Genomic DNA, 112,009 nt, shown 5'->3' on the forward strand with positions numbered 1-112,009 from the left:
CTACGGGTTTGGGATAGAGGTACACCTTTTCGACTTTGCTGTCGGGTCGCATCATGGTGGACGGGCTCCAGAAGGAAATCGGGAGCGCAGCATCGGGCATCAGTTATCTGCTTGGAATGTGGGGTTCATGGAGCGGATACGGTTAAACTGCCGTGCATGAACCTCGATACCCGCATCAAATATCGCCACCTGCTGTGCTTCCTCGAAATCGCCCGCCAGGGCAGCCTGGCCCGTGCTGCCGATGTGCTGGCGATCAGTCAGCCGGCAACGTCCAAGACCCTCAAGGAGCTCGAGGACCTGCTCGAGGCCCGACTGTTCCAGCGCAATCGCCAGGGCGTGGAGCTGACAGCGGCCGGGGTACGCTTCATGCGTCACGCCGGGCCGAGTGTGCAAGCGCTGCGCGAAGGCATCGGCAGCGTCCGTGGCCAGGCACGCATGCCCTCTCGGTTGCGCATCGGTGTGCTGTCGACGGTCGAGGGGTTGTTGATGCCGGAGGTGTTGTGCCGTCTGCACCGGCGACACGAGGCGCTGGTGATTGATGTGGTCACCGGTGCCAGTGCTCAGTTGCTGGGGCAATTGCACTTGGGCGAACTGGAACTGGTGGTGGGGCGCATGACGGACAGCCCGCAGATCCAGGGGCTGTCGTTCGAGCACCTGTACAGCGAGTCCATGAGCCTGGTGGTGCGTCCCGGCCACCCCTTGCTGGCGCGCCAGATGCTGGACAGGGCAGGGGTGGGTAATTGTCCGCTGGTGCTGCCGCCCACCGGCACGACGATCCGCCAGCATGCCGACAGCCTGTTCGTGCAGTGCGCTATCGACCTGCCGCCGCAGCGTCTGGAAACCCTGTCGCTGGCCTTGAGCCGGCGCTACGTGCTGGGCAGCGATGCGGTCTGGGTGGCGCCGCGCGATGCGGTACTGATCGATCTGCGCCGTGGCGAACTGGTGGAGCTCGACCTGGGCCTGCGCGAACCGGGCGGCTCGGTGGGTATCTGCCGCAACGCCGCCATGACGCAGAGCTCGCTGGCGCAATCATTATGCGAAGCGTTGCGCGAAGTAGCGGGTGAGTATCGCGAGGGTCGCTATCCCTGAAGCGTGGGTTTCCCAACCTGCTCGAGGCTGCATCTGGCCGATGCAGATGAAGATCCTGACATCCAGGAACTTCCCACCGCAAACCCGCTCCTATGCCGGTAGCCATTGGTCATGGCCGCCTGCTAAGCTCGCGGCCTTTACCCCGATTGCCCTTATGGCGCATGAACAAGGAAATAGCATGAAACAGCATCGTTTGGCGGCTGCGGTTGCCCTGGTAGGCCTGGTCCTGGCTGGCTGCGACGCTCAGACCAGCAACGTCGAGCTGAAGACCCCAGCGCAGAAAGCCTCTTACGGCATCGGCCTGAACATGGGCAAGAGCCTGGCGCAGGAAGGCATGGATGACCTGGACTCCAAAGCCGTGGCCCTGGGTATCGAAGATGCGGTTGCCAAGAAAGACCCTCGCCTGAAGGATGAAGAACTGGTCGAAGCCTTCACTGCCCTGCAGAAGCGCGCTGAAGATCGCCTGGCCAAGGCCAGCGAGGAAGCGGTTGCCAATGGCAAGAAGTTCCTTGAGGAAAACGCCAAGAAGCCAGGCGTGGTCACCACCGCCTCGGGCTTGCAGTACGAAGTGATCAAGAAGGCCGATGGCCCTCAACCCAAGCCGACCGATGTGGTCACCGTCCACTACGAAGGCAAGCTGATCGACGGCAAGGTCTTCGACAGCTCCGTCGAGCGTGGCAGCCCTATCGATCTGCCGGTCAGCGGCGTCATTCCTGGCTGGGTCGAAGGCCTGCAACTGATGCACGTCGGTGAGAAGTACAAACTTTACATTCCGGCTGACCTGGCCTACGGCGCGCAGAGCCCAAGCCCGCTGATCCCGGCGAACTCGGTACTGGTCTTCGACCTCGAACTGCTGGGTATCAAGGACCCGAGCAAACTCGACGCCGAGCCGGCTGCACCGGCCGAGGCACCTGCCAAGTAAACTGGCACCGGTTGTCTCTGGACGCCCCGTTTCGACGGGGCGTCTTCGTTTTCGGCGCCTGCCCGAAGCGAACACCCTGGCGGACACACTGTCTGACCTAGCATGTGCCTTGCCATGGCAGGCTGACGTGAAAACGCCACTTACCTGAAACAGTTGTGTAAAAAACGCCCGATCCAAGCGCGACCCTTGCCCCGTGGGCGTGCGACGCGCTTGAGAGGCGCCCTGTTCACAAGGTTATCCACAATAAATGTGGATAACCTTTCTGCTCCAGCATTGGAGGCTTCATGCGCGCACCTTGGAATTTCGCCCGGTTCATGCCACTGGCCGAGCGCCTGCTCAGCCGCGGCCGTCTGCCCGCATTGTTGTTTGCCGTGGCGCGCAAAGGACCAAAGCTGGGCCATTTGCGCGAGGATCTGCGGCTGATGCAAGGGCTGTGTCTGGCGTGGTGGCGGGGCGAGTACCGTGCGGTGAGCCCCAAGGCACTGGTGACCATCGTCGCTGGCCTGCTCTATTTCGTCAGCCCGCTGGATGCGATTCCCGATTGGATCGTGGGGGTGGGGTTTCTCGATGATATCGCCGTGCTGGGCTGGGTGATGAAGACGGTGGCCGATGAACTCGCCCGCTTCAAGGCCTGGCGCGACAGCCAGTCGCCTGAGCGTCTGCGTGTGGTCGAGCGCCTGCCTGATACCCCTGAAGCCCTGCGCCTGGAGCGTACGCGCAACTGAATCGGTGCGAAATGCACAGATCTCAGCGCTTAGGTCATATAATTGACAGATTGGCATAAGGGTTATGCCGAGCAATTACATGCCTAAGGGGGTTGTATGGGTATTCAGGTCATCAGTCGAGACGGTCAGCCCGAGTATGCGGTCATTCCCTGGGCTGACTATCAAGCGCTGCGCGAGGCGGCTGGCCAGGCCCCCATTGCAGCCGATGAGCCCGCCCGTGCAGCCTGCCCACCTCCTGATACCGCGCAAAGCGCCAGCCTGCCCAGCCTGGTTGAGCTGGCGCAGTTGCGTCAGGCCAAGGACCTTGCGCCTGAACAACTGGCGCGCAGTGTCGGTATCAGTCCGTCTTATCTGGCCATGATCGAGTCGGGTGAGCGCGTGCCGGACGCGGCGATTCAGCGCAGCCTGGCTTGGCACCTGGGCATCGCTGGCTGGAGCGAGCCGTCATGAGTCAGGTCAGGATCAGCCGCCAGCAGTGGCAGAACCTGCTGGCCGAGCTCGACCTGGCCCGACGACAACGTCACCTGCTCACCTACCGGGCGCTGCTCGAACGCTTGCAGTTGCCCAGCCCAGCCATGCAGACCCTGACCGCCGCGCTTGAGTACCTGGCGCTGCTCGATGCTCGTGCCGAGCAACCGCTGCGCAGCTCGTTGGTCATCAGTCAGGGGGCCAGCCGCCTACCGCGCACCGGTTTCTTCGAATGTGTAGAGCGTCTGGGACGGTTTTCCGGACCGGTCGACGGCATGGAAGCCGCGTCCTGGCATGCGTCTGAAGTGGTGCGAGTGTTCGAGTTCAGCTATCCCGAAACAACCGCCACGCAGCGGGATTGATCGTCCTGCGGACTGCTGCTATCCGCCGGTGTCGATCAAGCTGAGACTGGGGCCAGCCGTGTCCTTGGCTTGCCGCTTGGCCTGAGAAGCCAGGTCGGCCAGCTGCGCCGCATCCAGCCCCTCGCAACGCTCCGGGCGCAGCCACACCACGCCGATCGACAGCGACAGCAAGGCGAAGGTCTCACGTTGCCCCTGGCGGTTATGGGCGATGAAGCAGCCCGCCTGCAGATGCTCATTGCGGTAGAAGCGCTTGCATTCGCCTAGAAAACGCTCGATCAGGTGCTCCAGGCGGGGGCGCCAATCGGGGGTGCCGAGCACCAGCATGAAATCGTCGCCGCCAATGTGGCCGACGAAATCCTGATTCGGGTCGACGCAGTCGCTCAGGCACTGTGCCAGGCACAACAGCACCTCATCTCCGCGTGCGTAGCCATAGATGTCGTTGAAGGGCTTGAAGCTGTCGATGTCCACGTAGCACACCGCCGCCGCTCGTTGTTGCTCCAGCAAGCGTGCAAGGCACTGCTGGATCGGCACGTTGCCCGGTAGCAGGGTGAGTGGATTGGCATAACGCGCCTGCTGGATTTTCTGTTCAGTGATCAACTTGAGCACATCGATGACCCGGCCCAGGCCCTGATACCGACCGCCCTGGGTAATGATGAAGTCTTCTTCGATGCGCTGGCGGGCGCGGCTGGTCAGCAGGCGACTGACCTGTTGCAACGATTGGCTGCGCTCGACGGCGAGGAAGTCCTCGCTCATCAGCCGGCTGATCGGCTTGCGCGCGAACAAGTCGGTCGCGAAAGGCTTGAGCAGTACATCGGCCAGCGAGTGGCGGTGCACGATCCCGCGTGGCTGACCGTGAGCATCCAGCACTGCCAGGGAGTTGAGGTTGGCCTGGCGGCGGAAGGCTTCAAGCACCTGTTGGGTCGGTGTATCGAGGGCCACAGCGGGCTGAGCGATCAGTAATGCCACCAGGTCGGTGCTTTCCTCGCCTACCACCAGCGCGTCTTGCTGACGTTGCGGCAACAGGCCCTGCGCATCGCGAGGAGGAAATTCCTGTGGACGGCCCAGCAGGTAACCTTGCAGCAGATCGACGCCCATTTCGGCGAGTACCGTCAGCTCTTCTGCCAACTCGATGCCCTCGGCGATCACCTGGGCGCGCGACGCCCGGGCAATCTGCAGAATGGAGCCGACGAACTCGCGCTTGAGCGGGTCCTGGTGGATGCCATCGATGAAGTGACGATCGATCTTCACGTAGTCCGGTCGTAATTCCGACCACAGGCGCAGGCTGGAGTAGCCAGCGCCCAGATCGTCCAAGGCGATGGAAAAGCCCATGTCGCGATAGTGGTGCAGGGCGTTGAACAGCAATTGAAAGTCTTCAGTGGGCGTTTGCTCGGTCAGCTCGATCACCACTTGGCTCGGATGCAGGCCAACCTGTTCGAGCATTTCCAAGGTGCGCCCGGAGGGGTGATGCGGTTCGAGCAGCGATTCGGGAGAGACGTTCAGAAACAGCTTGCCTTCCAGGCCCAGCTCGCTGAATCGGCGGCAGGCGTTCTTCCGGCACAACACCTCCAGCTCGCTCAGGCGCCCGGCCTGGCGGGCGATGGCGAATAGATTCAGGGGCGAGTGCAGCGGGCTGTTGGACGGGCCGCGACTGAGCGCCTCATAGCCGAGCACGCGTCGCTCCGAGAGGCAGATGATCGGCTGGAACAGGCTGTGGATACTGCGTTGAGCCAGGATGGCGCTCAAGGCACTGAGCTGTTCGGTGACGGTCATGGAGGGCTTCCTGAAAATGAAAGGGCCGGACGTCTGTGACGTCCGGCCCTACCATTTCACGACAGCGCGATGACTGTTTGATGACAGATCAGGTCAATCTGCCATCAGTGCCATCATTCATTTTTTCGCCACTTGAGCGCTCAGCCGCAGATAGTCGAGCAGGATGCGTCCGGTTTCTGCTAGGTAGGCGTCGTCTTCTGGCTTGGAGTCGTCCTTCTCCTCTGGAAGGGCGTCTTCATCGACCTTCTTCAGTTCCTTGAGCGGCTCTTCGCCCTTTGCCTTGCGCCGGGCGTTTTCCAACGCCAGTTGCTTGGCTTCGATGGCATCATGCTGAGCACGGCGGTCCTGCTCATTGAGGCTGACGGTCTTCTCGTTCATCAACTGCTGTGTCAGCGCCAGGCGATCGCGGATGTAGGTGAACTCGGCGTCCTTGACGCTACGCGCGTCGTGCTGGGCCTTGAGCTGGGCCAGGAACGGTTTGAACGGATCGGCCGCCGGCTTGACCACAGGGCGGATGGTGTCCCACGGCATGGCCTCGGGCAGGGCGCTCTCGCCGATTTCCTTGGTGTCGATGACCGACGGGTAATCGATGTCCGGCAAGACGCCCTGGTGTTGGGTGCTCTGGCCGGAAACCCGATAGAACTTGGCCAGGGTCAGCTTGAGCTCGCCATGATTGAGCGGCTGGATAGTCTGCACGGTGCCCTTGCCGAAGGTCTGACCACCGATGATCAGCGCCCGGTGGTAGTCCTGCATGGCACCGGCGAAAATCTCCGAAGCCGAGGCCGAGAGACGGTTGACCAGCAGCGCCAGCGGGCCTTTGTAGAAGGCACCGGGATTTTCGTCCTCGAGAACGTCGACTCGGCCATCGCTATTGCGCACCAGCACGGTCGGACCTTTGTCGATGAACAGACTGGTCAGTTCGGTGGCCTCCTGCAACGAGCCGCCGCCGTTGTTGCGCAGGTCGATGACCACACCGTCGACCTTTTCCTTCTGCAATTCGGTCAACAGCTTCTTCACGTCGCGCGTGGTGCTCTTGTAGTTCGGATCACCGGCGCGATAGGCCTTGAAGTCGAGGTAGAACGCCGGGATCTCGATGATGCCAAGCTTGTAGTCGCGGCCATCCTGCTTGAGCTTGAGCACCGACTTCTTCGCGGCCTGCTCTTCGAGCTTGACCGCTTCGCGGGTGATCGAGACGATCTTGGTGGTCTGGTCGTTCGGCGCGTTGCTCGCCGGAATGATCTCCAGGCGCACCACCGAGCCTTTCGGTCCACGGATCAGCTTGACCACTTCGTCCAGGCGCCAGCCGACCACATCGACCATTTCCTTGTTGCCCTGGGCCACGCCGATGATCTTGTCGGCAGGGGCAACCTGCTTGGTCTTGGCAGCGGGGCCGGCCGGCACCAGGCGCACGATCTTGACCTGGTCGTTGTCGCTCTGCAGCACCGCGCCGATGCCTTCGAGCGACAGGCTCATGTTGATGTCGAAGTTCTCGGCGCTGTCGGGCGACAGGTAATTGGTGTGCGGGTCGTAGGACTGGGCGAAGGTGTTGATGTAGGCTTGGAAGATATCCTCGGCGCGGGTCTGGTCCAGACGCGCGAGCTGATTCTTGTAGCGCTTGATCAGGGTTTCCTGGATCTGCTTCAGGTCCTTGCCCGCCAGTTTCTGACGCAGCACTTCGTCTTTGACGCGTTTGCGCCACAGGTCGTCCAGCTCGGCCTCGGACTTGGGCCACGGGGCGTCCTTGCGGTCGACCAGCAGGTCTTCCTTGACGGTGAAGTCGATCTTGTCGACGCCCTTGTCCAGCATGGCCAGGGCGTAGTCCAGTCGCGCCTTCACCCGGTCAAGGTAGCGCTTGTAGATGGTGAAGCCAGGGTCCAGGTTGCCGTTCTTGAGGAAGTCGTCGAACTGCGTCTTCCACTTGTCGAACTCGGCGATGTCACTGGCCATGAAGTAGCTGCGCGAGGGATCGAGCAGCTTGATGTAACTGTCGTAGATGATGACCGAACGGGCATCGTCCAGCGGTGGCTTGCTGTAGTGGTGGCGCTTGAGCAGCTCGACCACGTTGAGACTGGCGACGACTTCGTCACGGTCCGGCTGCAGGCTGTCCCATTTGTTGGCGGCGGCCGCATTGCCACCGAGCGTGAGGCTGCCCAGGCCGATGACCAGGGCGAGTGCGGAGCTGGGGAGGAAATGCTTCATGCTGATTCGACGTGGGGGCAATTGATCACGCATAGTAGGCCGTCTTTTCCTTTCACCGGTTCCATGAAACCGGCTCGATACTGCAAAAAACCCGGGATGCGATGAGCCCGGGTCCAGTCATGACTCAACTATGGAGGCACTGTGAAGGCATTGCAAGGCGTTGACGGGCATGTAGCCTGGGTCCAGGCGCAGCGTCCCGTGTGTGATGCGGGGCAGGTACGCATTCGTGTTGCGGCGGCAGGGTTGAACCGCGCCGATGTGCTGCAAAAGGCCGGGCACTACCCGCCGCCCCCAGGTGCGAGTCCGTATATGGGGCTTGAGTGCGCTGGGGTGATCGAGGAGATCGGTGCCGGTGCTGGCGCTGACTGGCGCGTGGGCGACCGCGTGTGTGCGCTGCTTGCCAGTGGTGCCATGGCCGAGGAAGTGGTGGTCGACGCACGCCATGTCCTGCCGGTGCCCGAGGGCCTGAGCCTGCACGAAGCGGCGGCAATCCCCGAAGTGTATGCCACGGCCTGGCTGAACATCTTCCAGCTCGGCGCGTTGAAGGCGGGCGAGAAAGTGCTGGTGCATGCTGGCGCCAGCGGCGTCGGCTCGGCGGCGATCCAATTGTGCAAGGCGTTCGGCAGCCCCGTGTGGGTTAGCGTAGGGTCGCAGGACCGTCTGGATTACTGCCAGGCGCTGGGTGCTGCGGGCGGTGTGGTGCGTAACCAGAACCTTGATGCGCTCGAAGCCCTGGGGCCTTTCGATGTGGTGCTCGATCCGGTCGGTGCCAGCTACGGCACGCTCAATCTCAAGGTGTTGGCGCGCGACGGGCGCTGGGTGATCATCGGCCTGATGGGCGGACGTCAAGTCGAGATGGACCTGGCGCAGGTGCTGGGCAAACGCCTGCAGATCACCGGTTCGACCCTGCGCAATCGCGACGATGCGTTCAAGGGCGAGTTGCTGCGCGAGTTGCGTCAGCAGGTCTGGCCACTGTTCAGCGAAGGGCGACTGTCGCCGCAATTGGTCGATACCTATCCGGTCGAGTTCGCCGAGGCGGCCTACCAGGCGCTTGAAGGCAATCAGGTGTCGGGCAAATTGGTGATGGTGATCGATCCGACGCTGGTCTGAGACTCACGCTGGCCCAGGCTTGGGTCTGCACCGCAGCCCCAAGTCCAGGCACCCGCTCATGCCCAGTTCAGCACCGGCCAGCCCTTGGCCTCGGCCTGCTTGCGCAGTTCCGTATCGGGGTTCACCGCATACGGGTGATCGACTTTCAGCAGCAGCGGTAGATCGTTCCTGGAGTCGGAATAGAAGCTGGCGCCTTCCAGATTCTCCTGTTCCTGGTCCAGCCACTCCAGCAAGCGTGTGATCTTGCCTTCACGGTAGGTCAGCACCCCATGGGTGCGCCCGGTATACACGCCGTTGACGGCCTCCAGCTCGATGGCCAGAAACTCATCGACGCCCAATCGCGCGGCGATCGGCCCAACCAGATGGGTGCCAGACGCAGAAATGATCAGGATGCGATCGCCATTGTGGCGGTGTTCGGCGATGCAGCGGCAGGCGTCGCCATAAATGATCGGTTCGATCACGTCCTCGACCCACGGCTCCACCAAGTGTTCGACTTCCTCCAGCGTGCGCCCGGCGATCGGCTCCAGGCTGAACGCCATGTAGTCCTCCATCTGCAACTGACCCTTGCCATAGGCGTCCATCAACTCACGGTCGCGGCGCAGGAAGGCCTCGCCATCGACCCAGCCCAGCCTGGCCATCTGCGCGCTCCATAACGACGCGCAATCGCCATGGATCAGGGTCTCGTCCAGATCGAAAATTGCCAATGCCATGCCTGAATCTCCTTAAGCCACTTCACGTAGTGCGGCGGGATCGAACGACAGCGTCACTCGCTGGCCGTCGGCATAGAGGTCGGCGGATGAGCGATTGAGTACGTCCACCACGACCTCCACGCCGCGTGCCTCGACACGATAACGGATCACGTTGCCCAATAGGCTGTGACTGCGGATCTGGCCGTCCAGTTCGCCCTCCAGCCCCAGGCTGATCGATTCCGGGCGAATGGCCAGGCGCGAGCCGATCGGACGTTGCAGCAGACGGCTGGCGCTGTCGGCATCGAGCAGGTTGTAGTTGCCGATGAAGCCGGCCGCGAACAGGTCCACCGGGGCCGTGTACAGGGTTTCGGCGTCGCCGCTCTGGACGATGCGCCCCTGGTTCATCAGGACGATGCGATCCGACAAGGTCAGCGCTTCTTCCTGGTCGTGGGTGACGAACAGCGTGGTCAGGCCCAGCTCGCGCTGGATGGCCCGGATCTGCTCACGCAGGTGCTTGCGGATGCGTGCGTCCAGCGCCGACAACGGCTCATCGAGCAGCAACAGACGTGGACGGGTGACCAGTGAGCGGGCCAGCGCCACACGTTGGCACTGGCCGCCGGAGAGCTGGTGCGGATAACGACCGGCGAAGGTGGTCAGTTCCACCAGCTCGAGGGCCTCGCGCACACGCACCTGGCGCTCCTCGGCCTTGACCTTCTGCATGCGTAGCCCGAAGGCCACGTTCTGTTCGACGGTCATGTTGGGGAATAGCGCGTAGCTCTGAAACACCATGCCGATACCACGCTTCTGCGGACTCAGCGGCACGATGTCCTGGCCGTCGAGCAGGATACGTCCGCCATCGACCGGGGTCAGCCCGGCGATGCAGCGCAGCAGGGTGGATTTACCACAGCCCGAAGGACCGAGCAGGGTGACGAACTCGCCATGCTCGACCGTGCAATCGATGTTCTCGAACACTGTGCTGCCGGCATAGCGCTTGTGCAGTTGCTGGACGCTGACGAAGCTCATCGGGCTTTATCCTTGTTCAAACGGTTGGCGACCCAGGTCAGGACCAGGACGAAGGCAAAGTAGGAGATCACCAGGGCGCTGTTGTAGTGACCGCTGCTGTTGCGCATGTTGTTCAGGTACACCTGCAGGGTTTCGTAGCGAGTGCCGACCAGCAGGTTGGCGAACACGAACTCACCGAACAGGAAGGAGAACGACAGCAGCAGGGCTACCAACAGGCCTTTGCGCAGGTTTGGCAGCACCACCGTCAGGGCCGCGCGCAGTGGGCTGGCACCGAGCAGTTGTGCGGCGTCCATCAAGTCGCGCAGGTTGATCGCCTGCAGGTTGTTGGTGATGGCCCGGTACATGAAGGGCAGCGCGATGGTGAAATAGCAACCGATGAGAATCCACGGGGTGCCGACCATGGCCATCGGCCCGCTGCCGTACAGTTGCAGCAGCCCGACCGAAGACACCACCGGCGGAACTGCGAAGGGCAGCAGGATCAGGATGTTCATCAGCGCGTCGAGCCTGGGAAAGTGGTAATGCACCACGAACAGCAGGGGCAGGATCAGCACGACCGACAGCACCAGCGCACCGATACAGACCAGCAGCGATTGGCCGAACGCGGCGAGAAAGCGCGGCTCACTCCACAGCTGCACATACCACTTCAAGGTCAGCCCGCTGGGCAGTAGCGTGGCCGACCAACTGGTGGCCAGCGAGTAGAGCAGGGTGCCGGCCAGCGGCAGCAGCAGGATCAGGAACAGCAGGTAGACCACCGTGCGGTGGTACCAGCCGCCATGGGGGGTATCAACGCGCATGGTAGCTCCTTTTCAGCAGCCATTGATGGACCATCGTGACCAGGGTCATGAGCCCCACCAGCACCATGGCCAGGGCGCTGCCCAAGTTGGGATCGAGAGTGATGTCGCCAGCGACCAGCGCAGCGATACGAATCGGCAGCACATTGAAGTTGCCGGTGGTCAAGGCGTAGACCGTGGCGTAGGCGCCCAGCGCATTGGCCAGCAGGATCACGAACGTGCCCAGCAGCGCCGGGGTGAGAACCGGCAGGCCGATGTGCCGCCAGAACTGCCAGTGGCTGGCACCCAGCAGGGCGGCCGACTCGCGCCAGTCTTCACGCAAGGCGTCGAAGGCTGGGTAGAGCAGCAGCACCCCCAGCGGGATCTGGAAGTAGGTGTAGACGATGATCAGGCCGGTGCTGGAGTAGATGCTGAAATCGTCCAGCAGGCCGACCTCCTTGAGCGCCAGGGTCAAGGCGCCGTTGAAGCCGAGCAGGATGATGAAGGCGAAGGCCAGGGGCACGCCGGCGAAGTTGCTGGTCATGTTGGCGAAGGCGCTGACGAAATCGCGCAGGCGCGAATCGACCTGGCGCAGGGAGTAGGCGCCGAGGGTGGCGATGACGATACCGAACAGGCTCGACCAGAAGCTGATCTGCAGGCTGCGTTCGATGGCCTGGAGGTAGAACTTGGAAGTGAAGATCTTGCTGAAATTCTCCAGGCCCCATCCGCCTTCGCCTTGCAGGCTGGCAATCGCCACCCAGACCAGCGGGGCGATCTGGAAGACGATGAAGAACACGGCGAAGGGTAACAGGCAGAGCAGGGCCAGGTAGCGGCCGCGGTGGTTGGCATTCACTTGAGCAACTCCCGACACAACGGTTTGTCATGGGCCGCGCCGAGCAGCTCGCAGAGCGTGCCACACAGTTCGGTCTGCAGGGGCTGGGCGGCGGGATCGAGGCTGAAGGCGTCACCGAAGACGAACAGCGGCACCTCGCGCTCCTCGGGCAGCAGGCCATTGTGCGAGCGGTCGTTGTTCATGCCGTGATCGGCGGTGACCAGCACCTGGTAGCCCTCGGCGAGCCATTGCGGCAGGTAGTCGGCCAGCAGCACATCGGCGCTTCTCGCCGCATTGCGGTAGTGGCTGCTGTCCAGGCCATGTCGGTGACCGGCGTCGTCGATGTTCATCGGATGCACCAGCAGGAAATTCGGTGCGTGCCGGCGGCGCAGGTATTCGGCATCGGTCAGCAGATGAGAGTCGGGGTAATGGTCGGCGTAATAGAACAGCCCATGCTGGATCGGCAGTTCCGGCGCCTCGGTGTGACGGTCTCGCACGGGCTCGAAGGGAGAACGGTTATACAGTTCGCTGACCCAGTGGTAGGCCGCCGCCGCGGTCCTGAGGCCCGCTTGGCGCGCGTAATGAAACACGCTGAGCTGGTTGGACAGACGGCTGACCTGGTTGTGCACGATACCGCTGTCGATCGGCGCGACACCGGTGAGAATGCACTCGTACAGTGGTCGGGACAGTGAAGGCAGCTCGCATTTCAAGCGATACAGCGCGGCGCGGTCGGCTTCGACGTAGGCATGCAGGTGGCCCATGGCATGGTGCGCGACGTGGTAATTGAGGCCGTCGAGCAGGACCAGGATGACGTTGTGGCTCACTTCAGTACTCCGCACAGGAACGGGGAGGGCGATGCCCTCCCTGTCGGGCTCAGCCTCACTTCATCTCGATGATGACCTGCTCCTGCCACTTCTGCGGCAGGGCCTTGGAGGTCTTCTCCCAGGCTTCGGCGTTCTCGATGGGTTTGGCAGCCTTGTACTGCTCGTTGGGCAGCAGCTTGGCCTGCACGTCCTCCGGAAGCTTCAAATGCTCGGCACGGATCGGGCGGGCATTGCCCTTGGCGAGGTTGATCTGGCCGGCGTCGCTGAAGATGTACTCACGCGCCAGTTTGGCGGCGTTGGGGTGCTTGGCGTACTTGTTGATGATCGTGGTGTAGCCGGAGATCACCGAGCCGTCCTGCGGAATCAGCACCTCGAAGCGCTTGGGGTCGATCTGCTCGCGGTAGCTCAGGCCGTTGAAGTCCCACACCACACCGACTTCGACTTCGCCCTTCTCCAGGGTCTGGATGGTCGGGTTGGCCAGCGACAGGCGCCCTTGCTGGGCGAGCTTGGTGAACAGTTGCAAGCCTGGCTCGATGTTGGATTCGTTACCTTTGAAGGCGATGGCCGCCGCCAGCACGCCATTGGCGGCCTGTGCAGCCGTGCCGACGTCACCGATGGCGACCTTGTACTTGCCCTTCTCAAGATCTTTCCAGGTCTTGGGCCGTTCCTCTTCCTTGACCAGATCCTTGTTGATGATGAAGGCGATGGTGCCGGTATAGGCCAGGGCCCAGTGACCGTCCTTGTCCTTGGCCCATTCCGGCACCTGATCCCACGTGCTCGGTTTGTAGGGTTGGGTCACGCCCTTGGCCGCCGCGATGGGGCCGAAGGCGGCGCCGACGTCGCCGATATCGGCGCTGGCGTTGTCTTTCTCGGCGTCGAACTTGGCGATTTCCTGCGCTGAGCTCATGTCGGTGTCGCTGTGCTTGAGGCCGTACTTGCTGGCTAGATCATCCCAGGTGCCTTTCCAGTTGGCCCAGGCATCGGGCATGCCCACGCTGTTGACCTTGCCTTCCTTGCGGGCGGCCTCTTCCAGGCTGTTGAGGTCGGTATCGGCGGCCATGGCCGTGGTGCACAGGGCGATGGCCGAGCCCAGCAGTGACGCCATGAAGAACTTTTTCATCCGAAGCTCCTAGGGTGGGGTGCCTTGCAATCGTGGTGATGGACCTTGTTGTGTCTGCGGTTGATGCAGGCCTTGCTGCACAGGGTTGGTCTAGGTCAGCAAACCTTGCGCCAAGGTAGGCGGCGTGCATGACAGTTTGATGTAGGCGGGATCGGCTTTCCCTGGGTAACAAGGCCTGAATGCCAAGCGTAGACCACAACCCGGCCCTGGATTGACGGGCCCCTGACAGGTTCAGGGGGCGCTGGGCGACGGGCTTGTCACAGGATGTTCACGCGCGCTGCCTACGCTGACAGCCAACGCCCACCTGCCCTTTGTTGGGGCTGGTCTAGTCCAGATAGGTAACTTTCGATGCAGTCGACCCCCGCGCGGGCGGTAACAGCTATCTGCCATGCCTTGCAGGAGCAAATCGAGCATGGCCTGCTTGTGCCGGGTGGCAAGCTGCCGGCCGAGCGCAAGCTCAGCGATGTATTCGCCACCACCCGCATCACCTTGCGCGAGGCGCTGGTGCAACTCGAAGCCCAGGGATTGATTTATCGCGAGGAGCGCCGCGGCTGGTTCGTCGCGCCCGAGCGCCTGACCTACGACCTGATCGAGCGCAGCCATTTCCATGCCATGGTGTTGCAGCAGGGACGGGCTCCGGGCACCGAGCTGCTCTCGGCGCGTCTGCAGCCGGCGTCGGCCAGCATCTGCGCGCGCTTGCGTCTGCCAGCGCTGTCAAGCGTGGTGCGCATCTGTCGCTTGCGGCGCATCGACGGTCGGGGCGTGCTCTACGCCGAGCACTACCTGAATCCGCATCACTTCCCCGGAATACTCGAACGTGACCTGGGGCAGTCGCTCACCGAGATCTACGCCCGCGACTACGGCATTCGTTACGGCCAGGTGTGCTTCGAAATACTGCCGACCGCACTGCCGCCGGAGGCCGCCACGGCGCTGCGGGTATCCACGGGAAGTCCTGGTCTGCACATCACCCGGGTCAACAGCGATCAGCATGGGCACCTGATCGACTGTGACCTGGAGTACTGGCGGCATGACGCGATCCGTATTCGCGCCGAGGCCGGCTGATCCGGCCTAGCTGGAGGCCCCGGCACCCGCCTCAGCCATCGCCCCGCCGCCCGCCGTCACCACCTGCACCGACAGCCGCGGCGTTGCCAGGTCCAGTCCGGCCTCGTCGAGTTGGCGCTTGAGCGCCAGGTTGAACGCCCGCGACACCTCCCACTGTTTGATCGGCGCGGTCTTGAAGCGTGCACGCAGGATCGCCGAGCCGGACTCGAAGCTCTCCACGCCTTGCAGCTCCAGCGGCGACCAGATGTTGCGGCGCATCAGCGGATCGCTGCGCAGCTTCTGGCCAACTTCGCGGATCAGGGTGATGGCCTGGTCGATGTTCATGCTGTGTGGAATGGCCACGCGGAAGATCGCGTAGCCGAACTCGCGCGAGTAGTTCTTGATGCTCTTGATTTCACTGAACGGGATGGTGTGCACGATGCCGTCGATGTCGCGCAGGCGCACGGTGCGGATGGTCAGGCCTTCGACGGTGCCCAGGTGACCCCCGACATCCACGTAGTCGTCGATGGCCAGGCTGTCTTCGATGATGATGAACAAGCCGGTGATCAAGTCCGCCACCAGCGACTGGGCACCGAAACCGATGGCCAGGCCGATGACACCGGCACCGGCCAGCAGTGGCGTGACGTTCATGCCCATGTTGGCCAGCGCGACGATCAGCGCGATGATGAAAATGGCCACGAACAGCACGTTGCGAATCAGCGGCATCATGGTTTGCGCGCGGGCGTTGGCCAAGCCGCGGCGCGAGCGGATGAGGGCGTGGTGCACCGCGGTATCGGCCAGGATCCATACCAGCCAGGCGGCGATCAAGGTACCGGCCAGGCCCATCAGGCGCACGCTGACGTCATGGCCGTCACCCTCGGCGAAGCTGATCATCGACAAGCCCCACACGCGCAAGCCCAGCTCGATGAACAGCAGCCAGATGAACAGGTGCGCCAACGCGTAGCCGAAGTTCTTCAGGCGCTCGGCATACACCGCCTGGCGCTTATGGACGTTCTGCGGTTTGGCGGCGTGGCGGCGCACCAGGCCGTTGAGCACCATGCACACCACCACCAGCACCGTGCACATCAGTGACTGGCGCAGGGCGGTGCTGGTGTCGCCGGCGGAGACGAAGGTGGCGAACAACGAAATGGCCACCAGAATCAGCGCCGGAATGAACCAGAAACTGCCCAGCAGCTCGATGGTGTCGCTCAGGGTACGGCGGGTCAGGCGCCGCGATAGCGGCTGGTTGCGGATCAGGTGGGCGATCGGGCGGCGGAAGCGCAGGATGAACAACCCGGTGCACAGCGCGGCCAGGACGTTGGTGACCGTGGCAATGGCGTGAGCCAGGTGAGTGCCCAGGGCGGTGGTCAGGCGCGGATCGCTCATGGCCTCGCCGAAGGCGGCGAAGCTGCCGATCAGCCACAGTGGGCGGAACGCCTGGTGACGCAGGATATGCAGGGCGCGGTGGCGATGCGGGCCGTCGAGCAGCGAGAAGGCGATCACACAGATGGCCGAGAAACAGGTGCCGATCACCAGCGCGTAGGCCAGTACCATGGCCAGGGATTTGCCCAGCGAAGGCGGCAGGGCGAAGCTCAGGTACACCGTAAAGATCAGCGCCACCAGCCAGGGGCCGAGTTTGCGCAGGGCAAAGCGCACCAGGTCCCAGGTGCGCGGATGCTGGGGCAGTTCTTCAGTCAGGCCGAAACGGATGCGCACGCGGTGGCCGATCCAGTTGAATGCATAGGCCAGCAGGCTCCACACGGCGATGACCGCCGCGAAGCCGAAGAGAATGGCGGGCCACTGGTGCACCGGCACCACCAGATCGGCCAGTTCGACCTTGGCTTGCTCCAGTTCCTGCGACCAGCGCACGAAGGGACTGGCGTCGCCGCTGAACTGCTGCTCGAAGTCGTGCAGCGCCCCGCCGATCAGGCCCAGCACGCCCTGCTCGACGCTCGGTTGCGTCTGTTTGCTGGCGTCGCGCAGCTTTTTCAGATCGGCCAGCAGCTTGGTGCGCTGCTGGTCGTTTTCGAGGTTCTTGATCACCTCGTCGAGCGACTTGCTCAACGGCTCGGTGGCTTGGGGCTGCGCGGGCGTGCTGGAGCTCAGCAGGCCGGGCAGGCCTGCGGCCTGTACCGGGACGACGACGATCAACAACAGCAGGGCAAGGCAACGCAGAAAGGCTGGCACCGGGAAATCTACCTCAGGTCAAACGATGGGCCGAGTGTAGAGGTTTATGCCGGGAGTTTCTCCAGGATCGTCCAGCAGGTGACGGCAAAGATGCCCAGCGTGCCGATCCACATCATCACCACGCCGATGTTGCGCTGGCGCAGGCTGAAACCCACGGTCAGCAGCAACAGGAACAGGAAGACGGGCAGGAACAACGAAAGGAAAGGCGACATGAACAGAATCCTTCTGTCTGGAAGTGTCGGTAATCGAGCCGGGAGCGGCGTTTGCCTTCACCGGCATGCCCGCTCCCAGAGCCCGATACTACACCCTGCCTGGCCGCGTGTCGGCGATCAGGGCAGTTCCCGGCTGCGGTAGAACGCCGTCAGCACTTTGACCAGATGCGCCAGGTCCTGGCTACCGCACAGTTCGCGGATCGAATGCATGGCGAAGGTCGGCAGGCCGATGTCGACGGTGCGCACGCCCAAATGGCTGGCGGTGATGGGACCGATGGTCGAGCCGCAGCCCATGTCGCTGCGCACCACGAAGCTCTGTACGGGCACTTCCTCGGCCATGCACAGGTGGCGGAAGAAACCGGCGGTCTCGCTGTTGGTGGCGTAGCGCTGGTTGCTGTTGACCTTGATCACCGGGCCGGCGTTGAGCTTGGGGCCATGGTTGCCGTCGTGCTTGTCGGCGTAGTTCGGGTGCACGCCATGGGCGTTGTCGGCCGACACCAGCAGCGAGCGCTGGATGCTGCGCACATACTCGTCGCCGTCCGGCAGCAGGCGCTGCAGGGTCTGCTCGAGCATCGGTCCGTCGGCACCGCAGGCCGAGCAGGAACCGATTTCCTCGTGGTCGGTGCACACCAGCACGCAGGTTTCGTCGCTGTCGGCTTCGAGCAGTGCCTGCAGGCCGGCGTAGCACGACAGCAGGTTATCCAGGCGGGCGCCGGCGATGAAGTCGCCGTGCAGCCCGATGACCGCCGCGTCCTGGGTGTCGTAGAAGCTCAGCTCGTAATCGAGCACCACATCGGCGATCAGGCCATGCTCACGGGCCAGTTGTTCGGTGAGCAGTGCGCGGAAATCGACACGCTCGTCGCCGGCCACCTGGGCCAGGATCGGCGGGAGTTCGTTCTGCGCATTGATCGCCCAGCCGTCATTGGCCCCCCGGTTGAGGTGGATGGCCAGGTTGGGAATGATGGCGATCGGCAGCTTGAAGTCCACCAGTTGGCTCTCCACCCTGCCGTCGCGGCGGAAGGTGACCCGGCCGGCCAGCGACAGGTCGCGGTCGAACCAGGGCGCGAGCAGGGCGCCGCCATAGACTTCCACGCCCAATTGCAGGAATCCGTGGCGCTGCAGCTCCGGCTGCGGCTTGACCCGCAGGCACGGGCTGTCGGTGTGCGCGCCGACCAGGCGCATGCCGCCGATCAGCGGTGAGTGCTTGCCCCGGCGCACGGCGATGATCGAGGAGTCGTTGCGGGTCACGTAATAGCGCCCGCCCGGCACCGTGTCCCAACTGTCACGCTCGTCCAGGCGCTGATAGCCCGCGGCGTCAAGGCGCTTGGCCAGGCTGGCGGTGGCGTGGAAGGGCGTAGGGGAGGCCTTGAGAAAGTCGATCAGGCCGGTGTTCAGTGCTTCACGCATAACTCACTCCAAATTCGAGCTTCAAGCGGCAAGCTGCAAGCTTCAAGCAAAGATGGTCGGCGGGGCAAGCGGTCTGCCGAGGTGCCGGCATTTTTTCTTGACGCTTGCCGCCCGCCACTGGCCGCTCAGAACGGCGCAGGGCACTCGAACTTCAACCGCTGGCCGGACACCGGATGGGTGAAGCTGAGCATCGAGGCGTGCAGGCACAGGCGGTCGTGAGCGGCCAGGGCCTCGGGATTGGCGTACAGCCGATCGCCCAGCAACGGATGGCCGATGGAAAGCATGTGCACCCGCAACTGGTGCGAGCGGCCCGTGATCGGCGTCAGTTCCACGCGGCAGTGGTCGGCGTGGCGTTCCAGCACGCGCCAGAACGTCAGGGCATGCTTGCCCTGTTCATGATCGACCACGTGACGTGGCTTGGTCGGCGGATCGTAACGCAGCGGCAGGTCGATGCTGCCGCTGTCCAAGGCCGGCTGACCCCAGCACAGTGCGGTGTAGGCTTTTTCGGTTTCGCGGTCATGGAACTGGCGCGACAGCTCGCGGTGGCTGTCCGCATCACGGGCCAGCAGGATGATGCCGGAGGTTTCCCAGTCCAGGCGATGAACGATCAGCGCCTCGGGATAGCCGTTTTCCTGGAGGCGGGTGATCAGGCAGTCCTTGTTGTCTTCGGCGCGGCCTGGCACCGACAGCAGCAGGGTCGGTTTGTTGATCACCAGAATGGAAGCATCCTGATGCAGGATGTGGATGTTCGACAGCGGCATTGCGGGGTCTCTGTACAAAGCAGCGGGGCTGCCTGCGGCCCATCGCGCAAAGCCTTCGCCCCTGCCGATGCTCTGGCCAAAGGCGCGGACCCCTCCCGCGATGGGCTGCAACGCAGCCCCGATGTGCTAGACCGGATCAGCGATCCGGCAGGGTGATGTTCAGCTCGAGGATCGAGCAACTGCCCTGGTTCTCCAGCTCGATGTGCACGTCGTCGTTACCGATGTTCACATACTTGCGGATTACTTCCAGCAGTTCCTTCTGCAGCGCCGGCAGGTAGTCCGGTTCGCTGCGTTGGCCGCGCTCATGCGCCACGATGATCTGTAGACGCTCTTTCGCTACCGACGCGCTGCTCTGTTTCTGTCTGCCACGAAAGAAGTCAAAAAGGTTCATGGTTTATTTGCTCCCGAAAATGCGCTCGAAGAATCCCTTCTTCTGTACGTCGATGAAGCGCATCGGCTTCTCTTTGCCCAGCAGGCGGTCGACGGCGTCGCTGTAGGCCTGACCGGCATCGCTCTGGTCGTCGAGGATGACCGGGATGCCCTGGTTGGAGGCCTTGAGCACCGCCTGGGATTCGGGAATCACGCCCTTGAGCTTGATCGACAGGATCTCTTCGACGTCGGCCACGCTCAGCATCTCGCCCTTGACCACGCGCTCGGGGTGGTAGCGGGTGATCAGCAGGTGTTCCTTGATCGGCTCTTCACCGTTCTCGGAACGGCGCGACTTGCTCGACAGGATGCCTAGCATGCGGTCCGAGTCACGGACCGAGGAAACCTCGGGGTTGGTCACGACGATGGCCTCATCGGCGAAGTACATCGCCAGGTGTGCGCCTTTCTCGATACCGGCCGGGGAGTCGCAGATCACGTACTCGAACTGCTCCTTGAGCTCCATCAGGACTTTTTCCACGCCTTCCTGGGTGAGCGCGTCCTTGTCACGGGTCTGGCTGGCGGCCAGCACGTACAGGTTCTCCAGGCGTTTGTCCTTGATCAGGGCCTGCTGCAGGTTGGCTTCGCCGTTGACCACGTTGACGAAGTCATACACCACGCGGCGCTCACAGCCCATGATCAGGTCGAGGTTACGCAGACCGACGTCGAAGTCGACGATCACCGTCTTGTGGCCACGCAGTGCGAGGCCGGTACCGATGGCGGCGCTGGTGGTGGTCTTGCCCACACCCCCTTTGCCGGAAGTAACCACGAGAATCTTGGCCAAGGTGTTTCACCCCTAAATAAATGGGACCCTAAGTCCCAGCAAATGCAAAAAAGGCAACGGGAAAAGTTGCGCTTAAAATGGCGGCAGTATCCGTTAAAGACGGGTGATGTTCAACACGTCGCCGACCAGGCTCACCTGCACGCCCGAACCCCACAGCGGATCGCGGCGCAGGTCCTCGCAGACCTTGTACTGACCGGCGATGGAGACCATTTCGGCGGTCATCTGCTGGCAGAAGATCCTGGCGCGGGTATTACCTTTGATACCGGCCAATGCGCGGCCACGCATGGCGCCGTAGACATGGATGTTGCCATCGGCGAGAAGTTCCGCACCCGGGCTGACCGAAGCGGTCACCACCAGATCGCCGCCTTGTGCGTAGATCTGCTGTCCACCGCGCACGGGGCTGGTGATGATGCGCGTGGGGCGCACCTCCGGTTCGGCAGGCGGCGCGGGAGCGGGCTCTGGCTTCTTCACTTCCGGTTCCGGCTCCAATGGCCGTTCACGGGCCCCGGAGGGCGGCAGCACCGGCAGGTCGATGGCAATCGCGGCGGCGATATCCTCGATGCGGCTGGCACGAATGGCCAAGGTGCGCAGGCCGTGGTGACGGCAGATGCGCATCAGTCCGGGCAGGTCGATGGCGCCTTCGTCGGCTGGCAGCTTGTCCAGCGCCAGGACCAGCGGTGTGTTGCTGAAGAAATTGGGGGCCTGCGCGACCTTCGCCGCCAATTGGCGGTCGAGGGCCTGGAGGTCGTTGCGCGCCAGTTCCAGCACTGTGATGGCGAGCATGCTGCCCTTGAGCTGGAACACGTTGGCGGAGTCGGGTGTCTGGTTGAGGCTCATGGTCTGCATAGACGACTTGTAACGGAAAAAGTGCCCTGACTTATAGCGATAAGACCGATTGGCCGCAACCTGCGGCCAAAGGTTGTAGAATGCCGGGCCTTTGTCTTACCGGAAGCTTCAATGGATCGTCCGCGGTTTCGTCCCTATTTCCTTCACCCACGTTTCTGGGCCCTGTGGTTGGGCCTTGGCCTGCTGTGGCTGGTGGTGCAGTTGCCGTATCGAGCCCTGCTGGGGCTGGGCAGCCTGTTGGGCGCGGTGATGTACCGCGTGGCCGGCGAGCGCCGGCGCATCGCGGCGCGCAATTTGGAGCTGTGCTTTCCAGCGCTGTCCAGCGACGAACGGCGACAGCTGTTGAAAGACAATTTCGCTTCCACGGGCATCGCCTTCTTCGAGATGGCCATGAGTTGGTGGTGGCCCAAAGAAAGACTGGCGCGGCTGGCCCATATCGAAGGGCTCGAGCATCTGCAGGCGGCCCAGCAGGACGGGCAGGGCGCCATCCTCATGGCGGTGCACTTCACCACGCTGGAGATCGGCGCGGCGCTGCTGGGCCAAGCCCACACCATCGATGGCATGTACCGCGAGCACGGCAACCCGGTGTTCGACTTCATTCAGCGCAGCGGTCGCGAGCGGCACAACCTTGATTCCCTGGCGGTCGAGCGCGAAGACGTACGCGGCATGCTCAAGCTGCTGCGCAGTGGGCGGGCGATCTGGTATGCGCCGGACCAGGACTACGGCACCAAGCAAAGCCTGTTCGTGCCGCTGTTCGGCATCCCCGCTGCCACCGTTACCGCCACCACCAAGTTCGCCCGGCTGGGTAAGGCACGGGTGATCCCCTTCACTCAGAAGCGCCTGGAAGATGGCAGCGGCTATCGGTTGGTGGTGCATCCGCCGCTGGAGGACTTCCCAGGCGAGACCGAAGAGGCCGACTGCCTGCGCATCAACCAGTGGGTCGAGTCCGTGTTACGTGACTGCCCGCAGCAGTACTTGTGGGCCCATCGGCGCTTCAAGTCGCGTCCCGAAGGCGCCCCGCGCTTGTACGAGAAAAAGAAACGCTGACTCCCGATAACCAGGAAGGTATCCATGGCCGCACCTCCCGTCACCGGGCTGATCCTTTCAGGCGGCGGCGCCCGCGCCGCTTATCAGGTCGGCGTGCTGGCCGGTATCGCCGAACTGCTGCCGGTGGGTGCGGCCAATCCCTTCCCGGTCATCGTCGGCACCTCGGCCGGGGCTATCAACGCCGTGACCTTGGCCAGCGGGGCCACGCATTTCGGCGATTCGGTGCAGCGCCTGACCCGCTTCTGGCAACACTTTCGCAGTCATCTGGTGCTGCGCAGCGACTGGCCCGGGGTCATCCGCCAGGCCAGTCGCTTCATTGGCCACGGCCTGCTCGGCCTGGGCCGGCAAAGCCCCGTGGCGCTGCTCGACAGCAGTCCCCTGCGTACGCTGCTGCGCGCGCATCTGGATCTGGACGGTATCGGTCGCGCCCTCGACAGCGAGCAATTGCGTGCAGTAGCGATTACCGCCTTCGGTTACCAGTCGGGCCAGGCGGTGACCTTCTACCAGGGTCGTGGCGCCATCGAGCCGTGGCTGCGGCATCGGCGTATTGGCGTGCCCACGGCCCTGAGCGTCGAGCACCTGCTGGCCAGTTCGGCGATCCCGTTACTGTTCGCGCCGGTGCGCCTGGGCGATGAGTACTACGGAGATGGCGCTGTGCGTCAGTCGGCGCCGATCAGCCCGGCGCTGCATCTGGGGGCCAGCCGCGTCCTGGTGGTGGGCGTCAGCGGTAACCCTCAGCGCCCGGTGTCGCCGGTGCAGCGCGCGCGGGTGTTCAGTGGTCGACAGCCGAGCCTGGCGCAAATTGGCGCGCACCTGCTCAACAGCACCTTCATCGATAGTCTGGAAGACGACATCGAGCTGCTGCAGCGACTCAATCACCTGAGTCATCTGATACCGAGCCATGTGGAGGGCCGGCATCTGGGGCTGGCGCCCATCGAGGTATTGGTGGTGGCGCCCAGCCAGCCGCTGGACGAGATAGCCGCGCGTCACCGACGGGAACTGCCTGCCGCATTGCGCCTGTTCCTACGCGGGTCTGGGGCGACCAAAACCAGTGGTGCCGGGGTGCTCAGCTACCTGTTGTTCGAGGCCAGCTACTGCAGTGAATTGATCGAGCTTGGACGCAGCGATGCCTTGGCCAAGCGGCGCGAGCTGTCGCAATTTCTGGGTTTGCCGGGCTGAGGGGGTAGCGGGTCGAATCTTGGAGAGCGACGCCACCCCTGTGGTGAGCGGGGGTGGGTCGCTGGGAGGCGGCAGCCGATCTACTCGGCAATTTGCAGCTTGCGTGCCTGGGTATAGACGTAGCGGACCTTCTCGTACTCGAACGGCGAGTTGGTCTGTCCATAACGGAAGTTGGTGGAGTAGCGTCGGTCGATCGCTTTGAGCAAAGTGATTTCCGGGTGATCGCTGCTGGTTTCGGCCACGTCGAGGAAGTTCGCCTCACGCTCTCCCACGTAATCCACCACCAGGCCCGTTGTATCGCGCAAGTTCGAAGGCCCGAAGATCGGCAGCATGAGGTACGGCCCTTCAGGGACGCCGTAGAAGCCCAGGGTCTGGCCGAAGTCCTCGCTCTGGCGCGGCAGCCCCATCTTGGTCGCCGGATCCCACAGCCCGCCCACACCGATCAAGGTGTTGAACATCAGCCGCGCAGTGATTTCCGCCGAGCGCTTGCCCTTGAGTTGCAGCAGGCTGTTGAACAGGTTCGGTACATCGCCCAGGTTGTTGAAGAAGTTGCTTACGCCGGTACGTACGAACTGCGGCGTCACGTAGCGGTAGCCGTCGACGGCTGGAATGAACACCCATTGGTCGAAGCGGTAGTTGAAGTGATAGATGCGCCGGTTCATCGACTCCAGTGGGTCGTAGACGTTGAGCGCGGCCAAGGTGGAGCGCTCGAATTCGCGCTGGTCGAGGCCAGGGTTGAATTTCAGCTCGCGCATCGGGTCGAGGAAGCCGTCCGACTCCACGGTCGGCGCGGCCGTCACGTCAGCCTCGATGACGCTGGTGCGCGGGGCGGTTTCAGCCGCCAGGGCGCTGGTGCTGATGAGCAGGGCGAGGGCAAGTACGAGTCTGTCAGCCACGGAAGAACTCCAGCATGTCTTTGGCGTTGACACGGTAGTTGAGGTTGCCGCAATGGCCGCCGTGTGGGTAGAGGGTCAGGCGATCGCCGAACACCTTGCGCAGGAAGCCGATGTCGCCGGGGCCGAGAATGACGTCGTCGGCGTTGTGCATCACGGCGATCTTGGGGCTATCGCGCAGATAGTCGGTCAGGGCGTAGAGGCTGACTTGGTCGATCAATTGCAGCAGGTTGTTGCCGTCAGTGCGCGCTCGCCACATGGGAATGACCTGTTCGGTCAGGTAGCAATCGAAGTCGCACTGCAAGGCGCGCTTGAAGAACGGCGTCAGGCTGGTGCTTTCGGTGATTGGAAACTTCGGAGGAATGATCAGGCCGCGGCGGTTGATCAGGTCTGAGGTGAAGGCGATGTCGGCGGCGGAAAAGCGGAACGAGGTGCCGATCAGCATGGCCATCTGTTCGTTGGACAGGTGCTCGCGCGACTGCTGGAAGTCGTACAGCAGGGCGTCATTGAGGTCGACGAAGCCCTTGTCCTGGAAGTAGCGGGTGAGCTTTTCCAGCATCAGTTCATAGAAGGTGGTGCTGCGGTCGATGCCTTTGACCTGGGTCTGCACCATCTTGTCGAGGTTGTTGATCGAGGTATACAGGTTCACCGGCGGGTTGAGCAGCAGCACGCGCTTGAAATTGAAGCTGCGACGGGTTTCGTCCAGGTGGCTGACGAACGCAGCGTCCAGCGCACCGAGGCTGTAGCCGGTGAGATAGAAGTCGCTGATCGGCAGGCGCGGATGTTGGGCGCGCACGGCCTGCATGACCCGGTACAGGTCTTCGGCATCCTCGCGGCTGACGCCGGGGGTGGCGAAGCGCGAGGCGGCGCTCATGAAGTCCCAACTGGTCGGCGAGGACAGCTGCACCACGTGGTAGCCGTCCTGGTAGAACAGTTTCTTGAGGTATTCGTTGATGGTGCTGCTGTAGGGCGCGCCGGTGCCGGCGATGATGAACACCAGCGGCGCCTTGTGATCCTGACGCGCCAGGCGGTAGCGCAGCTTCTTCACCGGCCAGAAGTTGTCCGGCAGCGTGAATTCGCGCTCAGGGCGCAGCGTCAGGCTGTAGTCGGATTGGTCGATGTCGTCATCGCTTGGCAGCGTCGGACGTTGGTCCGGCGGTGTCGTGGCGATGGTCGCTTCGAACGGGTTGGTCAGCGGATAGCCGTAGGTGGCCGGATCTATGTCCCGCGCGGAAGCAGCCGCAGCCAGGAGCAGGCCGCACAGCAGGGCGACGAGGCGCAACGGTCGAAGCATGGAGAGTCCCCCAGGAGACGGCAAAGGCAGTGTGGAGCTAGGACCATCAGGATGATGGCAAAGTTGCTTGGCGCGCGATCGTTTATGGTGGCTGATGTTGCCGTGAAAGTGGCTGGCGCGGCAATGGTCGTCGTTGTGATCCTGAGCCGGTGAGGGTATTGCATCTTGCGCCGTGGTTCTGGGGGATTATCCTGAGCGCCGATGACATTTTTCCCGGAGCCTTGCATGAGTCGTTCGCTGCCTGTGATTGCCCTGTTGCTGCTGCTGCCGTTATGGCTGGCGGCCAGCTACGGCGTGCGCTACGGCTTGATGGAGGACAGCCAGTGGGTGGGCCTGTGCAGCGTGCCGGCCGCGCACTGGCAATGCCAGGTGCGCTCGATGCTGGGGTTGTGGATTCACTTCCAGTGGATCGGCTGGCTGGGGCTGGGGCTGGCGCTGCTCAGCCAGGTATTGCGCGGGCGCGCAGGCTGGTGGTTGGCCGTGCTGGCGCTGCTGGCCGGGCTGTCGGCCTTGGTGCTGTACACGGCCAGCCTGGCCGTGTTCGCCGTGGTGCTGGCAGGGCTGCGCCTGGTGCGCGATGCCGGCACGCGAAATCGCGCCGGCTGAGGGAACAGCTTGCGCCGCCTCAGGCGGCGGCAGGCGCGAGCATGCTGCGCCGACGTGTCAGTGCCCCTACACAGAGGAACGACGTCAGCGCCAGCGCCGAGTAGAACACCGCCAGGGGCCACCATTGGCCTGCCGCCTGCCCGGCAATCAGGGTGCCGACCATCGGCGTGGTCCCGCCGATCAGCGCGCCGCAGGCTTGGTAGGCCAACGAAATGCCCGAATAGCGCTGGGCGACTGGGAACACATCGGTGATGTAGCCGGCGATCACGGCATAGAACGCCGAGGAGAACACCTTGGCCAGCGCGATGCCGAGGATGATCATCGTTCCTTGTCCGGTGGAAACGAGGCTGAACATGACGTACGGCACCAGTATGCTGATGCCCGAGGTCACCAGCAGGAAGCGACCTGCACCCACTTTGTCCGCGAGCCAGGCGGCGATTGGCTGGTTGATCAGCTGCACGAGTGCGACCACCGACAGGCATTCGAGGATCACCGAGCTCTTGATGCCCATGTACTGGGTGGCGTAGGCGATCATGAAGGTATTGGTGAAGTAGGCCGACGAGATACCGATGGTGCAGGCACCCATTACCAGCAGGATCAATGGCCAGGCATCACGGACCACGGTCTTGACCGGCGATTGCGCCGGTTGACCCTGCTGGGCCAGCGCCTCGAACTCAGGTGACTCATGCACGCCGCGGCGGATCACGAACGCCAGCAACAGCAGCACGATGCTGCCGATGAACGGCAGTCGCCAGCCCCAGGCGTACATGTCGGCCTCAGGCATCTCGGTGATGAAACGGAACACCATCAGCGACAGCACCAGCCCCGCCGGGCTGCCCAACTGGGCGAACGAGGCGTAGAAGCTCTTCTTGCCCTCCGGTGCATGCTCGCTGGCCAGCAGCACCGCGCCTCCCCATTCGCCCCCCACGGCAATGCCCTGCAGGATACGCAGGCCCACCAGCAGCACCGGTGCCCAGAAGCCTGCCTGCGCATAGGAGGGCAACAGGCCGATGCCCACCGTCGAGACGCCCATCAGCACCAGCGTCAGGATCAGCGAGTACTTGCGTCCGAAGCGATCACCCAGGTGACCGAAAATGATGCCGCCTAACGGTCGAGCGACGAAACCTACCGCCAGCGTGGCGAAGGACGACAAGGTACCGACCAGTTGGCTGCTGCCTGGAAAGAACACGTGGCTGAAGATCAGCGCCGAGGCCGTTGCATAGATATAGAAGTCGAACCACTCGATGAGGGTGCCGAGGAATGAGCCGGCGGCAGCCCTTATGGGTTGCCGGGCACGGGGCTGCGCTTGGGCGCGCGGGGTACTGGAACTGGACATCGTGGCTACCTTTGATTTGTTGTTGGCATTGTCAAAAGGAATCAAGCCGGTGTTGGTTTCTGCGTCTGTCGCGCTGTACCGGCGTTGCGGGTTAACGCGCCAGCGGGCGAGTGGTGTAGGGACGGTTGATCGACTCCAGCGCGTGCGCGAACGCCAGCAATCGCTGCTCGTCGCGGTAGCGGCCGACGATCTGCAACCCCACCGGCAGGCCCTGCTCACTGAAGCCGCAGGGCAGCGACAGGGCCGGGTGGCCGGTCAGGGTGATCAGCGAACAGCTATTCATCCAGTCGATGTAGGTCTGCATCGGCTGCTCGCCGATCTGTGCCACGTAAGGCTGTTCGACCGGGAAGGGCAGCACCTGACTGACCGGAGCGACCAGGAAGTCGAAGCGCTCCAGCAGCGCTTGCAGCTCTCGGAACAGCCGTGCACGGACCGCTTCGGCGTCCATCACATCCTGGGCCGTGAAGGTGCTGGCCTGCTCGATGTTCCAGATCACGGTGTCCTTGAGCAGGTGGCGATTGCCCTGCAGAAGGTCGGCATAGCCGCCGGCATAGGTGAGCGCGCGCAAGACCTGGAAGGCCCGTGCGCCGCCTGTGAAGTCGGGCTCTGCCAGTTCGACCGTGCAGCCCAGCTCGTCCAGGCGTCGCACGCCAGCCTCGGTGACGGCGCGTACCCGTGGATCGACTGGCAGCCCGCCCAGGTCGGGGCTGTAGGCGATGCGCGCGCCTTTGAAATCGTGCTCTGCCAGCGTCGTCAGTGGATGGGTGTGCGACTGCAGCGACAGGGGGTCGCGCGGGTGTTGGCCTGCGATCACGCTGAGCAGCAGCGCGACATCGGCCACGCAGCGCCCCATGGGTCCGGCCACGGTCAGTTGGCCGAAGCTGTTGGCGTTGGGCACATTCGGCACCCGACCGATGGACGGGCGCAGACCGACGATGTTGCAGAAGCTCGCCGGATTTCTCAGAGAACCGCCCATGTCGGTGCCGTCTGCCAGTGCCACCATGCCCGTGGCCAAGGCCACGGCCGATCCACCGCTGCTGCCGCCACAGGTCAGCTCCGGTGCGTAAGGGTTTCGCGTGGCGCCGAACACTGCGTTGAAGGTCTGCGAACCTGCGCCGAATTCCGGCAGGTTGCTCTTGCCCAGCAGGATCGAGCCGGCGGCGGCCTGGCGCTGCACGATCAGCGAGTCCTGATCGGGGACATGCTCGGCGTAGACCTTCGAGCCCCAGGTGGTGCGCATGCCTGCGGTGAGGAACGAGTCTTTGTGCGCCACCGGCAAGCCATGCAGCGCGCCGAGCGCTTCGCCCTTGGCCTGTCGCTGATCGGCGGCCTCGGCGCGCTCGAGTGCGCCTTGCGCATCCACTGTGACCAGTGCATTGAGCGTTGGGTTGTAGCGCGCCAGTTGTGCCAGGCACGCCTGCGTCAGTTCACGTGCGGACAGATGCCCGGCGCGGATTTCGGCCGCCAGCTCCCAGGCCGGTCGGGTGGCTAGGCCGGTATCGGTGAGGTCATCCATACTAAGCTCCATGTATCGCTAGGCAATACTTATTATCGTTTATTGATATACTAGGTATACCCCTTGCTCGAGAGCGGGTCAATATGGGGTAAGCTGCTCCTCCTTTTACGGAACCCGCCAGATATGAATGACCGCGCTACCCGCCAGCAGCATCCGCAGTTCATCGAGACCTTGGACAAAGGTATCCGTGTGTTGGAAGTGTTCCGGGCAGGGCAGTCATCGCTGGGGCTGACAGAGCTGGCTCAGGCCTGCGACATGACCAAGAGCGCCGCGCAGCGCTTCACCCATACCTGGTGCGAGCTGGGCTATCTGGCCAAGGATGAGTCTTCGCGCCGCTACAGCCTCACTCACAAGGCGCTGGAGCTGGGCTTTCTTTACCTGAACGCCTCGCCGTTGGTCAGCCGCGCGCTGCCCGCGTTGAAGTTGATTCGCGAGCGCTGCAACCTTACGGTCAATCTCAGCGTGCTGTCGGGGCACGACATCGTCTATGTGCTGCGAGTGCCGGGGCCGAACCAGACCTTCGCCGAAATGCTGCCGGGCCGGCGCATGCCGGCCTGGTGCACCTCGGCCGGCCGGGTGCTGCTCGCCGATCTACCGCCTGAGCGCGTGCAGGCCAGCCTGGAACAGGTGGTGCCGACGGCGTTCACCGGGCAGACGGAAACGGACAAGGCGACGTTGCTGCAGTGCATCCGCCAGGCCGCCGAGCAGGGTTACTCGCTGACCCAGGAACAGGTGCTGGTCGGTCAGGTGGGCATTGCGGCGCCGATTCGCAACGTGCACTTCCAGGTGGTGGCGGCCATCAATATCACCGCGCAGTTGAGTGTCTGGCCGGTGGAGCGGGTGCGGCAGGAGTTGCTGCCCTTGCTCATGGACGTCAGCCAATCAGTGATCGTTGGCTGAGTCCTTCCAGGTCGCGCGTCGTTCATCGCGTGCGCAGGCTGCGCCACAGCGCTGCGGTCATCAGCAGGCTGACGGCTGCCCAGCCCCACGCCTGAGGGTTGTACAGGCCCTCCTGATAGAGCTGCGGCGCAATACCGGCGCCGACGATCAAGGCCAGCAGCGCCGCTTCGGCCCTTCTCGTCGGCACCGGGCGTAGCAGGTACACCAGAGCTGGCACCAGCAGGGCCGCACTGGGAAAACTGCGATAGCGTGCGTCGAAGACCATCGCCAGCATGCTCACCGCGGCGGCAAATCCGGCCGCCAGCAGCCAGCCACCGGCACGCGCCTCGAGCCAGACGAACAGACGCTGACGCCAGCCGTCGCGCTGCGCCAGGGCCAGCGCGCCGTGGCAGAGCACCAGCCCATTCAGCCCCGCCAGCAGCAGCACCCAGAGCCACTCGCCGGCAAAGCGCGCGTTGGTCCGCGCCAGCTCGCCCCACAGGCCCAGGCAACCGGCACCGGTGGCGGCCAGCAGCGGTAGCAGCCATGCCGCACGGGCCTGTGCCGGGCGACCGGCCAGGGTCAGGATCAGCAGCGTGAGTGCGGTACTGGCCAACCACCACTGCGGCCACAGCGGCAGGTTGCTGACCGGCCCTTCGAGCACGCCCTTGTCTTGCCGGTCGGCGTCGTACAGCCCCCAATAGCCGCCCACGGCGCCCTCGCTGGCGCGCTTCCAGGGTTGATCGAAGGCTTCGATCAGGTTGTAGTGCCAGCCGTTGGCCTCGGCCAGCGCGACGAAGCCGCGAACGAAGCGTGCCTCGTTGACCCGACTGGGCTCGGCCGTTTCCCGCTGACGTCCCTCGCTGGGCCAGCCGGTCTCGCCGATGAAGATGTCCTTGGGCGCGAAACGCGCGCCGAACGTGCGTCGGACCTCGGCGACGTGGGCCAGGGCGTCGTCGATGCCGCGTGGGTCGTCCTCCCAGTACGGCAGCAGGTGGATGGTCAGAAAGTCCACGACTGGCGCCACCTGCGGATGCTGTAACCAGAACTCCCACACGTCGGCGTAGGTGACCGGCACCTTGACCTGACTTTTCACCCGCGTGATCAACTCGGCCAGACGCTGGCCGGTGACCTCCTTGCGCAGCAGTGTCTCGTTGCCGACGATCACCGCGCTGACCACGTCCGGGTTGGCGTTGGCCGCTTCGACCAGCAGCGCCAGCTCCTTGTCGGTGTCCACCGGGTTGGCGTTGACCCAGGCGCCGAGCATCACCTTCAAGCCATGCTTGCGCGCCAGGGCCGGTATGGCTTCCAAACCGCTCATGGAATAGGTGCGGATGCACTGAAATCGCTCGGCCAGCAGCGCCAGGTCGGCGTCCATGCGCGCCGGGCGCAATCGGAAGGGTTGGTCGAAGGGTGACTGATCCTTGTCGAACGGGGTGTAGGAGGCGCATTGCAGTTTGTGCGTGGGACTGGCCGCATCAGGCAGGTGGATCGGCCTGCCAAGCCCGTACCAGAGGGCGCCGAGGCCGAGCACGGCGATCAGGCAGGCGAGGCAGTAGGAGAGGGGGATGCGGGGTGGGCTGGGCATCGAGCGGTCCATCGTCTGGCGCGAGTGATCGGGGTAAGCGGTGGATAGTAGCCCGGCGCCAAGCATTTGGCATGCAAGGATCGCGCAGAAGACTTCGGCCCGATGACGTTAATGGCCAAGTGCTGTCGCTGATCGCTCGGTGAAGGTCGTTGATGGAGCAGGTCGCGCGGTCCGGCAGGTCGATGATGGAATCTCCAAGACCTGACGAGGGGATGCTTTCGATGGCGACAATTAAAAGAACGCGACGTTTCCTGGGTGTGGCCGGTGCTTTGGTGCTCGCCATGGGCGCAGGGCAAGCCATGGCCAAGGAAATCAGCATCGGTTACGTGGATGGCTGGTCCGACAGTGTGGCAACCAGCAACGTCGCCGCCCAAGTAATCGAGCAGAAACTCGGTTACGACGTGAAGCTGCAGGCGGTTGCCACCGGCATCATGTGGCAGGGCGTGGCCACCGGTAAACTCGACGCCATGCTCTCGGCCTGGCTGCCGGTCACCCATGGCGAGTACTGGGCCAAGAACAAGGATAACGTCGTCGACTACGGCCCCAACTTCAAAGACGCCAAGATTGGCCTGATCGTGCCGGAGTACGTCAAAGCCAGCAGTATCGCCGACCTCAAGACCGACGCCGGCTTCAAGCAGAAAATCGTCGGGATCGACGCCGGTTCCGGTGTGATGATCAAGACCGAGCAAGCTATCAAGGATTATGACCTGACCGGTTACAAGCTGACGGCCAGTTCTGGCGCGGCGATGACCTCCGAATTGGGGCGTGCCGAGGCCAAGCAGCAGCCGATCGTGGTGACCGGTTGGGTGCCGCACTGGATGTTCGCCAAGTGGAAACTCAAGTTCCTGGAAGATCCGAAGGGCGTGTTTGGCGCTGCGGAAACCGTGAACAGCATCGGTAGCAAGGAGTTGGCGACCAAAGCGCCGGAAGTGGCCGAGTTCCTCAAGAAGTTCCAATGGCAGTCCAAGGATGAGATCGGCGAGGTCATGCTCGCGATCCAGGAGGGCGCCAAGCCTGAAGCGGCAGCCAAAGACTGGGTGGCCAAGCACCCAGAGCGCGTCAAGGAGTGGACGGGCAAGTAACCGTCAGGGCCGGCGCGCCTGGGCCGTGGGCAACCCGCGATCCAGGCGCGCCGGCCTTTATTTATTGCAGTCCATGTAAAACACTGTTGCATCTAAGACTAAGGTCGTCTGGTTGACGTCCACCGGCAGCATAAAGTTAAGGCGGGTTCTCCCCTTACTGTGTTGCTGCTAGGACAAAAACAATGAACGACAGCATCTACCGATCGATACAAGAAAGTCCGCGTTTCAAGGAGCTGGTCAGCAAGCGCGAGCGCTTCGCCTGGATCCTCTCGGCGATCATGCTCGGCCTCTACTGCGCTTTCATCCTGCTCATCGCCTATGGCCCGCAGATTCTCGGCGCCAAGATCAGCGCCGGTTCGTCCATCACCTGGGGCATTCCCCTGGGCGTGGGCTTGATCCTCTCGGCCTTCATCCTCACCGCCATCTACGTACGGCGCGCCAACGGCGAATTCGATGAGCTGAACAAGGCGATCCTGAAGGAGGCGCAGCAATGATCCGTCACGCCAAAACCCTGGCTGTACTTGCCTGCGGTGCCTTCGCACCCGCCGTGTGGGCTGCCGATGCGATCACCGGCGAGGTGCACAAGCAACCGCTGAACGTCTCGGCGATCGTCATGTTCCTGGCCTTCGTCTGCTTTACCCTCGGCATCACCTATTGGGCCTCCAAGCGCAACAAGTCGGCCTCGGACTACTACGCTGCTGGCGGGCGCATCACCGGCTTTCAGAATGGCCTGGCGATTGCTGGCGACTACATGTCCGCCGCCTCGTTCCTGGGTATTTCCGCGCTGGTCTTCACCTCCGGCTACGACGGCCTGATCTACTCCATCGGCTTCCTCGTGGGCTGGCCGATCATCCTGTTCCTGATCGCCGAACGCCTGCGTAACCTGGGCAAGTACACCTTCGCCGATGTCGCCTCCTACCGCCTCGGACAGAAAGAGATCCGCACCTTGTCGGCCTCCGGCTCGCTGGTGGTGGTGGCGTTCTACCTGATCGCGCAGATGGTCGGCGCGGGCAAGCTGATCGAGTTGCTGTTCGGCTTGGACTACCACGTCGCAGTGGTGCTGGTCGGCATCCTCATGTGCCTGTACGTGCTGTTCGGTGGCATGCTCGCCACCACCTGGGTGCAGATCATCAAGGCGGTGCTGCTGCTCTCCGGTGCCAGCTTCATGGCACTGATGGTGATGAAGCATGTGGGCTTCGACTTCAACACGCTGTTCTCCGAAGCGATCAAGGTGCACGCCAAGGGCGAGGCGATCATGAGTCCGGGTGGTCTGGTCAAGGATCCGATCTCGGCCTTCTCGCTGGGCCTTGCGCTGATGTTCGGCACCGCCGGCCTGCCGCATATCCTGATGCGCTTCTTCACCGTCAGCGACGCCAAGGAAGCGCGCAAGAGCGTGCTGTATGCCACCGGCTTCATCGGCTATTTCTACATCCTCACCTTCATTATCGGCTTCGGCGCCATCCTGCTGGTCAGCACCAACCCGGACTTCAAGGACGCCACCGGCGCGCTGTTGGGCGGTAACAACATGGCGGCGGTGCACCTGGCCAACGCGGTGGGCGGCAGCGTGTTCCTGGGCTTCATCTCGGCGGTGGCCTTCGCCACCATCCTGGCGGTGGTCGCCGGCCTGACCCTGGCCGGCGCCTCGGCGGTGTCCCACGACCTGTACGCCAGCGTCTGGCGCAAGGGCAAGGCCAACGACAAGGACGAAATCCGCGTGTCGAAGATCACCACCGTCGCCTTGGGCGTGCTGGCGATCGGCCTGGGCATCCTGTTCGAGAAGCAGAACATCGCCTTCATGGTAGGCCTGGCGTTCTCCATCGCCGCCAGCTGCAACTTCCCGGTACTGCTGCTCTCGATGTACTGGAAGAAGCTGACCACCCGCGGCGCGATGATCGGCGGCTGGCTGGGCCTGATCAGCGCGGTGGGCCTGATGGTGCTCGGCCCGACCATCTGGGTACAGATTCTCGGTCACGAGAAGGCCATCTACCCGTATGAGTATCCCGCGCTGTTCTCGATGCTCATCGCCTTCGTCGGTATCTGGTTCTTCTCGATCACCGACAAGTCCAAGGCGGCCGATGAGGAGCGTGCGCTGTTCTACCCGCAGTTCGTTCGCTCGCAGACCGGCCTGGGTGCTTCAGGCGCTGTCTCGCACTGATCCCTCTTTACTGGTGCACCCATGAAAACGCCCCGCATTGCGGGGCGTCTTCATTTGCGGGCCTGCGGGTGGGTCATATTCTGCCGAGCAACAACAGTACCAGCAGCACGACCAGCACCACGCCGACGATACCGGACGGGCCATAGCCCCAGCTGCGCGAGTGGGGGAAGACCGGTAGGCCACCGATCAGCAGCAGAATGAGGATGATGATGAGGATCGTGGTCATGACAGAGTCCTTGCATGGTTGGGGGTCAAGGGCCACGAACTGCTGGCCTCTTGTAAGCTCCGACTGGCGCCGCTTGCGAAAGATTCCATCGGGTGTCGTGGACACTGTCACAGGGCACTGACTGCCGGGTCATGCCGCTGCATTCACTGGCCTGATGAACCCTGCCCGACGGCTGCGCGTTGATTAGACTCGGCGCTACTTCAGTCAGCACAAGGCCAGCCACCATGCAAGACCGCATCATGATCACCGGCGCAGGATCAGGCCTGGGCCGCGAGATTGCCCTGCGCTGGGCGCGCGAGGGCTGGCGCATGGCGCTGGCCGATGTCAACGAGGTGGGTTTGCGCGAAACCCTCGAACAGGTGCGTGCCGCCGGTGGCGAGGGCTTCGTGCAGCGCTGCGATGTGCGCGACTACAGCCAGCTCACTGCGCTGGCCCAGGCCTGCGAGGCGCAGTTCGGCGGAATCGACGTGATCGTCAACAACGCCGGGGTCGCCTCCGGGGGCTTTTTCGCCGAATTGTCGCTGGAGGACTGGGACTGGCAGATCGCGGTCAACCTCATGGGTGTGGTCAAGGGCTGCAAGGCGTTTCTGCCGCTGCTCGAGCGCAGCAAGGGGCGCATCGTCAACATCGCGTCCATGGCCGCGCTCATGCAAGGACCGGGCATGAGCAACTACAACGTGGCCAAGGCTGGCGTGCTGGCGCTGTCGGAAAGCCTGTTGGTGGAGTTGCGGCAGGTGGACGTGGGCGTGCATGTGGTATGCCCGTCATTCTTTCAGACCAACCTGCTCGATTCCTTCCGGGGGCCGAACCCGGCCATGAAGGCGCAGGTCGGCAAGCTGCTGGAAGGCTCGCCCATCAGCGCCGCGCAGATCGCCGAGCATATCCATGCGCAGGTGGCGGCGGGCGAGTTCCTGATCCTGCCCCACGAAGCGGGGCGTGAGGCCTGGCGCCTCAAATGCGCAGCGCCCGAGAAGCTCTACGATGAAATGGCGAGCATGGCGGTGAAGATGCGCGCCAAGGGGCGCTCGTCTCAATAGGGCTGGATTGAGGAGCCGTCTGTAAGGCTTTTTACCTTGCGGTGTAGGTTAGGTCTATTTAAGACGGGTCTGATTGATAAGCGCCAAGGCCCGGAGCAGGCTCGGATTTTCCCTCGGTCTGGAGGATCGGAGCATGCTTGTAATGGGACGCGAAGTCGGCGAGGTGATCACCATCGGCGACAACATCCGCATCAAGGTGATGGCCGTCGAAGGCGGGGTGGTGCGCTTCGGCATCAGCGCACCGCGCCAGGTGGCGGTGCACCGGGCGGAAATCCACAAGCGCATCAAGGACCAGGCGCTCGAACAGGAGCCGGCGTCCGGTCACTCGGCCTGATCGAGCAGCTCGGCGGGCACGTCGTGGCGTGCGAGCAACTGGCACTGCTGGCTTTCCATATCGAAGAGGATGAACGCCTGGCCTCTGGCCAAGGCCTGACGCACCCGAAGTACACGGGTTTCCAGTGGCGTGTCGTCGCCATTGTCGGTGCCGTCACGGGTGACGAAATCTTCGATCAAGCGGGTGAGGGTGTCGGCTTCGAGTTGATCGTAGGGAATGAGCATGGTCGCTGTCGGCTGGAAAGGAGATGGCTGCATGCTACTGGAAAGTTGCATGTCGCAGTAATCGGGGGGTGATGCGAACAGGGTCGAGGCCGCCCCTGCAGGGGCGGCCCGGTTCGCCTGGGATCAGAGTTTGTTGCCGAGCAAGCTGTCCACAGCGGGTACTGGAGTGTCGCTGCCCATCTGCGTGTCGTGCTCCAGTTGATGACTGAAACGCTCGAGCGAGGCATTGGCCGGCTGCGAGTCGCTGGCGAACACCGGTGGACTCAGCAGGTAGGCTGACAGCAGCCGGGTCAGCGCCGCCAGGCTGTCGATGTGGGTGCGTTCGTAGCCATGGGTGGCGTCGCAGCCGAAGGCGACCAGCGCGGTGCGGATGTCGTGCCCGGCGGTCACGGCCGAATGGGCATCGCTGAAATAGTAGCGGAACAGGTCGCGGCGCACGGGCAACTCGTTGTCCCCGGCCAGCTTCAACAGGTGGCGCGACAGGTGATAGTCGTAGGGCCCGGACGAATCCTGCATGGCCACGCTCACCGCATGCTCGCTGGACGCTTGCCCCGGCGCTACCGGCGCGATATCGATACCGACGAACTCGCTGACATCCCAAGGCAATGCGCCCGCGGCGCCCGAGCCGGTTTCTTCGGTGATTGTGAACAGCGGGTGGCAGTCGATCAGTGGCTGCTGGCCGCTTTCCACCACCGCCTTGAGTGCCGCCAGCAATGCTGCGACGCCGGCCTTGTCGTCCAGATGACGGGCGCTGATATGGCCACTGTCGGTGAACTCCGGCAGCGGATCGAACGCGACGAAGTCGCCGATACCGATACCCAACGCCTCGCAATCGGCGCGAGTGGTGCAGTAGGCGTCCAAGCGCACTTCGACGTGCTCCCAACTGACAGGCATCTGGTCGATCGCGGTATTGAAGGCGTGCCCGCTGGCCATCAAGGGCAGCACGCTGCCGCGAAACACGCCGGTGTCGGTGAATACGCTGACCCGGCTGCCTTCGGCGAAGCGGCTGGACCAGTGGCCGACTGCCGAGAGTGCCAGGCGGCCGTTGTCCTGCACTTGGCGCACGCTGGCGCCGATGGTGTCCAGGTGCGCGGACACGGCGCGGTCGGGCGAGCTCTGGCGACCTTTGAGGGTGGCGCGGATGGTGCCGCGGCGGGTCAGCTCGAACGGAATGCCCAGTTCGTCCAGGCGTTCGGCGACGTAGCGCACGATGGTGTCGGTGAACCCGGTGGGGCTGGGAATGGCGAGCATCTCCAGCAGGACTTTCTTCAGGTAGTCCAGGTCAGGTTCGGGGAGGCGTTCGGACATGGGTACTCCTTGGTGTGTGCGATCGGTTCAGCGCGGCTGAGGCGCAGCGGCCCGATGCCGCTGCTACACGTTGTGGTGTATCCGCGATGAACCGCCATTGATTCAGGTCAGGGCCTGACTGTGCGGGAACAGCAGATCCACGAATCGCTCCGCAGTGGGCTGTGGTTCGTGGTTGGCGAGCCCGGCGCGTTCGTTGGCCTCGATGATGACGTAGTCCGGCTGCTGTGCATCGCGGACCATGAAGTCCAGGCCCACGACCGGAATTTCCAGGGCTCTGGCAGCACGCACGGCCGCGTCCGCCAGCACCGGGTGCAGACGCTCGGTGACGTCCTCCAGCGTGCCACCGGTGTGCAGGTTGGCGGTGCGGCGCACTGCCAGGCGCTGCCCGGTCGGCAGCACATCGGCCAGGCCCAGGCCTGCCGCACGCACCGTGCGTTCGGTTTCTTCGTCCATGGGAATGCGGCTCTCGCCGCCGGTGGCGGCCTGACGCCTGCGGCTCTGCGCCTCGATCAGCGCCTGGATGCTTTGCGTCCCATCGCCGATGATCTCGGCGGGATGGCGAATGGCTGCGGCCACCACCTCGAACCCGATCACCAGGATGCGCAGATCGAGTCCGGCGTGGAAGCTCTCCAACAGCACTCGGCTGTCGAACTGACGCGCCTGTTCAACAGCCTGGGAAACCTCGTCGAACGCGCGCAAGTCGACGGCCACGCCCTGGCCCTGCTCACCGTCCACCGGCTTGACCACGAGTGAGCCGTGCTCTTCGAGAAACGCCAGGTTGTCGTCGGCACTGCCTGCCAGTTGCTGGGCGGGCACTTGCAGGCCCGCCGCGTGCAACACCTGGCGGGTCAGGCGTTTGTCCTGGCACAAGGTCATGGTCACCGCGCTGGTGAGGTCGCTCAGCGACTCGCGACAGCGCACCCGACGTCCACCCAGGCTCAGGGTGAACAGACCGGCGTTGGCGTCGTCTACCTGCACCTCGATGCCCCGGCGCAGTGCTTCGTTGACGATGATCTTGGCATAGGGATTGAGCCCCACTTCAGGGCCTGGGCCGAGGAACAGCGCCTGGTTGATGCCGTTCTTGCGCTTGACGGCGAAGGTCGGCAGGTTGCGAAAGCCAAGCTTGTCGTAAAGCCGTTTGGCCTGGCGGTTGTCGTGCATCACCGACAAGTCCAGGTAGGCCAGGCCACGGCTCATGAAGTGCTCCACCAAGTGTCGCACCAGCACTTCGCCGACACCCGGGCGGCTGCACTGCGGTGAGACCGCCAGGCACCAGAGGCTGCTGCCGTGTTCAGGGTCGTCGAACGCCTTGCTGTGGTTCAGGCCCATGACGCTGCCGATCACCGCACCGGAGTCTTCGTCCTCGGCGATCCAGTACACCGGGCCGCCGAGATGGCGCGGGGTGAGCAGTTCGGGCACCACCGGCATCATGACGCGCGCTTGATACAGCGCATTGATCGCTTGCCAGTCCGCGTCGTTCTGCGCCCGACGGATACGAAAGCCGCGAAACACACGCTGGGCCGGGCGGTAGTCGCTGAACCACAGGCGCAAGGTGTCGGACGGGTCGAGAAACAACTGCTGCGGCGCTTGGGCCAACAACTGGTGAGGCGCCGCGACGTACAGGGCGATGTCGCGCTCGCCGGCTTGTTCTTCCAGCAGCGCCTGGGCCAGTTGCGCCGGGTCCGGGTAGGTGTGGCCGATCAGCAGCCTGCCCCAACCGCAGTGCACGGCGCGTGGCTGATCGTGCGGTTCGCTGCCATCTCCAGCCAGACGCGCCTGCAGGCGCTCGTAGGAGGGCGCCTGACCGCGCAGCAAGCGCTGTTCATAGGCACTTTGGGGTTTCATCGGATCAGATTCCTTGTTCGCTGAGCCACAGGTTCAGGGCTGCCAACTGCCACAGCTTCGAGCCGCGCAGCGGCGTGAGCTGACCCTGGGGATTGCTCAGCAGGCGATCGAGCATCGCGGGGTTGAACAGGCCGCGATCCTGGCTCGAGTCGGTGAGCAGTTCGCGTACCCAATTCAATGTGGCGCCTTCCAGGTGCTTGAGGCCGGGGACCGGGAAATAGCCCTTTTTGCGGTCGATCACTTCGTGCGGAATGACCCGCCGCGCGGCCTGTTTGAGCACCTGTTTACCGCCGTCCGGCAGCTTGAAGCGCGCTGGCACGCGTGCAGAGAGTTCCACCAGGCGGTAGTCGAGGAAGGGCGTGCGCGCCTCCAGGCCCCAGGCCATGGTCATGTTGTCGACGCGCTTGACCGGGTCGTCGACCAGCATCACCGTGCTGTCCAGGCGCAAGGCCTTGTCCACGGCATCCGGCGCGCCCGGGCGGGCGAAGTGTTCACGGACGAAATCGCCAGCCGCGTCGTTGTCCAGCAGCCAGGGCGCCTGCACCGTTTCGCGGTACTCGTCATGACTGCGGTCGAAGAAGGCATTGCGGTAGGCGCCGAAGGCGTCGCTGGCGCCATCGACCTGGGGATACCAGTGATAGCCGGCGAACAGTTCGTCGGCGCCCTGGCCGCTCTGTACCACCTTGCAGTGCTTGGCCACTTCCCGCGAGAGCAGGTAGAAGGCGATGCAATCGTGGCTGACCATCGGCTCGCTCATGGCGCGGAAGGCGGCAGGCAGTTGATCGATGATCTCGTGCTCGGCAATGCGCAACTGGTGGTGGCGGGTGCCGTAGTGGCGGGCGATCAGGTCCGAATACTGGAATTCGTCGCCGCGCTCGCCGCCGGCGTCTTCGAAACCGATGGAGAAGGTCGACAGGTCCTCCACGCCCACTTCGCGCAGCAGGCCGACCAGCAAGCTCGAATCGACACCGCCGGAGAGCAGCACGCCGACATCGACTGCGGCGCGCTGGCGAATGGCGACCGCTTCGCGGGTGGCGTCCAGTACGCGGGTGGTCCAGCCTTCCAGGTCGAGTTCGCGTTCATCGGGCTTGGGGCCGTACTGCAGTTGCCACCAGGTCTGGCGCTCTACCTCGCCGTGCCGGTCGACGCGCATCCAGGTGCCCGGTTCGAGCTTCTGCACGTTGGCCAGGAGGGTGCGCGGTGCTGGGACCACGGCGTGGAAATTCAGGTAATGGTTGAGGGCCACTGGATCGAGCATCGGATCGATGTCGCCACCTTTGAGCAGCGCGGGCAGCGTCGAGGCGAAGCGCAGGCGCTCGCCGTTGCGCGACAGGTACAGCGGTTTGACGCCCAGGCGATCGCGGGCCAGGAACAGGCGCTGGTTGTCGCGCTCCCAGATCGCCAGGGCGAACATGCCGTTGAGCTTGGGCAGCAGCGCCGCGCCCCAGGCGTGGTAACCCTTGAGCAGCACCTCGGTGTCGCCGTCGGACCAGAAGCTGTAACCCAGGTCCTGCAGTTCCTGGCGCAGTTCAGGGAAATTGTAGATGGCGCCGTTGAACGCCAGCGACAGCCCCAGGGTGTTGTCGACCATCGGCTGCGCCGAGCCGTCGGACAGATCCATGATCTTCAGTCGCCGGTGACCGAGGGCGATAGGCCCCTGACTGTGGAAGCCCCAGGCATCGGGGCCACGGGGCGCCAGATGGTGGGTGATGCGCTCCACCGCGGCGAGGTCCGCCGGGCGAGGGGCTTGGTCGAGGGGGGTGAAACGCAACTCTCCTGCTAATCCGCACATAAGTCCTTACCGGTTTTGCCGTTGGGGAAAAGTGCCCTCCCATGGGGCACCTTAAGGAACTGACCCAGGTGAATTAGCAGAGTTTTAGATCGATCCGTTATAAGCGACGAATGGCGTTCGGCACTGAGGGCGGTTACTTCCCGCGAATGAGCTTGCGCAAGGCGAAGCGGTTCGGGTGGCACGCTTCGGCCACGGCGCGCGGTAGCGGCAGGGGTTCACCGCTGGCCCAGGCGGCGATCAGCTCGCCGCTCAGGGGCGCGGTGATCAAGCCGCGAGAGCCATGGCCGGTGTTGACGTACAGGCCATCCAGCCAGGGGCAGTCGATGGCGGGGACCTGGCGAGCGTCCTTGGCCAGCACGGCGTAGGTATCGGCGAACGCGCCGGGATCGGCCAGGGGGCCGACGATCGGCAAGTAGTCGGGGCTGGTACAACGGAAGGCGGCACGCCCTTGCAAGCGGGTCGGATCCAGCTCGGCGGCGCCCAGGCGTTGCGCCAGGTCTGGGGAAATCGCCTGCAGCAGTGCCAGGTTGCTGGCGTGTTCGGCGGCCGTGGGGGCGAGGTCCTGGCTGTGGAAGTCGAAACTGGCGCCGAGGGTATGTTCGCCGTGACGCGCCGGGGCCACGTAGCCATCGGCACAGACCACGGTACTCAAGGATTGGCTGCGCGGGGTGAGCGGCACCCGGGTGATCTGTCCGCGAATGCGCTTGAGTGGCAGTTCGGCGCAGGCTGGGAACTGACGCACCTCGGCGGCACCGGCCAAGACCACCAGCGGTGCGCTGGCCAGCAACTGCTCGCCGTCCCAGGCCTGCCACAGGTCCGCGTCCCGGCGCAGTTCCAGCACGCTGCGGTGGGTCAGCAGGCGGATGCGTGGGTGCTGCAATTGCGCCTGGCACAACGCCGGCGGGTGCACCCAGCCGCCCTCGGGATAGAACAGGCCGCCACTGGCCAGGTCGATGCCCGCGATGGCCTGGGCCTGTTCGCGCTCGACCCCATGCAGCAAGCGGCTGTCGAAGGCGGCTGCAAGCTTGCCCTGACGCGCGCGCTCCTTGGCATCGAAGGCCAGTTGCAGCACGCCACAGTCGTCCCAGTCGCGACCGCGTTGCAGCCGCTCGAGCCAGCGTCGGGTGTAGCCGAAACCGGAAAGGATCATCTGCGACAGGGCCGTGCCATGGGCCGAGAGCTTGAGGTACAGCACGCCCTGCGGATTGCCGGACGCCTCGCGGGCCGGAGCGTCATGGCGCTCCAGCACCTCGACCCGCCAACCCCGCGCCGCCAGGCTGGCGGCACTGGCGCAGCCCGCCAGCCCGGCGCCGATCACCAGGGCTTGCCGAGGTCCTCGGACCGCAGCAGGACGGGCATACCAGGGCGCAGAGGGGGGCGCGGCGTGCGGATGGTCGGGCGTCCCGACGAACTCGCCGCCCATCACCTCCCATTTCTTGCCTAGCCCCGGCACCTTGCGCATGGCGAACCCGGCCGCCAGCAGACTGCGGCGTACCCACCCCGTGGTGGTGAAGGTGCCCAGGGTGGTACCTGGGTGTGAGAGGCGGGCCAGTTGAGCGAACAGCTCGGGCGTCCACATGTCCGGGTTCTTCGCTGGGGCGAAGCCATCGAGGAACCAGGCATCGATGCGCGCATCGAGCAGCGGTAGCTGCTGCAGGGCATCGCCGACCAACAAGGTCAGGGTGACGCGACCCTGATCGAAGCTGAACTGCTGAAAGCCCGGATGAATGGCCACGTACTGTGCCAGCAATGCGTCGCTGTAGGCCGACAGCTCCGGCCATAGCGCGGCGGCGCGGGCCAGGTCGGCGCGGGTCAGCGGATATTTCTCGACGCTGACGAAATGCAGGCGTGCTTCGGCCTGGGCGGTCTGATCGAACAACTGCCAGGCACAGAAGAAATTCATGCCGGTGCCGAAACCGGTCTCGCCGATCACCAGGCAGTCGTGCGCGCCCAATGCGCCAAAGCGCTGAGCCAGGTGGTTGCGTTCCAGGAACACGTACACCGTTTCATGCACGCCTTCGTTCTTGGAAAAGTAGACGTCGTCGTACTGCCGCGAATGGGGGCGGCCTTGCGCATCCCAGTCGATCTGGGCGTGCTGGAGAGGGGCGTTATCGGACATGGCCTCTGAGCGCTGCAAGCAGCGCGCTTCAAACTGCGGGAAAGCGCCAATAGTGGCACGCCGCGCTTTTTCTTGCAGCTTGCCGCTCGCAGCTTGTAGCTTAGGCCGGTCCAGTGAAGGAGCCCTCCATGTTCGAATCCGCGGAAATCGGTCACAGCATCGACAAGCACACCTATGACGCCGAGGTGCCCGCACTGCGCGAGGCCCTGCTCGAGGCGCAGTTCGAGCTCAAGCAGCAGGCGCGGCTGTCGGTCATCGTGTTGATCAATGGCATCGAGGGCGCTGGCAAGGGCGAGACGGTCAAGCTGCTCAACGAGTGGATGGACCCGCGGATGATCGAGGTGCGCACCTTCGACCAGCAAACCGACGAGGAGCTGGCCCGGCCCCCGGCCTGGCGCTACTGGCGCGCGCTGCCGCCCAAGGGGCGGATGGGCGTGTTCTTCGGCAACTGGTACAGCCAGATGATCCAGGGCCGGGTCCACGGTCAGTTCAAGGATGCGGTGCTCGACCAGGCCATCAATGGTGCCGAGCGTCTGGAGCAGATGCTCTGCGACGAAGGCACGGTGATCATCAAGTTCTGGTTCCACCTGTCCAAGAAACAGATGAAGGCCCGACTCAAGACCCTGCGCGACGATCCGCTGCACAGTTGGCGCATCAGCCCGCTGGATTGGCAGCAGTCGCAGACCTACGACCGCTTCGTGCGCTTCGGCGAGCGTGTGTTGCGCCGCACCAGCCGCGACTATGCGCCCTGGCATGTGATCGAAGGTGTCGAGCCCAATTACCGTGCACTGGCCGTCGGGCGCATCCTGCTGGAGAGCCTGCAGGCGGCGCTGGCCAACGCCAAGAACACGCGTCAGGCCAACGTCGCGCCGCTGGGCCGCAGCATCGACCACATGAGCCTGCTGGATGCGCTGGACCTGACCCGACGCCTGGACAAGCAGGACTACCAGGAGCAGCTGGTGGCCGAGCAGGCGCGTCTGGCCGGCCTGCTACGCCACAAGCGCATGCGCGAACACGCCTTGGTGGCCGTGTTCGAGGGCAATGACGCGGCAGGCAAGGGCGGTGCCATCCGCCGCGTCGCCGCCGCCCTGGATCCGCGCCAGTACCGCATCGTGCCGATCGCCGCGCCCACCGAAGAAGAGCGCGCCCAGCCCTATCTGTGGCGCTTCTGGCGACACGTGCCGGCGCGCGGCAAGTTCACCGTTTTCGACCGTTCCTGGTATGGACGGGTGCTGGTGGAGCGCGTCGAAGGCTTCTGCAGCCCGGCCGACTGGATGCGTGCGTACGGCGAGATCAACGATTTCGAAGAGCAGTTGAGCAACGCCGGCGTGGTGGTGGTGAAGTTCTGGCTGGCAATCGATCAGCAGACCCAACTGGAGCGTTTCGAGCAGCGCGAGCAGATCCCGTTCAAGCGCTACAAGATCACCGAAGAGGACTGGCGCAACCGCGACAAGTGGGATGTGTATGCCGAGGCGGTGGGTGACATGGTCGACCGTACCAGCACCGAGATCGCGCCCTGGACGTTGGTGGAAGCCAACGACAAGCGCTGGGCCAGGGTCAAGGTGCTGCGCACACTCAACGAAGCCCTGGAGGCTGCCTTCGCCAAGCACAAGAAATAGCGGCGAGCTTCAAGTTTCAAGCTTCAAGCGGCAAGTTCCAAGCTTCAAGCTATTGCCTGGCGTTGAGTGGCGGTGCACGCTGTGCCGCTTGCCGCTTGCCGCTTGCCGCTTGCCGCTTGCCGCTTGCCGCTTGCCGCTGCTCCCTAATCGAGGACGCTATGCACACTTCTTCCGGACGCTGGGTCCGCGGTTTTTCGCTGGCGCTGCTGACCGCGCTGCTCTGGGGCATTCTGCCGATCAAACTCAAGCAGGTCCTGCTGGTCATGGACCCGGTCACGGTCACCTGGTATCGCTTGCTCGTGTCTGGCGGGCTGTTGTTCGCCTGGCTGGCGGCCAGCCGGCGTTTGCCGGTGTTTCGGGGGCTGGGGCGCAAGCGGCTTGGGCTGGTGGTGGTGGCCGTTTGTGGGCTGATGGGCAATTACGTGTTGTACCTGGTCGGGCTCAAGCTGCTCAGTCCCGGCACGGCGCAACTGGTGGTGCAGTTGGGGCCGGTGCTGCTGCTGGTGGCCAGCGTTTTCGTCTTCAAAGAGCGTTTCAGTGTCGGCCAAGGGCTCGGTCTGCTAGTGCTGCTGGTCGGGTTCGGGCTGTTCTTCAACCAACGCCTGGAAGAGTTGCTGACATCGCTGGGTGCCTACACCACGGGGGTACTGACCATCCTCCTGGCCACCAGCATCTGGGTGTTCTATGCCCTGAGCCAGAAGCAACTGCTGACGGTCTGGCATTCGCAACAGGTGATGATGGTCATCTACCTGAGCTGCGCGGCGTTGCTGACGCCTTGGGTACAGCCTCTGGAAGCCTTGCAGTTGACGCCGGTGCAGGGCTGGCTGCTGCTGGCCTGCTGCTTGAACACCCTGGTGGCCTACGGTGCCTTCGCCGAGGCCCTGGCGCACTGGGAGGCTTCGCGGGTCAGTGCGACCTTGGCGCTGACGCCGCTGGTGACCTTCGTGGCGGTGGCCGGAGCGGCCTGGGTATGGCCTGACTACGTGCATGCCGAGGACATCAATGCGCTGGGGTACTTCGGCGCGGTGACCGTGGTCGTGGGGTCCGCGCTGGTGGCGTTGGGGCCGTCGTTGGTGGCAGGGTGGCGGGCCCGAGGGCAACGCCGACTGTCGTCCTGATCGCAGGCAACCGCGCGATCGGGACGACGTCGACAGCGGGTCAGCCCTTGCCGCCCGGTGCCAGCATGTTCTCCGGCCGTACCCACTGGTCGAACTCTTCATTGCTCAGGTACTGCAACTCCAGCGCCGCTTGGCGCAAGGTCTTGCCTTCGCTGTAGGCCTTCTTGGCGATTTCCGCCGACTTGTCATAGCCGATGTGTGGATTGAGCGCGGTCACCAGCATCAATCCACGTTCCAGGTGCGCCGCCATCTGCTCGGCGTCGGGCTCGATACCGGCCACGCAGTGCTGCTGGAAGTTGCGGCAGCCGTCGGCCAGCAGTTCGATCGACTGCAGCAGGTTGTGAATGATCACCGGCTTGAACACGTTCAACTGCAGGTGCCCCTGGCTGGCGGCGAAACCGATGGTGGCGTCGTTGCCCAGTACTTGGCAGGCGAGCATCGACAGCGCTTCGCACTGAGTCGGATTGACCTTGCCTGGCATGATCGAGCTGCCTGGCTCGTTGGCCGGCAGACGGACCTCGGCGAGCCCCGCGCGCGGCCCGGAGCCGAGCAGGCGCAGGTCATTGGCGATCTTCATCAATGCCACGGCCAGCGTCTTCAGGGCGCCCGCCAGGCTGGTCAGCGGCTCGTGGCCGGCGAGGGCGGCGAATTTGTTCGGCGCGGTGACGAAGGGCAGGCCGGACAGCGCCGCCAGCTCGGCGGCGATGGCTTCTGCAAAGCCTTGGGGGGCATTCAGGCCGGTGCCCACGGCGGTGCCGCCCTGGGCCAGCTCGCAGACCGCCGGCAGGGTGGCGCGGATTGCGCGCTGGGCGTAGTCGAGCTGGGCGACGAAGGCCGACACTTCCTGGCCGAAGGTGATCGGCGTGGCGTCCATCATGTGCGTACGGCCGGTCTTGACCAACTGCGAATGGCGCGCCGAGAGCTCCGCCAGTCCCGACGACAGTTCGGCGATGGCCGGCAGCAGTTGCGTCTGCACGGCCTGGGCGGCAGCGATGCTCATGGCGGTGGGGAAACAGTCGTTGGAGCTCTGCGAGCGGTTGACGTGGTCGTTCGGGTGCACCGGCAGCTTGCCGCCGCGGCCCTTGCCCGCCAGCTCGTTGGCCCGCCCGGCGATCACTTCGTTGACGTTCATGTTGCTCTGGGTGCCGCTGCCGGTCTGCCACACGACCAAGGGAAACTGGTCGTCGTGCTTGCCCGCCAGCACTTCGTCGGCCGCCTGCTCGATCAGCCGCGCGAGGTCGGCTGGCAGGTCGCCGTTGCGGTCATTGACCCGCGCCGCCGCTTTCTTGATCAGTGCCAAGGCATGCAGCACGGGCAAGGGCATGCGCTGCTGGCCGATGGCGAAGTTCACCCGCGAGCGCTGGGTCTGCGCGCCCCAGTAGGCCTGTTCAGGAACTTCGACCGGGCCCAGGCTGTCTGTCTCGATACGGCTCATGCTGCGTTCACTCCTTTGTAGAACGAAATCGCAGTTTAGGTCCTGTTTCGTCCGAGCGGTTCAATCGCTCGTCCTGCCACTTGAGCACAACGCCCGCTGCGGCGCAGAATGCTCGACTCCGAGGTATCCGCCTCACCCTTTCATGAAGGAATTGCAATGACCCGTCTTCGTGTCCTCTTTGCCGCCGTCGCCCTGGCCTGTGCCAGTGGCCAGGTCCTCGCCGCCACTCCAAGCCACAACGCCGCCGCCGAGAAGTTCCTGAGCCTGGCCAGTGCCGACAAGCTGGGCACACCGGTCTACATGCAGGTTCAGCAGATGTTCGCCCAGCGCTTCGCCCAGACCAAAGCGCCGGACTCCAAGAAGCCGGTGCTGGCCAGCTACCAGGCCAAGGCCAATGCTGCGCTGGACAGCGCCATCGGCTGGAAGAAGCTCAAGCCGCAGATGGTCAATCTGTACACCGCGACCTTCACCGAGCAGGAGCTCAAGGACCTGGTCAAGTTCTACGAGTCGCCGCTGGGCAAGAAAGTCCTGCAGGAAATGCCGAAAGTCACCCAGCAATCGGCCCAGCTGACCCAGCAGAGCCTCGAGCCTGCCGTGCCGGTGGTCAACAAGCTGCTGGACGACATGACCAAGGAGCTGGACCCGAACGCCGGCAAGGCCGCCGCGCCAGCGAAGAAGTGAGCCTGACGCGATGAGCATGCAGCAACGCATCGAACGCCAGTTGGCCGAGCTCGGCGACCTGCACTTGCAGGTGCTGAACGAGAGTCACATGCACAGTCGTGGGCAGGAGACGCATTACAAGGCGGTGCTGGTCAGCGAGCAGTTCGCTGGCTTGAACAGCGTCAAACGTCACCAGAAGGTCTACGCCACCATGGGTGAGCTGATGGGTGAAATCCATGCCCTGGCCATTCACACCTACACGCCGCAAGAGTGGGCGCAAGTGGGCGTGGCGCCGGCCTCTCCGGTGTGTGCAGGCGGCGGGCACTGAAACCTGCTTGTCGTTCTGGTAGAATCCGCGTCATCCGAGGGCCGCTTTGCGGCCCTCTGCTTTTTGTCAAACCCGGTCCGCCCCTTACGAGGGTGACCACCAGGAGAACATGAGTCATGTCCCAACCGATCGTCGTGGCGGCGCTGTACAAGTTCGTCACCCTGAATGACTTTGTCGAACTGCGTGAGCCCCTGCTCAAGGCCATGCTCGACAACGGCGTCAAAGGCACCTTGCTGCTGGCCCACGAAGGCATCAACGGCACCGTTTCGGCCACCCGCGAAGGCATCGATGGCCTGCTGGCCTGGCTGCGCAGCGATGCGCGCCTGGTGGATGTCGACCACAAGGAGTCCTACTGCGACGAGCAGCCGTTCTACCGCACCAAGGTCAAGCTCAAGAAAGAGATCGTCACCCTGGGCGTGCCGGGTGTTGACCCGAACCGCCAGGTCGGCACCTACGTCGAGCCCAAGGACTGGAACGCGCTGATCAGCGACCCTGAAGTGCTGCTGATCGACACCCGCAACGACTATGAAGTGGCCATCGGCACGTTCAAGGGCGCCATCGACCCGAAGACCGAGACCTTCCGCGAGTTTCCCGAGTACATCAAGGCCAACTTCGACCCGAGCAAGCACAAGAAAGTGGCGATGTTCTGCACCGGTGGCATCCGTTGCGAGAAAGCCTCCAGCTATATGCTCGGCGAGGGTTTTGAAGAGGTCTATCATTTGAAAGGCGGCGTCCTGAAGTACTTCGAAGAAGTGCCTCAGGAGCAGAGCCTGTGGGATGGCGACTGCTTCGTCTTCGACAATCGGGTCACCGTGCGCCACGACCTGTCCGAGGGCGAGTACGACCAGTGCCACGCCTGCCGCCACCCGATCGACGCCAAGGATCGTGAGTCCGAACATTATTCGCCAGGGGTGAGCTGCCCGCACTGCTGGGACAGCCTCAGCGAGAAGACTCGGCGCAGTGCCATCGACCGGCAGAAGCAGATCGAGCTGGCCAAGGCGCGCAACCTGCCGCATCCGATTGGGCACAACTACAAAGCCGAGGTTTGAGGCATGACGGCACGCCTGCTCTACGTGATGGACCCGATGTGTTCCTGGTGCTGGGGCTTCGCGCCCGTGGCCCAGGCGCTGATCGCCCAGGCGCAGGACGCTGGGGTGCAGACGCAGGTGGTGGTCGGGGGGCTGCGCAGTGGCAGTAGCGCCTTGGATAGCGCGACCCGCCAGTACATCCTCGAGCATTGGCAAGCGGTGGCCGAGGCGACCGGTCAGCCGTTCCGCTTCGATGGCGCCATGCCCGACGGGTTCGTCTACGACACCGAGCCGGCCTGCCGTGCGCTGGTCGCCGCGCGTGGAGTGCAGTGTGCGAATGTCTGGACGCTGCTCGAACTGATTCAGCGCGCATTCTACGAACAGGCGCTGGATGTGACCCGTGCCCCGCAATTGGTGGATTTGGCCGAGCAGGCCGGCTATGCGCGCGAGGCCTTCGCGGCAGCGTTCTCCAGTGCCGATACCCGTGCCCAGACGGCGGCCGACTTTTCCTGGGTGCAGGACCTGGGCATCGCCGGCTTTCCGACGCTGCTGGCCGAACGCAAGGGACAACTGGCGCTGCTGACCAACGGCTACCAGCCGCTGGACAAGCTCGAACCGTTGCTGGGCCGCTGGCTGCAGCAGGCCGCCTGTGCTTGATCTTCCAGGGTCGCCAGACCCTGTGCCGGGGAAGCCCGGCGGTGCGCCGGATCGACTGAGCTGGGCGGAAATCCGTCGCCTGGCGCTGCATCACCGCAAGGCGCTGTGGACTGCCAACCTGGTGGCCGTCCTCGCCGCCGCCTGCAGCGTGCCGATTCCGCTGCTGTTGCCGCTGCTGGTCGACGAAGTGCTCCTGGGCCATGGCGATACCGCGCTGAAGTGGATGAACCAATGGCTACCGACTTCCTGGCAGGTCGCAGGCGGCTACATCGGTCTGATGCTGCTGGCCACGTTCAGCTTGCGCCTGGCCTCGCTGGCGTTTGGCGTGATCCAGGCGCGGCAGTTCGCGCGGTTGGCCAAGGACATCGTCTACCGGCTGCGCGTGCGCCTGATCGAGCGCCTCAAGCGCATCTCGCTCAAGGAATACGAGAGCCTGGGCAGCGGCACGGTCACCACGCACCTGGTCACGGACTTGGACACGCTGGACAAGTTCGTCGGCGAAACCCTGAGCCGCTTCCTCGTGGCCATGCTGACTTTGACGGGAACCGCCGCCATCCTGCTGTGGATGCACTGGAAGCTGGCGCTGCTGATTCTGCTGTTCAACCCACTGGTGATCTATTTCACCGTGCAATTGGGCAAGCGGGTCAAGCACCTGAAGAAGCTGGAGAATGACAGCACGGGGCGTTTCACCCAAGCCTTGAGCGAAACCCTCGACGCCATCCAGGAAATCCGCGCCAGCAACCGCCAGGGCTATTTTCTAGGCCGCCTCGGCCTGCGCGCGCGGGAAGTGCGTGACTATGCGGTGGCCTCGCAGTGGAAGAGCGATGCCAGCGGCCGCGCCAGCGGCTTGCTGTTTCAGTTCGGTATCGACATCTTCCGCGCGGCCGCCATGCTCACGGTGCTGTTCTCGGATCTGTCCATCGGGCAGATGCTGGCGGTGTTCAGCTACCTGTGGTTCATGATCGGTCCGGTGGAGCAGTTGCTCAACCTGCAATATGCCTACTACGCCGCCGGTGGCGCGCTGAGCCGGCTGAACGAGCTATTGGCGCGCGAGGACGAGCCGGATTATCCCAGTGCCTGCGATCCGTTCAGCGGTCAGCAGACCGTGGGGATCGAGGTGCGCGACCTGCAGTTTTCCTATGCCGACGAGCCCGTGCTCGAGCACTTGAACCTGTCGATCGCGCCAGGCGAGAAGGTTGCCATCGTCGGTGCCAGCGGTGGCGGCAAGAGCACCCTGGTGCAGTTGTTGCTCGGGCTCTACAGCGCCCAGGCCGGGACCATCCGCTTCGGTGGCGCCAGTCTGCAGGAGATCGGCCTGGAAACCCTGCGCGAGCAGGTGGCTGTGGTGCTGCAGCATCCCTCTCTGTTCAACGACAGCGTGCGCGCCAACCTGACCATGGGGCGCGAATGCAGCGACGAGGCCTGTTGGCAGGCGCTGCGCATTGCGCAGCTCGACGCCACCATCGCCGCTTTGCCGCAAGGGCTGGACGCCGTGGTCGGTCGTTCCGGGGTGCGCCTTTCCGGCGGTCAGCGCCAGCGTCTGGCGATTGCGCGCATGGTGCTGGCAGAGCCGAAGGTGGTGATTCTCGACGAAGCCACCTCGGCCCTCGATGCGGCGACCGAGTACAACCTGCATCAGGCCCTGGCACGCTTCCTCAGTGGTCGCACCACCCTGATCATTGCCCACCGCCTGTCGGCGGTGAAGCAGGCCGATCGCGTGCTGGTGTTCGACGGCGGTCGCGTGGCCGAGGACGGCGACCACCAGCAACTGATCGCCGAAGGCGGCCTGTACGCCAAGTTGTACGGCCACCTGCAGCAGACCTGAACGGCACCGAACCTACCCCTGTGATCGTGCGCGGTGCGTGTCTTGTGGCTTGTGGCTGGCCAATGGCCTACGCTGTGCTGGTCTGGGGCAATTAGTGCCATCTGTGCGGTGGGCAGGGACTACATGAAGGGAAATCGGACGCTCGAAGCGCCAAGGCTGCTGGGGATCATCTGGCCCTTCGTCGCTGTAGTGGTTTTCCAAGTGCTCTTGGGCAGCCTCAGTTTGTATTCACTCTCGGCCATGCGTGCTTACGTGGCGGGCGAGAGCCTGTGGTCCAAGGCGCAGAAGGACGCCATCTACTTTCTCAGCCTGTACGCGCAAAACCGTGACGAGCAGGTGTTCCAGCGTTATCACCAGGCCATCGCCATCCCTCAGGGTGACCGTCAGTTGCGAGTCGCCCTCGATCAGCCCGTGCCGGATATAGAGGCTGCCCGTACCGGCATTCTGCAGGGCGGCAATCATCCCGATGACGTCAACCGGATCATCTGGTTCTACAAGAACTTCCGCCACATCAGCTACATGGAACGGGCCATCGACTACTGGAACACCGGTGACGACTACCTGCGACAGTTGGATGGGGTCGCGCGCGAGATGCACGCCGGTTTCACCCAAGGCAGCGCCAGTGAGGCCGAAGTGGCGCAATGGAAAGCACGCATCGTGACCATCAACGAGGGCGTCACGCCTGCTGCCAAGGCGTTCAGCAACGCGTTGGGGGAGGGGTCGCGGATGCTGCTGCGGGTGTTGATGGTCACGAACCTGCTCACCGCACTGTTTCTCATTACCCTGGCCTGGCGTCGTTCGGCACGCTTACTGTCGCAACGCCAGGCCTTCGCCAGTGCCCTGCAGATCGAGCGCGAGCGGGCGCAGACCACGCTCGAATCGATCGGCGATGCCGTGATTACCACCGATGTGGACGGCTGCATCCTCTACATGAACCCGGCCGCCGAGCAACTGACCCACTGGCAAGCCAGTCAAGGCCAGGGCTTGCCGCTGGCGGCACTGTTCAGCTTGCTCGACGAAAGCGCGGAGCAGGACAGTCGCACCTTGGTCGAGCAGGTGCTCAGCGGCAGTTTGAAGGGCGGCGCCGAACATGCACGGCTGATCCAGCGCCTGGATGGCAGTACGGTTTCGGTCAACCTGGTCGGCTCGCCCATCCACACCGATGGGCAAATAAGCGGCATCGTACTCGCCTTGCACGACATGACGCAGGAGCGGCAGTACATCGCCAATCTCTCGTGGCAGGCGACCCACGACGCCCTGACCGGGCTGGCCAACCGCCGCGAGTTCGAGTATCGCCTGGAACAGGCGCTCAACGCCCTGGCCCGCCAGTCCGGGCGCCACTCGTTGATGTTCCTCGACCTGGATCAATTCAAGTTGGTCAACGATACCTGCGGCCATGCGGCGGGCGACGAATTGCTGCGGCACATCTGCGCGGTCCTGCAGTCGGGGCTGCGTGAAGGCGACACCTTGGCCCGGTTGGGCGGCGATGAGTTCGGGGTGCTGCTGGAGAATTGCCGTCCCGAGCAGGCCGAGCGCATCGCCGAGCACCTGCGTCAGACCGTGCAGAGCCTGCATTTCGTCTGGAAGGAGCGGCCCTTCGTCACCACCGTGAGCATCGGCCTGGTGCACTTGGGCCAGTTGGCTGGCACGCTCGAGGCCTCGTTGCGCGCTGCCGACATGGCCTGCTACATGGCCAAGGAAAAGGGGCGAAACCGGGTTCAGGTGTACCACGCCGACGACAGCGAACTGTCCCTGCGCTTTGGTGAGATGGCCTGGATCCAGCGCCTGCATGTGGCCTTGGAGGAAAACCGCTTCTGCCTGTATGCCCAGGAGATCGTTCCCCTCAAATCTGGCGAGGACGCCGGACATCTAGAGATTCTGCTCCGTCTGCACGACGAAAGCGGTCGGACTATTCTGCCCGACAGCTTCATTCCCGCCGCGGAGCGCTACGGTCTGATGCCGGCACTCGATCGCTGGGTGGTGCGCAATGTATTCCAGGTGATTCGTCAGGCGCTGGACGCCGGCAGCGACCAACCGTTGGCCATGTGCGCGATCAACCTCTCGGGTATCAGTATCGGCGACGACAAGTTTCTGGAGTGTTTGCAACGGCTGTTCGACGAGTTCCGCATTCCACCCCAGATGATTTGTTTCGAAATAACGGAAACCAGCGCTATCGCCAATTTGGGAAGCGCCATTCGCTTCATCAATGAATTGAAAGGTTTGGGCTGCAAGTTCTCTCTGGACGACTTCTGCGCCGGAATGTCGTCATTCGCCTATTTGAAACATTTGCCGGTAGACTTCCTCAAGATCGACGGAAGTTTCGTCAAGGACATGCTGGACGACCCCATCAATCGGGCCATGGTCGAGGTGATCAATCACATCGGTCATGTGATGGGCAAGAAAACCATCGCCGAGTTCGTCGAAACGCCACAGATCGAGCAGGCGCTGCAGGAGATTGGCGTCGACTACGCCCAGGGTTATCTGATCGAACGGCCACAGGTGTTCACCTGTGGCTGTCTGCAGCGGCAACGGATTGCAGCAAGGCCCCCAGTTCAGCGGGCGCCGGGGGCCTTCCGCTGACCACGCCAGTGCCCCGCATCATCACAAGGAATCAAGGAGCTGAGAGTGATAGACGCATTCGTAAGGATCGGACCACTGATGGACCCCAGGAGCTATCCTGCCTGGGCCCAGCGGATGATCGAGCAATGTTTCGAGAGCAAGCGTCGTGTGGTGGAGCACGAAATCTACCAACGCTTGAGCGAAGGCACCTTGAGCAAGCAGACGATTCGTCAGTACCTGATCGGTGGCTGGCCAGTGGTCGAGCAGTTTTCCCTCTACATGGCGCACAACCTCACCAAGACCCGCTATGGCCGCCATCAAGGCGAAGACATGGCGCGTCGCTGGCTGATGCGCAACATTCGCGTCGAGCTCAATCATGCCGACCATTGGGTGAAATGGTGCAAGGCTCACGATGTCAGTCTCCACGACCTGCAGGGGCAGGACGTTCCGCCCGAGCTGAGCTTCCTGAACGACTGGTGCTGGCGCGTGTGCAGCACCGAGTCGCTGGCGATCGCCATGGCGGCGACCAACTACGCCATCGAGGGCGCCACCGGCGAATGGTCAGCGCTGGTCTATCCCGACACGCCCTATGCCCGCGGATTCATCGAGCGCGGTGACAAGGCGGCGATGCGCTGGCTCAAGCTGCATGCCCAGTACGACGACGAGCATCCTTGGGAAGCGTTGGAAATCATCTGCACGTTGGTGGGCGAACGTCCTTCGCAGGCGTTGCAGGACGAGCTGCGCAAGGCGATCTGCAAGAGTTACGACTGCATGTACCTGTTCCTGGAGCGTTGTCTGGCGATGGAGCCAGCCCAGCGCCAGGCCGTGCACAAACCGGCGTTGGCGTCGGGGGTGTAGATCGAGGGGCGCGCTGTGCACGGCGCCCCATCCTGGGCTCACTGGGCGTTGAAGGCCTGCCCGTTGACGCCCGTGCTGTCCGGCCCCATGAGGTACAGATATACCGGCATGATCTGCTCGGGCAACGGGTTGTCCTGCGGATTCTCGCTCGGATAAGCCAGCGCACGCATCGCCGTGCGCGTGGCGCCGGGGTTGATGCTATTGGCGCGCACCGGCGCCACGCCTTCCAGTTCATCGGCCAGCGTCTGCATCAATCCTTCGGTGGCGAACTTCGACACGCCATAGGCGCCCCAATAGGCCCGGCCCTTGCGACCCACGCTCGAGGACGTGAACACCACCGATGCGTCCTCGGAGAGCTTGAGCAGCGGCAGCAAGGTGCTGGTGAGCATGAACGTGGCATTGACGTTGATGTGCATGACGCGCATGAAGTTGTCGCCGGACAACTGCTCCAGCGGGGTGCGCGGCCCGATGATCGAGGCGTTGTTGAGCAGCCCGTCGAGGCGCCCGAACTGCTCTTCCACCATCACGGCCAGCTCGTCGTATTGGTGGGGCAGGGCGGTTTCCAGGTTGAACGGAATGACCACCGGTTGCGGATGGCCGGCAGCCTCGATCTGGTCGTAGACCTCGTTGAGGTTGGCCTCGGTCTTGCCCAGCAACAGTACCGTGGCACCCAGCGCGGCATAGGCCTTGGCCGCTGCGGCGCCGATGCCGCGACCGGCACCGGTGACCAGAATGACACGGCCCTTGAGCAGGTCGGCACGTGGGGTGTAGTCGAACATGATGTGATCCCTGTCTGTGCCCCGGTAGTAGGGGCGTTGTCCGTCTTCTCAGCAACCGCACAGGGCGCTGTCGATCACCTTGCGCAGGTCCAGCGGATGGTCCACGACCACGTCCGCGCCCCAGTTGTTGGGGTTGTCCTCGGGGTGGATATAGCCATAGCGCACGGCGGCGGTACGTGTGCCTGCGTCGCGGCCAGATTCGATGTCGCGCAAATCGTCACCGACGAACAGCACGCTGGCCGGGTCCAGGCCAAGGGTCTTGCACGCCAGGATCAGCGGCTCTGGGTCAGGCTTGCTGCGGGTGACATGGTCGGGGCAGATCAACAGGGCCGAACGTTCGGCCAAGCCGAGTTGCTGCATGATCGGCTCGGCGAAGCGCACCGGTTTGTTGGTGACCACGCCCCACAGCAAGTTGCCTTTCTCGATGTCGCCCAGCAGCGTGTCCATGCCGTCGAACAGCTTGCTGTGTACCGCGCAATCACGCTGATAGCGCTCGAGAAACTCCAGGCGCAGGGCCTCGAAACCTTCTGCTTCGGGGTCCATGGCAAAGGTGGCGGCGACCATGGCCCGGGCGCCGCCGGAGATCACGCCTCGGATCAGTTCGTCGTCCACCGCCGGCAGGCCGCGCTCGGCGAGCATGGCCTGGCAGATGGCGATGAAGTCCGGTGCAGTGTCCAGCAAGGTGCCGTCCATGTCGAAGAGAACTGCTCGCAGGCGCATGTTCATTCCCCGCGCAGGGTCTGGATCATGTAGTTGACGTCGACGTCGCTGGCCAGTTTGTAGTGTTTGGTCAGCGGGTTATAGGTCAGGCCGATGATGTCCTTGACCTCCAGCCCGACCACACGGCACCAGGCGCCGAGCTCGGAAGGGCGGATGAACTTCTTGAAGTCATGGGTGCCGCGCGGCAGCATCTTGAGGATGTACTCGGCGCCGACGATCGCCAGCAGATAGGCCTTCGGGTTGCGGTTGATGGTCGAGAAGAACACCTGGCCGCCGGGTTTGACCAAACGCTGGCAGGCGCGGATCACCGACGAAGGGTCTGGCACGTGCTCGAGCATTTCAAGGCAGGTGACCACATCGAACTGACCGGGCATCTCTTCGGCCAGCGCTTCGGCGGTGATCTGCCGGTAGTCCACTTCGACGCCGGACTCGAGCTGGTGCAGGCGCGCCACCGCCAGCGGTGCTTCGCCCATGTCGATCCCGGTGACCGTTGCGCCGCGCTGGGCCATGGCTTCGCTGAGAATGCCGCCGCCGCAGCCGACATCCAGTACGGTTTTTCCGGCGAGGCTGGCGCGCTCGTCGATCCAGTTGACCCGCAGCGGGTTGATTTCGTGCAGGGGCTTGAACTCGCTCTCGCGGTCCCACCAGCGGTGGGCCAGGGCCTCGAACTTGGCGATTTCGGCGCGGTCGACGTTGCTCATTGAACAGATCCTCTGAAAGCTTCGATAAAAGGTGTCTCAGGCGAGCAGCCTTGGCTGCCCGCCAGTCATGCTTGGCCGTCGCGAATACGCGCGCCCCACTCGCGGGCGCTGGCGATCAGCGCGGCCTCGTCCATCTGAGTCAGTCGGTGGTTCTCGACCAGGCGCTGGCCTGCCACCCAGACATCGCGTACGCAGTCGCGGCCCGTGGCGTAGATCAACTGTGAAACAGGATCATGCACCGGTTGCTGAGCCAGGCCCGAGAGGTCGAACACAGTGATGTCCGCTGCCTTGCCGACTTCCAGCGAGCCGATGCAGGCCTCCAGCCCCAGCGCCCGGGCGCCGTTGAGCGTGGCCATGCGCAAGGCGCGGTGGGCATCCAGGGCAGTGGCCGAACCGGCAACGGCTTTGGCCAGCAGGGCGGCGGTGCGGGCTTCGCCAAGCAGGTCGAGGGCATTGTTGCTGGCGGCGCCATCGGTACCCAGCGCGACGTTGACGCCGGCCTGCCACAGGCGCTCGACCGGACAGAAACCGCTGGCCAGTTTGAGATTGGAGTGTGGGCAATGCACCACGCTGGTGTTGCTTTCTACCAGCAGGGCCAGGTCGTCTTCGCTGACCTGGGTCATGTGCACGGCCTGCAGGCGCGGGCCAAGCAGGCCCAGACGGGCCAGGCGCGTCAGCGGGCGCTCGCCGTGTTCGGCTTCGCCACGTTGCACTTCATCGGCTGTTTCGTGGATGTGCATGTGCAGCGGCGCATCCAGTTGGTCAGCGATGACGCGAATGTTTTCCAGGTTTTCGTCGTTGAGCGTATAAGGCGCGTGAGGGCCGAGGGCGAGGGTGATGCGCGGGTGATGGCGCACGTCGCCGAACAGCGCGATGGCCTGATGCAGGGCTTCGTCGGGGCTGCGCGCGCCGGGAACGGCGAAGTCCATCAAGGGCACGGCCACTTGCGCGCGCATACCACTGCGATGCACGCGGTCACAGGCTTCGCGCGGGAAAAAATACATGTCGGCGAAGCAGGTGATGCCGCCCTTGAGCTGTTCGGCAATGGCCAGGTCGGTGCCGTCTCGCACGAAAGCCTCATCGACCCAGCGCGCTTCAGCGGGCCAGATATGCGCGTGCAGCCAGATCATCAGCGGCAGGTCGTCGGCCAGGCCGCGAAACAGGCTCATGGCGGCGTGGCCGTGGGCATTGATCCACCCAGGGGTCAGCACGCAGTCGGGCAGTTCGAGCACCTCCCGTGCCTGCGGTGCCCGCTCGCGCGGCCCCAACCAGGCGATCAGACCATCGCGAATGCCAAGCGCGTGCCCCTCCAGCACCACCCCGGCCGGTTCCACAGGCACCAGCCAGGTGGGAACGAGCAGCAGGTCAACGGGCAAAGAGGCTGGCGGCATGCGCAGGGTCCGGGGTTTCTGACGATTTAACGCGCAGTATACCCGAGCGCTCGCGGCCTGGGCTCGCTATAATCGTCCGCTTTTGATCAGTCAACGGCGGGGAGAGGCGATGCGCGAGCGACTTATGGCGGCAGAGAAGGTGACCGGCATCCAGTGGCGTGATGGCACCTTGCACCTGCTCGACCAGCGTCTGCTGCCTGCCCGCGAGCAATGGCTGGAGTGTGCCGACGTCGCCTCCGTCGTGCAGGCGATCCGCGCCATGGCCGTGCGTGGGGCGGCGGCCATTGGTATCGCTGCAGCCTATGGGCTGGTTCTTGCCCTGCGCGAGCGCTTGGGCGAGGACGATTGGGAGCAGGCGCTGGAGGAGGATTTTCTCGAGCTGGCTGAAGCGCGTCCTACGGCTGCCAATCTCTTCTGGGCGCTGAACCGCATGCGTGAGCGCCTGCAGCGCCTGAGTCCCGAAGATGATCTGTTGGGGCTGATGGAAGCCGAGGCGGTGGCCATCCACGAAAGCGATCGTGAAGCCAACCTGACCATGGCCCAGCACGGCATCGAGCAGATCCGCCGCCATCAGGGTAGCGAGCAGACCTTGCTCACCTACGGCAACGCCGGCGCCCTGGCCAGTGGTGGCTTCGGTACGGCCCTGGGGGTGATCCACGCCGCCTACCTGGAAGGCATGGTCGAGCGGGTGTATGCCGGCGAAACCCGGCCGTGGCTGCAAGGCTCGCGGCTCACGGCCTGGGAGTTGGCGCATGAGGGCATCCCGGTCACCGTATGTGCCGACTCGGCGCTGGCACATCTGATGAAGACCAAAGGCATCACCTGGGTCGTGGTTGGCGCCGATTGCATCGCCGCCAATGGCGATGTGGCGAGCAAGATCGGTACCTATCAGATGGCGGTCGCGGCCATGCATCACGGTGTGCGCTTCATGGTCGTGGCATCGAGCACCAGCATCGACCTGAATTTGCCCAGTGGCGAAGACATTCCTCTGGAAGAGCGCGAGGCGGACGAACTGCTTGAAGTGGCCGGCAAGCGGGTGGCGGCCGAGGTCGAAGTGTTCAACACCGTCTTCGATGTGACGCCTGCAGACCTGATCGACGTGATCGTGACCGAAAAAGGCATTGTCGAGCGTCCTGATACGGCCAAGATCGCCCAACTGATGTGTCGCAAACGCCTGCATTGAGGGCTGGAGCGCCTGGCAGATCGGCACAGGATTACGCCCCAGTGGCATCCTGCCCTCTCTCCCACCGCGCAGCCGTTTGTGATACCATCCGGCAGTTTCCAAGGGTGCTGTTTGCGGTGCCCTTCATTGCGCAGATCCTGGGCTCAACTCATTGATTTGTCGTATGTCGCCCCTGCGTCGAACGCGGTGGCGGCGAGCTTCGTTCGTCCACCGATGGACATCACGAAGTTTCACCAGAAAAAGGAATCAGGCTTCTCATGGGCGAACTGGCCAAAGAAATCCTCCCGGTCAATATCGAAGACGAACTGAGACAGTCCTACCTCGACTACGCGATGAGCGTGATTGTCGGGCGAGCGCTGCCCGATGCGCGTGATGGCTTGAAGCCCGTGCATCGCCGCGTCCTGTTCGCAATGAGCGAACTGGGCAACGACTGGAACAAGCCGTACAAGAAGTCCGCCCGTGTGGTCGGTGACGTCATCGGTAAGTACCACCCGCACGGCGACACCGCCGTGTACGACACCATCGTGCGCATGGCGCAGCCGTTCTCGCTGCGCTACCTGCTGGTCGACGGTCAAGGCAACTTCGGCTCGGTGGACGGCGACAACGCTGCCGCCATGCGTTACACCGAAGTGCGCATGACCAAGTTGGCCCACGAGCTGCTGGCCGACCTGCACAAGGAAACCGTCGACTGGGTCCCCAACTACGACGGTACCGAGCAGATCCCGGCGGTCATGCCGACCAAGATCCCCAACCTGCTGGTCAACGGTTCCAGCGGCATCGCCGTGGGCATGGCGACCAACATCCCGCCTCACAACCTGGGTGAGGTGATCGATGGCTGCCTGGCGCTGATCGACAATCCCGAGGTCACGGTCGACGAACTCATGCAGTTCATCCCGGGCCCGGACTTCCCGACCGCTGGCCTGATCAACGGCCGCCAGGGCATCATCGAGGCCTATCGCACCGGTCGTGGCCGCATCTACATGCGCGCCCGCTCGCAGATCGAAGACATCGACAAGGTCGGTGGCCGCCAGCAGATCGTCATCACCGAGCTGCCGTACCAGCTGAACAAGGCGCGTCTGATCGAGAAGATTGCCGAGCTGGTCAAGGAGAAGAAGCTCGAAGGCATCACCGAGCTGCGTGACGAGTCCGACAAGGACGGCATGCGTGTCGTCATCGAGCTGCGTCGCGGCGAGGTGCCGGAGGTGGTGCTCAACAACCTCTACCAGCAGACCCAACTGCAGAGCGTGTTCGGCATCAACATCGTCGCCCTGATCGACGGTCGTCCGCGCCTGCTCAATCTCAAGGACCTGCTCGAAGCCTTCGTGCGTCACCGCCGTGAAGTGGTGACCCGGCGCACCGTGTTCGAATTGCGCAAGGCACGCGAGCGTGGGCACATCCTCGAAGGCCAGGCGGTCGCGCTGTCCAACATCGACCCGGTCATCGCGCTGATCAAGGCCTCGCCAACGCCGTCCGAGGCCAAGGAAGCGCTGATCAGTACGCCCTGGGAGTCCAGCGCCGTGCAGGTCATGGTCGAGCGTGCTGGCGCCGACTCCTGCCGTCCAGAGGACCTTCCGGAGCAGTATGGTCTGCGTGATGGCAAATACTGGCTGTCGCCCGAGCAGGCCCAGGCCATCCTCGAGCTGCGCCTGCACCGCCTGACCGGCCTGGAGCACGAGAAGCTGCTGGCCGAGTACCAGGAGATCCTCGAGCAGATCGGCGAGTTGATCCGCATCCTCAATAGCGCCCAGCGCCTGATGGAAGTGATCCGCGAAGAGCTGGAGGCGATTCGCGCCGAGTATGGCGATGTGCGTCGCACCGAGATCCTCGATGCCCGCCACGACCTCAACTACGGCGACATGATCCCCGAAGAAGAACGTGTGGTGACCATTTCCCACGGCGGCTATGCCAAGACCCAGCCGCTGTCTGCCTACCAGGCGCAGCGCCGTGGTGGCAAGGGCAAGTCGGCGACCGGCGTGAAGGACGAGGACTACATCGAGCATCTGCTGGTTGCCAACAGTCACGCCACCCTCCTGCTGTTCTCCAGCAAGGGCAAGGTGTATTGGCTCAAGACCTACGATATTCCTGAAGCGTCCCGCGCGGCGCGTGGCCGTCCGATGGTCAACCTGCTGCCCCTGGAAGAGGGCGAGCGTATCACCGCCATGCTGCAGATCGACCTCGAAGCGTTGCAGCAAAGCGATGAGCTCGACGAAGAGCTCGATGAGGCCGATGACGCCGTGCTCGAGGGCGACGTGGTCGAGCCCGAAGAAGTCGACGAGGAAGAGGGTGACACGCCAGAGCTGGTCGCCGAGCCGACCGGCGCCTACATCTTCATGGCGACCGCCCTGGGGACCGTGAAGAAGACCCCGCTGGTGCAGTTCGCTCGTCCTCGCTCCAACGGTCTGATCGCCGTCAAGCTCAAGGAAGGCGACACCCTGATCGCCGCCGCGATCACCGACGGTGCCAAGGAAGTGATGATGTTCTCCAGTGCCGGCAAGGTGATCCGCTTCGCCGAAGGCGTGGTTCGCCAGATGGGCCGTACCGCTCGCGGTGTGCGCGGTATGCGTCTGGGCAAGGGCCAGGAGGTGATCTCCATGCTGATCCCCGAGTCCGGCGCGCAGATCCTCACCGCTTCCGAGCGCGGCTATGGCAAGCGCACCCCGCTGTCCAAGTTCCCGCGTCGCGGTCGCGGTGGTCAGGGCGTCATCGCCATGGGGACCAAGGGGCGCAACGGTCTGCTGATCGGGGCCATCCAGGTCCATGAGGGCGAGGAAATCATGCTGATTTCCGACCAGGGTACCTTGGTTCGTACGCGCGTCGGCGAGGTTTCCAGCCTGAGCCGCAACACGCAGGGTGTAACGCTGATCAAGCTGGCCAGCGATGAGACGCTAGTAGGTCTGGAGCGTATCCAGGAGCCTTCCGAAGACGAGCTCGACGACAGCGTCGAGGTAGGCGAGGAGGGCGTCGAGCTCGAAGGTGCAGAGGACGATGCTGCGGGTGCTGAAGAGGCTCCGCAGGAGTAAGTAGACGCAAGACCCGAACGGGGCGACCAAGGTCGCCCCGTTCGACTGATTGCCCTTGGCAATGCCCGGTATTCAGGGGTCGCTTCTTGTGGGAGCGGCCTTGCGCCGCGCTAAGACCGCAAGGCGGCCTCAGCGTCGCCCATGCGAGCAACAGCGCGGCCCGCCAGTAACGATTTTGTTCTATTTGTCAGAGCGAGAGTGGATGTGAGCAAACGAGCCTTCAACTTCTGCGCAGGCCCTGCCGCGCTTCCCGACGCTGTCCTGCAGCGCGCCCAGGCCGAGATGCTGGATTGGCATGGCAAAGGCTTGTCGGTGATGGAGATGAGCCATCGCAGCGACGATTACGTCGCGATCGCCGAAAAGGCCGAGCAGGATCTGCGCGAACTGTTGTCCATCCCCTCGAACTACAAAGTGCTATTCCTGCAGGGCGGTGCCAGCCAGCAGTTCGCCGAGATCCCGTTGAACCTGCTGCCGGAGAACGGCACCGCCGACTACATCGATACCGGTATCTGGTCGAAGAAAGCCATCGAGGAAGGTCGCCGCTTTGGCACCATCAACGTGGCCGCCAGCGCCAAGCCCTACGATTACCTGGCCATTCCCGGGCAAAACGAGTGGCAACTGACCGCTAATGCTGCCTACATCCACTACGCGTCCAATGAAACCATCGGCGGACTGCAGTTCGACTGGGTGCCGCAGACGGGCGACGTACCGCTGGTGGTGGACATGTCTTCCGACATTCTCTCCCGGCCTATCGACGTATCCCAGTTCGGACTTATCTATGCGGGCGCACAGAAGAACATCGGCCCGAGTGGTCTGGTGGTGGTGATCGTGCGAGAGGACCTGCTGGGTCGCGCCCGCAGCAGTTGCCCGACCATGCTCGACTACAAGATTTCAGCCGATAACGGTTCGATGTACAACACGCCGGCTACTTATTCCTGGTACCTGTCGGGCCTGGTCTTCGAGTGGCTCAAGGAGCAGGGCGGTGTCGAAGCCATGGAACAGCGCAATCGGGCCAAGAAAGACCGCTTGTATGGCTTCATCGATGCCAGCAAGTTCTACACCAACCCCATCAGCCACAATGCCCGCTCGTGGATGAACGTGCCGTTCCGCCTGGCTGACGAGCGTCTGGACAAAGCCTTCCTGGCCGGCGCCGATGCACGCGGTCTGCTCAACCTCAAAGGGCACCGTTCGGTTGGCGGCATGCGCGCTTCCATCTACAACGCCTTGGGTCTGGAGGCTGTCGAGGCCCTGGTGCAGTACATGGCTGAGTTCGAGAAGGAGCACGCCTGATGGTCGAGCAGGAACTCAAGGCGCTGCGCGTGCGCATCGACAGTCTCGACGAGAAGATCCTCGAGCTGATCAGCGAGCGCGCCCGCTGCGCCCAGGAAGTGGCCAAGGTCAAGACCGCCTCGCTCGCCGAAGGCGAGAAGCCGGTGTTTTACCGTCCCGAGCGTGAGGCTGCGGTGCTCAAGCGCGTGATGGAGCGCAACAGAGGACCACTGGGCAACGAGGAGATGGCGCGACTGTTCCGCGAAATCATGTCCTCCTGCCTGGCCTTGGAAGAGCCGTTGAAAGTGGCTTACCTCGGCCCTGAAGGTACTTTTACGCAAGCGGCGGCCATGAAGCATTTCGGCCACGCGGTCGTGAGTCGCCCCATGGCGGCCATCGACGAGGTGTTCCGAGAGGTGGCGGCCGGTGCCGTCAACTTCGGCGTGGTGCCCGTGGAAAACTCGACGGAGGGTGCGGTCAGCCATACCCTGGACAGTTTCCTCGAGCATGACATGGTGATCTGCGGTGAGGTGGAGCTGCGTATCCACCATCACCTGCTGGTGGGGGAGAACACCAAGACCGGCAGCATCACGCGCATCTACTCCCATGCGCAGTCGCTCGCTCAATGCCGCAAATGGTTGGACGCCCACTACCCGAACGTCGAGCGCGTGGCGGTCTCCAGCAATGCCGAGGCGGCCAAGCGCGTGAAGGGCGAATGGAATTCGGCGGCGATCGCCGGTGACATGGCAGCCAATCTCTACGGGCTGACCCGACTGGCTGAGAAAATCGAAGACCGTCCGGACAACTCCACGCGTTTTCTGATGATCGGCAGCCAGGAAGTGCCGCCGACCGGGGACGACAAGACCTCGATCATCGTCTCCATGAGCAACAAACCCGGTGCCCTGCACGAGTTGTTGGTGCCGTTCCACGATAACGGGATCGACCTGACCCGCATTGAGACGCGTCCTTCGCGCAGTGGCAAGTGGACCTACGTGTTCTTCATCGACTTCGTCGGCCACCATCGTGACCCATTGATCAAGGCCGTGCTGGAGCAGATCAGCCAGGAGGCTGTAGCCCTCAAGGTGCTTGGGTCTTATCCGAAGGCGGTGCTTTGACTCGAGGCTGTAGGGGTGTTGAGCGGCCCGCAACCCCCTCACAGTTCGTCCCGATTTCCAAACAAGGTTCGCACCCGTGGTAAATGCAGCAGAAAGCAAATCCGCGCCCATCGTTGATCGTCTGGTCGTCGTCGGTCTCGGCCTGATCGGTGGTTCGTTCGCCAAGGGCTTGCGTGAAAGCGGCCTGTGCCGCGAAGTGGTCGGCGTCGATCTGGATGCCGAATCGTGCAGGCAGGCGGTGGCGCTCGGCGTGGTCGATCGTTGCGAAGACGATCTGGCCACCGCGTGCGTCGGTGCCGATGTGATCCAGCTTGCTGTTCCGATTCTCGCCATGGAGAAGCTTCTTGCGCGCTTGGCTGTGCTGGAGCTTGGGGGGGCAGTAATTACCGATGTCGGCAGCGCCAAGGGCAATGTGGTGCGCGCTGCGCGGGCTGTGCTCGGCGAGCGTCTTGCTCGGTTCGTACCGGGCCACCCGATCGCGGGCTCCGAGCAGAGCGGCGTGGAGGCATCCAACGCGATGCTGTTCCGTCGGCACAAGGTCATCCTCACACCGCTTGGCGAAACCGATGGCGCCGCCTTGGCATTGGTCGATCGGTTGTGGCGTGCGCTGGACGCTGACGTGGAACACATGCCGGTCGAGCGCCACGACGAAGTGCTGGCCGCCACCAGTCACTTGCCGCACCTGCTGGCCTTCGGTCTGGTGGACTCGCTGGCCAAACGCAATGAAAACCTCGATATCTTCCGGTACGCTGCCGGGGGCTTCCGCGATTTCACGAGAATCGCCGGCAGCGACCCGATCATGTGGCACGACATCTTCCTCGCCAACCGCGAGGCTGTCCTGCGCACGCTGGATACATTTCGCAGCGACCTCGACGCCTTGCGCGACGCGGTTGATGCAGGAGACGGGCACCAACTGCTGGGTGTGTTCACCCGTGCTCGGGTCGCCCGTGAGCATTTCAGTAAAATCCTGGCCCGCCGGGCCTATGTGGACGCTATGAACGCCAACGACCTGATTTTCCTGGCCCAACCTGGTGGCCGCCTGTCCGGACGGATTCGCGTACCGGGCGACAAATCCATCTCCCATCGCTCGATCATGCTGGGCTCCCTGGCCGAAGGCACCACTGAGGTCGAGGGTTTCCTCGAGGGCGAGGATGCTCTGGCAACCCTCCAGGCCTTCCGTGACATGGGCGTGGTCATCGAAGGTCCGCACCACGGCCGCGTCACCATTCACGGTGTCGGCCTGCAGGGGCTCAAGCCGCCGCCCGGTCCGATCTACCTGGGTAACTCGGGCACGTCGATGCGCCTGCTCTCCGGTCTGTTGGCTGGACAGCCATTCGACGTGACCATGACCGGCGATGCCTCGCTGTCCAAGCGCCCCATGAACCGCGTCGCCAATCCGCTGCGGGAAATGGGGGCTGTGGTCGAGACGGGGCCTGAGGGACGTCCACCGCTGACCATTCGCGGCGGCCAGAAACTGAAGGCGCTGAACTACACGTTGCCGATGGCCAGCGCCCAAGTGAAGTCGTGCCTGTTGCTGGCTGGCCTGTACGCCGAAGGCACCACCACCGTCACCGAGCCCGCGCCAACCCGTGACCATACCGAGCGGATGCTGCGGGGCTTCGGTTATTCGGTGCACAGCGATGGTCCGGTAGCTTCGCTGCAAGCAGGCGGCACGCTGAAAGCCACTCGCATCGAAGTGCCCGGCGATATTTCGTCATCGGCCTTCTTCCTGGTGGCGGCATCCATTGCCGAAGGTTCTGAGTTGGTGCTGGAGCATGTCGGCATCAACCCGACCCGAACCGGCGTGATCGATATCCTGCGCCTGATGGGCGGCGACATCACTCTGGAAAACCAGCGTGAAGTTGGTGGTGAGCCGGTCGCTGACCTGCGCGTGCGCGGCGCGAAGCTCAAGGGCATCGACATTCCAGAGGCGCTGGTGCCGCTGGCCATCGACGAGTTCCCGGTGCTGTTCGTCGCCGCGGCCTGTGCCGAAGGGCGTACCGTGCTGCGCGGCGCCGAAGAACTGCGGGTCAAGGAGTCCGACCGTATCCAGGTCATGGCCGATGGCTTGCAGACGCTGGGCGTCACGTGCGAGCCCACGCCGGATGGCATCATCATCGATGGCGGGCCGATCGGTGGCGGCGAAGTCCATGGTCACGGTGATCACCGTATCGCCATGGCCTTCAGCGTCGCTTCGCTGCGGGCCAGCGCGCCAATCCGCATCCATGACTGCGCCAACGTCGCCACGTCGTTCCCGAACTTCCTGGCGCTGTGTGCCGAAGTGGGTATCCGCGTGGCGCAAGAGGCGCAGTCGTGAACTCGCTGGCGCCGGTCATCACCATTGATGGACCCAGCGGCTCCGGCAAGGGTACCGTGGCTGGGCTGCTGGCGCGTGAGCTGAGCTGGCGACTGCTCGATTCCGGGGCGCTGTATCGGTTGCTGGCATTCAACGCGACCAACCATGGCGTCGACCTGACCAACGAAGAACTGCTCAAGGCCTTGGCGGCTCACCTGGACGTGCAGTTCATCGCGGCGGAGCCCGGCAAGCTGCAGCAAATCATTCTCGAAGGCGAGGATGTCAGCCATGTCATCCGTACCGAGACGGTCGGGGCGGGTGCCTCGATGGTCGCCTCATTGCCGGCCGTTCGCGAAGCGCTGCTGCAGCGCCAACGTGCGTTCCGTGAAGCGCCGGGGCTGATTGCCGACGGTCGCGACATGGGCACCGTGGTGTTTCCAGACGCACCGCTGAAAGTCTTCCTTACGGCCAGTGCCGAGGAACGAGCGCGTCGCCGTTACCTGCAGTTGAAGGGCAAGGGTGAAGATGTTAGTCTGTCAAGTCTGCTAGATGAGATTCGTGCGCGCGATGAGCGCGACACCCAACGCGCAGTGGCCCCGCTCAAGCCGGCGGCCGATGCCATCCAGTTGGATTCCACCGAATTGTCCATCGAGCAGGTGCTGCAACGGATCAGAAGCGAGATCGCCCTGCGCGATCTGCTCTGATCATCAGGAAAGCAGGCAGGGGCACCAGTCATCGTCCTGCCTGCTTTCCTTTACTTAAACGAAACCCACATTGTCTGGAATGTGGCGATGGGCGTCTGTTTCGCCCGAATCTACAGGAATTAAAATGAGCGAAAGCTTTGCAGAACTCTTTGAAGAAAGCCTGAAAACCCTCAATCTTCAGCCGGGTGCCATCATCACCGGTATCGTTGTCGACATCGACGGCGACTGGGTTACCGTACATGCCGGTCTGAAATCCGAGGGCGTCATCCCGCTCGAGCAGTTCTACAACGAAGCTGGCGAGCTGACCATCAAGGTCGGTGACGAAGTGCACGTTGCGCTGGACGCGGTCGAAGACGGCTTTGGCGAAACCAAGCTGTCCCGTGAAAAAGCCAAGCGCGCTGAGTGCTGGATTGTTCTGGAAGCAGCTTTCGCCGCCGAAGAAGTGGTCAAGGGCGTTATCAACGGTAAGGTTAAAGGCGGCTTCACTGTCGACGTTAACGGCATCCGTGCGTTCCTGCCGGGCTCCCTGGTTGATGTCCGCCCAGTGCGCGACACCACCCACCTGGAAGGCAAAGAGCTGGAATTCAAGGTCATCAAGCTGGACCAGAAGCGCAACAACGTTGTCGTTTCGCGTCGCAGCGTGCTGGAAGCCGAGAACTCCGCCGAGCGCGAAGCCCTGCTGGAAACCCTGCAGGAAGGCCAGCAAGTCAAAGGTATCGTCAAGAACCTCACCGACTACGGCGCATTCGTGGACCTGGGTGGCATCGACGGCCTGCTGCACATCACCGACATGGCGTGGAAGCGCATCAAGCACCCATCGGAAATCGTTAACGTTGGCGACGAAGTCGACGTGCGCGTTCTGAAGTTCGACCGTGAGCGTAACCGCGTTTCGCTGGGTCTGAAGCAAATGGGCGAAGATCCGTGGGTCGCTATCACTGCCCGTTATCCAGAAGGTACTCGCGTACAAGCGCGTGTCACCAACCTGACCGACTACGGCTGCTTCGCTGAGCTGGAAGAGGGCGTTGAAGGTCTGGTACACGTTTCCGAAATGGACTGGACCAACAAGAACATCCACCCGTCGAAAGTCGTTCAGGTTGGCGACGAAGTGGAAGTCATGGTTCTGGACATCGACGAAGAGCGTCGTCGTATCTCCCTGGGTATCAAGCAGTGCAAATCCAACCCATGGGAAGACTTCTCCGGCCAGTTCAACAAGGGTGACAAGATCACCGGTACCATCAAGTCGATCACCGACTTCGGTATCTTCATTGGTCTGGACGGCGGCATCGACGGTCTGGTTCACCTGTCCGACATCTCCTGGAACGAAACCGGCGAAGAAGCCGTACGTCGTTTCAAGAAGGGCGACGAACTGGAAACCGTCATCCTGTCGGTTGACCCAGAGCGCGAGCGCATCTCCCTGGGTATCAAGCAGCTGGAAGACGATCCGTTCTCCAACTTCGTTGCTGTCAACGACAAGGGTGCAATCGTCAAGGGCGTCGTGAAGGAAGTTGACGCCAAAGGCGCCATCGTCACCCTGGCCGATGACATCGAAGCGACTCTGAAGGCTTCCGAAATCAGCCGTGACCGCGTTGAAGATGCGCGTAACGTGCTGAAGGAAGGCGAAGAGATCGAAGCCAAGATCATCAGCGTCGACCGCAAGTCCCGCGTCATCAGCCTGTCCATCAAATCGAAGGACGATGCTGAAGAGCGCGAAGCTATCCAGAGCCTGAAAAACACCGCTCCGGAAGCTGCTGCCGATACCACCATGGCTGCGCTGCTGCGCGAAGCAATGGCCAAGCAGAACTGAGTTCTGTTTGATCGGTAAGAAAAGGGCGACCCTCGGGTCGCCCTTTTTTTGTCAATTTTTGTGCGAAACATGCGCGCGGATCTCACTACCCTGATCGAGAGTGTGCGGTGACCTACGTACCAGATTCCTCGTCAACTGACGGGCTGGTCTCAAGGGTCTTGAGGTCGGATGCCGTGGGTGTGAACACCACTGTGTAACGGCTCAGATCGCTCTCGTTGCGCTGGAAGTGAACTGCAATTCGCTTGCCCTGCCAGGTGATGGTTTTCATCTCATAAGATGCGCCGGTGCTGAGTTGCACTCGACGGCTCAGGCTCGAACCAGATTTTCCCAGGGTATCGGCCAGAAAGTCGGAAACCAGCTCTAAACTACTGGCGTTACCGGTCAGCGTGAGCTGGCCAATCGAGCCATCCTTCAGGTCGGCGAAAAGTTGGTATCCAGAGCTGATTGGAATGTAGGGCAGTCCGCGAATCTCGTAGCGTTCTGGCTCGGGTGTCTGATTCCAGCACAGATTGGGTTGGCGAGCAGTGGTGTCCATGCATTCCGGCAACTGGGACTTGAAATCACCAAAAAAAGGAACGCCTAGGAACTCCGATGGCTCGTTCTGCCACGAGTGGACTTGTGCGGCCGCTACCTGAGCGCTCGCGCCTGCGGTGAGTAATAGGGTCGCAAAGGTGAGGTAAGGGAAGGGTATCCGCATAAAACAATCCTGATGAGTTCGACGCACAAGCAAGAAATGTCGTAGCAATCCACTTTTGCGACAATGCAAAGCGGATGCGTCCTACTCGCGATTATGTCAAATCCTACAAATCTTTGTGCGGCCTCTATCGGTTTTTTGCGTCGACTGCGCGCGGACGCATTTTTTTGCGAAAGGGATTTGTTTTTTTCGTCAAGTCAAGACCCTATGCTGTTCAAATCTTTCGGAGCGTGCTACAAACTGGTTAGGCAACGATCTAGCTGCTTGATAACGAAGGGAAAAACATGACGAAGTCCGAGCTGATCGAACGTATAGTCACCCATCAGGGGCTGCTCTCGTCCAAGGACGTGGAGTTGGCCATCAAGACCATGCTCGAGCAGATGTCACAATGTCTGGCAACGGGCGATCGCATCGAGATTCGTGGCTTCGGGAGTTTTTCTCTCCACTATCGTGCGCCACGCGTGGGACGAAATCCCAAGACTGGGCAGTCGGTGGAGCTCGAAGGTAAGTTCGTGCCGCACTTCAAGCCAGGCAAAGAGCTGCGTGATCGGGTCAATGAAGAAGATTCGATGCATTCTTAGTCGATGAGGAAGCTTTTCAATGCGTAGTCTCAAGCGTGCCTTGCTGATATCCCTTGTCGTTGTATTGGTCGCATTGGTGCTGTTCTTCGTGCTGGAGAATCAGCAGATGGTCTCATTGGTGCTATTTGGCTGGGCAGCGCCCTCCATGCCTGTTGCCGTGCCTGTGATTGGTGCGCTTGTTGTGGGTATGGCCATAGGGCCTTTTCTGGCGATCTTCTCAATTCGTCGCCGCAAGCGGGAGGCGAGGCCCTCCGCTCGACAGGCCCCACTCAATGTTGATCGGAAAAATCCTACTGGCGTGCCCGAAGCTTCTTCGTAGTTTGGCGGTGTCTTGGTCGTTTAAGCTCAACGCTCCAAGCGCAGTGCTAAGGCTTCTGTTCTCCGGGGCGGGTCGATAGAGAACACTCTCTAGTAGCCCTGGTGCAATCCCTGCCCCTGTTGTCTTGGTCGATTCCCATTTTCCCTTGCCGGGCGTGTGCGCTCAATGTCAAAACCATGCCTTGCTGGCGATGTAGGTGTAGGCTGGCGAGTGCTGTCAAAATTTCTGTGATGTTCTGCAAGAAAATCAGGAACTTCCTAGGCTTGGTTCACTCTATTGCCGATTGCTGCGAAGTGAGTTCGAGTGTGTAGCAAAGCGAAAAACAGCCGCTACGCTTGATTGTAGGGCGTTCAGGCTGGACGGGTGTCCAAGCATGACTCCTGTGCTGATTAAATCAGATGAACGAAGGAAAAAAAGAATAGATGCGCAATGAAAGCGAGCTTCCTGGTGGTGATGAGATTGATCTGGTTGAGCTTGCGCAGGGCGTGTGGCGGCAAAAACTCTGGGTCGCAATTGTCGCGGTCCCTATCATTGTCTTAGCACTGGCTTACGTGCTGCTTGCCTCTCCAGTCTATGAAGCGAAGCTGTATATTCGTGCCCCAACACAGGACGAAATTGCACAGCTCAACTTTGGGCGTGGGGAGAGCACGGGGCTTCGACCCTTGAGTGCGAAGGATGTGTATAGCATTTATCTGAGCGCCCTGCAGTCTGAGGCTGTGCGCGACAAGTTCTTCCGTAAGACGTATTTGCCGACCCTGACCCAGCGCGAGCGCGAGGGGTCTCGGGATGCATTGTATGCCGAGTTCAACACCAAGCTTGTAATCGCGCAAGCGGGCAGCGATATGCCGGATCGCTACGTGATCACTGCCGGTGTCGAAGATCCGCGGTTGGCTGCTATATGGGTGTCGACCTACGCCGAGATGGCCGCAGAAAGGGCAAAAAACGAGTTGCTTAGCGGAACGCGCAGCGATATTTCGATCATGGCCGATAACCTCGAGCAGCAAATTCGTGCTTCGCGTGCCAGTGCGAGTAATCAGCGCTCCGACCAAATCGCCCAGCTCAAGGAGGCATTGCGTATCGCGCATTCGATAGGTCTGGAAAAACCGCCGTTGATATCCAATACGCTATCCAACGAGGTCTCGGCTGGGATGGGCGGCGCTCTTGTATACATGCGCGGTAGCAAGGCCCTAGAGGCAGAGATTGCCAATCTGGAGTCGCGGGCTTCCAACGACCCCTATATTCCTGGTTTGCGCGAGCGGCAAGAAAAACTCAGTTTTCTACGCAAGCTGAAGATAGACCCTTCCCTGGTTGCCATGTACCAGCAGGATGGTGCGGTATCGCCGCCGGATAAACCTGTGAAGCCGCGCAAGGCCATTATCATGTTGATCGCGACTCTGCTGGGTGTTGGCCTCGGTGCTTGCGTGGCGGTAGGCCGTGATCTGTGGGTGAGGCGCAAATTTCGGGCTGGCTGAAATGTGCTAGTCGATGCTATCTCGAAGTCATTGTTGCGGCGGGCGTAAGGTGTAACAATGCGCGTCCCTCGCCGACGGCACGGATAGCTGGAGAAAGCCGCACGAAGCGCTTACCGGCCTGGCCTGCCTCGGGGTGATGACACTAATACCTTGCAGGCAAAACACAGTGAATATCGATTCCCGCGGTGCGTATGCGTCGGCCTCCAGCGAAATAGACCTTGCTGCTATTTTTCGTACCCTTTGGCGCAGGCGTTTGCTTATTATCGCTGTCGCTGGTGCTTGCGCGTTAGTCGGCTTGGCGTTGGCTTTTATCGTTCCCCCTGTGTACGAGGTCTCGACGACATTACGACCTGTAGAGCTCAATCAGCTGGACGCCTTGAATCGCTCGAAAATCTACACGCTGCCGCCAAGCGAGGCGTTGAAAAGAGTAGGAGCGCGACTGGACTCGTACGATGCTCGCTTGGCTTTTTTCCGTTCGAGACCTGACCTGATTGCGGCCTATCGTGATGAGGGGCAAAGCACTGAGCAAGCCTTCCAGGAATTCAACAATACAGCGCTGACTCTGGCGGTCGCAGATGCCAAGAAAGCGGATCTTCTTAGCGAGTTCATCGCGTTGAAGATGCGTTATGAGAAGACCGTCGACGGTGCCGCTGTCCTGAACGACTTTGTAGACTACGCCGTAGAGCGCGAACGCCTACAGTTGTCAAGAGATATGCAGATTATCCTGGCCAACCGCTTGGTTGAAGTCAATGCGAAGCTTGACTCCGCATTATCTGAATATCGTGCAGGTAACGAGGGGCGAATTGCGCGTCTTGAAGAAGACGACGCCGTGAAGCGTGCGCAGCTCAATGACGAGCTAAAGGCTCTGCGTGTTCAGTTGAAATTGCAGCGTGAAGCGCGTTTGGCTGAGTTGGATGAGGCCATCGCCATTGCCACCAGTCTGGGTCTGAAAAAGCCTTCGACGCCGTCGAGGATGGCAGAAGAGACGGCAGGGAATGGCAATATCATCAATACCGAGGTGAACGGTCGACCGGCACCCTTGTACTTCATGGGTACCGATGTGCTTTTAGCTGAGCGTGCTGCGCTGCGTAAGCGAACCTCAGACGACTTCGTCGAACCAAGAATTGGTCAGATACGCAAAGAGCTCATTCTGCTTTCTAACAACCGCAGTGTTGAGGCGATCAAGAGTCGTGGAAATGACCAGGCATTTCTTGAGGGAATCGAGGCGTTGAGAGTTGAGCGCGCGCGCCTGCAGGCCATTGATACAAAGCTGCAGGGTTTGAGTCTTGTCAGTGTTGACCAGCGTGCGGTCGCGTCCAACAAACCGATCAAGCCACGTAAAGGTATTTGGGTTGGCGTTGGTCTGATCATTGGTTTGCTGATCGGTGTGGTTGCCGTATTGATGCGAGCTGCAATGAGTAACCCGCCTCGGCAAGCGCAGACGCTGCACGTGACGGCTACACCCTCTCCCGTATTGCCGGATGAACTCGGGCGTCGAAATGGTGTTCTTGTAACCGACGCATGACATCGCTAGTGCGAAGCTGGGTTGCATTAGGCTTGCCACTCTCTACGACGGAGCGCCTGCAGCCAGCTTTACCACACGGGCGTCGACGTTATACTGCCTGCTCCATCCGATAGCGCTCCTTTCAGAGGGTAGGTAGCTAGAGTCTTGGGGCAGATGCGTGCTGGCTACGTCATCCAGGCAGGCCATGGCAGATGCCTGCGATAAGAAAAATTGCTGTTTTCGGTAGCAGATCGAGTATCAGGTCAAGTACACAGGGATATCATTGAATGGCTTACCTCACCGAGGAACAGCTTCGAGCGATGGGTTTCAAGAAGCTGGGCAGGAATGTAAGGATCAGCGATAAAGCGGCTATTTACAACCCAGAGCAGATGGAGCTGGGCGATGATCTCAGGATTGATGATTTTTGCGTCATCTCCGGAAAAATCCGTTTTGGCCGTTTTATCCATGTCACGCCTATGTGCTTGGTGGCGGGAGGCGTTCCGGGCATTGTGCTGGACGACTTTTGCACCTTGGCGTATGGCGTGAAGGTGTTTTCGCAGTCTGATGATTACAGCGGTCAAACGCTGGTCAATTCGAATATCCCCAAGCAGTTCAAGAACGAGAAGTTCGCGGCCGTTCATCTTCACCGGCAAGTCATCGTCGGCGCGGGCGCGGTGATCATGCCGGGTGTCGATATCGCTGAGGGGTGCGCTATCGGAGCAATGGCCCTTGTTACTCGATCCACCGAGGCGTGGGGTATTTACGCCGGTGCGCCAGCGGTACGTTTGAAAGAGCGTAGCCGTGATTTGCTCAATCTGGAAAAACAGTTCATCGAAGAGTTTGAAAAATGATTCCATTCAACAAACCGCCCTACACGGGTAACGAAGATGTCCATGTGCTAGCCGCCATGCGCAGTGACAAGATTTCCGGCGACGGTGCCTATGGGCACCGCTGCCAAAAATGGTTCGAAGAACGCTTTTCCTGCAACAAGACCTTGCTGACACCTTCATGTACGCAAGCCTTGGAAATGGCTGCCATCCTGTTGGATATCCAGCCTGGCGATGAAGTTATCATGCCGAGCTATACCTTCGTCAGTACGGCGAACGCTTTCGTGCTGCGCGGAGCGACAATCGTATTCGTCGATGTGCGGCCCGATACGATGAATATTGACGAAGCCTTGATCGAATCGGCAATCACTGAACGCACACGCGCAATCGTTCCTGTTCACTACGCTGGCGTGGCGTGTGAAATGGACACCATCATGGCAATCGCTGGGCGTCATGGGCTACTCGTCGTCGAAGATGCCGCCCAAGGCATGATGTCGACATACAAAGGTAGGCCGCTCGGCACGATTGGCCATATGGGTGCTTTCAGCTTCCACGAAACCAAGAACTATACAAGTGGCGGTGAGGGTGGATTGCTGTTGATCAACGATCCGCAGTTCGTCAGTCGCGCCGAAATCATTCGAGAGAAGGGGACCAACCGGTCTCAGTTTTTCCGCGGCATGGTAGATAAATATACCTGGATCGATGTGGGCAGCAGTTATCTGCCCAGTGAATTGCAGGCCGCTTATCTCTACGGTCAGCTAGAGAAGGCAGATGAAATAAACCAAGCACGTCTTTCCATCTGGAACCGCTACTATTTGGCGCTGACGCCTTATGCTGAGCGGGGCCTGATTGAGTTGCCGCAGTTGCCGGGTGACTGTGTGGCCAATGGGCATATGTTCTATCTCAAAGCCTCCGGGCTTGAGCAACGTACGCAGATACTTGAAATGCTGCGCGCCCGAGGCGTCGGAGCAGTATTCCATTACATCCCGCTTCATTCGGCGCCGGCGGGCCGCAGCTTGGGCCGTTTGCATGGGGAAGATGTGCATACCACCCGAGAAAGTGAGCGCCTGTTCCGTCTGCCCTTGTGGTTGGCCATGACGACAGAAGAAGTGGATGAAGTGATCCAGGCGGTCATTGACGCGATCGATGCCCGGTGAGTCAAGTGGTGATCTCAAGATGAGAAGAGTCGCGCGCAGCGGGTTGTTGTTGAGTGCGGCTCTGACTACCCTTGCTCAATTGTCCAAGATCGGCGTCGGTTTCCTTCTGCTCAAGCTGGTAGCGGTTTACCTCGGTGTTGAGGGCATGGGCCAGTTGGGCAATTTCATGAGTGCCGTATTGTTCTTGTCGCTTTTGGCGGGTGGAGGAATCCAGAACGGGGTCATCAAGTACGTGGCTGAATACAAAGCTCGTCCGCGAGAGTTGCTGCGTTTCTTGGCTGATGCACGATACTATTCATTGATGTTTTGCAGCGTAATCGTGCTGATCGCAATTGTTTTTCAAGCGCCCTTGGCTCGATTTCTAATGGGTGATGAGAAATTTCAATGGCTGATCGTAGTCATGGGGTTGGCCCAATTTGGATTTGCCTTCAGCAATCTTGTGAATGGCACAGCTAATGGTTTGCACAAAACCAAGGTGTATGCCTCCATTCAGATTATCGGTAACTCGATCACGTTGCCGATCGCTTGGTGGCTGACCCGCCAATATGGGCTAGCGGGTGCAGCGCTGGCCATGTTGACGTTTTACCTTTCTTACACGTTGCCAGCCCTGTACTTTTACGCTCGCTCAAGACTTCGCCCTACCATTCGATGGCGCACATTCGAATGGCCACGCATGCGCAAGTTGTGCAGCTTCACGTTGATGGCGATTGTAGGCGCCCTGAGCGTGCCGGTCGTAGAGATCGTCGTTCGACAGTCCTTGACTGACAGTGTTGGCCTTGAGGCTGCCGGGTTATGGCAAGCCTCCATCAAGCTGTCCAGTGCGTACATGGGCTTCTTTGTCGTGTTCCTGGCGGCTTACTTCATGCCGATCGTCTCTGCTGAGCAAGATCGACAGCGGGTAGCGAACACCGTACGTAAGTTCATGCTTTTGGTGATGGGCCTGTTTTTCGTAGGTGCGTCGGTGCTTTACTTGATGCGGGGGTTTTTCATTCCGCTTTTGCTCTCACAAGAATTTTCTGGGCTCACGAGCTATATACAGTACCAGTTGATTGGTGACTTTTTACGTATTTCGACCTATGTGATCGGTTTCGTCGTGGTAGCGAAAGCAGCCACGCGCCTGTATGTGATGGTGGAGATAGGCCAAGGTCTGCTGTTCTGCTCCTTAAGTGTGCTCGCACTGCATCAAGGTTGGGGGCTGCAAGGCGTGTTCATTGCCCATGTCGTGATGAATGTCATTTACTTTTTGAGCTCTGTCACGGGCTTTTATATTTATTCAAGAAGGACCGCTCGATGCTGACAGCAACTGTCGTTGTTTCTTGTTACAGGCAGGAAGAGTACATCGAAGAATGTCTCGATAGCATCCTCAATCAAGAGATTAACTTTCCTTGCGAAATCATCGTTTCCGATGATTGCTCGCCAGATAATACTCAGGCCGTTATTCGTCGCTATGCGGATGCCCACCCTGGACGACTCACACTGCTTTTGCGCGAAAAAAATGTCGGCGCAGCACTCAACTATCATGGTGTTCATGCCATGGCCAAAGGTGATGTCGTTTTCCATTTCGATGGTGACGATGTGATGATGCCTGGGAAGTTGCAGGAACAATACGACCTGTTTGTCGAGCATTCAGACGTCAACATCGTGTTCCACAAAGCCATCTACTTCTCCGATGATCGGAGCTACCAGTCGATGACGGTGTACCCAGGAGAGCAAGCGCCTTATCACACATTCTTTACATTGTCTGAACTGGCTCGCTGGGGCGCGACCTGTGTGCACAGCTCCTACGCCTACCGCCGATCCTCTCGTCAGGCGAGCATCGACCGGGAGTTCATGGAGTGGTTCTTTGCCATGGACTCGTTGATTCGCGGGGGGCGCGGCGTTTACATCAACAAGCCGTTGGTCATGTACCGCTGCAATCCTGGTAATGGTTCCTACTTGTCGACGGTGGCGGGTAGAAAAAAAGCGTATTCAATTTATTTTGGCGACATCGCCCAGTATTTCGAAAAACATAATGAGCTGCGAACTGATCTTTATGCCAACTTCCTGGTTACCCTGTTGGCCATGGCGCGATCGACCAAGTCAGTGTTCCGGACATCACTGATGTTCGCTATCAGGCATGTCGGGTACTTTAGGCTGTCAAAGTTTCTGGAAACGGTACGTGTTCGTAAGACGGTAGGACCCAAGGATAGAGTACGGTAAGTCACAAAGGTATCGGTTATGCTTTATCTGACGTTGTATGACGACGTTTTCTTTGTGGTGCTTACGCTGTTATTGACTTTCGCGGCGGTGAAGTTTCGCCTGAGAAATATACCTAATTATCATTTGGTCGCCTTTTTCGAAGCGTTTCTCATCTTGCTGGTTACGCTGCTGGCCTCGTGGTTCATTAGTACTCGGCCTGCCGAAATCGAGGGTGATACGTCTGTCTACTTGGATTTCTACGAGACGGTTGTCAATGGAACGGGGCATCCGTTCGCAATCTTCGAGCCCGGCTTCGCAGTAATCACGCTCTTCCTGTCCGAAATGGGATTGGATCTGCGCGTTTTATTCTTTGTGGTGCCGCTGCTGCTGAGTTTGAGTTATCACCGTCTCGCTGTACGAGTGTTCGGCATTCGCTCATCAATGACAGTCATGGTGTTCGCCTGCATCCTGATCTACCCGTTTTTTCTTTCTCTGACAGCCAACGTCATTCGTCAGGGGCTGGCAATGGCACTCGTGCTGCTGGCTATCTCCAGGCTGTTAGGTGGGCAGAAATGGCGGCCTCGCCTGCTGGCGTTGGTGTCCTTGGTGTTTCACAAATCAACGGTCATCCTTCTGCCGTGGGTGTTTTTCAGGCGGACAACTGCCAAATTACCTGTCTCACTGTTGCTGCTGGTTTGGATCTTGGTGTCGGCATGCTCGGTGTTCGGGATTTTCAAATCCTTGGCAACATTGCTATTTGACCAGCTGGCCGCGATGGGCGTATCAATCAATTATGGTGATACCTCAGCCATTGATTACCAAACAGGCTTCAGGCTGAGTTTCTGGCTGTTCTCATCCTGTTCGATCTTCTTCCTTTTGTGCATGAAGGCTGTGGGTTTTACCGATCGGCGCATGATGATGTTGTTCAAGATGTCGGCTTACTTTGGCATCGTTCACATTCTGACGTTCGACGTTGCCTACAATGATCGATTCGGCTTGTACGTCTGGATGCTGTATCCGATACAGGCATTCTACTTGGCTCGCTGCGTCTTGGTGCGCCTTAGTCGGGCTACCACTTACGACAGAGCGCCAGTCCGCCTGCCTTATGAGTAGTAGTTCAATCTGACTTGCGGGCAATCTCGTTTACACGAGATTGCCCTTGTCTTGGCTGTGTTCGAACTGTCTGCGCAAGGACAGCGATCAAGCGTCAACCCGCCGGATGGTTTTCCTCAAGCCACGCCTGGAACATCAGGATGTTCCAAAGATGGTAGGCCCAGTTTTTCGCCCCGCTCAGATGTTCTTGCCATTTTTGCTGAATGGGTCCGTGGTGGAAGTACCCTTCCTTGCGCAATCGTTGTTCGTCAAGCAATGCCTGCGCCCAATCGCGAAGTGGGCCGCGTAGCCATTCGTCGATTGGAATGCCGAAGCCCATCTTGGGGCGATCGATCAGTTCTTGCGGAACGTGGCGATACAAGACTTGGCGAAGTATCCACTTGCCGACCCCGTCCCGTTGCTTCAAGGCATGCGGCAGTTGCCAGGCAAATTCCACTACGCGGTGGTCCAGCATGGGGACACGAGACTCGAGCGATGTGGCCATCGATGCCCGATCGACTTTGGCCAAGATGTCGTCAGGAAGATAGGTGAGCAAGTCCAGGGCCATCATTCTCTCCACGGGCTCGAGACTGCTCAGGTCCGGCATTGCGCCAGTCAAAATCGTAGCGGGTTCCGCGCCGCCTATGACGATGTACGCAGGATCCGACCACTGAGACACCAGGCCGTAATAAAGAGCTTCCACGGAAGTTGAGTTGAGTACGCCAGCACCTTTGTGCAAGTGATCGCCGATGCGTGGGCTCGAGCCGGGTAGCCAGCCAGCCAAGCGGCTCCAGGTAGCCGGGGAGAGCGCGGTGATCGAGCGTGAAAGCGCGGTTCTCACAGGTTGTGGCAGTTTGGAAATCTTGCCCCAGGTATTCGCTGTGACGTTGTAGCGCCGATACCCGCTGAACAACTCATCCCCTGCGTCGCCCGACAGCGAAACGGTCACATGCTGGCGGGCCAGTTGCGAGACGAGATAGGTGGGGATCTGCGACGAATCGGAGAAGGGCTCGTCGTACATGGTCGGCAGTTGAGGAATAACTGCCATGGCTTGTTCCGGTGTTACGTAGAGTTCGGTGTGTTGCGTTCCGAGGTGTTTCGCGACAGCCTTGGCGTGCTCTGCCTCGTTGTAGCCCTTCTCGTGGAAGCCGATGGTAAAGGTACTGATCGGCCGGGACGACTGGGACTGCATCAAGGCAACGATCGTCGATGAGTCGATGCCGCCTGAAAGGAAAGCGCCCAGCGGAACGTCAGCCATCATCTGCAAAGAGACTGCGGACTTGAGCAGTGTCTCCAACTGCTCGACCGCCTCTTCTGGTGCGAGGCTGCGCTGCCGTTGCGAAGTGCCCTCGGCCATGACGCTGGCAGCAGACCAGTACTCGGTGATGACAGGCTCAGGATGCTCGGGCGAAATCCTCAGCAGGCAGCCAGGCTGCAGTTTGTAGATGTTTTCGTAAATGGAGTGAGGGGCGGGAATGTAGTTGTGGCGCACGTACAGCGCCAATGCGGGTCTGCTGATGGCGGCCGCAAAGGCCGAGTGAGCTCGCAGTGCCTTGAGCTCCGAGCCAAACAGGAACACGGTGTTGCCTTGACCTTGCTGGCAGCCGTAGTACAGCGGCTTTTCGCCGAGCCGATCTCGCGCCAGGATCAGTTGGCGATCGTGCGTGTCCCACAGCGCGATGGCAAACATGCCGATGGCCGCTTTCAGTGTCGCCTCGATGCCCCAGGTCTCGAAGCCGGCCAGCAGCGTCTCGGTGTCGGAGTGGCCGCGCCAGGAGGCCGTTCTGCCCTCGCTTTCCAGGCGCTGGCGCAGCTCCAGGTGATTGTAGATCTCGCCATTGAACGCCATGACGAAGCGCCCGGATTCCGAGGGCATCGGTTGATGCCCGGCCGGCGAGAGGTCGACGATGGCCAAACGTCGATGGGCGAGACCCAGGCCGACGACCGGATCGACCCACAGCCCCTCATCGTCCGGGCCGCGATGAACGATGGTGTCCGCCATCCGTTTGCTTTCCAGAAGCAGCGCTGCTTCGGACGACTGTCCTGTCAGATTGAAATGTCCTGCAAGTCCACACATAAGAGTAATCGCGTCAAGGTCAAGTATTGGGTAGATGAGAGCGCTGTATCGAGGCCGTGCTTGGAGAATCAATAACAGCGCGGCTGGGCCGTGGGCTGGAGGATTCGATGCTTAAGCGGGCACCGAAGTGCCCAGTCGGAATTCTTGGACATCGAACAACGTGCGCTCCCTTCCCTGATCGGTAAATCCTGTGTCCAGCACGTGCATGACTCAGCGAACAAGACTCTGGGCCGGCGGGTCGGTAGTCTGGTTGCCCAGAATCACAATGATGTCGATGTTAAGTCGTGCGGCTGGGCGAAATCAGGCAAGGTTAGCAGGTTCGTCATCGACGCTGAAAGCGCGGATCGTATTGGCGACGGCGATCTTCAACCCAGTCGTATCGGGTTGATGAGATATCGTGTGGTCCATAGAACGTCCTGCGCTGGCGTCTGTCATATGGCCACCTGCCATGGATGATCCACCTCATTCATGTATTGACCCCAGTTACAACTGAAGGGCCAATGCGCGATTGTTGGTGTGGCCGGGGGTATTCACGTCTAGGGAAGGCAGCAGGTATGGGGTAGAATGCACGCCCAGTGATACCTGACGACGTGGGATATCGCGCTCGCGCAACACACGCGAAGGCGCAGTCATGTCACCGGCGCGGTTGCGATCACAGGCGTATATCAGAATCACTCAGGGAGGCGGCGGCTGATGGGTCGCCAACCCGAATGGAAGCAGGGGAGTGACGGAGCCTGTTCCATACAGTTTTTTTCCGTGACATTACTTGGGATAAGGCATGTTTTCTCTAGAGAATATTAAGCTGGCTGTTATCGGCCTTGGCTACGTCGGTCTGCCACTGGCGGTCGAGTTTGGTAAAAAGCGCTCGGTGGTTGGCTTCGATATTAGTCGGCCGCGTATCGAAGCGCTTGCCAAAGGTACCGATTCCACGCTTGAAGTCAGCGATGAGGAGCTTGCCGAAGCTTCAGGGCTGCGTTTCACCACTCAAGTCGATGAATTGAAAAGCTGTAACGTCTTTATCGTTACCGTGCCCACGCCGATCGACGCGTACAACCAGCCTGACCTGACCCCGCTGATCAAGGCCTCCGAAACCATCGGTTCGATTCTGAAGGCCGGCGATATCGTCATCTACGAATCCACTGTCTACCCTGGTGCGACCGAAGAGGATTGCGTGCCGGTGTTGGAGCGGGTATCGGGCCTGGTCTTCAACAAAGACTTCTACGCCGGTTACAGCCCTGAGCGGATCAACCCAGGCGATAAAGAACACCGTGTAGCGACCATCAAGAAAGTCACTTCCGGCTCCAATGAAGAAGTGGCTGAACTGGTCGACTCGCTGTACCGGGAAATTATCATCGCCGGCACCCACAAGGCGAGCAGCATCAAGGTCGCCGAGGCTGCCAAGGTTATCGAGAATACCCAGCGGGATCTGAATATCGCCCTGATCAATGAATTGGCGCTGATCTTCAACAAGCTGGGGATCGATACCGAAGCGGTGCTCCAGGCTGCGGGTACCAAGTGGAACTTCCTGCCGTTCCGTCCGGGTCTTGTCGGTGGGCACTGCATTGGTGTCGACCCTTACTACCTGACGCACAAGGCACAAAGCATCGGCTATCACCCCGAGATCATTCTCGCCGGTCGCCGCCTGAACGATGGCATGGCCGCCTATGTCGCTTCGCAACTGGTGAAGGCGATGGTCAAGCGTCGCATCCATGTGGACGGCGCTCGCGTTCTGATCATGGGCCTGACCTTCAAGGAAAACTGCCCGGACCTGCGCAACACCAAGATCGTCGATATCGTCACCGAGCTGCAGGAATACAACATCCAGGTCGACGTCTTCGATCCATGGGTCAGCGCTGAAGAGGCGCAGCACGAATACGGCATCACGCCGGTCGCTGCTCCGGACGCTGCTGCGTACGACGGCATCGTGCTGGCCGTGGCTCACCAGCAGTTCAAGGCAATGGGCGAAAGCCAGCTCCGCGCCTTGGGCAAGGACGCGCACGTGCTGTACGACCTCAAGTACCTGCTGCCAGCCACCTCCTCGGACCTGCGCCTGTAAACAGGGGGAGGTCATGACCTCCCCGATCCCCTCGAAGTGGTGACGCTATATGACTGCATATGAACAACTCATCGAATCCTTGCCGAAAACGCCGCGGACCTGGCTGGTCACGGGCGTGGCGGGCTTCATCGGCTCCAACCTGCTGGAAACGCTGCTCAAACTCGGCCAGCGCGTTGTCGGCCTCGACAACTTTGCCACCGGCCATCAGCGCAATCTGGACGAAGTGCAAGGTTCGGTGAGCGCCGAGCAATGGGCTGCCTTCAGATTCATCGAAGGTGACATTCGCAAGCTCGAGGATTGCGCCAAGGCCTGTGTGGGCGTGGATCATGTGCTTCACCAGGCGGCCCTGGGTTCGGTGCCGCGTTCGATCAACGATCCGATCACCACCAACGGCACCAACATCGATGGTTTCCTGAACATGTTGGTGGCCGCGCGAGACGAAGGCGTCAAGAGCTTCGTGTATGCCGCGAGCAGTTCCACCTATGGTGACCATCCCGGGTTGCCCAAGGTCGAGGACGTGATCGGCAAGCCGCTGTCCCCTTATGCCGTGACCAAGCTGGTCAACGAAATCTATGCCGACGTATTCGCCCGGACCTATGGTTTCAAGACCGTCGGCTTGCGTTATTTCAACGTCTTCGGCAAGCGCCAGGATCCCAACGGCGCCTATGCGGCCGTCATTCCCAAGTGGGCGGCGGCGATGATCGAGGGCGAGCCGGTCTACATCAACGGCGACGGTGAAACCAGCCGGGATTTCTGCTTCATCGAAAACACCGTGCAGGCCAACCTGCTGGCCGCTACCACCGATCGGGAAGAGGCCACGAATCAGGTCTATAACGTTGCCGTCAGTGGACGCACGAGCCTGAACCAGTTGTTCGCGGCGCTGCGTGATGCGCTGGCAGCCAACGACATCCAGTATCCCCACGATCCGGTCTATCGCGACTTCCGGGCGGGGGATGTCCGGCATTCGCAGGCCGATATCGGCAAGGCTCGGACGCTGTTGGGCTACGACCCAGGTTTCGACATTGCGGACGGTATCGCCAAAGCCATGCCTTGGTATGTTCGTTTTCTAAAATGATGGATGGCCAACGAGCAGGGTTGGGCGTGCTCAGTTCAGCACCCCACCGCCTCGTGGGTTTGAAGAAGGATGATGCGTGAAAATGAAAATTCTGGTGACCGGCGGCGCAGGCTTTATCGGATCTGCGGTGGTACGCCATGTGATCGAACACACCGAGGACAGCGTCGTCAACCTCGACAAGCTGACCTACGCGGGCAATCTCGAGTCCCTCGACGCGATTTCGGGTAATGACCGCTATCGCTTCGAGCAGGTCGACATTTGTGACCGTGCGGCTGTGGATCAGGTGCTGGCCCGGCATCAGCCGGATGTCATCATGCACCTGGCGGCCGAATCCCACGTGGACCGCTCGATCGATGGCCCTTCTGATTTCATCCAGACCAACATCGTCGGTACCTACACGCTTCTCGAGGCGGCGCGTGCCTACTGGTCGGGGTTGAGCGCAGAGGGCAAAGCGCGTTTCAAGTTCCACCACATCTCCACTGACGAAGTCTACGGTGACCTGGAAGGCCCGACCGATCTGTTCACCGAACAGACGCCGTACGCGCCTAGCTCGCCGTACTCTGCCAGCAAGGCCAGCTCCGACCACCTGGTCCGGGCCTGGCATCGCACCTACGGCTTGCCGGTCGTGGTGACCAACTGCTCCAACAATTACGGCCCGTTCCATTTCCCCGAGAAACTCATCCCGCTGATGATCCTCAATGCCTTGGAGGGCAAGGCGCTTCCGGTGTATGGCAGCGGCGCCCAGGTGCGTGACTGGTTGTACGTGGATGATCATGCGCGCGCGTTGTATACCGTCGTCACCCAGGGTGGCGTAGGGCAGACCTACAACATCGGTGGACACAACGAGCGCCGCAACCTGGATGTGGTGCACGCCATCTGCAGCCTGCTCGACGAACTGCGACCGGTCGACAAGAACCCTGCTGTGTCGGGCATCGCTCGCTATGCCGACTTGATCAAACATGTCGCCGACCGCCCAGGCCACGACCTGCGCTACGCCATCGATGCGTCCAAGATCGAAGCGGATCTGGGCTGGAAGCCCCAGGAAACCTTCGAATCCGGTATTCGCAAGACGGTCTCCTGGTATCTGGACAATCTGCAGTGGTGCCAGCGGGTTCAGGACGGCAGCTATCAACGTGAGCGCCTGGGCGCACAAGTTTCTGAAGGAACATCGGTATGAAGGGAATTGTGTTGGCGGGCGGATCGGGCACTCGGCTCTATCCGATCACCAAGGGTGTGTCCAAGCAGTTGCTGCCCATTTACGACAAGCCGATGATCTACTATCCGCTGTCGGTACTCATGCTGGCCGGCATCCGGGATATTCTGCTCATCAGTACCCCTGATGACATTGGCGGTTACCGTCGGCTGCTGGGTGACGGTAGCGACCTGGGTATCAACCTGACCTATGCTGAGCAGCCTTCGCCGGACGGGTTGGCACAAGCGTTCATCATTGGCGAATCGTTCATCGGTTCCGATTCGGTGTGCTTGATCCTGGGTGACAACATCTTTTATGGCCAGGGCTTCACGCCGGTTCTGCAGAGAGCGACCGGTCGGACCTCAGGGGCTACCGTTTTCGGTTACAAGGTAAAGGATCCCGAGCGCTTCGGTGTCGTGGAGTTCAACAGCGACAAACGGGCTGTTTCGATCGAAGAGAAGCCAGCGCATCCCAAGTCAAACTATGCGGTGACCGGCCTGTATTTCTATGACAACGATGTCGTCGAAATGGCAAAGCAGGTAAAGCCCTCTGCACGCGGCGAGCTGGAGATCACCAGCATCAACCAGGCTTACCTGGAGCGTGGGGACTTGCATGTGGAGTTGCTGGGGCGCGGGTTTGCCTGGCTGGACACCGGTACCCACGAAAGCCTGCTAGAAGCTGGACATTTCGTCGAAACCATCGAAAAGCGCCAGGGCAACAAGATCGCCTGTCTTGAAGAAATTGCGTATCACAATGGTTGGCTGAGCGCGGACGATGTTCGGCGGATCGGTGTGTCGCTCAGCAAGAACAGCTATGGGCAGTATCTCCTTTCGCTGGTCGACCACTGAAAAGTGGTTGCGCCTTGCCCGTGGTCAATAAAGGTCGCGGGCGCAAAGGACCACGTGTTGATGGATAAACAATAAATTATGAAGCCGATTTTATTAATGATCGTGAATGACGCGGCTTTCTTTCTGTCGCATCGCCTTCCGATCGCCGAAGGGGCCAGAAACGAAGGCTACGACGTTCACGTGGCCACTCAAGCCGGCCCGTCCGTGGCCAAGATCCAGTCGCTCGGCTTCACATTCCACGAACTGAAGATCACCCGTAGCGGCAAGAATCCGCTCGGGGAGTTGCTCAGCCTGGTCAATATCGTGAAATTGTGCTGGAGCGTGCGCCCTGATGTGCTTCATCTGGTCACGATCAAGCCGGTGCTGTATGGCGGCATTGCAGCGCGTCTGTCTCCGGTCAAGGGCGTGCTGGCGGCTATCTCGGGACTGGGTTTCATCTTCATGAAACAGGGTAGAAAGGCGGCTTTGATCAGGGGTGTGGTGTCGACACTGTATCGACTGGCGCTGGGCAAGCGTAACGTGCGCGTGGTGTTCCAGAACCCCGATGACCAGCAGGCACTCATCGATCTGGGCGCAGTCACGGCGCAAAAGAGCGTCCTGATCAAAGGGTCGGGCGTGGACCTCGACCTGTACCAATGCGATGAGGAGCCGGCAGGGCCTGTGGTGGTGACCCTGGCCGCCAGGCTGCTCAAGGACAAAGGTGTCCTGGAGTTCGTCGAGGCGGCGCAAGTCCTGCGTGGACGTGGTGTCGAGGCCGTATTCCAGCTGGTGGGTGATCCAGATCCTGGCAACCCGACCAGTATCGATCCGGCCCAGTTGCAGACGTGGGCTGCGGGCGACTTGATCCAGTGTCTGGGGTATCGATCCGATATCGCCAACGTATTCAGGGCGTCGAACATCGTCGTGCTGCCCTCGTATCGAGAAGGTTTGCCAAAAGTTTTGATCGAAGCCGCTGCCTGTGGCAGAGCGGTGGTGACCACCAACGTCCCAGGTTGCCGTGACGCCATCGTGGCCGATGTCACGGGCTTGCTGGTGCCTGTGCGTGATTCCCAGTCGTTGGCCGATGCGATTCAACGTCTGGTCGAGGACGCAGCGCTGCGTCGGTCGATGGGCTTGGCGGGCCGAGCGTTCGCGGAGCAGACCTTCGCCATCCAGCAGGTCGTTGGCAAGCATATGGAAATCTACAGCACATTGAGGAGTCAGGCCTGATGCAACGACAAGTGCTGGTGACAGGCGCTACGGGGTTCGTGGGTTCCCGTGTGGTTTCGACCCTGGCGCGTGATCCTGCTTTACGCGTGTTGGCGGGTGTTCGCAAGACACCCCCCGCGTTGGCGCAAGGGGTGCACGCATTCATGATGCCATCGCTTGAAGAAAGCGATTTCCAGGCATCGCTGCAGGGTATCGATTATGTGGTTCATTGCGCTGCACGCGTGCATGTCATGAACGATCAGTCGACCGACCCGCTCAGCGACTATCGCAAGATCAATGTCGAAGGGACGCTGGCGCTAGCGCGACGAGCCGCTCAAGACGGAGTCAAGCGATTCGTCTTCCTCAGCTCCATCAAGGTCAATGGCGAAACGACCAATCATAGAGCGCCCTACACCGCGGACGAAGTGCCAACGCCAGTGGATCCCTATGGTGTTTCCAAACTCGAAGCTGAGCGGGCCCTGCTGGCGCTCGCACAGTCCACGGGCATGGAAGTGGTCATCGTTCGCCCGGTGCTGGTGTACGGCCCGCATGTGAAAGCCAACTTCCAATCCATGATGAAGTGGCTGAAAGCCGGGATCCCGTTGCCTCTCGGGGCGATCAAGAACAAACGCAGCATGGTCGCCCTGGACAATCTGGTGGATTTGATTCGTGTGTGCCTCATCCATCCCGCAGCTGCCGGACAGGTGTTTTTGGCCAGCGATGACCAAGACCTTTCGACCACTGAGTTACTGAAGAAAACCAGTACTGCACTGGGCGTCAGTGCCAAGCTGTTGCCCGTGCCTGCCGGTTTGATCAAGACCGCAGCGTCTCTGGTGCGTCGTCCCGGTATCGCAGCTCGACTGTGCGACTCGCTTCAGGTCGACATCATCAAGACCAAACGCTTGCTCGAATGGACGCCTCCTCTGAGCGTCGACCAGGCGTTGAAACTTACAGCCCACGCATATCTTGAATCGGAACGCTAGCCTCAATGATTCTTTGGACGTTGTTTCCTGCAGTACTGCTGGTTGCCCTGGTGATGACCGGCGGATTGCGCCGTTACGCACTGGCTCGCAGCATCATCGATATTCCCAATGAGCGGAGTTCCCACAGCGTGCCCACGCCGCGTGGCGGGGGCGTGGCGATCGTCGTCGCGTTCCTCTTGTCACTGCCTGTGTTCGCCAGCCAGTCGTTGCTGCCGGGCAACTTGATCTGGGCGCTGGTGGGTACTGGTTCAATGATTGCGCTGCTGGGTTTCCTGGACGATCACGGCCACGTCGCCGCTCGCTGGCGGCTGCTGGGGCACTTCCTGGGCAGCGCCTGGGCGCTGTTCTGCCTGGGCGGAATTCCGCCTCTGCATGCCTTCGGTCTGGACATCGATTTCGGTTGGTTCGGCTATGTACTGGCGCTGTTCTACTTTGTCTGGTTGCTCAACCTGTACAACTTCATGGACGGCATCGATGGTTTGGCCAGCGTCGAGGCGATCTGTGTGTGCCTGGGGGGCGTTGTCCTCTATGTGATCAGCCATCATTTCGAGCAGTCCTATGCGGCGTTGGCATTGGCCTGTGCGGTGGCAGGTTTCCTGTTCTGGAACTTCCCGCCGGCGCGCATCTTCATGGGCGATGCCGGTAGCGGGTTCCTGGGTGTAGCATTGGCCATTCTGTCGCTCCAGGCCGCCTGGGTGGACTCGGCACTCTTCGCAGGCTGGTTGATCTTGCTCGGGGTCTTCGTCGTCGATGCCACCGTAACGCTGATTCGCCGCCTGCTGCGGGGCGAAAAAGTCTACGAAGCCCACCGCAGCCATGCCTACCAACACGCCTCCCGGCAGTTGGGCAGCCACAAGCCTGTCACGATGGCGGTACTCTTGATCAACGTGCTCTGGCTCTTTCCGTTGGCGTGCATGGCCGTCTCGGGCTGGCTCGATGGCGGGGTGGCACTGGTCATTGCCTACCTGCCCCTGGTACTGCTGGCCATCAAGTTCAGATCGGGTATGCCGGGTTAACATTCAAGCGCAGGCCTTCCATCAGGGGGCTGCAGCCAAGGCCGCAGCCGTCTCGGAAATGCCCGAGCAGAGGAATTAGAGATGCATATGGATAGACTGAGAAAGCGGATGGTTTCACTGCCGCGTAAACACAAGCGCGCGATACAGGTCACCGCGGACTTGGTTGTAGTGTGGTTGGCACTGTGGTTGGCTTTCGTCGTTCGCATGGGGTTGGATGAGCTGGTCAATCCTGTGGTAACGCATTGGTGGCTGTTTGTCGCTGCCTCCATCGTCACCATCCCGATCTTCATCCGGTTCGGGATGTACCGTGCGGTGATGCGTTATTTCGGTAACGATGCCCTGATCACCATCTTCAAGGCAGTGAGCCTGTCGTCGCTGTTGTTGGCATTGGTCGTGTATTGGTATGGAAACCACACCGTGGTGGTTCCACGGTCGATCATTTTCAACTATTGGTGGTTGAGCTTGCTGATGATCGGTGGCGGGCGCTTGCTGATGCGTCAGTATTTCCTCGGCGACTGGTATGCCGCTCGGCAACATGTACCCTTTGCCCGTCGTGACAATGGCTTGCCCAAAGTCGCGATCTATGGCGCCGGCGCTGCTGGCAACCAGCTCCTTGCAGCGCTGCGCATGGGGCGTACGATGCAGCCGGTGGCATTCATCGATGACGACGAGTCCTTGACCGATCGGACGATTTCCGGCTTGCAGGTGTTCAAAGGCTCTGATATCGAGCGCATGCTCAACGTCACTTCCGCCGAAGAGGTGTTGCTGGCGATTCCCTCGGCAAGTCGCTCCCGGCGCCGAGAAGTGCTCAGCGCACTGGAACAGTACCCTGTGCACGTACGCAGTGTCCCAAGCGTCGTGGACCTGGCGCGTGGCGCGGTTAAAGTGGATGACATCCAGGAAGTCGATATCGCCGACCTGTTGGGGCGTGACGCAGTGCCTGCGCAACCCGATCTGCTCGCTCGTTGCATCAGCGGGAAGGTGGTGATGGTGACCGGCGCGGGTGGCTCGATCGGCTCTGAGTTGTGCCGGCAGATCCTGATGCTCGAACCCAAGTGCCTGCTGTTGTTCGAGCACAGCGAGTTCAATCTCTACAGCATTCACAGTGAACTCGAACAACGCATCACTCGCCAGGCGCTGCCGGTACGCCTGGTGCCGTTCCTCGGATCGATACGTCACTACAAGCACCTGTTCGATACCATGAGCACGTGGAAAGTCGATACGGTGTATCACGCGGCGGCCTACAAACATGTGCCCATGGTCGAGCACAACATCTCCGAAGGCGTCGCCAACAATGTGATGGGGACCCTTAACACCGCCCAGGCTGCGCTGCAGGCCAATGTGGAAAACTTCGTCCTCATTTCCACTGACAAGGCTGTTCGTCCAACCAACGTCATGGGTAGCACCAAGCGTTTGGCCGAAATGATCTTGCAGGCGCTGAGCAAAGAAGTCGCACCGGTGTTCTACGGTGATGGTGCGAATGTCGCCAGGGTCAATAAAACACGTTTCACCATGGTACGTTTCGGCAATGTGCTCGGCTCTTCTGGCTCGGTCATTCCGCTGTTCCATCACCAAATCAAGACGGGTGGGCCGCTGACGGTCACGCACCCTAAGATCACCCGTTACTTCATGACCATTCCCGAGGCTGCTCAGTTGGTGATTCAGGCCGGCTCCATGGGGCAGGGCGGCGATGTGTTCGTGCTGGATATGGGCGAACCGGTCAAGATTGCCGCGCTGGCTGAAAAGATGGTTCATCTTTCCGGACTGACTGTCCGCTCCGAAAGCAATCCTCATGGCGACATTGCCATTGAGTTCACCGGTCTGCGGCCGGGTGAAAAGTTGTATGAGGAGTTATTGATCGGCGATAACGTTTCACCCACGTCTCATCCGATGATCATGACGGCCAGCGAAGACTTTCTGCAGTGGGGGCAGCTTAAAGAGCAATTGAATCAGCTCCTCCAGGCATTGGCGGTCGATGACTTTGCTCGGGTCCGTCAGTCGCTGCGGGAGATGGTGAGTGGCTATTCGCCAGAAGGCGACATTGTTGACTGGGTTTATCAGCAGCGTCGGCAAGACATGTAGGTAAATGTACGGCTGACAGTGATCTAGCTGTCAGCTGTTTCTAGATCACGTTTGAGAAAATCGTTCGGACGAATGAACCTGATCAATTCTGTTACGGTTTAATCATTCGCCGCACCTGGGCGAATGCGCTGAGACTGGCTACGTTGAAAAGGGCAGCCAAGGAATTAGCTGCCCTTAAACGCGAAATGTACCAACGCACAGGAGTGCACTCATGCGCAATAAACTGATCAGAAGTCTTCTACTGCCACTTTTCCTGAGCCTGTCTGTCTCGGTCAGCGCTGCCCCTAGCGCCTCTACACCTGTATCGCCTTCCACGAGCGAAGTGTCGACCTCCGCAGTTACCCTGAACCTCAATACGGCGGACTCCGCAACCTTGCAAAAGGAGCTCTCCGGCATTGGCAAAGCCAAGGCGGAGGCCATCGTGGCCTATCGCGAGGCACACGGCGCATTCCAGACCGTAGACGAGTTGCTGGAGGTCAAAGGCATCGGAAGTACGCTCATCGAACGTAATCGGGGCAAGATGACCGTTCAGTAACAGGCCCATCAGGTCGGGGCCTGTGCCCCGACCTTCACTGTCGCTCAGTCACCGCTCCCGCGCATCCTTGGCATCTGCCTCGGCATTGCGTTCATGTACTTTCTTCAACTGCTCGTCTGTCAGCGGCAATTTCTTCGCTGTATCGCGCAGCATCATCAGCCCACCTACGATGGAGCCGATGGCTACGATGAGTATCAGCCAGGCATACCAGGGCATTGTCGTTCTCCTGTGATCGTGAAAATGCTGCTTGTCATGGTATCGGACCTAGGGCTGCGATCATGCGTTCCTCGACGGCCAGCCTTGTTCACGCCAACTGTATCGTTGCGTATCCCCAATCGACTCGCCACTTCGTTTACAATGCGCGCCGTTCACGACTTGCCACAGAGATCCGACCATGTCCGCCTGCCAGACGCCCCTGATCGTCGCCCTCGATTTCCCGACCCGTGAGGCCGCCCTGAAGCTGGCTGACCAGCTCGATCCTGCACTGTGCCGGGTCAAGGTGGGTAAGGAGCTGTTCACCAGCAGCGCATCCGGTATCGTCGAGACCCTTTGTGCCAAGGGCTTCGAGGTGTTCCTCGACCTGAAATTCCACGACATCCCCAACACCACGGCCATGGCGGTCAAAGCGGCTGCCGAGATGGGTGTATGGATGGTCAATGTGCACTGCTCTGGCGGCCTGCGCATGATGTCTGCATGCCGTGAAGAATTGGCCAAGCGCAGCGGTCCGCAGCCACTGCTGATCGGGGTGACCGTGCTGACCAGCATGGAGCGCGAGGACCTGGCCGGTATCGGCCTGGATGTCGATCCACAGGAGCAGGTGCTGCGCCTCGCTGCGCTGGCGCAAAAGGCAGGAATGGACGGCCTGGTGTGCTCGGCCTTGGAAGCTCCGGCGCTCAAGGCAGCCCATCCGTCGCTGCAATTGGTGACTCCGGGCATTCGCCCGGCAGGCAGTGCACAGGACGATCAGCGTCGCATTCTCACGCCGCGCCAGGCACTTGAAGCGGGCTCCGACTACCTGGTTATCGGTCGCCCGATCAGCCAGGCCGCGGATCCGGCGCAGGCGCTGGCTGCCGTGGTGGCCGAGATCCGTGCCTGATTGAAGCCAATCGGGGCCGCATTACGGCGGCCCCCCTGCACGATCAAACCTTCAACACCAGCTTGCCGAAGTTTTCCCCGTTGAACAGTTTCAGCAGTGTTTCGGGAAAGGTTTCCAGCCCGTCCACCACGTCTTCCTTGCTCTTGACCTTGCCGCTGGCCAGCCAGCCCGCCATTTCCTGTGCGGCCTTACCGTACTCCTTGACGTGGTCCATCACCACGAAGCCTTCCATGCGTGCGCGATTGACCAGCAGCGACAGGTAATTGGCCGGTCCTTTTACCGCTTCCTTGTTGTTGTACTGACTGATGGCCCCGCAGATGACCACGCGCGCCTTGAAATTAAGACGGCTGAGTACCGCGTCGAGGATATCGCCGCCGACGTTGTCGAAGTACACATCAACGCCCTTGGGGCACTCGCGCTTGAGGCCCGCCAACACGTCCTCGGCCTTGTAGTCGATGACGCCGTCGAAGCCCAGTTCGTCCTTGAGGTACTGGCACTTCTGGGCACCACCGGCGATACCCACCACGTGACAACCTTTGATCTTGGCGATCTGTCCGGCGATGCTGCCCACAGCGCCTGCCGCACCGGAAATGACCACGGTATCGCCGGCCTTGGGTTGTCCTACTTCGAGCAGGGCGAAGTAGGCGGTCATGCCGGTCATGCCCAGGGCAGACAGATAGCGGGGCAGGGGTGCCAGGGTCGGGTCGATCTTGTGCATGCCCTGCGGGGTACCAGTGAAGTAGTCCTGTATGCCAAGCGCGCCGCTGACATGGTCACCAGGCTTGTAGTCCGGATGGTTGGACGCGACGACCTCACCTACACCCAAGGCACGCATCACGTCGCCCAGCTCGACCGGCGGGATGTAGGACTTGCCTTCATTCATCCAACCGCGCATGGCCGGGTCCAGCGAAAGGTAGAGGTTGCGCACCTGGATCTGGCCGTCCGCCGGTTCGCTCGCCGGAACCTGTTGATAGTCGAAGTCTTCCCGCCGGACGGCGCCGGTCGGTCGCTTGGCCAGCAGGAAGCGGCGGTTGGTCTGGGTCATGGAACGTCTCCGGGTAGATGGCAAAGTCTGTTGATAAACCGTCGAGTCTTACTGTTCAAGCCTGACCTGAATGGCGAATGCTCGTCGATCCAGCAGAGTGATTGAGTGCCATGCATAAAATCACCACCGACGATGGTACTGCAACGGCAGACCTGATGATGCTGCCCTGTGCCCGGTTGTGCTGAGTAGACTCACCCGCCATGAGCCTTCATGAAAAACGGAGTGTGCGATGAGCATGACATTTTCTGGCCAAGTCGCTTTGGTTACCGGTGGTGCGGCGGGCATAGGGCGGGCGACGGCACTGGCGTTCGCTGCGCAGGGGCTGAAGGTGGTGGTGGCCGACGTGGATGCGGTCGGTGGCGAAGCGACGCTGGGGTTGATCCATGAAAGCGGCGGCGATGGTCTGTTCGTCGCCTGCGATGTCACCCACGACAGCGATGTGCGCCAGCTCCACGAGCGCATCGTCGCGGCGTACGGTCGACTGGACTACGCCTACAACAATGCCGGAATCGAAATCGAGAAGGGCCGCCTCGCCGAAGGCAGCGAAGCCGAGTTCGACGCGATCATGGCGGTCAACGTCAAGGGCGTTTGGCTGTGCATGAAGTACCAGTTGCCGCTGATGATGGCCCAAGGCGGCGGCGCTATCGTCAATACCGCGTCGGTCGCAGGCCTTTGCGCGGCGCCCAAGATGAGCATTTATGCAGCGTCGAAGCATGCCGTGGTCGGCCTGACCAAGTCGGCGGCCATCGAATACGCGAAAAAGGGTATTCGGGTCAATGCGGTGTGTCCGGCGGTGATCGATACCGATATGTTCCGCCGTGCTTACGAGGCCGACCCGCGCAAGGCAGAGTTCGCCGCAGCGATGCACCCGGTCGGGCGCATCGGCAAGGTCGAGGAGATCGCCAGCGCGGTGCTGTACCTGTGCAGCGATGGCGCGAAGTTCACCACTGGCCATAGCCTGACCGTGGATGGCGGCGCCACCGCCATCTGAGCCTTGGCCCGGCGCCGATCAGTGCAAGGGCCACCAGCGCGCATCCCAACACCAGGGCGGCACCGAACAGTTGCAGAGCGATGTGGGCACCCAGTCGATCGCTGAGCAACCCGGTGAAGACGACCGGCAGGCTGAATCCCAGATAGGCGAGAAGAAAGAACCCGGCGCTGGCGCGCGGCTTCTCCGTGCCACCCAGGGCATTGACCGCCGCCAGACCGCCCAGGTAGATGAAGCCGTAGCAGGCGCTGCTGGCGGCCACTGCCCCGATCAACACGGCCATCAGTCTGCCGCTATCGGCCCCCCAGGCCAACAACAGGAAGCTGGGCGGCAGAATGACCAGCCCCAGCAGAGTCGCCGGCCTGCTGTTCAGGCGTCGGGCCAGCGGCTGGAACAGCACGCCGCAACTGATCACGCAGAAGGTAGAGAACCCTGACCATTGATCCAGGCCGTGTTGTCGCAGCACGCCCGGCACCAGCGCGATGACCAGCCCGGTGCAGGCCCAGGCCAGCAGAATGGCCAGCCCATAGGGCAAGCTGCCGCTCGGATAGCAGGGCAGGCGCAGCATCGGCGTGCGATGTGCAGTACGCTGATCGGGCAGGCGCCAGACCAGGAACAACGCAGTGGCCGCCAGCACCAGGTGTAGAGGGAAACTGAGTGGCGTCAGGCTTGGACCACGCAGTAGGAACAGGCTGGTCAAGGCCGCCCCCAAGCCAAAGCCCAGCGACGTGCTGGCAGTGACCCAATTCGCCGCCCGTGTGGTGTCGCCATCGCCTTGCAGTTCGCCCATGTAGGCCGTGGCGAGGGTGGTCGAAAGCGCGGTGCCCACGCCCATCAGCAGCCGCGCCAGGGCCAGCGTCTGTAGTCCAGGCGCGAACATGACGAGCGTGGTGGCGATCATCGACAAGATCAGTGCGACCATGATCAGCAGTCGGCGGCCCACCCGGTCGGCCAGCCCGCCAAACGCCAGGAGTACGGGCAGTACCCCCAGCACGTAGCTGGAGAAGGCCAGGGCGGTGGCGGCGGCACCGTATCCCGAGAGGATGGCATAGGTGGTGTAGAGCGGGGCTTGCAGGTTCACCGCCAGGGTGATCAGGCAAAGGGCAAAAGCCAGGCGTGCGGGCATGAGAGGTCCGTCTGGAAGTGGTGGATCAGGTGGTAAATCCGGGGGAGCCCCGTGCAATCAGCTTCGGTTCATGGCCTTGCACAGGCAAGGCACACCTCACGGGGATTTGTGATTAACTGTTCGCTAAAAATCGTCGAACACTTTGCCATGCACCTGACTCTGGATCGTCTCGCCGCCACACCCTTGGCCCAGCAACTCACTGAACAACTGCAAGCCTGGATCGAGCAGCAGCGCCTGCGTCCTGGTACGCGGTTACCCTCCATTCGCAGCCTGGCCCGCACCCTGGCGATCAGCCATGGCTGTGTGATCGATGCCTACGATCGACTGGTCGCCAGCGGTTGGCTCGAAGCGCGCCATGGGGCCGGTTTTTTCGTCGCCGAGCGGATGTCTACCTACGCTCGAGACGATGCGCTGGCCTGGGGCGATGCCATCGATGGCAGTTGGCGGCAGTTCAGTGACGCCCATCCAGCACTGCTCAAGCTCGGTTGCGGCTGGTTGCCCGACGCCTGGCAGGCGCAGGAGGCGCTGGCCCAGGCGATACGTCAGGTGAGTCGCGGCGACCCGCAAGACTTGCTCCGCTACTGCCCGCCATTGGGAATGGCCGGGCTGCGGCAGCAGTTGCTCAAGCGTCTGGCGCAGTTGCAGATTCCCAGCGAGCCGGAGGGCGTGCTCACAACACAGGGCGCCAGCCACGGGCTGGACCTGCTGGTGCGCACGCTGCTCGTACCAGGAGATGCTGTGATCGTCGAAAGTCCCGGCTACTACAACTTGTTCAGCCTGTTGCGCCAGCACCAGGTGCGCATGCTGCCCTTGCCCCGCACCGCGACCGGGCCCGATCTGCAGGCGCTCGAGCAGCTTCTGGCTGAGCACCGGCCGCGCTGCCTGTTCATCAACAGCCTGTACCAGAATCCCACGGGTACCAGCCTCAGCCCCAAGACGGCCTATCGCGTGCTGGAACTGGCACGCGAGCATCATCTGCGGATCATCGAGGACGATATCTACGCCGACTTCCAGGATGGCCCCGCCACTCGCCTGGCGACGCTGGACAGCGAGCGGCAGGTGATCTACTTGTCGAGCTTCTCCAAGACATTGAGCAGTGCGCTGCGCGTGGGCTTTATCAGTGCAGATCCCGAACTCATTGCCCGCCTGGCGCAATTGAAGATGGTGACCGGCATTGGCACTTCCAGGTTCGTCGAGCAGGTGGTCGGACACCTGCTCGGCAATGGCAGCTATCGCAAGCATGTGCAGCGGGTGCGCGGGCGTCTGGCCGAGCACATGGCGAAGGCGTTGGGACAACTGGAAACCCATGGCTGGGAGGTACTCTGCGAACCCTACGGCGGCCTGTTCGTCTGGGCGCGCATGCCAGGTCGGGATTTCGCCTGGCTCGACCGCCTGGCCCTGGAGCATTCGGTGCTGCTCACGCCCGGCAGCGCCTTCGACCCCGTGGGCGGGCAAAGCGAGTGGCTGCGCATCAATGTCGCCTACGCACAGGACAGACGCGCCCAAGCGTTTCTCGCCGCTGCTGGACGACCCGCAGTTAGCTGAAAACGACAGGTTCATAGCTATTTGACACCATTCTGACCGCAGGGCCTTGTGACCCGAGCCATGCGGTTGTCACTCTTGTGCCTTCGGCAACACCTAAGGGCGAGGGGGAGTGGCGATGACGTCGACCAAGCGCGGTAGTCTGGCCAACCTGGGCATGGCCCGCAAACTCGGCCTGGGCTTTGCTCTGGTACTGCTGCTGACGTTGGCCGTGGCGGCCATCGGCATTCAGGCCTTGAGCAAGGTCGGCCAGCGTTTCGACGCGTTGCACCAGATGGGCGAGGTCAAGGCCGATCTGCTCAGCCTGCGCGAGCACGAACAGGCCTTCGCCTTGCGCTCGGACATCAAGCAAGCCGAGGCACTGCGCGCCGGCCTGCAGGCATTGATCGAACGCATCCGGGGCATTCCCCTATTGGCGGCGAGCGAAGCCGACCTGCATGCCTACGGCCAGGCATTCGATGCGTTCGTCGAGGCGGTGCAGGGCAAGGAGCTGGCGCTGGACACCGCTGCGTGGTCGGTCTCCAGTGTGGCCGGTAACCTCGATGTGCTGCAGTCGGGCTTGGCCGACGATGGCGCCGATGCCCTCAAGCAATCCCAAGGCCAGCAGGGCAGCGAGATGCTCGAACAATCCACCCAGGTGGCGCAGGTCTCGCGCTTGATGCTGCAGGCCATGGATGCTGCGCGGGTGCGCCTGGAGCAGGCACGCAAAGGCGATGAGTCGATCGACCAAGGGCGCATCGCGCAGACCGTCGAGGCCGCGAATCTGGTCGATGAGCTCAAGACAGCGGTTGCCGACACCAGTTACCAGAGCCTGCTTGGTGAGGTGGCCGGCCATATCGCCTCGTTCTCCGAAAAGCTCGATGAGTACACGGCCGAACTGGGCAAGGAGCAGGACATCAAGGCGCAGTTGCAGGCCAGCGCCGCACAGGTCACGGCACGCATCGACCAGGCGTATGATGCGCAGCAGGCAGCGATGCGCCAGGAACTCACCCACAACACGCTGGCCATCGCGCTGGCCACGGCATTGGCCTTGCTGGTCGGGATCGTCGCTGCCTGGCTGATTACCCGCGCCGTGGTAGCGCCGCTCAAACATGTGATCGCCAGTGCGCAGCGCATTGCCGCAGGGGATCTGTTGGTCGATGCGCAGGTCGCCGGGCGCGACGAGGTGGGCCAGTTGACCCTGGCCATGCAGCAGATGGCCGCTGGGCTGTCGAGCATCGTCAGTGGTTTGCAGCAGGGCATCGAACAATTGGCTGGTAATGCTCAGGCATTGTCGGCGGTGACCGAGCAGACCAATCGCGAGGTCGGCAGTCAGAAAGAGGAAACCGAGCAGGTCGCCACCGCCATGCAGCAGATGACGGCTACGGTGCACGATGTGGCGCGCAACGCCGAGGAAGCGGCCCAGGCGGCCCAGCAGGCCGATGACAAGGTCGAGTCCGGTCAGCAGGTGGTGCGCCAGAGCATGCAGCGTATCGAGCAACTGGCGCAGGCGGCGGAAACCGCCAGTGCCGGCATCGACAGCCTGAGTGCCGAGATTCACACCATTGGCGATGTGCTGGAAGTGATCAAGAGCGTGGCCGAGCAAACCAACTTGCTGGCGCTCAATGCGGCTATCGAAGCAGCGCGTGCTGGTGAGCAGGGTCGCGGTTTCGCGGTGGTCGCCGACGAAGTGCGTGCGTTGGCGCGCCGCACCCGTCAATCGACCGAGGAAATCGAGCGTTTGGTGGCGAGCCTGCGCGGCAACGCGCAGCAGTCGGTGACGCAGATCCGTGGCAGTACCGAGTTGGTGCGTCTGGCGGTGGCCGACGCGCTGCACACCGAAAGTGCCCTGGGCAGCATCGCGGCTGCCGTGTCATTGATTCAGCAGATGAACCAGCAGATCGCCGCAGCGGCCGAGCAACAGAGCTCGGTGGCCGAAGAGATCAGCCGCAGCGTCACGCAGATTCGCGGCAGCGCCGATCAGGCGGCGCTGGCCATGCAGGACACGGCGCGCTCAAGCGTCGAGTTGGCGCAGTTGGGCGATGAACTCAAGGGGATGGTGGGGCACTTCAGGCTGCATTGAGAGGCTGTAGTGGTCTCTTCGTGTCGCGCCCCGCGATCCCAGGGAGGGTCCATCGCCGGCGTGATGTTCATCCGGCCTTGCGGGGACTCAGAATCATCAAGGTGATCACTCCCGCCACGATGCCCCAGAACGCCGACCCGATGGAAAACAGCGTCAGCCCCGAGGCCGTCACCATGAAGGTGATCAGTGCCGCTTCGCGCTCGCGGGCCTCGCTCATGGCCACGCTCAGGCCGTTCATGATCGATCCGAACAGCGCCAGGGCCGCGATCGACAGCACCAGTTCCTTGGGCAGCGCGGCGAACAATGCCGCCAGTGTGGCGCCGAAGACCCCGGCGATACCGTAGAAAATCCCGCACCAGACGGCAGCGGTGTAGCGCTTGGCCGGATCCTCGTGGGCGTGTGGGCCGGTGCAGATTGCGGCGCTGATCGCTGCCAGGTTGACGCCGTGGGCGCCGAAGGGGGCCAGCACCAGCGAGGCCAGGCCGGTGGCCGAGATCAGCGGCGAGGCGGGCACCTGGTAGCCGTCGGCGCGCAGCACGGCCACGCCGGGCATGTTTTGCGAAGTCATCGCCACCACGAACAGCGGGATGGCGATGCTGATGGTCGCCGCCAGCGAAAAACTCGGTGTGGTCCACACCGGCCGTGCCACTTGCAAGTCGAAGTGACTGAAGTCCAGCAAGCCCAAGGCGCCGGACAATGCGCTGCCGACCAGCAGGGCGGCGAGCACGCAGTAGCGCGGTGACAGGCGCTTGACCAACAGGTAGCTGAAGAACATGCCCAGCACCAGCAGGGTGCGATGTTGCGCAGCGACGAAGATTTCGCTGCCGATCTTGAACAGGATGCCGGCCAGCAGGGCCGAGGCCAGCGACGCGGGAATGCGGCGAACCAGGCGCTCGAAGCTGCCGGTCATTCCGCAGATCACCACCAGCGCGGCGCAGGTGACGTAGGCACCGATGGCCTCGGCGTAATTGACCCCACCCAGGCTGGTAATCAGCAGCGCGGCGCCCGGTGTCGACCAGGCCACGGTGATCGGCGTGCGATAGCGCAGCGACAGGCCGATGCTGCACACCGCCATGCCGATCGACAGCGCCCAGATCCAGGAGGAGATCTGCGCATTGCTCAGGCCGGCGGCCTGGCCGGCCTGGAACATCAGCACCAGCGAACTGGTGTAGCCGGTGAGCATGGCGATGAAGCCGGCCACCACGGCCGACGGCGAGCTGTCGGCCAGTGGACGCAGGGGCGTGGAAGTGGCGTCGGTCACGGTGCATTCCTTGTGCAATGGGGCATTTCGCGCAGCCTAACGCGCAGCGACCTGCCGCGCGCCATACAGCGACCATTGCATTTAGCCGTACAGTCCTCAACTATGGAGCGCTGACTTGCAGCTGCGCAGGAGGGGAGGGGCGATGTACAAGGTGTATGGGGACTATCAGTCAGGCAACTGCTACAAGGTCAAGTTGATGCTCAGTCTGCTGGGACGGCCGTGTGAGTGGCACCCGGTGGACATTCTCAAGGGCGAAACCGAAACACCGGAATTTCTCGCGCGCAATCCCAACGGCAAGGTTCCCGTGCTGGAGCTCGAAGACGGTACCTGCCTGTGGGAATCCAACGCCATTCTCAATTATCTCGCCGATGGCAGCGAGTTTCTGCCCACCGAGCCGCGTTTGCGTACCCAGGTGCTGCAATGGCAGTTTTTCGAGCAGTACAGCCATGAGCCCTACATCGCGGTAGCGCGCTTCATCCAGTTCTACCTGGGGCTGCCGCAGGAGCGCCTGGAGGAATACCGCAAGCTGCACAAGGGCGGCTACAAGGCGCTGAGGGTCATGGAACGGCAGTTGCACATGACGCCGTACCTGGTGGGCGAGCAGTACTCGATCGCCGATGTCGCGCTCTATGCCTATACCCATGTGGCCCACCAGGGTGGCTTCGATCTGGCCGAGTATCCCGCCGTGCGCGCCTGGCTGGAGCGGGTCGCCAGTCATCCGCGACACGTACCGATGGTGGGCTGACTCAGATCGAGCCGAAGCGCTTGTCCAAGTAGGCGATGATGTCGTTGGACTCGTACATCCAGGTGGTCTTGCCGTCTTCCTCGATACGCAGGCACGGCACTTTCACCCGCCCGCCGCCGTCTTGCAGTGCTTGACGGTGCTGCGGGTCGTTCTTCGCATCGCGCAGTGCCACCGGCACGTTGAGCCGGTGCAGGGCGCGGCGGGTCTTGACGCAGAACGGGCAGGCATGGAACTGGTACAGCGCCAGCCCTTTGGCCTGCTGCTCGACCTGGGCCTGGGCGGCGGCGTCACGCTTGCGCTTGGCCGGGCGGCTGATCCAGTCGCCGAACACGATGAGCTGGCCGAGGCCGACCCGCAGGGCTTTGACGATCATGGGCTACTCCTGAGCTTGGGGGCACGAAGGCCAAATAAAAAGCCGACCCCCAGGCTCTGTTTGAAAAGTCTTGAGACGAAGGTCAGGCAAGGCGAAAACCGCCGAGGAAGCGGAGTTTACGAGTGGTAAATGAGCATTCCGAGGCGGTTTTCAACGCAGCATCACCGAGTATCAAGGCTTTTCAGACAGAGCCTAGGGGCCGGCTTGAGGTCGACGCCGATCACTTGATCAGGCTGAGGAATTCACTGCGGGTGGCGGCATTGGTACGGAATTCACCAAGCATCACCGAGGTGATCATGCTGGAATTCTGCTTTTCCACACCGCGCATCATCATGCACATGTGCTTGGCCTCGATGACCACGGCCACACCGGCTGCGCCAGTGACCTGCGAGATGGCCTCGGCGATCTGACGGCTGAGGTTTTCCTGGATCTGCAGGCGACGTGCGTACATGTCGACGATCCGTGCCACCTTGGACAGTCCCAGCACCTTGCCCTTGGGCAGATAGGCCACGTGGGCCTTGCCGATGAACGGCAGCATGTGGTGCTCGCACATCGAATACAGCTCGATATCGCGGACCAGCACCATTTCGCTGTTGTCGGAAGTGAACAACGCGCCGTTGGTGACTTCTTCCAAGGTTTGCTCATAACCGCGGCAAAGGTACTTCATGGCCTTCGCGGCCCGCTTGGGCGTGTCGAGCAGGCCCTCGCGGGAGACGTCCTCGCCAATCTGGCTGAGGATCTCGGTGTAGTTCTGTTCCAGGGACATGGATCTACCTGTGGGAAAAAACGCAAAAACGAAGGGTACGGCGGCGCACGCGGCGCTGCAAGCGCGATTACTCGTCGCGGCCTTCGAGCATGGTCCGCTTGAGCATCACGTAGAGCGCACCCGTGCCACCATGGCGGGCCTGGCACGACGCGAATCCAAGCACCTGCGGGTGCTGGCGCAACCAGGTGTTGACGTGGCTCTTGATCATCGGCCGCTTGCCATCCAGGCGGGCCGCCTTGCCGTGGGTGACCCGCACACAGCGTACTTCCAGGCGGGTGGCTTCGGCGATGAAGGCCCACAGCGTCTCGCGGGCGCGCTCGACGGTCATGCCATGCAGGTCGAGGCTGCCTTCGAAGGCGATCTGGCCAAGCTTGAGCTTGCGGATCTGGCTTTCCTGAACGCCGTCACGGCGCCACATGAGCTCGTCTTCAGCACCCACGTCGATGACGAACTGGTCCGACAGACCGTCGACCACCAGCGCTTGGCCGGTGCGCACGCTGGCGGCCTGACGCAGGCCGGCCAGTTGCGTGCGGTCAGCCTTGGGCTTGCCCACTTCGGCACGGTCATGAGCGATGGGCTTGACGCCGCGCACTTCGCTGCGGAAGAGGGAAAAGTCGTCGTCTTGCATGGGAGCCTCCACGTGGGCGGCGTAGTCTACGCGATCGGCGCTGGGTCGTCAGCAGACGCGCCAGCGCACGCCTCGGCGTGTGGGGGCTTCAGTCGTGTTTCTTCATCAGGTGCGGCGACAGGTTGAGATCGCGACTGCGACGCAGGCGAATGCGGCTCAGGCGCCAGAAGCGCACGCCCAGGTAGAGCAGCAGCAGGCCGAGCGCGACGAGAATCGCCGCGAGGCTGTGATTGGCGTTCAACTCGGCCAGGGCTTCGTAGTTGCCCAGCAGGCCCGCAATGCCCGCCATGGCCAGAAGAATGCCCACTGTGGCCAGCAGCGCCGACAGTGCAGCCGCCAGGCGCACGCCCCAGTTGCCCGCCTGGTGTGGGCGCAGGCGTTTGGCATCGAAACTGCCTTTGAGCTTCATTCCGTATTCCTCTCTCGGTATCGGAATTCGACCTGCGCCGACCCGTGCGGTTCCGCCCGGCGGCCGGGCGCTGGGGCGATCAGATCAGGCTGTCGGTAGGCGCTACGCAGGCGAAGTTGTCGGCCATGACCGCCATCTCGCTGTGGTGAATCTGCGCGGCCGGGATGACCGTGTCCTTGAACGCCAGGTCGCGGGTGGCGGAGGCGTCTTCGACCAGCGTGCAGCGGTAGCCGTAGTCCTTGGCGCGGCGCACGGTGGTGCTGACGCTGGAGTGGCTCATGAAGCCGCAGACGATCAGGTCCAGGTGGCCGAGGCGCTGCAAGGTTTCGTGCAGGCTGGTGTTCTTGAAGGCATTGGGCATGCGCTTTTCGATGACCACTTCGTCATCCTGTGGCTCCAGGCCCGGGATGAACTCCCCGGCAGGGCCCTGTGGGTCGAAGCGTCCGCCCACCGTACCCAGGTGGCGGACATGAATGATCGGGCGACCGGCCTTGCGGGCCGCGTCGAGCAACCGGGCAATGTTCGCCACGGCCTCGTCCATGCCCGAGAGTGCCAGCGGACCGCTGAGGTACTCCTTCTGCGCGTCGATGACGATCAGACTGGCTTGGCTCAACCGGGCCGGCGGGTAGTCGCGACCGGTGAGGCGGAACATCGTGGTTGGAACGGACATCGAGGGCTCCTCGGGAAGGGCTTACATCGCGCTATTGTCACTTGCCCAGGCGCCAATGTGAATGGTTGACAACGCAGACGGCGCCGTTACTGGCCTGTGGCTACCTGAGCGGCGGGCGATGGAACATTTCAGCCAGTGGACTGGTAGACTTTTGCACAGTCTGAAAAGGAGTACTTTGTGATCACTTCCCGCCTGCGCACCCTGCGCGACCATATTCGCTGGGCTGTCAGCCGTTTCCATGAGCATGAGCTGTTCTTCGGCCATGGTGCCGACAACGCCTGGGACGAGGCCCGCCTGCTGGTGCTGGGGGCCGTGCATCTGCCCTGGCAGATGGCTGACAGCTACCTGGACTGCCAGTTGGAAGATGACGAGCGCGTGCGTCTGCAGCACCTGCTCAAGCGCCGCATCGAAGAACGTGTGCCCACCGCTTACCTGCTGGGCGAAGCCTGGTTCTGCGGCATGTCGTTCATCGTCGACGAACGCGTGCTGGTGCCGCGCTCACCGATTGGCGAACTGATCGAGAAGCGCTTCGAGCCCTGGCTGGCCAGTGAGCCGGCGCGCATTCTCGACCTGTGCACGGGTTCCGGCTGCATCGGCATCGTCGCGGCTGACGTCTTCCAGGACGCCGAGGTGGTACTGGCCGACCTGTCGTTCGACGCCCTGGAAGTGGCCAACCGCAATATCGAGCGTCATGGCCTGGAGCAGCGCGTCTTCACGGTGCAGGGCGATGGCTTCGCCGGCCTGCCGGGACAGCGCTTCGACCTGATCCTGTCCAATCCGCCGTATGTGGATGCCGAGGATTTCGCCGACATGCCCGCCGAATACCAGCACGAACCGGAGTTGGGCCTGGCGTGCGGCAACGATGGGCTGGACCTGGTACGGCGCATGCTCGCCGAGGCGGCCGATCACCTGACGGAAAAGGGCTTGCTGATCGTCGAAGTGGGCAACAGCCAGGTGCATGTCGAAACCCTGTACCCGGAAGTGGATTTCACCTGGCTGGACTTCGAGCGTGGTGGCCATGGCGTGTTCATGCTCACGGCGCAGCAGTGCCGCAACCATCAGGAACTGTTCGTCTCGCGGGTCTAGGACCAGGCCTGGCGGGCGTGTGGCCCGCCAGGCACATTCAGCGTGTGGCGATCCAGATCAGCAGGCCTGCCTGAAAGACTGCAAAGGCCACCAGGCAGGTAATGGTGAAGCGCAGCCCGCTGTCCTCGCGGCGATACTTGGCCACACGCTCGTCACGCTCGCGCAGTTGCACGTCTTTCTCATGCAGTTTCTGATCGGCCTGTTGCAGCAGCGTCGCTGCCTCCAGCATGTCGACGCGCTGCAGCTTGTCGTTGCTCCAGCCGCCCTTGAGCTGGCCCACGGACGTTTCCACGGTACGCGCCTTGAGCGTCTGGCCATCGGCGTATTCCACCTCGATGCCAACGCTGCGCAACACATGGTCGCGACGCAAGCGGGTGTCCTCGTTGAGGGCATCCTTGTTCGGCAATGCCATGCCTTCGACGCGATAGTGCGACCACTTGCGTTGCAGCCACTGCACGGCCTGGGTCAGCAAGTACCGGCCCAGGCCACGATTGAGCGGCTCGAGTTGCAGGCCGGCCGGATCGCCGATGCGCACCAGGTGCTGCTCATGGTCGACGCGCACGTCCAGTCGATTCTGTTCCTTGCGCACCTTCTGTGCGGGCAGCAGAATTTCCAGGCGCAACAGGCTGTTGGCCTTGTCATGCCGTTCGGCATAGCCCAGTTGGACGAAGCGCAGCGGTCGCGCGCCGGTGCTGCGGTCGGTGGGCAGCGGCGCCAGGCGCAGCAACTGGAAGTGCTCGGCGGTCAGGTCCGCCCAGGGCAGCGGGGGGCTTTCGGGCGGTTGTTGTTCGGTCGCCTCGGTGGCGGGAGTATCGGTCATCAGGCCATCCTCGATTGCGTGGGTCGGTGACAGCCAAGCGCCTGGCCCGGTTTCACCGCCTGTTGCCCTGCGTTATCGGCAGGGCGGGGCAAGACCTGAGGAGGGTGTCGATCAGGCCGACTGCAATTGCTTGATGAACGCGACGATGCGTTCGCCCAGCTCGCGGGCCAGGGGCAGGTCAGGGTTGCTGTAGCTGTCGCGCTGCGCGCTCATGGCCTTGGGACTGATACGCAGCATGTGGTTCATGCCGTCGATCAATACCAGTTGCGCATCGGGTTTCGCCGCCTTGAGGCGTTCGGCGTCTTCGACCTCGACCTGCACGTCGTTACGCCCCTGCACGATCAGCGCCGGCACCTGCAACTGAGCGAACGCTTGGGCGGGATCCTGGCGGAACAACGAGATCAAGTAGGGTTGCACCGTCGGGCGGAACACTTCGCGCAAAGGCGCCGGCACGTCCAGGCTGGTCTGCCCGGCCTGCAGGCGATCGAGCAGGCGATTGCCGCGGGCCAGTTGCGCCGGTGACAGGCGCTGGGCGAGCTGCTCGCGCAACACGTCGGCGATGGGGCGTCCGCTGCCGGCCAGGGTGATCACGGCGCGGGCATCGGCTTGTGGCGCGGCGAGGCTGGCGATCAGCGCGCCTTCGCTATGGCCAATCAGAATGAGCGGCCCGAAGCGCGGGTCGGACTGCAGCAGATGTGCCCAGGCCACCACGTCGGCGACATAGCCCTCCACGCTCAGGTCGCGCTCGTCCGGCGCGGCAGGGCGGCTGGTCGCGACGCCGCGCTTGTCGTAGCGCACGCTGGCGATGCCTTGGCTGGCGAGCAGTTGCGCCAAGCGCTTGAGGTTGTCGATGCGTCCCGAGGCGGGGTTGTTGCCGTCGCGGTCGGTGGGACCGGATCCGGAAATGATCAAGGCCACCGGCACGGGCGTGTCCTGCTGGGGCAGCAGCAGGCTGCCATGCAGCACGCCAGTGCCGGTGTCCAGGTCGATGGGGCGTTTGATGACGGTGGCGGCGCTGGCCTGGGCCAGGCCGGTGCAGAACAGCAGGAACAGGGCGACGAAGCGCATCGGCGAATACTGCGTGGGGAGATGCTCGCTTTGACCGGGGGGCCAAGCGAAGGTTCTCGGGTTTTTTGTCGCAGGGGCGCGGCTTTCCGTATACTGGCGACCTTCTCAAGTTCAGGCTGATTTCGCGGAGCGTCCATGTCCGGCAATACCTACGGCAAGCTGTTCACCGTCACCACCGCAGGCGAGAGCCATGGTCCCGCGCTGGTCGCCATCGTCGACGGCTGCCCGCCCGGTCTGGACATCACCCTGGCCGACCTGCAACGTGACCTGGATCGGCGCAAGCCCGGCACCAGCCGCCACACCACCCAGCGTCAGGAGGCCGACGAAGTCGAGATTCTTTCCGGGGTATTCGAGGGGCGCACCACCGGTTGCTCGATTGGTCTGCTGATCCGCAATACTGATCAGAAGTCCAAGGACTACTCGGCGATCAAGGATCTGTTCCGCCCGGCCCACGCCGACTACACCTATCACCACAAGTACGGTGAGCGCGACTACCGCGGCGGTGGCCGCAGCTCGGCGCGCGAAACCGCCATGCGCGTGGCGGCCGGTGCCATCGCCAAGAAATTCCTGGCGACCCAGGGTATTCGCGTGCGCGGCTACATGAGCCAGTTGGGTCCGATCGCGATTCCGTTCAAGACCTGGGACAGCGTCGAGCAGAACGCGTTCTTCTGCCCGGACCCGGACAAGGTGCCGGAACTGGAGGCCTACATGGACCAGTTGCGCCGCGACCAGGACTCGGTCGGTGCCAAGATCACCGTGGTCGCCGAAGGGGTGATGCCTGGCCTTGGCGAGCCGATATTCGACCGTCTGGATGCCGAGTTGGCCCACGCCCTGATGAGCATCAATGCGGTGAAAGGCGTCGAGATCGGCGCCGGTTTCGCCAGCATTGCCCAGCGGGGCAGCGAGCACCGCGACGAGATGACGCCCGAGGGCTTCCTCAGCAACAACGCGGGCGGCATTCTTGGCGGCATTTCTTCGGGTCAGCCGATCGTGGCCCATCTGGCGCTCAAGCCGACCTCCAGCATCACCATTCCCGGACGCTCCATCGATGTCGATGGCAATGCGGTGGAGGTGGTGACCAAGGGCCGTCATGATCCCTGCGTGGGCATTCGGGCCACGCCCATCGCCGAGGCCATGATGGCGATCGCCTTGATGGATCACCTGCTGCGCCACCGCGCGCAGAACGCCGATGTGAAGGTGACCACGCCGGTACTCGGTCTGCGCTGATCCACCTGCTGCGGCTCTGTCGCACCCCGGTGTGACGGAGTCGGCGCAGGTTATTCCCAGGTCCACCCATGTCTTCCATTCCCTACTGGCGCCTGTCCAGCTTTTACCTCAGCTACTTCGCCCTGTTGGGCGCCACTGCACCGTTCCTGGCCCTGTACTTCGATCATCTGGGGTTTGCTCCGGCACGCATCGGCGAGCTGGTGGCCATTCCCATGCTCATGCGCTGCGTGGCCCCGAACTTGTGGGGGTGGCTGGGTGATCGCAGCGGTCGCCGGCTGTTGATCGTGCGCCTGGGCGCACTGTGTACGCTGGGTGCGTTTTCGCTGATCTTCTTCGCCAAGAGCTACGCCTGGCTGGCGCTGGTCATGGCCTTGCATGCGTTTTTCTGGCATGCCGTGTTGCCGCAGTTCGAGGTGATCACCCTGGCTCACCTGCATGGCCAGACCTCGCGCTACAGCCAGGTCAGGCTGTGGGGTTCGATCGGCTTCATTCTCGCTGTCGTGGGCCTGGGACGATTGTTCGAGTGGTTGAGTCTGGATATCTACCCGCTGGCGGTGGTGGGCATCATGGCCGGCATCCTCGTCGCCAGCCTTTGGGTACCCAATGCGCAGCCGGCGGAGCATGCAGCGAGACCTGCTGGCGAAGGCTTTCTGGCGCAACTGCGGGCTCCGGGCGTGTTGGCGTTCTATGGGTGCGTGGCACTGATGCAATTCAGTCATGGGCCTTACTACACGTTCCTCACCCTGCATCTGGAGCACTTGGGCTACAGCCGTGGCGCCATCGGCCTGCTGTGGGCGCTGGGGGTGGTGGCCGAGGTGCTGATGTTCCTGTCGATGAGCCGGGTGTTCGCGCGCTTGAGCATACGCGCTGTGCTGCTGGTGAGCTTCCTGCTTGCCACACTGCGCTGGCTGCTATTGGGCAGCCTGGCCGAAGTGCCGGCCGTGCTGATTTTCGCGCAATTGCTGCACGCGGCGACCTTTGGTTGCTTTCATGCCGCGGCCATCGCGTTCGTCCAGTCCAGCTTCGGGGCGCGGCAACAGGGGCAAGGGCAGGCGTTGTACGCTGCGCTGTCCGGAACCGGCGGCGCGTTGGGTGCACTGTTCTCCGGTTATGCCTGGAGCGGCCTGG

General features: G+C 62.1%; 102 protein-coding genes (1 of these 102 cut by a window edge). 58 read left to right on the forward strand and 44 right to left on the reverse strand.

Annotation, left to right across the window (positions count from 1 at the left end; genetic code table 11):
• The first annotated feature begins 156 nt into the window (after positions 1–156).
• From pcaQ to Q7C30_RS17375, 5 genes are all read left to right on the forward strand, one after another.
• Positions 157–1,089, forward strand: a complete 933-nt coding sequence (gene pcaQ, locus Q7C30_RS17355) for a pca operon transcription factor PcaQ (RefSeq protein ID WP_317872232.1) — start codon at positions 157–159, stop codon at positions 1,087–1,089.
• 178 nt (positions 1,090–1,267) lie between these two features.
• Positions 1,268–2,011 carry an FKBP-type peptidyl-prolyl cis-trans isomerase gene (locus Q7C30_RS17360; protein WP_029611980.1) on the forward strand — a complete coding sequence of 248 codons (744 nt, stop codon included), beginning with the start codon at positions 1,268–1,270 and terminating at the stop codon, positions 2,009–2,011.
• 284 nt (positions 2,012–2,295) lie between these two features.
• Positions 2,296–2,736: a YkvA family protein gene (locus Q7C30_RS17365; protein WP_029611979.1), complete on the forward strand. Its 441-nt coding sequence runs from the start codon at positions 2,296–2,298 to the stop codon at positions 2,734–2,736.
• A 96-nt stretch (positions 2,737–2,832) separates the two neighbouring features.
• Positions 2,833–3,186: a helix-turn-helix domain-containing protein gene (locus Q7C30_RS17370; protein WP_317872233.1), complete on the forward strand. Its 354-nt coding sequence runs from the start codon at positions 2,833–2,835 to the stop codon at positions 3,184–3,186.
• A complete protein-coding gene (locus tag Q7C30_RS17375) occupies positions 3,183–3,566 on the forward strand; it encodes a hypothetical protein (RefSeq protein WP_039579356.1) in 384 nt (127 codons plus the stop codon). The genes Q7C30_RS17370 and Q7C30_RS17375 overlap by 4 nt, the downstream gene beginning before the upstream one ends.
• A gap of 18 nt (positions 3,567–3,584) precedes the next feature.
• On the opposite strand, the gene Q7C30_RS17380 is transcribed toward Q7C30_RS17375, so the two are convergent.
• Both Q7C30_RS17380 and Q7C30_RS17385 read right to left on the reverse strand, forming a co-directional pair.
• Positions 3,585–5,336: a bifunctional diguanylate cyclase/phosphodiesterase gene (locus Q7C30_RS17380; RefSeq protein WP_295481087.1), complete on the reverse strand. Its 1,752-nt coding sequence runs from the start codon at positions 5,334–5,336 to the stop codon at positions 3,585–3,587.
• 117 nt (positions 5,337–5,453) lie between these two features.
• Positions 5,454–7,535: a carboxy terminal-processing peptidase gene (locus tag Q7C30_RS17385; RefSeq protein ID WP_317872234.1), complete on the reverse strand. Its 2,082-nt coding sequence runs from the start codon at positions 7,533–7,535 to the stop codon at positions 5,454–5,456.
• 141 nt (positions 7,536–7,676) lie between these two features.
• Here Q7C30_RS17385 and Q7C30_RS17390 point away from each other — a divergent pair, with 141 nt between their 5' ends.
• Positions 7,677–8,645 carry an NAD(P)H-quinone oxidoreductase gene (locus Q7C30_RS17390; protein ID WP_317872235.1) on the forward strand — a complete coding sequence of 323 codons (969 nt, stop codon included), beginning with the start codon at positions 7,677–7,679 and terminating at the stop codon, positions 8,643–8,645.
• A 56-nt stretch (positions 8,646–8,701) separates the two neighbouring features.
• On the opposite strand, the gene Q7C30_RS17395 is transcribed toward Q7C30_RS17390, so the two are convergent.
• From Q7C30_RS17395 to Q7C30_RS17420, 6 genes are read right to left on the reverse strand one after another with little or no spacing between them, the layout of a single operon-like run.
• Complete coding sequence (locus Q7C30_RS17395; RefSeq protein ID WP_029611975.1) at positions 8,702–9,355, reverse strand: HAD family hydrolase; 654 nt, start codon at positions 9,353–9,355, stop codon at positions 8,702–8,704.
• Between the two features lie 12 nt (positions 9,356–9,367).
• Positions 9,368–10,357 carry an ABC transporter ATP-binding protein gene (locus Q7C30_RS17400; RefSeq protein ID WP_317872236.1) on the reverse strand — a complete coding sequence of 330 codons (990 nt, stop codon included), beginning with the start codon at positions 10,355–10,357 and terminating at the stop codon, positions 9,368–9,370.
• Positions 10,354–11,151 carry an ABC transporter permease gene (locus tag Q7C30_RS17405; RefSeq protein ID WP_317872237.1) on the reverse strand — a complete coding sequence of 266 codons (798 nt, stop codon included), beginning with the start codon at positions 11,149–11,151 and terminating at the stop codon, positions 10,354–10,356. The genes Q7C30_RS17400 and Q7C30_RS17405 overlap by 4 nt, the downstream gene beginning before the upstream one ends.
• Complete coding sequence (locus Q7C30_RS17410) at positions 11,141–11,980, reverse strand: ABC transporter permease subunit (RefSeq protein WP_317872238.1); 840 nt, start codon at positions 11,978–11,980, stop codon at positions 11,141–11,143. The genes Q7C30_RS17405 and Q7C30_RS17410 overlap by 11 nt, the downstream gene beginning before the upstream one ends.
• Complete coding sequence (locus Q7C30_RS17415; protein WP_029611973.1) at positions 11,977–12,783, reverse strand: alkaline phosphatase family protein; 807 nt, start codon at positions 12,781–12,783, stop codon at positions 11,977–11,979. Before Q7C30_RS17415 ends, Q7C30_RS17410 begins: the two co-directional genes overlap by 4 nt.
• A 55-nt stretch (positions 12,784–12,838) precedes the next feature.
• A complete protein-coding gene (locus Q7C30_RS17420) occupies positions 12,839–13,903 on the reverse strand; it encodes an extracellular solute-binding protein (RefSeq protein ID WP_317872239.1) in 1,065 nt (354 codons plus the stop codon).
• A gap of 348 nt (positions 13,904–14,251) precedes the next feature.
• Between Q7C30_RS17420 and Q7C30_RS17425 the strand changes: the two genes are divergently transcribed.
• Complete coding sequence (locus tag Q7C30_RS17425; RefSeq protein WP_116888732.1) at positions 14,252–14,965, forward strand: UTRA domain-containing protein; 714 nt, start codon at positions 14,252–14,254, stop codon at positions 14,963–14,965.
• A gap of 6 nt (positions 14,966–14,971) precedes the next feature.
• Here Q7C30_RS17425 and Q7C30_RS17430 read toward each other — a convergent pair whose 3' ends face one another.
• The 7 genes from Q7C30_RS17430 to minC all read right to left on the reverse strand — a co-directional run bounded on the left by Q7C30_RS17430 (position 14,972) and on the right by minC (position 21,564).
• Positions 14,972–17,131, reverse strand: coding sequence for a mechanosensitive ion channel family protein (locus tag Q7C30_RS17430; RefSeq protein WP_317872240.1), 2,160 nt, complete (start codon positions 17,129–17,131; stop codon positions 14,972–14,974).
• 44 nt (positions 17,132–17,175) lie between these two features.
• Positions 17,176–17,343, reverse strand: a complete 168-nt coding sequence (locus tag Q7C30_RS17435; RefSeq protein ID WP_162889552.1) for a hypothetical protein — start codon at positions 17,341–17,343, stop codon at positions 17,176–17,178.
• Between the two features lie 117 nt (positions 17,344–17,460).
• On the reverse strand, positions 17,461–18,750 hold the full coding sequence (locus tag Q7C30_RS17440; RefSeq protein WP_039579334.1) for a M18 family aminopeptidase: 1,290 nt from the start codon (positions 18,748–18,750) through the stop codon (positions 17,461–17,463).
• A gap of 125 nt (positions 18,751–18,875) precedes the next feature.
• Positions 18,876–19,511, reverse strand: coding sequence for an RluA family pseudouridine synthase (locus Q7C30_RS17445; RefSeq protein WP_039579331.1), 636 nt, complete (start codon positions 19,509–19,511; stop codon positions 18,876–18,878).
• Between the two features lie 136 nt (positions 19,512–19,647).
• Positions 19,648–19,902, reverse strand: a complete 255-nt coding sequence (gene minE / locus Q7C30_RS17450) for a cell division topological specificity factor MinE (protein ID WP_021782476.1) — start codon at positions 19,900–19,902, stop codon at positions 19,648–19,650.
• 3 nt (positions 19,903–19,905) lie between these two features.
• Complete coding sequence (minD, locus tag Q7C30_RS17455; RefSeq protein ID WP_028634667.1) at positions 19,906–20,718, reverse strand: septum site-determining protein MinD; 813 nt, start codon at positions 20,716–20,718, stop codon at positions 19,906–19,908.
• A 93-nt stretch (positions 20,719–20,811) separates the two neighbouring features.
• Positions 20,812–21,564 carry a septum site-determining protein MinC gene (minC, locus tag Q7C30_RS17460; protein WP_317872241.1) on the reverse strand — a complete coding sequence of 251 codons (753 nt, stop codon included), beginning with the start codon at positions 21,562–21,564 and terminating at the stop codon, positions 20,812–20,814.
• A gap of 111 nt (positions 21,565–21,675) precedes the next feature.
• On the opposite strand from minC, the gene Q7C30_RS17465 reads away from it, so the two are divergent.
• Together Q7C30_RS17465 and Q7C30_RS17470 are read left to right on the forward strand one after the other, a co-directional pair.
• Positions 21,676–22,611 (forward strand): lipid A biosynthesis lauroyl acyltransferase, encoded by a 936-nt coding sequence (locus tag Q7C30_RS17465; protein ID WP_317872242.1) that lies wholly within the window; start codon positions 21,676–21,678, stop codon positions 22,609–22,611.
• Between the two features lie 24 nt (positions 22,612–22,635).
• On the forward strand, positions 22,636–23,790 hold the full coding sequence (locus tag Q7C30_RS17470; protein WP_317872243.1) for a patatin-like phospholipase family protein: 1,155 nt from the start codon (positions 22,636–22,638) through the stop codon (positions 23,788–23,790).
• A gap of 80 nt (positions 23,791–23,870) precedes the next feature.
• Here the strand turns inward: Q7C30_RS17470 and Q7C30_RS17475 are convergent, their stop codons facing one another.
• Entirely contained in the window at positions 23,871–24,686 is an 816-nt protein-coding gene (locus Q7C30_RS17475) for a VacJ family lipoprotein (RefSeq protein ID WP_029611966.1), read from the reverse strand.
• A complete protein-coding gene (locus tag Q7C30_RS17480; protein WP_029611965.1) occupies positions 24,679–25,977 on the reverse strand; it encodes a serine/threonine protein kinase in 1,299 nt (432 codons plus the stop codon). Before Q7C30_RS17480 ends, Q7C30_RS17475 begins: the two co-directional genes overlap by 8 nt.
• Before the next feature lie 225 nt (positions 25,978–26,202).
• On the opposite strand from Q7C30_RS17480, the gene Q7C30_RS17485 reads away from it, so the two are divergent.
• Positions 26,203–26,583, forward strand: a complete 381-nt coding sequence (locus Q7C30_RS17485; protein WP_039579322.1) for a hypothetical protein — start codon at positions 26,203–26,205, stop codon at positions 26,581–26,583.
• Positions 26,584–26,602: 19 nt separating this feature from the next.
• On the opposite strand, the gene Q7C30_RS17490 is transcribed toward Q7C30_RS17485, so the two are convergent.
• Both Q7C30_RS17490 and Q7C30_RS17495 read right to left on the reverse strand, forming a co-directional pair.
• Positions 26,603–27,919: an MFS transporter gene (locus tag Q7C30_RS17490; protein WP_295481115.1), complete on the reverse strand. Its 1,317-nt coding sequence runs from the start codon at positions 27,917–27,919 to the stop codon at positions 26,603–26,605.
• A gap of 91 nt (positions 27,920–28,010) precedes the next feature.
• Positions 28,011–29,435, reverse strand: coding sequence for an amidase (locus Q7C30_RS17495; RefSeq protein ID WP_317872244.1), 1,425 nt, complete (start codon positions 29,433–29,435; stop codon positions 28,011–28,013).
• 123 nt (positions 29,436–29,558) lie between these two features.
• Between Q7C30_RS17495 and Q7C30_RS17500 the strand changes: the two genes are divergently transcribed.
• Complete coding sequence (locus tag Q7C30_RS17500) at positions 29,559–30,335, forward strand: IclR family transcriptional regulator C-terminal domain-containing protein (RefSeq protein ID WP_317872245.1); 777 nt, start codon at positions 29,559–29,561, stop codon at positions 30,333–30,335.
• 22 nt (positions 30,336–30,357) lie between these two features.
• On the opposite strand, the gene Q7C30_RS17505 is transcribed toward Q7C30_RS17500, so the two are convergent.
• Positions 30,358–31,914 carry a beta (1-6) glucans synthase gene (locus Q7C30_RS17505; RefSeq protein WP_317872246.1) on the reverse strand — a complete coding sequence of 519 codons (1,557 nt, stop codon included), beginning with the start codon at positions 31,912–31,914 and terminating at the stop codon, positions 30,358–30,360.
• Between the two features lie 209 nt (positions 31,915–32,123).
• On the opposite strand from Q7C30_RS17505, the gene Q7C30_RS17510 reads away from it, so the two are divergent.
• From Q7C30_RS17510 to Q7C30_RS17520, 3 genes are all read left to right on the forward strand, one after another.
• On the forward strand, positions 32,124–32,984 hold the full coding sequence (locus tag Q7C30_RS17510; RefSeq protein ID WP_317872247.1) for a glycine betaine ABC transporter substrate-binding protein: 861 nt from the start codon (positions 32,124–32,126) through the stop codon (positions 32,982–32,984).
• Between the two features lie 182 nt (positions 32,985–33,166).
• Positions 33,167–33,478 carry a DUF485 domain-containing protein gene (locus Q7C30_RS17515; protein WP_029611961.1) on the forward strand — a complete coding sequence of 104 codons (312 nt, stop codon included), beginning with the start codon at positions 33,167–33,169 and terminating at the stop codon, positions 33,476–33,478.
• Positions 33,475–35,139 (forward strand): cation acetate symporter, encoded by a 1,665-nt coding sequence (locus Q7C30_RS17520; protein WP_039579306.1) that lies wholly within the window; start codon positions 33,475–33,477, stop codon positions 35,137–35,139. The genes Q7C30_RS17515 and Q7C30_RS17520 overlap by 4 nt, the downstream gene beginning before the upstream one ends.
• 73 nt (positions 35,140–35,212) lie before the next feature.
• On the opposite strand, the gene Q7C30_RS17525 is transcribed toward Q7C30_RS17520, so the two are convergent.
• Positions 35,213–35,365 (reverse strand): DUF3309 family protein, encoded by a 153-nt coding sequence (locus Q7C30_RS17525; RefSeq protein ID WP_009682861.1) that lies wholly within the window; start codon positions 35,363–35,365, stop codon positions 35,213–35,215.
• Between the two features lie 224 nt (positions 35,366–35,589).
• Between Q7C30_RS17525 and Q7C30_RS17530 the strand changes: the two genes are divergently transcribed.
• Positions 35,590–36,402: an SDR family oxidoreductase gene (locus Q7C30_RS17530; RefSeq protein WP_116888725.1), complete on the forward strand. Its 813-nt coding sequence runs from the start codon at positions 35,590–35,592 to the stop codon at positions 36,400–36,402.
• A gap of 133 nt (positions 36,403–36,535) precedes the next feature.
• Positions 36,536–36,736 carry a carbon storage regulator CsrA gene (gene csrA, locus Q7C30_RS17535; protein ID WP_029611960.1) on the forward strand — a complete coding sequence of 67 codons (201 nt, stop codon included), beginning with the start codon at positions 36,536–36,538 and terminating at the stop codon, positions 36,734–36,736.
• Here the strand turns inward: csrA and Q7C30_RS17540 are convergent.
• From Q7C30_RS17540 to mnmC, 5 genes are all read right to left on the reverse strand, one after another.
• Positions 36,724–36,960: a YheU family protein gene (locus Q7C30_RS17540; protein WP_317872248.1), complete on the reverse strand. Its 237-nt coding sequence runs from the start codon at positions 36,958–36,960 to the stop codon at positions 36,724–36,726. The genes csrA and Q7C30_RS17540 overlap by 13 nt on opposite strands.
• A 123-nt stretch (positions 36,961–37,083) precedes the next feature.
• Positions 37,084–38,268: an osmoprotectant NAGGN system M42 family peptidase gene (locus Q7C30_RS17545; protein ID WP_029611958.1), complete on the reverse strand. Its 1,185-nt coding sequence runs from the start codon at positions 38,266–38,268 to the stop codon at positions 37,084–37,086.
• A 102-nt stretch (positions 38,269–38,370) separates the two neighbouring features.
• Complete coding sequence (gene ngg / locus Q7C30_RS17550; RefSeq protein WP_317872249.1) at positions 38,371–40,113, reverse strand: N-acetylglutaminylglutamine synthetase; 1,743 nt, start codon at positions 40,111–40,113, stop codon at positions 38,371–38,373.
• A 4-nt stretch (positions 40,114–40,117) separates the two neighbouring features.
• Positions 40,118–41,905, reverse strand: a complete 1,788-nt coding sequence (locus tag Q7C30_RS17555) for an N-acetylglutaminylglutamine amidotransferase (RefSeq protein ID WP_304483363.1) — start codon at positions 41,903–41,905, stop codon at positions 40,118–40,120.
• Positions 41,906–42,038: 133 nt separating this feature from the next.
• Positions 42,039–44,024: a bifunctional tRNA (5-methylaminomethyl-2-thiouridine)(34)-methyltransferase MnmD/FAD-dependent 5-carboxymethylaminomethyl-2-thiouridine(34) oxidoreductase MnmC gene (mnmC, locus tag Q7C30_RS17560; RefSeq protein ID WP_317872250.1), complete on the reverse strand. Its 1,986-nt coding sequence runs from the start codon at positions 44,022–44,024 to the stop codon at positions 42,039–42,041.
• Between the two features lie 128 nt (positions 44,025–44,152).
• Between mnmC and pap the strand changes: the two genes are divergently transcribed.
• The gene (gene pap, locus Q7C30_RS17565; protein ID WP_317872251.1) at positions 44,153–45,643 is read left to right on the forward strand and encodes a polyphosphate:AMP phosphotransferase; all 1,491 of its coding nucleotides are present in this window, start codon (positions 44,153–44,155) and stop codon (positions 45,641–45,643) included.
• A 158-nt stretch (positions 45,644–45,801) separates the two neighbouring features.
• On the forward strand, positions 45,802–46,761 hold the full coding sequence (locus Q7C30_RS17570; protein WP_317872252.1) for a DMT family transporter: 960 nt from the start codon (positions 45,802–45,804) through the stop codon (positions 46,759–46,761).
• 40 nt (positions 46,762–46,801) lie between these two features.
• Here the strand turns inward: Q7C30_RS17570 and Q7C30_RS17575 are convergent, their stop codons facing one another.
• Positions 46,802–48,196: a class II fumarate hydratase gene (locus Q7C30_RS17575; RefSeq protein ID WP_317872253.1), complete on the reverse strand. Its 1,395-nt coding sequence runs from the start codon at positions 48,194–48,196 to the stop codon at positions 46,802–46,804.
• Positions 48,197–48,352: 156 nt separating this feature from the next.
• Here Q7C30_RS17575 and Q7C30_RS17580 point away from each other — a divergent pair, with 156 nt between their 5' ends.
• From Q7C30_RS17580 to Q7C30_RS17610, 7 genes are all read left to right on the forward strand, one after another.
• Positions 48,353–48,877, forward strand: coding sequence for a DUF2059 domain-containing protein (locus tag Q7C30_RS17580; protein ID WP_039579296.1), 525 nt, complete (start codon positions 48,353–48,355; stop codon positions 48,875–48,877).
• A 10-nt stretch (positions 48,878–48,887) separates the two neighbouring features.
• Entirely contained in the window at positions 48,888–49,184 is a 297-nt protein-coding gene (locus tag Q7C30_RS17585) for a BolA family protein (protein WP_029611955.1), read from the forward strand.
• A 116-nt stretch (positions 49,185–49,300) separates the two neighbouring features.
• On the forward strand, positions 49,301–50,233 hold the full coding sequence (locus Q7C30_RS17590) for a rhodanese-related sulfurtransferase (RefSeq protein WP_029611954.1): 933 nt from the start codon (positions 49,301–49,303) through the stop codon (positions 50,231–50,233).
• Positions 50,234–50,236: 3 nt separating this feature from the next.
• Complete coding sequence (locus Q7C30_RS17595) at positions 50,237–50,869, forward strand: DsbA family protein (RefSeq protein WP_317872254.1); 633 nt, start codon at positions 50,237–50,239, stop codon at positions 50,867–50,869.
• On the forward strand, positions 50,862–52,694 hold the full coding sequence (locus Q7C30_RS17600; protein ID WP_317872255.1) for an ABC transporter ATP-binding protein: 1,833 nt from the start codon (positions 50,862–50,864) through the stop codon (positions 52,692–52,694). The genes Q7C30_RS17595 and Q7C30_RS17600 overlap by 8 nt, the downstream gene beginning before the upstream one ends.
• Positions 52,695–52,817: 123 nt before the next feature.
• Positions 52,818–55,274 (forward strand): EAL domain-containing protein, encoded by a 2,457-nt coding sequence (locus Q7C30_RS17605; RefSeq protein ID WP_039579287.1) that lies wholly within the window; start codon positions 52,818–52,820, stop codon positions 55,272–55,274.
• Positions 55,275–55,319: 45 nt separating this feature from the next.
• Positions 55,320–56,111, forward strand: a complete 792-nt coding sequence (locus Q7C30_RS17610) for an iron-containing redox enzyme family protein (protein WP_317872256.1) — start codon at positions 55,320–55,322, stop codon at positions 56,109–56,111.
• A gap of 38 nt (positions 56,112–56,149) precedes the next feature.
• Here the strand turns inward: Q7C30_RS17610 and Q7C30_RS17615 are convergent, their stop codons facing one another.
• The 4 genes from Q7C30_RS17615 to Q7C30_RS17630 form a co-directional block, all read right to left on the reverse strand.
• Positions 56,150–56,890, reverse strand: a complete 741-nt coding sequence (locus tag Q7C30_RS17615; RefSeq protein WP_116888721.1) for a YciK family oxidoreductase — start codon at positions 56,888–56,890, stop codon at positions 56,150–56,152.
• A 48-nt stretch (positions 56,891–56,938) separates the two neighbouring features.
• The gene (mupP, locus tag Q7C30_RS17620; RefSeq protein ID WP_039579279.1) at positions 56,939–57,610 is read right to left on the reverse strand and encodes an N-acetylmuramic acid 6-phosphate phosphatase MupP; all 672 of its coding nucleotides are present in this window, start codon (positions 57,608–57,610) and stop codon (positions 56,939–56,941) included.
• Positions 57,611–57,612: 2 nt separating this feature from the next.
• Positions 57,613–58,311, reverse strand: coding sequence for a bifunctional 2-polyprenyl-6-hydroxyphenol methylase/3-demethylubiquinol 3-O-methyltransferase UbiG (gene ubiG / locus Q7C30_RS17625; RefSeq protein WP_317872257.1), 699 nt, complete (start codon positions 58,309–58,311; stop codon positions 57,613–57,615).
• Positions 58,312–58,376: 65 nt separating this feature from the next.
• Positions 58,377–59,702: a TRZ/ATZ family hydrolase gene (locus Q7C30_RS17630; protein ID WP_317872258.1), complete on the reverse strand. Its 1,326-nt coding sequence runs from the start codon at positions 59,700–59,702 to the stop codon at positions 58,377–58,379.
• Positions 59,703–59,811: 109 nt separating this feature from the next.
• Here Q7C30_RS17630 and mtnA point away from each other — a divergent pair, with 109 nt between their 5' ends.
• From mtnA to rpsA, 7 genes are all read left to right on the forward strand, one after another.
• Positions 59,812–60,885, forward strand: a complete 1,074-nt coding sequence (gene mtnA, locus Q7C30_RS17635; RefSeq protein WP_304483345.1) for an S-methyl-5-thioribose-1-phosphate isomerase — start codon at positions 59,812–59,814, stop codon at positions 60,883–60,885.
• Between the two features lie 257 nt (positions 60,886–61,142).
• Positions 61,143–63,905: a DNA gyrase subunit A gene (gyrA, locus tag Q7C30_RS17640; protein ID WP_317872259.1), complete on the forward strand. Its 2,763-nt coding sequence runs from the start codon at positions 61,143–61,145 to the stop codon at positions 63,903–63,905.
• A gap of 204 nt (positions 63,906–64,109) precedes the next feature.
• The gene (serC, locus tag Q7C30_RS17645; RefSeq protein WP_317872260.1) at positions 64,110–65,195 is read left to right on the forward strand and encodes a 3-phosphoserine/phosphohydroxythreonine transaminase; all 1,086 of its coding nucleotides are present in this window, start codon (positions 64,110–64,112) and stop codon (positions 65,193–65,195) included.
• Positions 65,195–66,289, forward strand: coding sequence for a prephenate dehydratase (gene pheA / locus Q7C30_RS17650; RefSeq protein ID WP_029613713.1), 1,095 nt, complete (start codon positions 65,195–65,197; stop codon positions 66,287–66,289). Before serC ends, pheA begins: the two co-directional genes overlap by 1 nt.
• Before the next feature lie 109 nt (positions 66,290–66,398).
• Entirely contained in the window at positions 66,399–68,606 is a 2,208-nt protein-coding gene (locus Q7C30_RS17655; RefSeq protein ID WP_317872561.1) for a bifunctional prephenate dehydrogenase/3-phosphoshikimate 1-carboxyvinyltransferase, read from the forward strand.
• Complete coding sequence (gene cmk / locus Q7C30_RS17660; protein ID WP_029613714.1) at positions 68,603–69,289, forward strand: (d)CMP kinase; 687 nt, start codon at positions 68,603–68,605, stop codon at positions 69,287–69,289. The genes Q7C30_RS17655 and cmk overlap by 4 nt, the downstream gene beginning before the upstream one ends.
• Positions 69,290–69,413: 124 nt before the next feature.
• The gene (rpsA, locus tag Q7C30_RS17665) at positions 69,414–71,093 is read left to right on the forward strand and encodes a 30S ribosomal protein S1 (protein WP_029613715.1); all 1,680 of its coding nucleotides are present in this window, start codon (positions 69,414–69,416) and stop codon (positions 71,091–71,093) included.
• Between the two features lie 112 nt (positions 71,094–71,205).
• On the opposite strand, the gene Q7C30_RS17670 is transcribed toward rpsA, so the two are convergent.
• Positions 71,206–71,790 (reverse strand): hypothetical protein, encoded by a 585-nt coding sequence (locus Q7C30_RS17670; protein ID WP_317872261.1) that lies wholly within the window; start codon positions 71,788–71,790, stop codon positions 71,206–71,208.
• Between the two features lie 281 nt (positions 71,791–72,071).
• On the opposite strand from Q7C30_RS17670, the gene ihfB reads away from it, so the two are divergent.
• The 9 genes from ihfB (at position 72,072) to Q7C30_RS17715 (ending at position 80,938) form a co-directional block, all read left to right on the forward strand.
• Positions 72,072–72,368 (forward strand): integration host factor subunit beta, encoded by a 297-nt coding sequence (gene ihfB, locus Q7C30_RS17675; RefSeq protein WP_029613717.1) that lies wholly within the window; start codon positions 72,072–72,074, stop codon positions 72,366–72,368.
• A 19-nt stretch (positions 72,369–72,387) separates the two neighbouring features.
• Positions 72,388–72,687, forward strand: coding sequence for a LapA family protein (locus Q7C30_RS17680; RefSeq protein ID WP_317872262.1), 300 nt, complete (start codon positions 72,388–72,390; stop codon positions 72,685–72,687).
• A gap of 422 nt (positions 72,688–73,109) precedes the next feature.
• The gene (locus Q7C30_RS17685; RefSeq protein ID WP_039579265.1) at positions 73,110–74,159 is read left to right on the forward strand and encodes a Wzz/FepE/Etk N-terminal domain-containing protein; all 1,050 of its coding nucleotides are present in this window, start codon (positions 73,110–73,112) and stop codon (positions 74,157–74,159) included.
• A 166-nt stretch (positions 74,160–74,325) separates the two neighbouring features.
• The gene (locus Q7C30_RS17690) at positions 74,326–75,684 is read left to right on the forward strand and encodes a Wzz/FepE/Etk N-terminal domain-containing protein (RefSeq protein WP_317872263.1); all 1,359 of its coding nucleotides are present in this window, start codon (positions 74,326–74,328) and stop codon (positions 75,682–75,684) included.
• 266 nt (positions 75,685–75,950) lie between these two features.
• The gene (locus Q7C30_RS17695; protein ID WP_029613720.1) at positions 75,951–76,514 is read left to right on the forward strand and encodes an acyltransferase; all 564 of its coding nucleotides are present in this window, start codon (positions 75,951–75,953) and stop codon (positions 76,512–76,514) included.
• Positions 76,511–77,647, forward strand: a complete 1,137-nt coding sequence (rffA, locus tag Q7C30_RS17700) for a dTDP-4-amino-4,6-dideoxygalactose transaminase (protein WP_317872264.1) — start codon at positions 76,511–76,513, stop codon at positions 77,645–77,647. The genes Q7C30_RS17695 and rffA overlap by 4 nt, the downstream gene beginning before the upstream one ends.
• Positions 77,637–78,944, forward strand: coding sequence for an O-antigen translocase (locus tag Q7C30_RS17705; RefSeq protein WP_317872265.1), 1,308 nt, complete (start codon positions 77,637–77,639; stop codon positions 78,942–78,944). The genes rffA and Q7C30_RS17705 overlap by 11 nt, the downstream gene beginning before the upstream one ends.
• Positions 78,938–79,846, forward strand: coding sequence for a glycosyltransferase (locus Q7C30_RS17710; RefSeq protein ID WP_317872266.1), 909 nt, complete (start codon positions 78,938–78,940; stop codon positions 79,844–79,846). Before Q7C30_RS17705 ends, Q7C30_RS17710 begins: the two co-directional genes overlap by 7 nt.
• A gap of 18 nt (positions 79,847–79,864) precedes the next feature.
• On the forward strand, positions 79,865–80,938 hold the full coding sequence (locus Q7C30_RS17715; protein ID WP_039579258.1) for an EpsG family protein: 1,074 nt from the start codon (positions 79,865–79,867) through the stop codon (positions 80,936–80,938).
• 94 nt (positions 80,939–81,032) lie between these two features.
• Here Q7C30_RS17715 and asnB read toward each other — a convergent pair whose 3' ends face one another.
• Positions 81,033–82,994 carry an asparagine synthase (glutamine-hydrolyzing) gene (gene asnB / locus Q7C30_RS17720; protein WP_317872267.1) on the reverse strand — a complete coding sequence of 654 codons (1,962 nt, stop codon included), beginning with the start codon at positions 82,992–82,994 and terminating at the stop codon, positions 81,033–81,035.
• Positions 82,995–83,772: 778 nt separating this feature from the next.
• On the opposite strand from asnB, the gene tviB reads away from it, so the two are divergent.
• The 9 genes from tviB (at position 83,773) to Q7C30_RS17765 (ending at position 93,969) form a co-directional block, all read left to right on the forward strand.
• Complete coding sequence (tviB, locus tag Q7C30_RS17725; protein ID WP_029613727.1) at positions 83,773–85,050, forward strand: Vi polysaccharide biosynthesis UDP-N-acetylglucosamine C-6 dehydrogenase TviB; 1,278 nt, start codon at positions 83,773–83,775, stop codon at positions 85,048–85,050.
• A 49-nt stretch (positions 85,051–85,099) separates the two neighbouring features.
• Positions 85,100–86,125, forward strand: coding sequence for an NAD-dependent epimerase/dehydratase family protein (locus tag Q7C30_RS17730; protein WP_039579236.1), 1,026 nt, complete (start codon positions 85,100–85,102; stop codon positions 86,123–86,125).
• Between the two features lie 82 nt (positions 86,126–86,207).
• On the forward strand, positions 86,208–87,302 hold the full coding sequence (gene rfbB / locus Q7C30_RS17735; RefSeq protein WP_039579234.1) for a dTDP-glucose 4,6-dehydratase: 1,095 nt from the start codon (positions 86,208–86,210) through the stop codon (positions 87,300–87,302).
• Positions 87,299–88,165, forward strand: coding sequence for a glucose-1-phosphate thymidylyltransferase RfbA (gene rfbA / locus Q7C30_RS17740; RefSeq protein WP_029613730.1), 867 nt, complete (start codon positions 87,299–87,301; stop codon positions 88,163–88,165). The genes rfbB and rfbA overlap by 4 nt, the downstream gene beginning before the upstream one ends.
• A gap of 78 nt (positions 88,166–88,243) precedes the next feature.
• On the forward strand, positions 88,244–89,374 hold the full coding sequence (locus Q7C30_RS17745; protein ID WP_317872268.1) for a glycosyltransferase family 4 protein: 1,131 nt from the start codon (positions 88,244–88,246) through the stop codon (positions 89,372–89,374).
• The gene (locus Q7C30_RS17750; protein WP_317872269.1) at positions 89,374–90,336 is read left to right on the forward strand and encodes an SDR family oxidoreductase; all 963 of its coding nucleotides are present in this window, start codon (positions 89,374–89,376) and stop codon (positions 90,334–90,336) included. Before Q7C30_RS17745 ends, Q7C30_RS17750 begins: the two co-directional genes overlap by 1 nt.
• 5 nt (positions 90,337–90,341) lie before the next feature.
• Positions 90,342–91,352, forward strand: a complete 1,011-nt coding sequence (locus tag Q7C30_RS17755; RefSeq protein WP_317872270.1) for a glycosyltransferase family 4 protein — start codon at positions 90,342–90,344, stop codon at positions 91,350–91,352.
• Between the two features lie 87 nt (positions 91,353–91,439).
• A complete protein-coding gene (locus Q7C30_RS17760) occupies positions 91,440–93,434 on the forward strand; it encodes a nucleoside-diphosphate sugar epimerase/dehydratase (protein WP_029613733.1) in 1,995 nt (664 codons plus the stop codon).
• A gap of 211 nt (positions 93,435–93,645) precedes the next feature.
• Positions 93,646–93,969, forward strand: a complete 324-nt coding sequence (locus Q7C30_RS17765; protein ID WP_039579228.1) for a helix-hairpin-helix domain-containing protein — start codon at positions 93,646–93,648, stop codon at positions 93,967–93,969.
• Between the two features lie 48 nt (positions 93,970–94,017).
• Here the strand turns inward: Q7C30_RS17765 and Q7C30_RS17770 are convergent, their stop codons facing one another.
• Positions 94,018–94,185, reverse strand: coding sequence for a DUF2897 family protein (locus Q7C30_RS17770; protein ID WP_317872271.1), 168 nt, complete (start codon positions 94,183–94,185; stop codon positions 94,018–94,020).
• A gap of 178 nt (positions 94,186–94,363) precedes the next feature.
• On the opposite strand from Q7C30_RS17770, the gene pyrF reads away from it, so the two are divergent.
• Positions 94,364–95,065 (forward strand): orotidine-5'-phosphate decarboxylase, encoded by a 702-nt coding sequence (pyrF, locus tag Q7C30_RS17775; protein ID WP_029613735.1) that lies wholly within the window; start codon positions 94,364–94,366, stop codon positions 95,063–95,065.
• Between the two features lie 43 nt (positions 95,066–95,108).
• Here the strand turns inward: pyrF and Q7C30_RS17780 are convergent, their stop codons facing one another.
• Positions 95,109–96,110 carry an NADP-dependent oxidoreductase gene (locus Q7C30_RS17780; protein ID WP_317872272.1) on the reverse strand — a complete coding sequence of 334 codons (1,002 nt, stop codon included), beginning with the start codon at positions 96,108–96,110 and terminating at the stop codon, positions 95,109–95,111.
• 229 nt (positions 96,111–96,339) lie between these two features.
• Between Q7C30_RS17780 and Q7C30_RS17785 the strand changes: the two genes are divergently transcribed.
• Complete coding sequence (locus Q7C30_RS17785) at positions 96,340–97,101, forward strand: SDR family oxidoreductase (RefSeq protein ID WP_317872273.1); 762 nt, start codon at positions 96,340–96,342, stop codon at positions 97,099–97,101.
• Here Q7C30_RS17785 and Q7C30_RS17790 read toward each other — a convergent pair.
• Positions 97,052–98,224, reverse strand: coding sequence for an MFS transporter (locus Q7C30_RS17790; RefSeq protein ID WP_317872274.1), 1,173 nt, complete (start codon positions 98,222–98,224; stop codon positions 97,052–97,054). The two genes, Q7C30_RS17785 and Q7C30_RS17790, sit on opposite strands and share 50 nt — an antisense overlap.
• A 147-nt stretch (positions 98,225–98,371) precedes the next feature.
• Between Q7C30_RS17790 and Q7C30_RS17795 the strand changes: the two genes are divergently transcribed.
• Together Q7C30_RS17795 and Q7C30_RS17800 are read left to right on the forward strand one after the other, a co-directional pair.
• Entirely contained in the window at positions 98,372–99,769 is a 1,398-nt protein-coding gene (locus Q7C30_RS17795) for a PLP-dependent aminotransferase family protein (RefSeq protein ID WP_317872275.1), read from the forward strand.
• A 115-nt stretch (positions 99,770–99,884) separates the two neighbouring features.
• Positions 99,885–101,828 carry a methyl-accepting chemotaxis protein gene (locus Q7C30_RS17800; RefSeq protein ID WP_317872276.1) on the forward strand — a complete coding sequence of 648 codons (1,944 nt, stop codon included), beginning with the start codon at positions 99,885–99,887 and terminating at the stop codon, positions 101,826–101,828.
• A 67-nt stretch (positions 101,829–101,895) separates the two neighbouring features.
• Here the strand turns inward: Q7C30_RS17800 and Q7C30_RS17805 are convergent, their stop codons facing one another.
• Positions 101,896–103,089: a benzoate/H(+) symporter BenE family transporter gene (locus Q7C30_RS17805; RefSeq protein ID WP_029613740.1), complete on the reverse strand. Its 1,194-nt coding sequence runs from the start codon at positions 103,087–103,089 to the stop codon at positions 101,896–101,898.
• Positions 103,090–103,231: 142 nt separating this feature from the next.
• Here Q7C30_RS17805 and Q7C30_RS17810 point away from each other — a divergent pair, with 142 nt between their 5' ends.
• A complete protein-coding gene (locus Q7C30_RS17810) occupies positions 103,232–103,834 on the forward strand; it encodes a glutathione S-transferase family protein (protein WP_317872277.1) in 603 nt (200 codons plus the stop codon).
• Position 103,835: 1 nt separating this feature from the next.
• Here the strand turns inward: Q7C30_RS17810 and Q7C30_RS17815 are convergent, their stop codons facing one another.
• The 5 genes from Q7C30_RS17815 to Q7C30_RS17835 form a co-directional block, all read right to left on the reverse strand.
• Positions 103,836–104,207 carry a glutaredoxin gene (locus Q7C30_RS17815; protein ID WP_039579203.1) on the reverse strand — a complete coding sequence of 124 codons (372 nt, stop codon included), beginning with the start codon at positions 104,205–104,207 and terminating at the stop codon, positions 103,836–103,838.
• Between the two features lie 220 nt (positions 104,208–104,427).
• Complete coding sequence (gene folE / locus Q7C30_RS17820; protein WP_317872278.1) at positions 104,428–104,973, reverse strand: GTP cyclohydrolase I FolE; 546 nt, start codon at positions 104,971–104,973, stop codon at positions 104,428–104,430.
• 67 nt (positions 104,974–105,040) lie between these two features.
• The gene (locus Q7C30_RS17825; protein WP_039579196.1) at positions 105,041–105,601 is read right to left on the reverse strand and encodes a Smr/MutS family protein; all 561 of its coding nucleotides are present in this window, start codon (positions 105,599–105,601) and stop codon (positions 105,041–105,043) included.
• An 88-nt stretch (positions 105,602–105,689) separates the two neighbouring features.
• On the reverse strand, positions 105,690–106,010 hold the full coding sequence (locus Q7C30_RS17830; RefSeq protein WP_039579194.1) for a hypothetical protein: 321 nt from the start codon (positions 106,008–106,010) through the stop codon (positions 105,690–105,692).
• A gap of 79 nt (positions 106,011–106,089) precedes the next feature.
• Entirely contained in the window at positions 106,090–106,680 is a 591-nt protein-coding gene (locus Q7C30_RS17835) for a cysteine hydrolase family protein (protein WP_317872279.1), read from the reverse strand.
• 177 nt (positions 106,681–106,857) lie between these two features.
• Between Q7C30_RS17835 and prmB the strand changes: the two genes are divergently transcribed.
• A complete protein-coding gene (gene prmB, locus Q7C30_RS17840) occupies positions 106,858–107,766 on the forward strand; it encodes a 50S ribosomal protein L3 N(5)-glutamine methyltransferase (RefSeq protein ID WP_317872280.1) in 909 nt (302 codons plus the stop codon).
• A 37-nt stretch (positions 107,767–107,803) separates the two neighbouring features.
• On the opposite strand, the gene Q7C30_RS17845 is transcribed toward prmB, so the two are convergent.
• Together Q7C30_RS17845 and Q7C30_RS17850 are read right to left on the reverse strand one after the other, a co-directional pair.
• Positions 107,804–108,586 (reverse strand): hypothetical protein, encoded by a 783-nt coding sequence (locus tag Q7C30_RS17845; RefSeq protein ID WP_039579187.1) that lies wholly within the window; start codon positions 108,584–108,586, stop codon positions 107,804–107,806.
• Positions 108,587–108,697: 111 nt separating this feature from the next.
• A complete protein-coding gene (locus Q7C30_RS17850; protein ID WP_039579184.1) occupies positions 108,698–109,654 on the reverse strand; it encodes an alpha/beta fold hydrolase in 957 nt (318 codons plus the stop codon).
• A gap of 135 nt (positions 109,655–109,789) precedes the next feature.
• Here Q7C30_RS17850 and aroC point away from each other — a divergent pair, with 135 nt between their 5' ends.
• Entirely contained in the window at positions 109,790–110,881 is a 1,092-nt protein-coding gene (aroC, locus tag Q7C30_RS17855) for a chorismate synthase (protein ID WP_029613746.1), read from the forward strand.
• Between the two features lie 68 nt (positions 110,882–110,949).
• A protein-coding gene (locus Q7C30_RS17860) for an MFS transporter (protein WP_317872281.1) crosses the window boundary here: on the forward strand, positions 110,950–112,009 show its 5' portion. Its footprint extends 95 nt past the window's final position; only the first 1,060 of its 1,155 coding nucleotides appear in the window; it begins with the start codon at positions 110,950–110,952; the stop codon falls past the right edge of the window.

The sequence above is a fragment of the Pseudomonas sp. RAC1 genome, assembly GCF_030658255.1.
Classification (GTDB): Bacteria; Pseudomonadota; Gammaproteobacteria; order Pseudomonadales; family Pseudomonadaceae; genus Aquipseudomonas; species Aquipseudomonas boreofloridensis.

What these genes read in the sequence shown, in the direction of transcription:
- pcaQ (WP_317872232.1), top strand. Translation starts at nt 157, where the DNA reads ATGAACCTCGATACCCGCATCAAATATCGCCACCTGCTGTGCTTCCTC.
- Q7C30_RS17360 (WP_029611980.1), top strand. Translation starts at nt 1,268, where the DNA reads ATGAAACAGCATCGTTTGGCGGCTGCGGTTGCCCTGGTAGGCCTGGTC.
- Q7C30_RS17365 (WP_029611979.1), top strand. Translation starts at nt 2,296, where the DNA reads ATGCGCGCACCTTGGAATTTCGCCCGGTTCATGCCACTGGCCGAGCGC.
- Q7C30_RS17370 (WP_317872233.1), top strand. Translation starts at nt 2,833, where the DNA reads ATGGGTATTCAGGTCATCAGTCGAGACGGTCAGCCCGAGTATGCGGTC.
- Q7C30_RS17375 (WP_039579356.1), top strand. Translation starts at nt 3,183, where the DNA reads ATGAGTCAGGTCAGGATCAGCCGCCAGCAGTGGCAGAACCTGCTGGCC.
- Q7C30_RS17380 (WP_295481087.1), bottom strand. Translation starts at nt 5,336, where the DNA reads ATGACCGTCACCGAACAGCTCAGTGCCTTGAGCGCCATCCTGGCTCAA.
- Q7C30_RS17385 (WP_317872234.1), bottom strand. Translation starts at nt 7,535, where the DNA reads ATGAAGCATTTCCTCCCCAGCTCCGCACTCGCCCTGGTCATCGGCCTG.
- Q7C30_RS17395 (WP_029611975.1), bottom strand. Translation starts at nt 9,355, where the DNA reads ATGGCATTGGCAATTTTCGATCTGGACGAGACCCTGATCCATGGCGAT.
- Q7C30_RS17400 (WP_317872236.1), bottom strand. Translation starts at nt 10,357, where the DNA reads ATGAGCTTCGTCAGCGTCCAGCAACTGCACAAGCGCTATGCCGGCAGC.
- Q7C30_RS17405 (WP_317872237.1), bottom strand. Translation starts at nt 11,151, where the DNA reads ATGCGCGTTGATACCCCCCATGGCGGCTGGTACCACCGCACGGTGGTC.
- Q7C30_RS17420 (WP_317872239.1), bottom strand. Translation starts at nt 13,903, where the DNA reads ATGAAAAAGTTCTTCATGGCGTCACTGCTGGGCTCGGCCATCGCCCTG.
- Q7C30_RS17425 (WP_116888732.1), top strand. Translation starts at nt 14,252, where the DNA reads ATGCAGTCGACCCCCGCGCGGGCGGTAACAGCTATCTGCCATGCCTTG.
- Q7C30_RS17435 (WP_162889552.1), bottom strand. Translation starts at nt 17,343, where the DNA reads ATGTCGCCTTTCCTTTCGTTGTTCCTGCCCGTCTTCCTGTTCCTGTTG.
- Q7C30_RS17440 (WP_039579334.1), bottom strand. Translation starts at nt 18,750, where the DNA reads ATGCGTGAAGCACTGAACACCGGCCTGATCGACTTTCTCAAGGCCTCC.
- Q7C30_RS17445 (WP_039579331.1), bottom strand. Translation starts at nt 19,511, where the DNA reads ATGCCGCTGTCGAACATCCACATCCTGCATCAGGATGCTTCCATTCTG.
- minE (WP_021782476.1), bottom strand. Translation starts at nt 19,902, where the DNA reads ATGAACCTTTTTGACTTCTTTCGTGGCAGACAGAAACAGAGCAGCGCG.
- minC (WP_317872241.1), bottom strand. Translation starts at nt 21,564, where the DNA reads ATGCAGACCATGAGCCTCAACCAGACACCCGACTCCGCCAACGTGTTC.
- Q7C30_RS17465 (WP_317872242.1), top strand. Translation starts at nt 21,676, where the DNA reads ATGGATCGTCCGCGGTTTCGTCCCTATTTCCTTCACCCACGTTTCTGG.
- Q7C30_RS17470 (WP_317872243.1), top strand. Translation starts at nt 22,636, where the DNA reads ATGGCCGCACCTCCCGTCACCGGGCTGATCCTTTCAGGCGGCGGCGCC.
- Q7C30_RS17480 (WP_029611965.1), bottom strand. Translation starts at nt 25,977, where the DNA reads ATGCTTCGACCGTTGCGCCTCGTCGCCCTGCTGTGCGGCCTGCTCCTG.
- Q7C30_RS17485 (WP_039579322.1), top strand. Translation starts at nt 26,203, where the DNA reads ATGAGTCGTTCGCTGCCTGTGATTGCCCTGTTGCTGCTGCTGCCGTTA.
- Q7C30_RS17490 (WP_295481115.1), bottom strand. Translation starts at nt 27,919, where the DNA reads ATGTCCAGTTCCAGTACCCCGCGCGCCCAAGCGCAGCCCCGTGCCCGG.
- Q7C30_RS17495 (WP_317872244.1), bottom strand. Translation starts at nt 29,435, where the DNA reads ATGGATGACCTCACCGATACCGGCCTAGCCACCCGACCGGCCTGGGAG.
- Q7C30_RS17500 (WP_317872245.1), top strand. Translation starts at nt 29,559, where the DNA reads ATGAATGACCGCGCTACCCGCCAGCAGCATCCGCAGTTCATCGAGACC.
- Q7C30_RS17505 (WP_317872246.1), bottom strand. Translation starts at nt 31,914, where the DNA reads ATGGACCGCTCGATGCCCAGCCCACCCCGCATCCCCCTCTCCTACTGC.
- Q7C30_RS17510 (WP_317872247.1), top strand. Translation starts at nt 32,124, where the DNA reads ATGGCGACAATTAAAAGAACGCGACGTTTCCTGGGTGTGGCCGGTGCT.
- Q7C30_RS17515 (WP_029611961.1), top strand. Translation starts at nt 33,167, where the DNA reads ATGAACGACAGCATCTACCGATCGATACAAGAAAGTCCGCGTTTCAAG.
- Q7C30_RS17520 (WP_039579306.1), top strand. Translation starts at nt 33,475, where the DNA reads ATGATCCGTCACGCCAAAACCCTGGCTGTACTTGCCTGCGGTGCCTTC.
- Q7C30_RS17525 (WP_009682861.1), bottom strand. Translation starts at nt 35,365, where the DNA reads ATGACCACGATCCTCATCATCATCCTCATTCTGCTGCTGATCGGTGGC.
- Q7C30_RS17530 (WP_116888725.1), top strand. Translation starts at nt 35,590, where the DNA reads ATGCAAGACCGCATCATGATCACCGGCGCAGGATCAGGCCTGGGCCGC.
- csrA (WP_029611960.1), top strand. Translation starts at nt 36,536, where the DNA reads ATGCTTGTAATGGGACGCGAAGTCGGCGAGGTGATCACCATCGGCGAC.
- Q7C30_RS17540 (WP_317872248.1), bottom strand. Translation starts at nt 36,960, where the DNA reads ATGCTCATTCCCTACGATCAACTCGAAGCCGACACCCTCACCCGCTTG.
- Q7C30_RS17545 (WP_029611958.1), bottom strand. Translation starts at nt 38,268, where the DNA reads ATGTCCGAACGCCTCCCCGAACCTGACCTGGACTACCTGAAGAAAGTC.
- ngg (WP_317872249.1), bottom strand. Translation starts at nt 40,113, where the DNA reads ATGAAACCCCAAAGTGCCTATGAACAGCGCTTGCTGCGCGGTCAGGCG.
- Q7C30_RS17555 (WP_304483363.1), bottom strand. Translation starts at nt 41,905, where the DNA reads ATGTGCGGATTAGCAGGAGAGTTGCGTTTCACCCCCCTCGACCAAGCC.
- mnmC (WP_317872250.1), bottom strand. Translation starts at nt 44,024, where the DNA reads ATGTCCGATAACGCCCCTCTCCAGCACGCCCAGATCGACTGGGATGCG.
- pap (WP_317872251.1), top strand. Translation starts at nt 44,153, where the DNA reads ATGTTCGAATCCGCGGAAATCGGTCACAGCATCGACAAGCACACCTAT.
- Q7C30_RS17570 (WP_317872252.1), top strand. Translation starts at nt 45,802, where the DNA reads ATGCACACTTCTTCCGGACGCTGGGTCCGCGGTTTTTCGCTGGCGCTG.
- Q7C30_RS17575 (WP_317872253.1), bottom strand. Translation starts at nt 48,196, where the DNA reads ATGAGCCGTATCGAGACAGACAGCCTGGGCCCGGTCGAAGTTCCTGAA.
- Q7C30_RS17580 (WP_039579296.1), top strand. Translation starts at nt 48,353, where the DNA reads ATGACCCGTCTTCGTGTCCTCTTTGCCGCCGTCGCCCTGGCCTGTGCC.
- Q7C30_RS17585 (WP_029611955.1), top strand. Translation starts at nt 48,888, where the DNA reads ATGAGCATGCAGCAACGCATCGAACGCCAGTTGGCCGAGCTCGGCGAC.
- Q7C30_RS17590 (WP_029611954.1), top strand. Translation starts at nt 49,301, where the DNA reads ATGTCCCAACCGATCGTCGTGGCGGCGCTGTACAAGTTCGTCACCCTG.
- Q7C30_RS17595 (WP_317872254.1), top strand. Translation starts at nt 50,237, where the DNA reads ATGACGGCACGCCTGCTCTACGTGATGGACCCGATGTGTTCCTGGTGC.
- Q7C30_RS17605 (WP_039579287.1), top strand. Translation starts at nt 52,818, where the DNA reads ATGAAGGGAAATCGGACGCTCGAAGCGCCAAGGCTGCTGGGGATCATC.
- Q7C30_RS17615 (WP_116888721.1), bottom strand. Translation starts at nt 56,890, where the DNA reads ATGTTCGACTACACCCCACGTGCCGACCTGCTCAAGGGCCGTGTCATT.
- mupP (WP_039579279.1), bottom strand. Translation starts at nt 57,610, where the DNA reads ATGCGCCTGCGAGCAGTTCTCTTCGACATGGACGGCACCTTGCTGGAC.
- ubiG (WP_317872257.1), bottom strand. Translation starts at nt 58,311, where the DNA reads ATGAGCAACGTCGACCGCGCCGAAATCGCCAAGTTCGAGGCCCTGGCC.
- Q7C30_RS17630 (WP_317872258.1), bottom strand. Translation starts at nt 59,702, where the DNA reads ATGCCGCCAGCCTCTTTGCCCGTTGACCTGCTGCTCGTTCCCACCTGG.
- mtnA (WP_304483345.1), top strand. Translation starts at nt 59,812, where the DNA reads ATGCGCGAGCGACTTATGGCGGCAGAGAAGGTGACCGGCATCCAGTGG.
- gyrA (WP_317872259.1), top strand. Translation starts at nt 61,143, where the DNA reads ATGGGCGAACTGGCCAAAGAAATCCTCCCGGTCAATATCGAAGACGAA.
- pheA (WP_029613713.1), top strand. Translation starts at nt 65,195, where the DNA reads ATGGTCGAGCAGGAACTCAAGGCGCTGCGCGTGCGCATCGACAGTCTC.
- rpsA (WP_029613715.1), top strand. Translation starts at nt 69,414, where the DNA reads ATGAGCGAAAGCTTTGCAGAACTCTTTGAAGAAAGCCTGAAAACCCTC.
- Q7C30_RS17670 (WP_317872261.1), bottom strand. Translation starts at nt 71,790, where the DNA reads ATGCGGATACCCTTCCCTTACCTCACCTTTGCGACCCTATTACTCACC.
- ihfB (WP_029613717.1), top strand. Translation starts at nt 72,072, where the DNA reads ATGACGAAGTCCGAGCTGATCGAACGTATAGTCACCCATCAGGGGCTG.
- Q7C30_RS17680 (WP_317872262.1), top strand. Translation starts at nt 72,388, where the DNA reads ATGCGTAGTCTCAAGCGTGCCTTGCTGATATCCCTTGTCGTTGTATTG.
- Q7C30_RS17685 (WP_039579265.1), top strand. Translation starts at nt 73,110, where the DNA reads ATGCGCAATGAAAGCGAGCTTCCTGGTGGTGATGAGATTGATCTGGTT.
- Q7C30_RS17695 (WP_029613720.1), top strand. Translation starts at nt 75,951, where the DNA reads ATGGCTTACCTCACCGAGGAACAGCTTCGAGCGATGGGTTTCAAGAAG.
- rffA (WP_317872264.1), top strand. Translation starts at nt 76,511, where the DNA reads ATGATTCCATTCAACAAACCGCCCTACACGGGTAACGAAGATGTCCAT.
- Q7C30_RS17705 (WP_317872265.1), top strand. Translation starts at nt 77,637, where the DNA reads ATGCCCGGTGAGTCAAGTGGTGATCTCAAGATGAGAAGAGTCGCGCGC.
- Q7C30_RS17710 (WP_317872266.1), top strand. Translation starts at nt 78,938, where the DNA reads ATGCTGACAGCAACTGTCGTTGTTTCTTGTTACAGGCAGGAAGAGTAC.
- Q7C30_RS17715 (WP_039579258.1), top strand. Translation starts at nt 79,865, where the DNA reads ATGCTTTATCTGACGTTGTATGACGACGTTTTCTTTGTGGTGCTTACG.
- asnB (WP_317872267.1), bottom strand. Translation starts at nt 82,994, where the DNA reads ATGTGTGGACTTGCAGGACATTTCAATCTGACAGGACAGTCGTCCGAA.
- tviB (WP_029613727.1), top strand. Translation starts at nt 83,773, where the DNA reads ATGTTTTCTCTAGAGAATATTAAGCTGGCTGTTATCGGCCTTGGCTAC.
- Q7C30_RS17730 (WP_039579236.1), top strand. Translation starts at nt 85,100, where the DNA reads ATGACTGCATATGAACAACTCATCGAATCCTTGCCGAAAACGCCGCGG.
- rfbB (WP_039579234.1), top strand. Translation starts at nt 86,208, where the DNA reads ATGAAAATTCTGGTGACCGGCGGCGCAGGCTTTATCGGATCTGCGGTG.
- rfbA (WP_029613730.1), top strand. Translation starts at nt 87,299, where the DNA reads ATGAAGGGAATTGTGTTGGCGGGCGGATCGGGCACTCGGCTCTATCCG.
- Q7C30_RS17745 (WP_317872268.1), top strand. Translation starts at nt 88,244, where the DNA reads ATGAAGCCGATTTTATTAATGATCGTGAATGACGCGGCTTTCTTTCTG.
- Q7C30_RS17750 (WP_317872269.1), top strand. Translation starts at nt 89,374, where the DNA reads ATGCAACGACAAGTGCTGGTGACAGGCGCTACGGGGTTCGTGGGTTCC.
- Q7C30_RS17755 (WP_317872270.1), top strand. Translation starts at nt 90,342, where the DNA reads ATGATTCTTTGGACGTTGTTTCCTGCAGTACTGCTGGTTGCCCTGGTG.
- Q7C30_RS17760 (WP_029613733.1), top strand. Translation starts at nt 91,440, where the DNA reads ATGGATAGACTGAGAAAGCGGATGGTTTCACTGCCGCGTAAACACAAG.
- Q7C30_RS17765 (WP_039579228.1), top strand. Translation starts at nt 93,646, where the DNA reads ATGCGCAATAAACTGATCAGAAGTCTTCTACTGCCACTTTTCCTGAGC.
- Q7C30_RS17770 (WP_317872271.1), bottom strand. Translation starts at nt 94,185, where the DNA reads ATGCCCTGGTATGCCTGGCTGATACTCATCGTAGCCATCGGCTCCATC.
- pyrF (WP_029613735.1), top strand. Translation starts at nt 94,364, where the DNA reads ATGTCCGCCTGCCAGACGCCCCTGATCGTCGCCCTCGATTTCCCGACC.
- Q7C30_RS17780 (WP_317872272.1), bottom strand. Translation starts at nt 96,110, where the DNA reads ATGACCCAGACCAACCGCCGCTTCCTGCTGGCCAAGCGACCGACCGGC.
- Q7C30_RS17785 (WP_317872273.1), top strand. Translation starts at nt 96,340, where the DNA reads ATGAGCATGACATTTTCTGGCCAAGTCGCTTTGGTTACCGGTGGTGCG.
- Q7C30_RS17790 (WP_317872274.1), bottom strand. Translation starts at nt 98,224, where the DNA reads ATGCCCGCACGCCTGGCTTTTGCCCTTTGCCTGATCACCCTGGCGGTG.
- Q7C30_RS17795 (WP_317872275.1), top strand. Translation starts at nt 98,372, where the DNA reads ATGCACCTGACTCTGGATCGTCTCGCCGCCACACCCTTGGCCCAGCAA.
- Q7C30_RS17800 (WP_317872276.1), top strand. Translation starts at nt 99,885, where the DNA reads ATGACGTCGACCAAGCGCGGTAGTCTGGCCAACCTGGGCATGGCCCGC.
- Q7C30_RS17810 (WP_317872277.1), top strand. Translation starts at nt 103,232, where the DNA reads ATGTACAAGGTGTATGGGGACTATCAGTCAGGCAACTGCTACAAGGTC.
- Q7C30_RS17815 (WP_039579203.1), bottom strand. Translation starts at nt 104,207, where the DNA reads ATGATCGTCAAAGCCCTGCGGGTCGGCCTCGGCCAGCTCATCGTGTTC.
- folE (WP_317872278.1), bottom strand. Translation starts at nt 104,973, where the DNA reads ATGTCCCTGGAACAGAACTACACCGAGATCCTCAGCCAGATTGGCGAG.
- Q7C30_RS17825 (WP_039579196.1), bottom strand. Translation starts at nt 105,601, where the DNA reads ATGCAAGACGACGACTTTTCCCTCTTCCGCAGCGAAGTGCGCGGCGTC.
- Q7C30_RS17830 (WP_039579194.1), bottom strand. Translation starts at nt 106,010, where the DNA reads ATGAAGCTCAAAGGCAGTTTCGATGCCAAACGCCTGCGCCCACACCAG.
- Q7C30_RS17835 (WP_317872279.1), bottom strand. Translation starts at nt 106,680, where the DNA reads ATGTCCGTTCCAACCACGATGTTCCGCCTCACCGGTCGCGACTACCCG.
- Q7C30_RS17845 (WP_039579187.1), bottom strand. Translation starts at nt 108,586, where the DNA reads ATGACCGATACTCCCGCCACCGAGGCGACCGAACAACAACCGCCCGAA.
- Q7C30_RS17850 (WP_039579184.1), bottom strand. Translation starts at nt 109,654, where the DNA reads ATGCGCTTCGTCGCCCTGTTCCTGCTGTTCTGCACCGGCCTGGCCCAG.
- aroC (WP_029613746.1), top strand. Translation starts at nt 109,790, where the DNA reads ATGTCCGGCAATACCTACGGCAAGCTGTTCACCGTCACCACCGCAGGC.